Below are 115343 nucleotides of genomic sequence, written 5' to 3' on the forward strand. Positions count from 1 at the left end.
GGCCACCAACGACAACCCCACCAACGAGCGGACCGGCCCATCGGCGCACAGCACCGCGTCACACAACTCGAACAACGCATCCGCACGCCGCGACATACAGCCCAGCAACTCCTGCCGAAACCACGACAGGTCCCCGACCGCGTCACCCGGACGTCGATCATGCACACTGACCACAGACAGCCCTTGGATGTTGACGTTCTTCCCTCGACAAGAAGAATGATCAACCAAGGGCTGTCCACATGATCGACCGGGGTCCACACCCGACCGTCAAGGTTAAAGATCAAGCTAGCGCGGGGCCATGCGGACCGCGCCGTCCAGGCGGATGACGCCGCCGTTGAGGTAGCGGTTGGCGACGATGTGCCGCACCAGCTTGGCGTACTCCTCGGGGTGGCCGAGCCGGCTGGGGTGTGGCACCTGCTCGGCCAGCGACCGCTGGACCGGCTCGGGCAGGCCGCGCAGCATGGGTGTCTCGAAGATGCCGGGCGCGACGGTGACCACGCGGATGCCGGCGTCGGCGAGGTCGCGGGCGGCGCTGATGGTGAGCGCGGCGACGCCACCCTTCGAGGCGGCGTACGCGGCCTGCCCGACCTGGCCCTCGAAGGCGGCCACCGACGCGGTGAGCACGGCGACTCCGCGCTCGCCGTCGACCGGTTCGTTGTCGCGCATCGCCGCGGCGGCCAGGCGCAGCACGTTGAAGGTGCCGACCAGGTTGACCTCGACGACCGCGCGGAACGCGTCCAGGGGCAGCGGGCCGCGCCGGCCCAGTATCCGTCCCGGGGTGGCGACGCCGGCGCAGTTGACCACGACCCGCAGCGGGCCGGCGGCGGCCGCCGTGTCGACCGCCCGCTGTACGTCCTCCTCCGCGGTGACGTCGGTGGGGCAGAACACGGCTCGCGGGCCGAGCTCCTCGGCGGTCGCGGCGCCGGGCGAGCCGGGTAGGTCGGCCAGCACCACCGTCGCGCCGGCGTCCACAAGGGACGCCGCCGTGGCCCGGCCGAGCCCGGAGGCGCCGCCGGTGACCAGCGCCGCCGCGCCGGTGAGGTCGCCGCTCACGCCGCCTCCCACCAAACGCTCACGCCGCCACCCGCCAAGAGACGCGAAACGCTCACGCCGCTACCTCCAACTCGCCGCTGAAGTGGCAGGCCACGCTCTGCCCGGGGGCCTTGGACTCCAGCGGCGGCTCCAGCTCGGCGCAGACCGGCCGGGCGATCGGGCACCGGGTGCGGAAGCGGCATCCGGAGGGCGGGGCGAGCGGGCTCGGCACGTCGCCGGCGAGCACGATGCGCTGGCGTGCCCCGCCGGGCCGCGGCTGCGGGATCGCGGAGAGCAGCGCGACCGTGTACGGGTGCAGCGGCCGCTCGCGGATCGACACCGAGTCGGCGATCTCCACCACCTTGCCCAGGTACATGACCGCCACCCGGTCGGAGACGTAGTCGACCACCGCGAGGTCGTGGGCGACGAAGAGGTACGTCAGGGCGAACCGGCGTTTGAGGTCGACGAGCAGGTTGAGCACCTGGGACTGGATCGAGACGTCGAGCGCGGAGACCGGCTCGTCGGCGACGATGAACCCGGGCCGCAGCACGAGCGCGCGGGCGATGCCGATGCGCTGGCGCTGGCCGCCGGAGAACTCGTGCGGGTACCGGCCACCGGCGTCCGGGTCGAGGCCGACGCTGCGCATGATGTCCCGCACCTGGTCGTGGCGTTCCTGGCGGCTGTGCAAGCCGTGCGCGAGCAGCGCCTCGCCGATGATGTTGCGGACGGTCATCCGCGGGTTGAGTGAGCCCACCGGGTCCTGGAAGATCAGCTGCATGTGGCGGCGCATCGCCTTCATCCGCTCCGGCCGCAGCCCGGTGATGTCGGTGCCGTCGAAGGTGATCTGCCCGCTGGTCGGCGGGATCAGCCGCAGGATGGTGCGGCCGAGCGTCGACTTGCCGCAGCCGGACTCGCCGACCAGGCCGAGGGTCTCGCCGCGCATGATGTCCAGGTCGACGCCGTCGACGGCGCGGACCTGCCCGACGGTACGGCGCAGCACGCCGCCGCGCACCGGAAAGTGGGTGTGCACGCCGCGCACCGACACGAGCGGGGCGGCGCCCTCTTCGGCGGCCCGGGGCTGCGGGGCGCTCTGGTCGACGGCGGTCATCGGTAGATCTCCTCGACGCCGGCGGAGCCGCGGGCTCCGGTCTCGCACAGCCAGCACGCCGACCGCTGGTCGTCCACTGTGAACAGTGGCGGCAGCTCCTCCCGGCAGCGGTCGAACGCCTCGGTGCAGCGGGGCGCGAAGCGGCAGCCGGTGGGCCAGTTCAGCGGGCTGGGCACCATGCCCTGGATGACCCGCAGCGGGTGCTCCTTGCTCATGCCCAGCACCGGCACGGACTGCAGCAGCGCCTCGGTGTACGGGTGCTGCGGCCGGTTGAAGACGTCGGTCACCGAGCCGGTCTCGACGACCTTGCCGGCGTACATGACGGCGACGTCGTCGGCCATCTCCGCGACCACGCCGAGGTCGTGCGTGATCATGAGGATGGCGGTGCCGAGGCGGTCGCGCAGGTCCTTCATCAGCTCGAGGATCTGCGCCTGGATCGTGACGTCCAGGGCGGTGGTCGGCTCGTCGGCGATGAGCAGCTTGGGGTCGCAGCTCAGCGCGGCGGCGATCATCACGCGCTGCCGCATGCCGCCGGACATCTGGTGCGGGTAGTCGTGGATCCGCCGCTCCGGCGAGGGGATGCCGACCAGCCGCATCAGCTCGATCGCGCGTTCGGTCGCGCCTTTGCGGTCGACGTCGTTGTGCGCGCGTACCGCCTCGGCGATCTGGTACCCCACGGTGTAGACCGGGTCGAGCGAGGTCATCGGCTCCTGGAAGATCATGGTGATGTCGCGGCCGCGGATCGACCGGAGCTGCCGTTCGGGCAGGCGCAGCAGGTCCCGCCCGTCGAAGACGATCTCGCTGCCCGGCTGCACCTGCCCGGGCGCGTCGATCAGCCCCATCACGGAGAGGGCGGTGACGCTCTTGCCGCTGCCGGACTCGCCGACGACGCAGAGCGTCCGTCCAGCGTGGACGGTCAGGTCGACACCGTCGACCGCCCGGTACACGCCGCTGGTGGTGTGGAAGTGGGTCCGCAGGTTCTTGACGTCGAGCAGTGCGGTCATCGCCCAGCCTTTCCGGACAGTCGGCGCAGGCGCCGCGGCAGCCGCTTGCGCGAGCGCAGCCGCGGGTCGAGTACGTCGCGCATCCCGTCGCCAAGCAGGTTGAAGGCGAGGATCGCGCCGAGGATGCAGAGGCCGGGGTAGGTCAGCAGCCGCGGGTTGCTGAAGATCAGGTCGCGGGACTCGCCCAGCATCGTGCCCCACTCCGGGGTGGGCTGGCGTACGCCGAGGCCGAGGAAGCCCAGCCCGGATGCGGTCAGGATCGCGCTGCCCAGCTCCAGCGGCGCCTGCACGATGACCGGCGTGAGGGAGTTGGGCAGCACGTGCCGCCACAGCACCCGCCGCTCGCTGACGCCGAGCGCCCGCGCCGCCTCGGTGAACGGCTGCTCCCGGACGCTGAGCACCGAGGCGCGGACCAGCCGTACGAAGCGCGGGAACGAGGCCAGCGCCACGGCGATGATGAGGTTGCGCAGCCCGGGGCCGAGGACGGCGACCAGGGCGAGCGCGAGCAGGAAGTGCGGGAACGCCAGGACGATGTCGATGAACCGCTGGATGAGCAGGTCGACCCAGCCGCGGTAGAAGCCGGAGAGCGCGCCGAGCGGCACCCCGATCAGGACGCCGGCGACGACCGCGCCGATGCCGATGAGGATGGTGTACCGGGCGCCGATGACCAGCCGTACCAGCTCGTCCCGGCCGAGCTGGTCGGTGCCGAGCCAGTGGCTGGCCGACGGGCCCTGGAGGCTCTCGCCGAGGTTCTGGTAGTGCGGGTCGCTGGTGGGGCTGCCGGCGACCAGCAGCGGCCCGACCACGATCACGGCGACGTAGCCGGCGAGCAGGATCAGGCCCAGCCGGGAGCTGCGGTGGCGCAGCAGCCGGCGCAGCAGGTGGTCGCGGCGGGGCGCGGCGACCGGCAGCGGGGCCAGCGGCGCGGTCGACTCAGTCATAGCGGATCCTGGGGTCGATGTAGGCGTACACGATGTCGGTCAGCAGGTTCACCAGGATGAGCGCGACCGCGAAGATGAGGATGGCGCCCTGCACGGTGGTGAAGTCGCGGGCGCCGATCGACTCGACCAGCAGCCGCCCGATGCCCGGCCAGGCGAAGATGGTCTCGGTGATCACCGCGCCGCCGAGCAACTGTCCGAACTGGAGCCCGATCACCGTCACCACGGGCAGGGCGGCGTTGCGTACGGCGTGCCGCAGGACGACCGCCCACCGCGCGACGCCCTTGGCCCGTACGGTGCGGATGAAGTCCATCTCCATCGTCTCCACCATCGCCGAGCGCATCTGCCGGGAGATGAAGCCGATGGTGAAGAAGGACAGCGTGACGGTCGGCAGGATGTAGCCCTGCCAGGACTCCGCGCCGGCGGCCGGCAGCCAGCCGAGGTTGACCGAGAAGAGGATGACCAGCAGCAGGCCGACCCAGTAGACCGGCATGGAGACGCCGAAGACCGAGAGCCCGGACAGGACCAGGTCGGCGAGGCCTTCGCGGCGGACCGCCGCGATCACCCCGAGGGTGCAGCCGACCAGGACCGCGAGCAGGGTCGCGAGCACGGCCAGCATCACCGTGTACGGCAGGCGGGCCAGGATCTCGGCGAGCACCGAGTCTCCGGTACGGGCCGAGCGGCCCAGGTCGCCGGTCGCCAACCGTCCCATGTAGTCCAGGAACTGGTTGAGCACCGGCTTGTCGAAGCCGAACTGGCGGCGGATCAGCTCGACGTCGGCCGCGGTCGCGTCCGGGCCGGCGAGCACCCGGGCCGGGTCGCCGGGGATCAGCCGCATCAGCAGGAAGCTGACGACCGCGACCCCGACCAGCGTCGGTACGGCGATCAGCAGCCGCCGCGTCACGTATCCCATCATGGCGTGCCTCCGGGCCGGGCCGGCCGCCTCAGCTCTCGATCGTCCACTGTGACTCGACCGGTACGCCCGCGTCGCGCAGCAGCGCGTGCATCGGGCAGAGCCGCAGCACCTCGCCGCGGAAGTGGTCCAGCCGTTCCCCCGTCTCGGAGGTGGTGATGTACACGTTCTGCTCGACCTTGAAGTAGTGCTCGGTGAGCGGCGGGATGGCCGAGTACGGCTGCTTGGTACGGCGCATCTCGACGCTGCGCTTGTCGACCCAGCCGTCGGTCTGGAAGCGCACCCCGCCGAGGTCGAACTTCATCTCCTTGCGTACCAGGAACATGATCATCGCCGAGCAGGCGTTGAGCGCGGCGAGCGTCGACTCCAGCGCGGTCGGGCCGGAGTTGGCCCCGCCCATCGACTCCGGCTCGTCGATGAAGACCTCCGGCACGTCGCGGATGGAGCTGACCGACTGGTAGCGCCCCAGGTACCGGGTGCTCACCGTGATCCGGTCGACGCGGTCGAGCTTGTCCGCGGGTATCTGCTCAAGAGCCATCTGCGCCATCGGTCTTCCCTTCATCGGAAACGGGGGTCACGCGGAGCACCGCGACCGGGGGCGCGTCGCCGTCGAAGCGCTCGGCCTGGACCAGGGCGCTGTGCGCGCTCGGCCCCTGGCCCAGCCGGGACGTGCCGTGGTCGGCGGTGAGGACGTTGGGGTTGCCGTGCAGGTCGAGGGCGCCGACCGTGCCCGGCTCGCGCGGGTCGTACCAGGCGCCGGTGGCGAGCTCGACCACGCCGGGGCGCACCGCGTCGGTCAGTACGGCGCCGGCCAGGCACGCGCCGCGGTCGTTGAAGAGCCGGATCAGGTCACCGTCGCGGATGGCGCGGGCGGCGGCGTCGGACGGGTTGAGCCGGCAGGGTTCGCGGCCGTTCACCTTGCTGTCCCGGCTGACCCGACCCATGTCGAGCTGGCCGTGCAGCCGGGTGCGCGGCTGGTTGGAGATCAGGTGCAGCGGGTGGCGGGCCGCCTGCGCCGCGCCGAGCCACTCCGCCGGCTCCAGCCAGGTGGGGTGCGGCGGGCAGTCGTCGTACCCGAAGCCCTCGATGGTCGCGGAGAAGATCTCGATGCGGCCGGAGGGGGTACGCAGCGGGTGCGCCGCCGGGTCGGAGCGGAACGCCTCGAACAGTACGAAGCTGCGGGTGCCGGGCACGTCGGCGTGGCCGCGCGCCCAGAACTCGTCGAACTCGGGCAGCTCGGCGCCGTTGCGGGCGGCGGCGCGGCGGCTGCGCTCGTACAGGTGGCGCAGCCAGGCCGCCTCGTCGCGCCCCTCGGTGAACGCGTCGCGGAAGCCGAGCCGCCCGGCGAGCCCGGCGAGGATGTCGAAGTCGTGGCGGGCCTGCCCGACCGGCTCGACCGCCTGGTGCATCGCCACGATCGCGTCGTCCCGGGAGGAGGCGCCGATGTCGTTGCGTTCCAGGGTGGTGGTGGCCGGCAGCACGATGTCGGCGTGCCGGGCGGTCGCGGTCCACCACGGCTCGTGCACGACCACCGTCTCCGGCCGGCGCCAGCCGCGCAGCAGCCGGTTGAGGTCCTGGTGGTGGTGGAACGGGTTGCCGCCGGCCCAGTAGACCAGCCGGATGTCCGGGTACCGGCGCCTTTCGCCGTCGAAGTCGTACGGCTCGCCCGGGTGCAGCAGCATGTCGGCGATCCGGGCGACCGGGATCGTGCTGCCGGCGGGGTTGACGCCGGCCGGCAGCGCGGGCGCCGGGAACGGGTAGCGCCGGTTGCCCATGCCGGCGGTGTCGCCGTACGCGAAGCCGAACCCGCCGCCGGGGAGCCCGATCTGCCCGACCATGGCGGCGAGCACGACGGTCATCCAGAACGGCTGCTCGCCGTGGTCGGCCCGCTGCAACGACCAGGTGGAGGTGATCATCGTGCGCTCGGCGACCATCCGGCGGGCCAGGTCGCGCAGCGCCCCGGCGTCGATACCGGCGATGGCCGCGGCCCACTCGGCGCTCTTGGGACGGCCGTCGTCGGCACCTTCCAGGTACCGGCGGAAGCGGTCGAAGCCGACGCAGTAGCGGGCGACGAAGTCGCGGTCGTAGCGGTCTTCGACGAGCAGCGTGTGGGCCAGGCCGAGCATGACGGCGGTGTCGGTGTTGGGGCGTACCGGCAGCCACGCCGCGTCGAGGAAGCCGGCGACGTCGTCCCGGATCGGGGTCACCGCCACGAACCGGGTGCCGTTGTCCCGCGCGGCGCGCAGCCAGTGCGCCGCCGAGTGGCGGGTGATGCCGCCGGACTCGACCTGCGCGTTCTTCAGCGGCGCGCCGCCGAACATCACCCACAGCCGGGTGTGCTCGGCGATCACGTCCCAGGAGGTCACCTCGCCGGCGGTGGGGCCGCCGGTGCCGACCACGTGCGGCAGGATCGCCGAGGCCGCCGCGTAGCTGTAGTTGTACTTCTGGTCCGTGCAGCCGCCGAAGAGGTTGAGGAAGCGGGCGAGCTGGGTCTTGGCGTGGTGGAAGCGGCCGGCGCTGGCCCAGCCGTACGAGCCGCCGAAGATCGCCGGGTTGCCGTGCTCGCGCCGTACCCGGTCCAGCTCGGCCGCGACGAGGTCGAGCGCGCGGTCCCAGCCCACCTCGACGAAGTCGTCCGCGCCGCGCCGCTCGGAGGTCGCGCCGGGGCCCTGCTCCAGCCAGCCGCGCCGTACCGCCGGGGCCGCGACCCGCACGTCGGCGTGGAGCGCATCGGCGATGCCGGACAGCAGCGGCGACGGCTCCGGGTCGCCCGGGCGCGGCAGCACCCCCACCAACCGTCCATCGTGGACCTCGGCGGTGAAGGCGCCCCAGTGGGAGCTGTGCGGCAGCCGGCTGGTCATCGCCCCACCGCTCCTGCGTCGCCGGCCCGCAGCAGGTGCCGCTGCACCTTCCCGCTCGCGGTGCGCGGCAGCTGCGGCCGCACGTGCACCCGCCGCGGCGCGGCGTGCCAGCCGATCCGCTCCCCCACCCAGCGGCGCAGCTCGGCGAGCAGGTCGTCCGGGGCCGGCGCGCCGAGCACCACGTGCGCGGCGACCACCTGGCCCTTGACCGGGTCGGCCTCGCCCACGCAGGCCGCGTCCACGACCAGCGGGTGGTCCAGCAGCGCGGTCTCCACCTCGTTCGGCCCGACGTTGTAGCCGGCCGTGACGATCATGTCGTCGGCGCGCCCCACGTACCAGAACCGGCCCTGCTCGTCGCGGCGGGCCAGGTCCTCGGTGCGGAACCAGCCGTCCACGACACGGGCGTCCCACTCCGCCTGCCGGCCCCAGTAGCCGCGGCTGAGGAAGAAGCCGTTGTCGCGTACCGCGACCCGGCCGGTCGCCTCGCCGCTGACCGGGTTGCCCCGCTCGTCCAGCAGCGCCACCTCGAACCCGGGCAGCGCGACCCCCATCGACCCGGGTGCGACCGGCGGGTACGGCGGCTCGCGCAGGTTGCCGGTGACCATGCCGAGCTCGGACAGGCCGTAGCTGTCGTGCACCACCACGCCGGCGTGCTCCTGAAACCAGCGGACGGTCGGCTCGTCCAGCGGTTCACCGGCACTGGTCGCCGCCGTGAACTCGGCCGGCACCAGCTCGGCGCCCCCCGTGGCGAGCTGGCGGAACGCGGTCGGCGCGGCGGCCACGTGCGTCGCGCCCTGCTCCCGTACGCACGCCCACCAGCCCGGCGTGCTGAACGGCCCCTCGTACATCACCCGGCTCACGCCCTGCGACATCGGGGCCAGGCCGGTGGTGAAGAGCCCGAACGACCAGCCCGCGTCCGCGCCGGAGAAGAGCACGTCGCCCGGGCCGACGGCGAGGCAGTGCCGCACGTACGGCAGCAGGCTCACGATCGCGGCGTGCGGGATCAGGCAGCCCTTGGGGCGCCCGGTGGTGCCCGAGGTGTACATGATGGTCGACGGGTCGTGCAGCCCTGTGTCCACAATGGCCGGAGCGGTGCGCGGCCGGGCCAGGACCGCGTCCAGCGCCAGGTCGCCGTCGCCGGCCGGGCCACCCACGACGATCACCTCGAAGGCGGGCAGCCCCTCCCGCACCGCGCCGAGCCCGTCCCGGCTGGCCGCGTCGGTGAAGACCACCTTCGGCCCGCTGTCGGCCAGCCGTACCCGCAGCCCGTCGCCGCCGAACCCGGTGAACAGCGGCACGTAGACCGCGCCCAGCCACCAGGTGGCCAGCGCCGCGCAGAACGAGGCCGGCCGGCGCCCGATCAGCCCGGCGACCCGGTCACCCCGCCCGACCCCGAGCTCGGCGAGGACGGCGGCCATCTCCCCGGCGCGGCGGCGCAGCTGCGCGGCGGAGTACGCGGTGGCGGTGCCGTCCGCGCGGCGCCAGATCACCGCCCGTTGCTCGGGCAGGCGCATGGTGGCGGCGTTGAACGTGCCGTCGGACCGGGCGCCGGCCGCCCGCGCGTGCGCGTCCCAGTCCCACGGCGCGGCGGTCACTGCGCGGTCCATCCGCCGTCGACCAGCAGGCTCGCGCCGGTCACGTACGAGGAGGCGTCGCTGGCCAGGAAGACCGCCGCGCCGACCAGCTCGCCGCTCTCCCCCATGCGGGCCATCGGGATCCGGGACAGCACCTGGGCGCCGTGCCGGCTGGCCATGTACGCCTCGGTGAGCTGGGTGCGGAAGTAGCCCGGGGCGAGGCAGTTGACCCGCACCCCCCGGCCGGCCCACTCCACCGACAGCGCGCGGGTCAGCTGCTCGACCCCGCCCTTGCTCGCCGCGTACGCGCACATCCGCTCGACGCCGGTGTGGCCGTGCACCGAGGAGACGTTGACGATGCTGCCCGAGCCGGCGGCCAGCATGTGCCGGCCCGCCTCCCGGCAGCAGTAGAAGGTGCCGGTCAGGTTGATGTCGAGGATCTGCTGCCAGTCGGCGTCGGCCAGCAGCTCGCTGCGGACCACCGACGGGCTGACCCCGGCCGCGTTGACCAGCACGTCCAGCTGCCCCAGCTCGGCCACCACGCGGGCGGCATGGTCCGCGACCGCCGCCGGGTCGGCGACCGAGCCGGGCAGGACCAGGGCCGGCATCCCGGTACGGGCGTCGATCTCCCCGGCGACGTCCTCGAGCTGCTCGGCGGTGCGCGCGGTGAGCGCGACGCGGGCACCGGCCGCGGCGAGGCCGGCGGCGATCGCCCGCCCCAGCCCCCGGCCGGCTCCGGTGACCCAGGCGACCTTTCCGGTCAGGTCCGGGCCGCCGGCGGTCACGGTGCCGGCCTCGGCGTCGCGTACGGCGTTCTGATTCGTCATGTTCCGCTCGGTCACCTCTCGTGCCGGTCGACCCGCGTCGCCGCGGGCCGGGGAGACGCCCGTCACGCTCCCCGGCCAGGGCGACGTTACACTAGACCGGACGGTCGGTACAGAGCCCGGAACGCACTCTTAATAGTTATCGTTTTCGATCGAACGAGCTGCCTACCTGGATGGCTACTCGCACCGCCGCTCCCTACGCGCGCTCACGCGGCGGTCAGGTGAGGGCGAGGGTGCCGGACGGGACCTCCAGGCGGCGGGCCGCGTCCTGGAGGGCGGTGAGCGTGGCGGCGACCGCACTGCCGCGGGCCAGGTCCGGCCAGGTGTACGCGGAGACCCGCCGGCGCCCGACCGGCTCCACCGGCACCGCCGTCACCTCGGGGTGGCGCATGAACGCGAGCACCAGTGCCGGTACCAGCGCGATCCCCAGCCCGGCCGCGACCAGGCCCTGCAGCGCCATGTTGTCGTCGGTGGCGCAGGCGATCGACGGGCTGAACCCGGCGTCCTGGCAGACCTTGAGGAACTGCTGGCGGCACCGCGGGCAGCCGGCGATCCAGGTGGCGCCGGCCAGCTCGGCCAGGGCCACCGACGCGCGCTCGCCGAGCGGGTGGCCGGCCGGCACGAGCAGTACCAGCGGGTCGGCGAGCAGCGGCACCTCCAGCATCCCGACGTCGGCCGGCACGATCTTGCCGGGCTCGTAGGTGAAGGCGACCACCACGTCGCACCGCGCCTGCCGCAGCGCCTGGTACGACTGGGGCGGCTCGTCCTCCAGCAGCTCCAGGCGCAGGTGCGGGTGGCGTTCCTTGAGCGCGGCGGCGGCCTTCGGCACCAGGGTGGCGTTGGCGCTGGGGAAGGCGCAGAGCCGTACCGTGCCCATCTCGGTGGCGATCGCCCGGACCCGCTGCTGCGCCACCGCGACGCCGTCGAGGATCTCGGCCGCGTACCGGGCCAGCGCCTGCCCCGCCTCGGTCAGCTGCAGGCCGCGGCCGACCCGGGCGAACAGCGGACCGCCCACGCCGCGCTCCAGCGCCCGCATCTGCTGGCTCACCGCGGGCTGGGTACAGCGCATCTCCCGGGCCGCCGCCGAGAACGAGCCACTCTCCACGACCTGCCGGAACATGACCAGCTGCCGCATGTCGATCATTGGCGGATCATAACCAGAACTTACCGGTCCGAAAGATACCCGCGTCTTGTGGCACCAGGTCGCCGGCGCCGAGCATGCGAGGGAAGCCGGGAGAAGGGGACCACCGTGACCATCGCCGCGACACCACCCGCACACCTGCGCGACGTCCCGTTCATGGGGGTGATCTTCGTGCTGGACGAGGCGGCGAAGGTCGGCTTCGAACTGGGCGACCCGGACTGGGTCAACCTCGGCCAGGGACAGCCGGAGGTCGGCCCGCTGCCCGGCGCGCCGGAGCGGATCAGCCGGGTGGACCTCGCGCCGGAGGACCACGCGTACGGGCCGGTCAGCGGCACCCGGACGGTGCGCGAGGCGGTGGCCGCGTACTACAACGACACGTTCCGCGCGGGCCTGCCCGGCCGGTACACCGCCGACCACGTGGCCATTGTCCAAGGTGGACGGTTGGCGCTCAGCCGGGCGCTGGCCGCGCTCGGCGAGACGAACGTCGGGTACATGCTGCCGGACTACTCCGCGTACGAGGACATGCTGAGCCTGCACCTGTCCCGGGTCACGCCGGTACCGGTGCGCACCCGGCCCGAGGAGGGCTTCCGGCTCGGCACGGGCGACCTCGCCGGGCTGGTCGAGCGCTCGGGGGTCGGCGCGTTCCTGCTCTCCAACCCGTGCAACCCGACCGGCGCGGTGATCGCCGGCGACCGCCTCGACGCGCTGGTCCGGTACGCGGGTGAGGCCGGCTGCGCCCTGCTGGTGGACGAGTTCTACAGCCACTACCACTACGCGCCCGGTCCGGACGGGGCCTGGCTGCCCGCCGCCGGGCCGGTCAGCGCCGCCGCCCACGTGAGCGACCCGGACACCGACGACGTACTGGTCTTCGACGGGCTGACCAAGAACTTCCGGTACCCCGGCTGGCGCCTGGGCTGGGTGCTCGGGCCGCCCGCCACGATCGCGGTGCTCGACCGGGTCGGCAGCGCCATGGACGGCGGGCCGTCGCGGGTGGTCCAGCGGGCCGCGCTCGCCGCGCTGGAGCCCGGGTACGCCCGGCGGGAGACCGCGGCGGTGCGCGCGGAGTTCACCCGCAAGCGCAACCACGCCGTGGCCGCCCTGCGCCGCATGGGCGTGGCGGTCGACGCCGAACCGGCCGGCACGTTCTACGTCTGGGGCTGCCTGGACCGGCTCCCCGCGCCGCTGAACGACGGCATGGAGTTCTTCCGCCGGGCCCTGGAGTTCAAGGTGATCACCGTTCCCGGGCAGCTGTTCGACGTGAACCCGGGACGCCGGCGCCGCGGCGCGAGCCCGTACGCCTCGTGGATGCGCTTCTCCTTCGGCCCCGGGTACGGCGCCCTCACCGAAGGGCTGGAGCGCCTGGAGCGGATGGTCGCGAAGTACGCGTGACGAGCAGGTCCTCCAGGGCGGCCGCGGCCCGTACCGCGGTCGCCTCGGTGCGGGCCATGAGCTGGACGGCGACCGGCAGGCCGTCGACGAGCCCGCACGGCACGCTCACCGCGGGCACGCCGGCGAAGTTGGCCAGGTACGTGTGGTCGGTGATGCCGGCCGGCCGCCAGGTCCAGTCGCCGGCCGGCGGCGCCACGGCGGTGAACCCGACCGTCGGGCCAGCCAGCACGTCGTACCGGTCGAACGCGTCCGCCAGCCGCTGCACGGCCCGGAAGCGGACGGCGAGGGCCTCGGCGTACTCGGCGCCGGTGACCCGCCCGCCGGCCTCGAACCGCTGGCGCACGAGCGGCGTCAACTCGGCCGCCGTCCCGGGGTCGGCGAGCAGTTCCCGGCCCTGCAGGGCGTACCGGTCGGCATACGTCATGCGGCTGAACGCCGCCTGGCACTCCTCGTCGCCGAGGACCAGTCCCGGGTCGTCGAAGTGCGCGCCGGCCTCGGCGATCCGGGCGGCCGCGGCCCGTACCGCGGCGACCACCCGGGCGTCCCCGCCCGCCTCGACGCCCGGCGACCACCAGGCCACCCGCAGGTCGCGTACGCCGCGCCGGCGCGGCCAGCGGAAGGCGGCGTCGCGCCGGCCGGTCGGGTCGCGCGGGTCGTAGCCGGCCAGGACCTCCAGCAGCAGCGCGGCGTCCCGGACGCCGCGGGCGATCGGGCCGATGCCGGTGAACCGCAACGACCCGCCGAGCCCGCCGTGCCGCGGTACCAGGCCGTTGCCGGGCAGGATCCCGGTCACGCCGCAGAACGCGGCCGGCAGCCGGATCGAGCCGGCGCAGTCGCTGCCGAGCGCGAGCGGGGCCAGGCCGGCCGCGACCGCCGCGGCCGACCCGCCACTGGAACCGCCGGGCGAGCGGCCGGTGTCCCACGGGTTCCGGGTCTCCGGCGCGACCCGGTTGAGCGTCCGCCAGTGCAGCCCGAACTCCGGGGTGTTCGTCTTGCCGAGCACGATCCCGCCGGCGGCCCGGATCCGCTCGACGCAGGCCGCGTCCTCGTCCGGCACCCGGTCGCGGTAGAGCGCCGAGCCGCCGGTGGTGCGCAGCCCGCGGGTCAGGTACTGGTCCTTGACCGCGACGGGCAGCCCGTAGAGGGGGCCGGCGCCGCGCCGTTCCAGGGCCCGCGCGTCCGCCAGGGCTCCCTCCCGGTCGACCGTCACGAAGCAGTGCAGGTCGCCGTCGAGCCGCTCGATCCGGTCCAGGAAGTGGGTGGTCACCTCGACCGGGGAGAGCTCGCCGGCGCGCAGCAGCCGGACCAGCCGCCACGCCGGCAGCAGGTGCGGCTCAGCGGCTGGCACCGAGCCCGCCGGCCGACGCGAGCACGGAGCGGACGTCCTGCTCGGTGTACGGGCCGTCGCCGAGCTTGGCCAGGCCCTGGAACGCGAAGACCTTGGCGTCGGTGCGTACCGCCGGCGGCAGGCTCCACACCCATTCGGTGACGAGCCGGCTGGCCAGGCCGTTGCGCTCCTGCCAGTCCCGGCGGGCGGCGCCGAGGTCGACCCAGCCGCGCTCGCCGCGCTCGGCCCGCATCAGGTCGCGCAGCAGGGCGGTGGCGTCCTCGTCGACCGCCTCGTCCACGAGGACCACGCCGTAGCATTCGCGGGCCCGTTCGGCGCAGACGAAGCCGTTGACGTGATCGGCGAGGACCCGGGCCGGGTCCCGGTCGAGCGGGTCGCCGTACCCGCCGCCGCCGGCGCCGAAGATGCTGATCGTCTCGCCGAGCGCGGGCCGGTGCAGGTTGGTCTTGCCGAGGTAGACCGGTTCGCCGCCGGTGGTGGAGAAGCAGCCGGCGTTGCTGCCGGCGTGCCCGCCGTGCACCCCCCACGGGTTGAACACGTGCCGGTCCTGGCCGCGCATGACGAGCGTGGCGTTCGGCGCGGTGAGCTCGACGTCGAAGCGGATGCCGAAGCCGCCGCGGAACTGCCCCGGCCCTTCGGAGTCGGGGCGCAGGCCGAAGCGGCGGACCCGGACCGGCGCCTCCGCCTCCAGCACCTCGACCGGCACGTTCTTCAGGAACGCCACCGGCCGGTCGGCACCGGAGACACCGTCCATCGCCGGTCCGCCGCCGGAGCCGCCCTGCACCGGGTTGGCGACCACGACCCGGCCGGCGCGGCCGAGGTCCGATGTGGACACGTACGTGATGACGACCTGCCCGGCGCCGGCGGCCGGTACCGACTCCGGCAGAGCCTGGGCCAGGCAGCCCAGCACCGCGTCGTGCACCTTCAGTACCGTGCCGATCCGCAGCCCGCACGCGCTCGGCTCGGGAGCGTCCACGACGGACCCCGGCGGCAGGACGAGGTCGACGCAGCGCAGGATGCCGACGTTGAGCCGGATCCCGGGCGCGAACGTACCGACGAAGTTGATGATGGCCCGGCACAGGAACGGGTGGTGCGGCTGGCCGCCGGCGGCGAGGTTGAGCGCGGAGCGCACCTTCGGGTCCGAGCCGGTGAAGTCCAGCGTCACCGACCCGTCGCCGGCGGTGCGCAGGCAGACCTCGATCTTCACGGGTACGCCGGAGACGTAGTCGTCCTCGAAGAACTCGGTGAACCGGTACTCGCCGGCCGGGATCCGCCGCAGCGCACTGCGGGCCAGCCGCTCGGTGGTGTCGATGGTGGCGGACATGGCCCGGGTGACCGCCTCCCGGCCGTACTTGTCGACCAGGCCGAGCACCCGCTTCTCGCCGGAGTTGACCGCGGCGATCAGCGCCGAGATGTCGCCCCAGTTGTCCACCGGGATCCGGCAGTTGTCCTCGAAGATGTGCCGCACGTCCTCGTTGAGCACGCCCCGCTTGTAGAGCTTGACCGGCCGCAGCCGCAGCCCTTCCTGGTAGATCTCGTGGCTGTGGAAGGTGATGCTGCCCGGCACCGCGCCACCCACGTCGGTGCAGTGGATGAAGCCCCAGGAGAAGCAGACCAGCTCGCCGCCGGCGAAGACCGGCTTGAACACGTACATGTCGTTGAGGTGGGTGACCATGCCCTCGGTGAAGTACGGGTCGTTGGTGATGAGGATGTCCCCCTCCTCCCACCCGTACCGCGGGTCGACGCCGGCCGCCAGCGGTACGCCCATCGCGGTCTTGGCGCCCAGCGAGCCCGGGTAGGCGACCAGGTCACCGTCCACAGTGATCAGACCGGTGCCGAAGTCCTCGGTCTCCTTGACGAACGTGGTGTACGCGGAGCGCAGCGTCATCGCGGCCATGTCGTCCACGATGGCCTGGAAGAGGTTCGCCAGGACCTCGTCCACGACGGTTGTCTCGATGCCCATCGGTCTCCTCACTTGACCCGGTGCAGCTGCAGCGAGCCGGACGGGTCGACCTCGGCCCGCCAGCCGGTCGGCACCAGCACCGTGGTGTCCATCTGCTCGACGATCGCCGGGCCGGTGAGCTCCTGCCCGGCCGCGAGCAGCGCCCGGTCGTACACGGTCGCGGTGACCGTCCCGCCGGCGAGCCGGATCTCCCGCCGGCCCAGCACCGGGTCGCCGGTGCGGCCGGTACCGGCCATGTGCACGCTCTCCGGCTTGGCGACGACGCTGACCAGGTGGGCGCGCATCTCCTTGACCCAGATGTCGCTGCCGCGGCTGGCGTGCCCGAACGTCGCCTCGTGCGCCCGGTGGAACGCCTCGCCGAGCGCGGCCGCGTCACCGTCGACGAGCCACCGCTCCTCGACCGGTACGTTGACGTCGAAGCCCTGCCCCTCGTAGCGCATCTCCAGCGACCACGAGACGACGGTCCCGGTGACCGGCAGCGAGTCCTGCTCGTTGGCGAGCCACTCGGCGGCACGGTCCTTTGTGGACTTCCAGGCGGCGGCGACGTCACCGGGCTCGACGACCGACAGCTTGCGGTAGACCGGCGCGACGAGGTCGCCTTCCAGGTCGCTGCGGGCCGCCCCGAACGCGCTCAGCGCCCCCGGCGTCGGCGGGATCAGCACCGAGTCGACGTAGATCTCCTCGGCCAGCAGGGCGCCGATCAGCGGCCCCGCCCCGCCGAAGGCGACCAGCCGGAACGCCGGCGCGTCCACGCCGCGCCGGGCGAGCACCTTGCTGGCCTCGGCGGCCATCATCGCGATGGCGATCCGCACCGCGCCGTCGGCGACGTCCTCGACCGAGGCGCCCATCCGGTCGGCGACCCGGGACAGCGCGGTCCGGGCGCCATCCAGCGACAGCCCGATCCGGCCGCCGAGCCGCTGCTCGTCGCTGAGCCAGCCGGCCAGCAGGAACGCGTCGGAGAGCCCGGGCGTGTGCGTCTGCTTGCCGTAGCAGGCCGGTGCCGGGTCGGCGCCGAGGCTCTGCGGGCCGACCTTGAGCGTGCCCAGCTCGTCCACCCAGATGATCGAGCCGCCGCCGGCGCCGATCGCCGAGACCGCGATGGTCGGCACCAGGACCGGCATCTGCGCGATCGTCTCCTCGGCGCTCAGCAGCGGGGAGCCGGCCCGTACCACGCCGATGTCGGCGCTTGTGCCGCCGACGTCGATGGTGATCAGGTCGGCCCGGTCCCAGCCGGACTCGGCCGCCGCGCGGGCCGCCCCGGCGACGCCGGCCGCCGGTCCGGACAGCAGCGCGGCCACCGGCCAGGCGCGGATCGTGTGCGCCCGCTGCATGCCGCCGTTGGAACGGGCGATGGTGGCCTCGTTGGCCAGCCCGTGCCCGCGCATCCCCTCGGCGATCTCGTCCAGGTACGCCTGCATGATCGGGCGGATCGAGGCGTTGATGACGGTGAGGGTGGCCCGCTCGTACTCGCGGGCCTGCGGCCACACCTCGGAGGAGACCTCCACCGGCACGTCCGGGAACTCGCGGCGCAGCACCTCGCGGGCGGCCGCCTCGTGCGCGCCGTTGACGTACGCGTGCAGGAAGCAGACCACGAAGCTCTCGCAGCCGCGGGCGCGCAGCCGCCGGGCCTGCTCGACCAGCTGCTCCTCGTCCAGCGGGGTGACGGTGCCGCCGTCGAAGCCCATCCGCTCGGTCACCTCGGCGACCAGCGACCGGGCCACCAGCGGGGTCGGCCGCTGCGAGTCGTAGCGCAGCGGGTCCGGTACGGCCAGCCGCTGCAGCTCGAACAGGTCGCGGAAGCCGTCGGTCACCAGTACCCCGATCGCCGGACCGCGCCGCTCGATGACCGCGTTGGTGGCGATGGTGCTGCTGTGGGTGTGCTGCATCGCGGCCAGCCGCTCCGCCGACAGCCCCAGCTCGCGGACGATCTCGCCGAAGCCGGTGATCGTGCTCCGCGCCGGCCGCGACGGCGTGCTCGGCACCTTGAAGCAGTGCACGGCGCCGGCCTCGTCGACGACGATGAAGTCGGTGAACGTGCCACCGACGTCCACTCCCAGGGTCAAACCCGATGCCACTGCGGCGCTCTCCTTCACTCAGTCCTACTGGCCGGCCGGATCACACGATCGTCGCGAGGTACTCGGTGTACTTGGCCACCACGGTCAGCGGGTCCAGCACCGGGACGGGCGACTGCTCGCGTACCGGGCCGAGCAGCCCGCCCCAGAAGGTGCAGGCGAAGAAGACCGCGGCGGCGCCGTCCTCCTCGGCGGCGGCGAGGGTCTGCTTCAGGCCGGGGCCGGTGGCCGCCTCCGCCATCGCGGCGAGCACCTTCTCCCGCAGCAGGTCGGGGTCCCGGACCGCCAGGTCGGCGACCTCCGCCGGGCTCGGGTGGCTGACCACCGGTACGGTCCGGAACGTCACGTCGTCCGGCGCCACGCCGTACGAGCGCACCAGGTGGCGCATCCAGTGGCCGTTGCGCTGGGTCGGCATCGTGGCGGCGAAGGCGGGCGGGAGCGTGCGGCGCAGCACGGCGAACGGGCCGAGCGACCGGGCTGCCGCGCAGACCGCCTCGAACGGCGCGGTCACCGGGATCGACGAGACCGACTTGCAGGCCGACAGCGCCGGGTCGCCGCAGCAGGAGACGCCCACCGCGTCGAAGCCCTCGGCGGCCGCGCCGGCCACCATCGTGATCAGCTGGTTGTGGAACTCGGCCGGGCTGGCCAGGTGCGGCGTGCGCGGTACGCCGTCGAGGCTGCGGCAGACGACCTCGGTGTCCTCGCGCAGGTCCGGCCGGACCAGGTCGACGGTGAGCTGGTCGAAGATGTCCACCCCGACGGGGTTGATCAGGAGAATACGGCGGGCCATGATGCCTCCAGGTCAGGACGTGGCGTTGCGGCGCCAGAGCACCGTGCGCTGGCCGGGCGTGCGGCGCACGTCCCAGGGCGACAGGTCGAGTGTCGGGTCTGGACGGTCCACGATGGACCTCGCGAGGGCCTCGGCGACCGGCGGGCCGTGCATCGCGCCGTGCCCGGTGAAGGCGAGCGCCCAGAGCCCTTCCTCCACCTTGCCGACGTAGGGGTGGCCGTCGCCGCCGAGCGCCGGGTACGCGGTCAGCTCGTGGACGATCTTCAGGTCGGCCAGGCCGGGCGCGCGGTCGGCCGCCGCCTCGACGAAGAGCTCGACGAGGTGGTTGTGATCGCGGGCGGCGGGGTTGCGGCCGAGCATCGCGAGCATCAGCGCCTCCCCCTCGCGCTCGATCGCCATCCCGGTGTCGATGTCGATGACGGTCGGGATCCGGGAGCCGGCGAAGGCCGGCTCGGTCAGCACCGCGCGGTGCGTGGCCTTGTAGATGTCCAGGTCCACGCCGAACGGCTGGAGCAGCTCGCGGTTGCCCCACCCGGCGACGGCGACCACCCGCTGGGCGACGATCTCGTCCGGCCCGTACGCGTGCCAGCCGTCCGGCTTGCGCTCCAGCCGGGTGACCGGCCACCGCTTCTGGATCTTGACGCCCAGCTCGCGGCCGGCGTGGATGAACGCGCTCAGCCCGTCCATCGGCATCACGTGCCCGTCCTTGGGGGTCCAGGATCCGCAGATCAGCCCCTCCGGGTCGATGAACGGCACCAGCTCGGCGACCTCGTCCGGCTCCAGCAGCTGGACGTCCGGCAGGCCCATGGAGATCTGCAGGTCGGCCTGCTCGCGCAGGATGGCGGCGGTCTGCGCGGTGCCGGTGAGCAGCAGGTACCCGTCCTCGTGGAACAGGCAGGGCGCGCCGAGGCGCTCCTCGACGTTCTTCCAGAAGTCGAGGCCGCGGCGCGAGCACTCGATCTCCAGCGGGTGCCCGAAGCCCTGCTGGCGGACGTTGCCCATCGAGCCGCCGGTGGCGCCGGAGCCGTGCTCCTCGGCCTCGACCACCAGTACGTCGGTGACCCCCTCCCGGGCCAGGTAGTAGGCCACGCCGACGCCGTTCAGGCCGCCGCCGACGACGAGCGTGTCGACGCTGCGCGCAGGTGTGCTCACGCTGGCTCCCCTTCTCCGTTACGGGTGTCCCGAGGGTATCTTGGACCGGACGGTCGGTACAGAGCGGTCACCGTAAAGCCGGCCGGACCGGCAGGTCGTAGCGGCGGCGGATGCTCGAGCCGACGCGGGAGATGTCCGCGCCGTACACGTGGATGGAGACGGCCGTACCGTCGCCGGCGTTGCGCACCTCGTGGATGTCGCCGGGCGGGGCGAACCCGCAGACGCTCCCGGCCGGGTTCTCGACCACGCCGTCCTCCACCAGGTGCGCCCGGCCGTCCCGCTCGGCCAGCCGGTACCGCACCTCGGACTCGACGCCGTCCACCACGCCGACCACGCACCAGCAGAGGTGGTCGTGGATCGGCGTGGCCTGCCCGGGGCGCCAGACCAGCGCGACGACCGAGAAGAGCCCGTCCGGCTCGACGTGCAGGATGTGCTGCGTGTAGCCGTCCGGGTCGCCGGCGAGCTGCGCCGGCGTCAGCACGTCGCGGGTCGGCAGGTGTGCCCGCAGCGCCTCGCCGACCAGCGACGCGGTCCGCTCCGGGGGGCAGACCCGGCCGGCCGCCGCCCGCACGTGCTCGACCAGCGTCGTCAACCGCTGTGCAGCCGCCATGCCCGCCCTCCCGGAGCTTCCGGCCCGCTGGTACGGGACCGCGAGCCCAGTCTGGGCAGGCTCATCTGGTGCCGCCAGCCGTCACTTGGTTGGCGGTGTCAAAGCCTGGCTTATGGATCGGCGGCTACTCCACCGGGTGCAGGCCCTTGACCAGCACGTCGACGAACAGGTCGGCGGTCTGCTCGGGGCTGAGCGGGCCGCCCGGCCGAAACCACAGGTAGGCGTAGTTGAACATCCCGAGGATGCCCTTGACCAGGACCGGTGAGACGTCTACGCCCGACCCCTCCGGCACCACCGCGCGGACGGTGCGCAGCCAGTACTGCTCGAACTGGTCGCGGGCGGCCACGATCTCGGTGCGCCGGTCGCCGGAGAGCGCCTGGAACTCCTTGAAGAACACCGACCACTCGTTCAGGTGGTCGCTGATGTTGCGCAGCAGGGCGCGCCCGAGCACCCGCAGCGTCTCGGCGGGCGGCAGGCCGCGGCCGACGATCTCGGCGGCCTGGGCGTTCATGTCGTCGATCTGCACCCGGCAGATCTCGTACAGGATCGACTCCTTGCCGTCCATGTGGTGGTACAGCGACCCGCGGCTCAGCCTGGTCGCGGTGGAGAGCTCGGCCATGCCGGTGGCGTGGTATCCGTTGCGCGCGAAAAGCTCGGCGGAGGTGCGCAGGATCCGCTCCCGCGCCGGCAGCACCGCGCCGTCACCGGCCGCCCGGTCGCCCGCCTGCCCCGCGGCGGCCGGCGCCGCCTCCTTCGTCGGTCGGCTCGCTGCCAACACGTCCTCCTTGGCTCTCGGGTCGCCCGGAAAGCGTCGCGTCCGGCGGGTGCCGATGGCGCGGGATCATAGCGCAGCTATCGACGCATCGGACTGCCTTCGACCCGAGTCCGCGCGCGCCGCCCCTTCGCCGCCTGTGACGGCCGGGTAAAACCGCCCTCGCATCGCTGTACCGAACGTCCGGTCCAGTGTAACGTCCCCTCCACGCCCGCACGGGGCGTGGTCGGCGGCGCCGCCCACGCCCGGCGTCCGGCGCCCGGCCGGCGCCCAGATGTGTCATTTGCGATACCCCTGGTCTGCACAAGAAGGGCTTTTTCATATGCGTCGACTTCATACGCGTCGACTCTGGGGAGCCGCACTGGCCGTGGCACTGGCCGCTGCTGGATGCACCACCGGCTCGGACTCGGGCGGCTCCGGAGGCACCGACACGCTCACCATCGCGGTGGGCGCCGACATCGACACGTTCGACCCGCAGGCGCAGGTCTCGGCGAGCGTCATCCAGCGCCTGCAGCAGGTCGTCGAGTCGCTCACCACGCTCGGCGCGGACGGCACGCTCAAGCCGCTGCTGGCCACCGAGTGGAAGGCCGCGCCGGACGGCATGAGCTGGGACTTCACCCTGCGACAGGGGGTGACGTTCTCGGACGGCACGCCGCTGAACGCCGCGGCCGTGAAGTTCAGCCTGGACCGGGTCAACAGCCCGGAGACCCTCAAGGCCCGCCCGGACGCGCTGGTCGTCATCAAGAGCACCGAAGTCGTCGACGACACGCACGTACGGATCAACCTGAAGTCCAAGTACCCGGCCCTGCCCCGGGCGCTGTCCCTGCCGGTCGGCGGCATCCTCTCGCCGGACGCCACGCGCAAGGCGCCGAACAGCGTCCAGCAGGTCGTCGCCCCGGTCGGCACCGGACCGTACGCCTTCAAGGAGAACGTGAAGGGCGACCACCTCACGCTCACCGCCAACCAGAGCTACTGGGGCGACAAGCCCACCTTCGCCACCCAGATCTGGAAGGTGGTGCCGGAGGCGACCAGCCGGCTCGCGCTGCTCAAGTCGAACGGCGCCGACATCATCCTCGACCCGCCCGGCACCGACCTGGCCAGCCTGCGCGAGGACGACTCGGTCGAGCTGACCCTGGTCAACGCCACCAACGCGGTGCAGCTGGTGATGAAGACGCAGAGCAAGCAGGCACCCCAGCTGGCCGACCCGAGGGTACGGCAGGCGCTCAGCTACGCCATCAACCGCGAGCAGATCGTCAAGGTGCTCGCCTACGGGGCCGCCGAGCCGCTCAAGTCACCGGTGGTGCCGTGGACGTTCGGGGCGTGCGACGCGAACAACTACGCGTACGACCCGGCCAAGGCCAAGCAGCTGCTCGCCGAGGCCGGTGCCACCAACCTCAAGCTGCGGATGGGCGCGCCGAACGGCCGCTACCTCAACGACTACAAGATCGGTGAGGCGGTCGCCGGTGACCTTCGGGCCGCCGGCGTACAGGTCGACCTGGCCAACCCGACCGACTTCCCGACCTACCTGGCGACCGTCTACACGCCGCCGCAGGAGGCCACGCTCGACGTGTACATCATGGGTCTGGGCTCGGTGTTCCTCGACGGTGGGCACGCGCTGCGCAACTACCTGAAGGCGAACTTCCCGCCGACCGGCTACAACGGCGGCTACTACGACAGCCCGGAGTTCGACCAGATGGTCAACACCCTCAACCAGGAGGGCGACGAGACGGTACGCGCCGGCCTGATCTGCGACGCGCAGAAGAAGCTGATGCGGGACGCGCCGGCCGCGTTCCTCTACGCGCTGCAGGTGCCGGTGGCCGTCTCCGCGGAGCTGACCGGCCTCATCGGGCACCCCGCCGGCATGATCAACCCGTCCTGGGTGAAGCCGAAGAGCTGAGCCGCGACAAGACCGGCCGGCGTCCCGGACGCCGGCCGGTTTCGCCTCGCTACCCCTCGAAGACCTCGGCGCGGATCTCGTCGGTGTGCTCGCCGACATCCGGCGGCCGGCGCCAGACCCGGCCCGGCGTGGCGGAGAGCTTCGCCGGTACGCCCACCATCGGCGCGTCCGGGTCGAGCCGCGCGATCATGCCGCGCTCCTCGGCCAGCCGCATCGCCTCCGCGAACGTGGCGACGCGCGTGGCGCAGACATCCGCCCCGTCCAGCAGCACGACCGCCTCGGCCGAGCCGCGCGCCCCGAACCAACCGACCAGGTGGTCGGCGACCGCCCGCGCCGCTTGCGGGTCGCGGTGCGATCCGGCCAGGTCCGGGCGGCCGGTCAGCCGCATCAGCTCGTCGTAGAACCACGGCTCCAGCGCGCCGAGCGCCACCCAGCGGCCGTCGGCGCAGCGGTACACGCCGTACTGCGGCAGCTGTCCGGAGAGGAAGAAGTGGCCGGCCCGCAGGTCGGCGCCGCGGGCGAAGTGCAGGCTGGCCGCGTGGGTCAGCAGCGACAGCGTGCCGTCGACCATCGCCAGGTCGATGTGCTGCCCGGCGCCGGAGCGGTCCCGGTGGAACAGCGCGACCATGATGGCGTACGCGGCCATCAGCCCGCCGCCGGCGAAGTCGGCCAGCAGGTTGAGCGGGATGACCGGCCGCCCGTCCTGGTCGGCGATCAGCTCCAGCACCCCGGTCTGCGCCAGGTAGTTGATGTCGTGGCCGGCCGCGAGCGCCCCCGGCCCGTCCTGCCCGGCACCGGTCAGCGAGCAGTACACCAGCCGCGGGTTGAGCTCGCGGCAGCGCGGCCAGTCGATGCCGAGCCGCGCCGCGACCCCCGGCCGGAACCCCTCCAGCAGCACGTCGGCGCCGGCGACCAGGCGGTGCATCACGGCTCGGTCCACATCGGACTTGAGGTCGAGCACGACGCTGCGCTTGTTGCGCCGCAGCCCGGCCATCCGGCTCACCTCGGGGTCGCGCTCCAGCTCCCAGTACACGTTGGTCTCGGCGCCCCGGGTCGACCCGCCGGGCGGCTCGACGAGGATCACGTCGGCGCCGAAGTCGGCCAGCAGCATCGAGCAGTACGGCCCGGGAGCCTGGCGGGACAGGTCGAGCACCCGTACCCCGGCCAGCGCGGCCCCGGTGCTCACAGCCGCTCCAGGACGAGCGCGTTGGCCAGGCCGCCGGCCTCGCACATGGTCTGCAGCCCGTACCGGCCGCCGCCGCGCTCCAGCCCGCCGAGCAGCGTGGCCAGCAGCCGGGTGCCCGAGGCGCCGAGCGGGTGGCCGAGCGCGATCGCCCCGCCGCAGGGGTTGAGCCGCTCGTCCGGTACGCCGAACTCGCGCTGCCAGGCCAGCGGCACGCAGGCGAACGCCTCGTTGACCTCGAACACGTCGACGTCGGCGGCGTCCAGCCCGGCCTTGGCCAGCACCTTGCGGGTGGCCGGCAGGACCGCGGTCAGCATCAGCAGCGGGTCGTCGCCGGCGACCGCGGTGGCGTGCACCCGGGCGCGTGGACGCAGTCCCAGCCGGTCCGCCGCCCGCTCGCTCACCACCAGCGCCGCCGAGGCGCCGTCGGTCAGCGGCGAGGAGTTGCCGGCGGTGACGTGCCAGCCGATCTCCGGGAACCGCTCACCGGCCGCCTCGTCGTGGAAGGCCGGCTTCAGCCCGGCGAGCGCCTCGGTGGTCACGCCGGCCCGGATCGTCTCGTCCCGGGTCACCGTGGCGTCCCCGGTCGTGACCGGCACGAGCTCGCCGTTGAACCAGCCCCGCTCCTGGGCCAGCGCCGCCCGGGCGTGCGAACGGGCCGCGTACGCGTCCATCGCCGCCCGGTCCAGCCCGGACCGCGCGGTGACCAGCTCGGCCGAGACGCCCTGCCGGACCAGCCCTTCCGGGTAGCGGCGGGCCAGTCCGGGGCCGTACGGGTCGCGGTCGAGCCAGTTGGACCACATCGGCGCTCGGCTCATCGACTCCACGCCGCAGGCGATCACCACGTCCTGGGCGCCGCTGGCGACCGCGTGCGCGGCGAAGTGGACCGCCTGCTGGCTCGACCCGCACTGCCGGTCCACTGTGGTCGCCGGCACGGCCTGCGGGAACCCGGCGGCGAGCACGGCCTGCCGGGTGACGTTCATCGCCTGCTCCCCCGCCTGGGTGACGCAGCCGCCGATCACGTCGTCCACATCGGACGGATCGAGGCCGGTCCGGGCCACCAGCGCGGTGAGCGCGGCGGCGAGCAGGTCCACCGGGTGTACGCCGTTCAAGGCCCCGCCCGGCCGGCCCTTGCCGGAGGGGGTGCGGATCGCGTCGACGACCAGCGCCTCAGCCATGCCGCGCCCCCGCGAACGCGTCCGCCCACTCGTACCCGCCGACCAGCTCGCGGGCGGCGACCAGGTACTGGATGGTCGGTGGCCCCTCCTCCAGCCAGTTGAGCCGGGCGTCCCGGTAGAGCCGCTCGATCGGCGTGCGCCGGGTGTACCCGATCCCGCCGTGCACCAGCAGCGCCCGGTCGGTGACCCGGCCGACCGCCTCCAGCCCGAAGAGCTTGACCAGCGACGCCTCCGTCGGGATGCGCCGCCCGGCGTCCCACTTGCGGGCCGCGTCGAGCAGCATGTGCCGCAGCGCGTACACGTCGGTGGCCATCTCGGCCAGGTAGCGCTGGACGGCCTGCCGGGCGGCGATCGGCTTGCCGAAGGTGACCCGCCGGCGGGCGTGCTCCAGGCTCAGGTCGAGCGCCCGCTGCGCGGTGCCGAGCGAACTCGCCGCGATGAAGACCCGGCTGATCTCCAGCGCCCGCTCCAGGTGGGCCTGCCCCTCCCCCTCGGCGCCGACCAGGTTGGCGGCCGGCACCCGGACCCCGTCGAAGGTGAGCACGCCGTGCTCGCCGCCCTTGCAGCCCATCGTCTCCGGCAGCGGCTCGATGGTCAGGCCGGGCCGGTCCCGCTCCACGAGCAGCGCGGAGACCTCGGTCGGCGAGGTCCGTGCGAAGACGATGAAGTGCGAGGCGAGGTCCGAGTTGGTGATCAGCCACTTCGTGCCGTTCAGGACGTAGTCGCCGCCGTCGCGGGTCGCGGTCGTGCCCAGGTCGGCGCCGGTGCCGTGGTCCGGCTCGGTCAGCGCGAACGCCACCGACGCCGCCCCGGTCACCGCGCCGGGCAGGATCGCCGCGCGCTGCTCCGGCGAGCCGATCTCCGACAGCGCGTGGGCGAACGAGTTGTGCACGTGCACCAGCACCCGGATCCCGCCCTGCACCTTGGCGAACTCGGCGATGATCGGCAGGTACTGCTCGATGGTCAGCCCGCTGCCGCCGTACTCCGCAGGCACCAGCAGGCCGAGCGCGCCCATGTCGCGGAGCATCGGCATCAGCCGCTCCATCGGCAGCGACTCGTCGTCTTCGATCTCGGCTTCGAGCGGGTCGAGGTCACGCCAGATCGCCTCGAACACGTCCCGCTGGAACTTCTCGTACTCCTGTGGGTCCATCGGCCCTCCGTCCGTCGGCACCGTCCCGGTCCGGCGCGCAGGGGACGGGATGCGCCCGGTGCGACGCACACTAACAGATTGGACCGACCGTCCGGTCTAGCCCCTGGGCCGGCCCTCCGCGTCGATCGCCTGGAGCAGCGCCGCCGCCGCGCCGGTCAGCCGCCGCCCGCGCGGCCAGACCGCGCGCAGCGTCCGGGCCAGGGACAGACCCGCCACGGGTACGGCGACCAGCCGCCCCGTCGCCAGCTCCGCCTCCACGGCGTACCGGCTCAGCACGGCCGGTGCGCTGCCGGCCATGGCCGCGCCCTTCACCGCCGCGTTGGAGCCGAGTGCCAGGTGGGCCGGGACCGGGTCGAGCCCGCGCAGGGCCAGCTCGAGCGTGTCCCGGGTGCCGGAGCCGACCTCGCGGACCACGAGCCGGGTACCGGCCAGCTCGCCGGCGAGCAGCGGGCGGCGCCGGCGGGCCCAGGGGTGCCGCGGCGCCACCACGACGATGAGCTCGTCGTGCCCGACGGTCCGGTGGCCGAGCCCGGGCGGCACCCGCGGCCCCTCGACGAACCCGATGTCGACGCTCTCGTCGACCAGCAGCAGCCGGGCCACCTCGGTGGAGTTGACCACGGTCAGGCCGACCCGCACGTCCGGCTCGCGCAGCCGGAGCTGGTGCAGCCAGCCGGGCAGCAGCGCCTCGGCGACGGTCATGCTCGCCGCGATCCGCAGCTGCGCCACCCGCGCCTCGCGCAGCGCCGCCAGGCTCGCCTGGAACTCGTCCGCCGCCGCGAGCAGCCGTACCGACCAGTCGACCATCACCCGGCCGTCGTTGGTCAGCGACGAGCCGCGGGGCGTGCGGACCAGCAGCGGCAGCCCCACCCGGCGCTCCAGCGCGCCGAGCCGCTTGGTGGCCGACGGCTGGGTCATCCCCACCGCCCGGGCGGCCTGGCCCACGCTGCCGAGCTCGGCCACGCGTACCAGCAGCCGCAGCGACTCCAGATCCGGCAGCTGACTCATAGCCACAGGCTATGGCGTGGCGCGTAAGCAGGGACTACTCACCCCGCGATGATCCACCCAGCCTTGGGGCATGTCCCTGCGCGAGCGGACCGCCGTGGCCTACCGGGTGCGCTCCACCGCCCCCGGGCTGCTCGTCGCGGCCGGCGCGGCGGCGGCCGGGTACGCGGTGAACCGGCTCGCCAGCCCGGCCAGCCCGATGGTGGTCGCGATCGGGCTCGGCATCCTGCTCCGGGCCGCGGGCGGGTACCACGAGCGGCTCCGCGCCGGGCTCGGCATCGCCTCCCGTGCCCTGCTCCGCACCGGCGTGGTCCTCCTCGGGCTGCAACTCGCCCTCGCGGACATCCGCCGGCTCGGCCTGGGTACCGCCGCCGTCGTGCTGGCCGGCGTGGCCGCCTGCTTCGTGGCCACCCGCTGGTTCGGCCTGCGCCTCGGGCTGAGCCCGGCCCGCGCGCTGCTGGTCGCCACCGGCGTCTCGATCTGCGGCGCCTCCGCGGTGGCCGCGATGAACCAGGTCGCCGACGGCGACGAGGAGGACACGGTCACCGCCGTCGCGGTGGTGACCGTGCTCGGCACGCTCTGCCTGGCGCTCATGCCGCTGCTCGGCCTGCTGCTCGGGCTGGACGAGACCACGCTCGGCCTCTGGACCGGCGCGAGCGTGCACGAGGTCGGCCAGGTCGTCGCGATCGGTGGCATGGCCGGCACGGCGGCGCTCTCCGCCGCGGTGCTCGTGAAGCTGAGCCGCGTCGCCCTGCTCGCGCCGCTGGTCGCCACCGTCACGCTCGCCCGCCGGCGCGGGACCGGCGAGACCGGCCCGCGCCCGCCGATCCTGCCCTGGTTCGTCGCCGGCTTCGTGGTGATGGCCGCCCTGCGGACCAGCGGGCTGGTGCCGGACCCGGTGCGGCACGCCGCCGCGACCACCTCCAGCCTGCTGCTGGCGATGGCCATGTTCGCGCTCGGCACCGCCGTCGACCTGCGCGGCCTCGCACAGCGCGGTGGGCGGGCCCTGGTCGCCGGCGCGCTCGGCACGGCGCTGCTGGCCGGCCTCTCGCTGGCCGGCCTCACGCTGACGAACTGACGCCGCGGCGGGTGCTGCCGCGCGCCCGGGCGGGACGCTGCCGCTACGCCGTGCGGCGGGCGAGCAGCGTCGAGTCGGGCACGTCGACCCGTACGCCGTCGCGGGTCAGGGTCCGGGGTCGCTGCTCGACCACGAGCGGTTCGAAGCCGTCCGGCAGGCCGGGCAGCAGCTCCTCGGCCAGAAACATCGCCCGGCGCTGGCTCGCGCTCATCTGGGCGAACACCTCGGACGGCGAATGGCCGACCACGAGCAGCCGACCGCCCGGTGCCACGGCCTCGGCCAGCCGGCGGGTCACGTCCACCATCCCGCCGTCCGGCGCGTGCAGGTAGTGGCTGGTGACCAGGTCGTACGACCGGCCGCCGGCCGCGAACGTCCGCGCGTCGACCTGCCACCAGTCGACCCGATCGGCGACCCCGGCCCGCTCGGCGTGGCGCGCGGCGCGGGCCAGGCCGTTGGCGGAGAAGTCGGCGCCGGTGACCGTCCACCCGTGGCGCGCCAGCCAGATCACGTCGCCGCCCTCGCCGCAGCCGACGTCCAGGGCGGTACCGGGGGTCAGCCGGCCCGCCTCGGCGACCAGCTGCGGGTTGGCGTTTCCGCTCCAGACCTTCTCCGGACCGGAGTACCGCTCGTCCCAGCTCGCCGGCTCGAACATGGCGGCCGCTTCCTCTGCGGTGAGCTGGTGCCCGTGCCCGCTCATCGGCCGCCCTCCTTCCGGTGGGTGGCGACGGCGTTGTCCACGCCCAGGTCCGGTGACTCGTCGATCTCCATGCCGACCAGCGTCCCGAACGCCGCCGCATCCGGCAAACAACCTTGCCACTTCGGCAAACCGGCACTGGCGGCCACCACCGGTCGCGGCCGGCAAGAACACCGTCGCGGGGCGGCTCGGTGGCGCCTAGGGCGGAGTGGACGGTCCTCGGTCAGCCGCCGGTGCCGGAGGGGACCGGGGTGGGCGAGCCGGCGGCCGCGTGCGGTCGCTGGGCCGGGGCCGGTCGAAGCCCGGCCGGCACGGGCAGGGCGCTGCCCTTGACGAAGTCGTCCCAGCTCACGTTCCAGGCGGTCCAGCCGTTGCCCGGCTCCAGTTTCACCTCGGTGCCCTTGACGGTGACCAGGTCGCCGACCTGGGTGACGCCCATCAGCCAGTTGGCGGCGGCGGCGGAGATGTTGGTACAGCCGTGGGAGACGTTGCGGTTGCCCTGGTCCCCTTCGGACCATGGCGCCCCGTGGATGAACTCGCCGCCCCAGGTGAGCCGCTGGGCGTCGGCGACGTCGACCACGTAGCCGCCGTCCGGCTCGCCGCGGGTGTCGAAGGTCGTGAAGTCGTGCTTCTCCATGATCACCATCTTGCCGCTGGAGGTCGGCGTGCTCGGCTTGCCGAGGCTGACCGGGATCTTGCGGAGCAGCTTGCCGTCACGCCGCACCGACATCTGCTTCGTGGCGTTGTCGATCTCCAGGGCCACCTGGCGGCCGACCTTCGCGGTGGCGGTGCGGTCGACGTCTCCGACCCGCCCCTTCCCGATGGGCAGCCCCTGCAGGCCGGCGCGGACGCTGATCGTCGTGCCGGGCCGCCAGAAGTCGGGCGCCCGGTAGTAGACCTGGCTGCCGTCGGGCACCCACGACCAGGCCCCGGGCTGCGCGGGATTCGTCTTCACGAACAACCGGCGCTGTACATCCGCCCTGTCCTGCTTGGCGATGGGCGGGTCGAATGCGACGGTGACCGGCATCGCGGTGCCGTACGTGCGGCCGTCGGAGAAGTACAACGTGCTGGTGATCGCCGGTTTGGTCGACTTCGCCAGCGTGGTGAACGTCGTCTTCCGCGTGACGGTCTTTCCGGAGTCGCCGGTAGCGGTCACCTCGGCGGTATAGGTACGCCGGGGCTGCAACGGCTTGTTCGGCACCCAGGCCGACGCGTCCTCCCGGGGCTCCGCCTTGACCTCGGCGCCCTTGTCGTCCGTGATCCGCACGGCGGTGACCCGCCCGCCCTTGACGGCGGTGCCCACCTCGGCGCTGACCGGCACGTCACGGGCCTGGTCGGCGGGTGTCACGAGCAGTTCCACCGGCGCCGCCCGCTCCCCGGCCGGCCGGTCGTCCGGCTTGCGGTCGGCGGTGCACGCGACGAGGACCAACGGCGCGGCCGTGATGGCTACGGACAGCAGGCTCGATCGCCACCTCAATCCCATGACGCTCCCCCGTTTGTGTGGCTTCCGTGCAACACATTCTCCGCTGTTGCGGGACGCCCGTCGCAGTTTCTACGAGCATTCGTGAACGCGAATGCGACCTACTTTTCCGGCGATGCGCGCGACGGCGGAAAACGCGCCGTCGAGCCCACTCCGCTCCCGACCGTGCCCATGCGGCCAGATGTGTCCGCTCGCGTTCTCGCCGTCCCGCCCGTACCCGGATGGGGTGTGCCGGGCTTTTCGCGGGAAGCCGCGGCGGCGCGGCGGCGCGTGCCGCCCCACCGGGCCGGCGCTGTTCCCGCGCGGCGGGCGGTCCGGACGACGCCACCCGGCGCCCCGGACCAGCGGCGTGCTTCGCCGCGCGCGCGATTTCCCGACTGGTGCGGCCGGGGCGAGGCGAGGATGAGCGGGCCGGCGCCTCGGCCGCGGAGGTCGTGGTCACGGCCTCGGGTGAGCCTCCGGACGCGGTCTATAGTGGACCGCGTGCTGGGGGTCATCGCGGCCGCGCTCGGCGGGCCTGAGGTGCTACAAGTGACCGAGCTGCCCGAGCCCGAGGCGCGGCCCGGTCAGGTGGTCGTCCGGATCCGCGCGGTTTGCGTGCATCCGGCCGACGTCGCCGCCACCACCGGGCAGATCCCGCGCGGACCGGTGCGGCCGCCGTTTCTGCCCGGGTGGGACATCGCCGGCGAGGTGGCCTCGGTCGGCGCCGGCACGGCGGACTTCCAGGTGGGTGACCGCGTCGTCGGCATGATCCCGTGGTACCTGACCCGCGGCGCGCCCGGTGGCTACGCCGAGTTCGTGGCCGCCGACGTCGACTGGCTGGTGCCGCTGCCGGACGGCCTCGACTTCGCGCCCGCCGCCACGGTGCCGCTCAACGCCCAGACCGCCCACCAGGGGCTGGCGCTGCTCTCGTCCGACCTGCTGCCCGGCGACAGCCTCCTGGTCACCGGCGCCAGTGGCGGTGTCGGCGGTTTCGTCACCCAGCTCGCCGCCCAGGGCGGCTACCGGGTCCTGGCCCAGGCCACCACCGGCGACGAGGAGTGGGTGCGCGGTCTCGGCCCCCAGGAGGTGGTCCCCCGCTCCGCCGCGCTGGCCCGGGTCGGGCCGGTGGCCGCGGTGTTCGACGCGGTCCCCCTCGGCGAAGCGGCGGGCGCGGCCGTCCAGGACCGGGGCGTCGTGGTCGCCACCCGCCCGACTCCGGCGATCGACTCGCGCCGCGGCGTGCGCCAGGACCTGCAGCTCATCAAGCACGACCGGAAGCTGCTGGCCGAGCTGGTGGAGCAGGTGGCGGCCGGCAAGCTCCGCACCCGCGTGGCGGCCACCATGCCGCTGACCGAGGCGGCCGACGCGCACCGGCGGGTGCTGGCCGGCGGCGTACCCGGAAAGATCGTGCTGACCCCTGCCTGACCACGTTGTGAGGATCCGGCCCATGCGCCCCGGCGACGCGGCGGCGGTGTTGTGCATCTACCAGGCCGGCATAGACAGCGGTCACGCCTCGTTCGAGTCGGTGGCCCCGTCGTGGGCGGCGTTCGACGCCGGCAAGCTGCCCGAGCACCGCCACGTGGCGGTGGACGACCACGACACCGTGCTCGGCTGGGTGACCGTCTCCCCGGTCTCGACCCGCGCGGTGTACGCCGGCGTCGTCGAGCACTCCGTGTACGTCGACCCGGCCGCCCAGCGGCTGGGTGTCGGCCGGGCCCTCCTGGAGGCGCTGATCGCCTCCACCGAGGCGGCCGGCATCTGGACCATCCAGTCCGGCATCTTCCCGGAGAACACCGCCAGCCTCGCCCTGCACCAGCGGGTCGGCTTCCGCGTGGTCGGCATCCGCGAGCGGGTCGGCCGGCACGCCGTCCACGGCCACCGGTGGCGCGACGTCGTGTTCGTCGAACGCCGCAGCCCACACGTCGCCTGAACGCGCGGATCCCGCCGGCCCGGCTCACCGGGACGACCGTGGAGCCTCGCTTTCCGCGGGGAGGCCGACGAGCCGGGCGCTCTCGCGCCACAGGCGTTCGACGCGCTCCGGTGCGGTGGTGTGCGGCGCGGTCCGGACGGCCCGGCGCTTGACGAAGAACCTGCCCGTCACGCCCTCGACCGCGGTGCTCGTCGCCAGCCACAGTGGAGTGTCGGCGCCGGTGGCGGGCCCGGCCGAGAAGAGGCCGCAGAGCGCGCCGAACGCCTTCAGCGCGCCGCGCGCCTCCCGGCCGAGCCCGCCGCCCTTGATGATTCCCGGATGCGCGCCGTTCACGGTCGTGCCGGTGCCGGCGAGCCGGGACGCCAGCGCGTACACGAACATCGCGTTCATGTTCTTGGTGCGCGCGTAGGCGACGAAGGGGCGGAAGCTGGGCGGCCAGCCGAGTCCACGTCCGGCCTCCAGGTTGAGGTCGTCGAAGTCGACCGGGACGCGGGCGAGCCCGCGCGGGGACGCCCCGACGACGACGAACCGGCGGGGCCGGCCCGCCGGGCGTTCGGCGAGGCGGCGCAGCAGCAGGTACGGGGCGAGGTGGTTGGTCACGAGCGCCCGGTGGAAGCCGTCGGGAGTACGGTCGTCGAGCGGGGCGATGACCGCGGCGTTGCTCACCACGATCGACGGCGCGCGGTCGGCGAGCCGGTCCGCGAGCGCCCGCACCTCGGCGAGGTCGGCCAGGTCGACCGGCTCGACCTCCAGGTCGGCTCCCGGGACGGCGGCGCGGATGCGTTCCCGCGCCAGGTCCAGCCGGGCGCGGTCGCGGGCGACGAGGACGACCGTCGCGCCGGTGCGGGCCAGACCGGCGGCGATCCGCTCGCCGATCCCACCGCTGGCGCCCGTGACGACGGCGAGTTCGCTCTTCGGTGTTCGCATGCCTCCACGGTCCGGCAAGCCGGTCGACGGTCCCAGGTACCAGCGGTACCACCCGGTCGCCGCGGCGAGGTGCGATCCTCGGGTCATGGCAACCGGTGAGCTCGCCCGGGCGTTGCGGTCGTGGCGCGACCGGGTCAGCCCGTCCGACGTCGGGCTCCCCGACGCCGGGCCGCGGCGCACCGCCGGACTGCGCCGCGAGGAGCTGGCCGCCCTCGCCGGCGTCTCGGTCGACTACCTCGTCCGGCTCGAGCAGGGCCGGGCGCGAAACCCGTCGACCCAGGTGCTCGCCGCGCTCGCCCGCGCGCTGCGCCTCTCGCCCGCCGAACGCGACCTGCTCTACCGCGCCGCCGGGGCCCAGCCGCCCGCCGCCGGCGTCGTGCCCCGGCACATCGGCCCGGGCACCGCCCGCATCCTCGACCGGCTCGCCGACACCCCGGTCGCGGTCTTCACCGCGAGCTGGGACCTCGTCCACGCCAACCCGCTCTGGAACGCCCTGCTCGGAATCGCCGAAACCGGCTCCGCCCGCTCCGGCAACCTCGTGTGGCGGCACTTCACCGGCGTGCCGAGCCCGGTCGTGCACACCGCGGAGGAGCACGACCGGTTCGGCCGGGAGCTGGTCGGCGACCTCCGCGGCGCGATCGCCAGGTACCCGGACGACCGCGACCTCGCGGCCCTCGTGGCCGAACTGCGCGAGACCAGCACGGCGTTCGCGCAGCGGTGGGACGACTTCGCGGTCCTGCCCCGGACGGCCGGGCGCAAGACGGTCCACAGCCCGGCGGTCGGCCTGGTCACCCTCGACTGCGACGTGCTGGCGACCCTGGACTCGGATCTCCGGATCATCGTCTACACCGCCCGCCCGCACAGCGAGGACGCGAGCAAGCTCGACCTGCTCCGCGTCACCGGCCACGGCCAGGCCGGATGGCGTCCCGGAAGCGGCGCGCCGGCTACTGGCCGACCTTGACGCCCGGTTCGCCGGCGGTGAACTGGATCGTCTGGCGGGTCTGCCGGCCCGGCACGTTCGGCCCGCGCACGATGCCCATCGGCAGCACCACCCGGCCGAACGACGACTCCAGCAGGAGCGCGGTCGCGACGTACCAGGCGAGCACCGCCGAGGCGATGAAGAGCCAGGCACCGGCGGTACGCCACGGCGAGATGTCCGCGAGCTGCCCGATCGCCTGGCACGTCGCGCCAGCCGCCAGCGCGGTCAGCACCAGCGCGAAGCCGATGTTCCGCCCCAGCGCGGCCAGCGCACCGGACCAGGTGATCGCGGCCAGCGCGATGAACCAGTAGCCGAGCGCCACGAACGGCGTCGGTGGGGTCAGCACCCCGACCGCGACGAGCAGGAAGAGCAGTGCGTAGGCCAGCCAGAAGGCGCCCCAGATGCCGTGCATCGCCGTCGCGAGGCCGTCCCGTGCCCGGTAGGCCCACATCCCGGCGAGGAACTGCGCCAGCCCACCGGTGAAGGCGACGAACGGGAACAGGAAGTTGGGCGTACTCGTGCCGCCGTACCAGCCGGCGAGGTTGGTCGCCACGACGAAGGTGGCGGCGGCGAAGCCGAACAGCCCCAGGATCGAGGGCGCGGCGACCGGCTGCAACGAGATCTGTGAACGGTTGCGCCAGAACTCGAACTCGCCGTTGTGCGACATCGGCTGAGCGAAGTGTGACATTGGAGCTCCCCCTTCCACAGGGCGGGCAGTCCGTCGCTGGCTACCCCACCGGGGACGCCCTACACAACCGGTTACCGGACGGCAACAGCGCGTTTCGATGATCGGCGACGGGGTAAGCGCGCACGGTGGAACCGACCCGGGCCGAGGCCGGATGCCGCGACTGACCTCGCCCCTCGCCTGGGTGCGTCGCCGCGATCCCGCACTGGTCGGCATCCGGCGGGCGGCGCGGGTGACGCTGGTCGCCTGTCTCGGCTTCTACGCCTGCCGGTACGGGCTGGACAACCCCACCATGGCCACGTACGCGCTGTTCGGCGCGGTGGCGATGGGCGTCCTCGCCCAGGTTCCCGGCACCCCGCTCCAGCGCGGGCGCACCCTGCTGGCCGTGCTGCCGGTCGGGTACGCGCTGGTGACGGCGGGAACGCTGCTGTCGGTGACGACCTGGTCCGCCGCGGCGGGCATGCTCACGTTCGGCTTTCTGGTCAGCTACGCCGGTGTCGGCGGCCCCCGCCTGGTCGGCTTGGCCAACGGCGTCCAGCTGCTGTACATCCTGCCCTGCTTCCCGCCGTACGATCCGGGCTCGCTCGGGTACCGGCTGGCCGGACTGACCATAGCGGTGCTGCTGCTGGCGGCGGCCGAGCTCGTGCTCTGGCCGGACCCCGCCCCGGTGCCGTACCCGGTGCTGCTCGCCGGCGCGCTGACCGCGGTCGCCGGCTGCCAGGAGGGGCTGGCCGGCGCGTACGACGGCGACCCGGACGGCCGGGACCGCACCGGCCGGCGCCTGCCCGGGGCCACCGAGGCGGCGGAGGCGATCCGGCCGTCGCGGCTGTCACCGGCGCAGCGGCCGGCGTCCGCCGGGCGGCGGGACCGGGCGCTGAGCCACGCGGGCGGGCTGGCCCGGCTGGCGCTGGGCCGCACGGTCGACCTCTACCAGGAGGCCGGTCGACCGGCGCTGAGCGGCGACGCGGTGGCGGACCTGCTGCGGCAGACCTCCTCGACGACCCGGGCCGCGGCCGCCTGGCTGGGCGGCGACGGCCCGCCACCCGACGACACCCGGATCACCCGCGCGGTCGAGACCTTCCGGCGGGCACGCCTCCAGGCGCCGCCCGGCCGGGTCGACCCGGACCGGCTCCGCGCCGGCTCGCTCGCCCTCGGCCTCGCCGAGTGGACCACCGAACTGGCGAGCGCCGTCCGGGTCGCCGCCAAGGCGCCCATCCGCCCCGACCCCACTCCCCCACCAGCCCGGCCAGAGCCCCTCTGGTACGCCGACCAACCCGCCGCCCAGCTGTGGTGGCGCCGCTTCCGGGACCACCTGACCCCGCGCTCGGTCTACTTCCAGGGCGCCCTGCGGCTCGCGCTCGCCCTCACCGGGGCCCGCGTGCTGGCCGGCGTCCTGGACCTCTCGCACGGGTTCTGGGTCCTGCTGGCCACGCTCACCGTGCTGCGTACCTCGGCGCTCGGCACCCGCTCGACGCTCCGCCCCGCCCTGGTCGGCACGGTCGTCGGCTCGGTGCTGGCCGGGGCACTGCTGCTGGCCGGCGCCGACCCCCGGGTGTACGAGGTGGCGCTGCCGATCCTCATGCTGGTCGGCTTCTCGGCCGGCCCACTGCTCGGCGTCGGCTGGGGGCAGGCCCTCTTCACGCTGGTCATCTCCCTCGTCTTCGCCCAGCTCGCCCCGGTCAACTGGCAGCTGGCCGAGACCCGGGTCGTCGACGTCGCCGTCGGCGCCACCGTCGGCGTCCTGATCGGGCTGCTCGCCTGGCCCCGCGGCGGCACCGGGGAGCTGCACCGCACCGCGGGCCAGTTCCTGCACGCCAGCGGCGCCGCGGTGCGCCAGAGCGTCGCCGTGCTCGCCGCCGGCGCCGCGCCCGGGGCGGCACTGCCCCAGGCCCGGCGGCAGGGCCAGCTGGCCACGGCCTCCTACGCGCAGTACCAGACCGAGCCGCACGGTCCGTCCAAGGTGGACTGGCAAGCCACCCTGAACGCCGGGCACGACGCGATAGCCGGCGCCGACGCGATGCTGCGCTCCCACCCCACCGGACAGCGGCTCCCCGCCACCGGGCCGCTGACCGCGTACGCGGACGCGATCGCCGGCGAGTACGAACGGTTCGGGATGGCGCTGCGAAACCGCGACGGGGTACCCCGGGACCCGGTGCCCGCGGATCCCGGCCGGTGGCCCAACGGCAGCGGTCCCGACCTGTACCAGCTCGCCGACCTGCGGACCTGGCTCACCGCGCTGGCCGCCGCGCTGGCCAGGATCACCACGCCCGCCACCCCGCGAGCGGCCGCGGCGCCCGCCGACCGCCGGCCTTCCCCGCTGTCCCAGGCGGACCCGCGCGACCTGCGCCGCTGACCGCCGGCTCCGGCGCCGCCCGTGATCGAAGCTCCCCCCAAGTCGCTAGAACGACGTGAAGGGAGCTTCGATCACGCAGCGCGGGGAGCCGGACATCGGCGCCGAACGGGTGCCGATCCACGCGCCCGGGTCGTGCGGACCGCGTACCGGATGAAGAGCACGCGCCGGCCGCCGCGAGCAAGTCCGCCGCGGGCACAAGGTTTACTTCTCCCCTTCACGGCAAGTCTTGGCGGGTGTGTGTCCGGTCTCTGCGGCCCAGGCCCCTGAGCCTGCTCGTCTCCAGCCTGATCGCCGGCGTGGCCCTTGCCGTGGCCGGTTTCCCAGCCAGCGTCGTGGTGGCGTTGACCGCCAAGTCCGCCAGCGACGCCTATCTGGACCTCCCCAGTGACCTGGAGACGCCACCGCCACCCCAGCGCTCGTACCTCTACGCCAACGACGGCAAGACCCTGATCGCCACCTTCTACGACGTCAACCGCCAGGAAGTGCCGCTGAACAAGGTGGCACCGGCCGCGCGTGACGCGATCGTGGCGGCGGAGGACGCCCGCTTCTTCGAGCACGGCGGTGTGGACATGCGCAGCGTCATCCGCGCGTTCGTGGCCAACGGCACGGACGGGGAGGTCGAGCAGGGCGCCTCGACGCTGACGATGCAGTACGTGCGGAACGTGCTCAAGACCAATCCCAACCTGAGCCCGCAGGAACGCCAGGACGCCACCGACGACACCGCCCGCCGCAAGCTCCAGGAGATGCGGTACGCGGCCGCGCTCGAACGGAAGCTCTCCAAGGAGGAGATCCTCAACCGCTACCTCAACATCTCCTACTTCGGCGCCGGCGCGTACGGGATCGCGGCGGCGAGCGAGCGGTACTTCGGCAAGGCGCCGGCGAAGCTGACGCTGGCCGAGGCCGCCCTGCTCGCCGGGCTGGTGCAGTCGCCGGACAGCGACAGCCCGATCGGCGGCGACAAGGCCCGGGCCCTGGAGCGACGGGGCTACGTGCTGGACTCGATGGCCCGCACCGGGAAGATCACCGCCGCCCAGGCCGCCAAGGCGAAGGCCGAGCCGCTGCGCCTCAAGCCGACCAGGCTGCCCAGCGGCTGCGTCGCCGCGCGGCAGGACACGTGGGGCTTCTTCTGCGACTACGTGCGGCAGTGGTGGATGGGCCAGCCGGAGTTCGGCCCCAGCCCGCAGCAGCGGGAGCGCGACCTGTTCGAGGGCGGGTACCGGATCGTCAGCTCACTCGACCCGGAAACCCAGAAGGTCGCCCAGAACGAGGTGCTGAGCGTGTACGGGTACGGCAACGACCGGGCCGCCCCGATGGCCGTCGTGCAGCCGGGCACCGGGCGGGTGCTGGCGATGGCGGTCAACCGCCACTACAGCCTCAAGGACACCACCAACCAGCTCGTCGCCGGCGGCGGGTCGATCGTGGGGTACCAGGCGGGTTCGACGTTCAAGATGTTCACCATGCTGGCCGCGCTGGAGTCCGGGCGAAACCTGGCCACCGGCTTCAACGCGCCGGGCCGCTTCATGTCCAAGTACCCCGGCGGTGGCGAGGCCGGCTGCGGCAACAAGTGGTGCCCACGCAACGCCACCCCGTCCTGGATGAACGGCTACCGTACTATGTGGAACGGCTTCGGGCGTTCGGTCAACACGTATTTCGTCTGGCTGGAGCAGCAGGTCGGCGCCGACAAGGTGGTCCAGATGGCGCAGCGGCTGGGCATCACGTTCCGCGCGGAGAGCGACGCGAAGCTCGCGAAGAACCAGGCGGCCCGGTGGGGCGCGTTCACGCTCGGCGTCTCGGCGACCATGCCGCTCGACCTGGCCAACGCGTACGCGACGGTGGCCGCCGAGGGCGTGCACTGCCAGCCCACACCGGTCTTGTCCATCATCGGCCCGTCCGGCGACCGGCTGCCGGTCAGCAATCCCAAGTGCCAACGGGTGCTGAGGCCGGAGGTGGCCCGCGCGGCCACCGACGCGGCCCGCTGCCCGGTGGGTGACCAGTCCGCGTACGGCCGCTGCGACGGCGGCACCGCCGACGAGGTCGCCGGAATCCTCGGCGGCCGGCAGGTGGCGGGCAAGACGGGCACCTCCGAGTTCGACTCGACCGCGTCGTTCGTCGGCTACACCCCGCAGCTCGCGGTCGCCTCGATCGCCGCCAACCCGGACGATCCGCAGGACTACGTCGGCTCGGCGGTCCAGCAGAGCGTGGTCGCCGCGGTGGCGCAGACGATGGCCGCGACACTTTCCGGGTTTCCGAAGCAGAAGTTCAACCCGCCGGACGCCCGCATCGCCTTCGGGCGCCGCCGCTGATCGAAGCTCCCCTCACGTCGTTCTAACGGCATCAGGGGAGCTTCGATCACGGGCGGGAGCGGTCAGAAGTCGTCGTCGAAGCTGACCGTGCCGGTGACCCCGACCTGGTAGGCCGAGACGCGGCGTTCGAAGAAGTTGGAGAGCTCCTGCACGTCCTGCAGCTCCATGAACGCGAACGGGTTCTTGCTCCCGTAGATCGGCGCGATGCCGAGCATGGCCAGCCGGCGGTCGGCGACGTGCTCCAGGTACGCGCGCATGTCGGCCAGGGACATGCCGGGCACGCCCTGCCCGAGCAGGTCCTCGGCGAACTGCGCCTCGCACTCGACCGCCTCGGCCAGCATCCGCGTGACCTGTTGCTCCATCTCGGCGTCGAAGAGGTCCGGCTCCTCGCGGCGCACCGTCTCCACCACGTCGAACGCGAACGCCATGTGCATCGACTCGTCGCGGAACACCCAGTTGGTGCCGGAGGCGAGGCCGTGCAGCAGCCCGCGCGAGCGCAGGAAGTACACGTACGCGAAGGCGCCGTAGAAGAACAGCCCCTCGATGCAGGCGGCGAAGCAGATGAGGTTGAGCAGGAACGCCCGCCGGTCGTCCCGTGTGGACAGTTGCCGGAGGTCGAAGACGGAGTCGATCCACCTGAAGCAGAACTCGGCCTTGCGGGCGATCGACGGGATGTTCTCCACCGCCGCGAACGCCTCGAACCGCTCCTTCTCGTCCGGCACGTACGTGTCCAGCAGGTTCAGGTAGAACTGGACGTGCACGGCCTCCTCGAACAGCTGCCGCGACAGGTAGAGGCGCCCCTCCGGCGAGTTCACGTGCTGGTACAGGTTGAGCACCAGGTTGTTGGCGACGATGGTGTCGCCGGTGGCGAAGAACGCGACCAGCCGGCTGACCAGGTGCTGCTCGGCGGGTGAGAGCCGGGCCAGGTCGGCGAGGTCGGAGTGCAGGTCGACCTCCTCGACCGTCCAGGTGTTCTTGATGGCGTCCTTGAACCGGTCGAAGAACCGCGGGTAGCGCATCGGCCGCAGGGTCAGGTCCATACCCGGGTCTAGCAACATCACTGGCACGCCTCACAGGTCTCGGGGTTTTCCAGGGAGCAGGCCACGGCCTCGGTCGGGGCGACCACCGGGACGGTGGCCTGCTGGATCCGGGTCGCGGGCCGTGACCGCAGGTAGTACGTGGTCTTCAGCCCGGACTTCCAGGCGTGCAGGTACATCGAGGAGAGCTTGCCGATGGTCGGCGCGCTCATGAACAGGTTGAGCGACTGCGACTGGTCCACATAGGGCGCTCGCGCGGCGGCCAGGTCGATCAGCGCCCGCTGCGGCAGCTCCCAGGCGGTGCGAAACAGCTCGCGCACGTCGTCGGGGAGGTCGGCGATGCCCTGCACGGAACCCTCGGCCCGCTTGATCTGCTCGCGGATCGGGGCGGTCCAGAGGCCGCGCGCCTTCAGCTCCCGTACCAGATAGGTGTTGATCTGAAGGAACTCACCCGACATCGTCTCGCGCTTGAACAGGTTGGAGACCTGCGGCTCGATGCACTCGTAGCAGCCGGCGATCGACGCGATCGTGGCGGTCGGCGCGATCGCCACGAGCAGCGAGTTGCGCAGGCCGTGCGCGGCGACCCGCTCCCGCAGGGCGGCCCACCGTTCGGTCTGGGTGGGCTCGGCGCCCCACAGGTCCGGATGCAGGTCGCCGCCGGCCGCGCGGGTCCGCGGGTACGCCGGGTGCGCGCCATGCTCCCGCGCCAGTTCGGCGGAGGTCTCCAGCGCGGTCAGGAAGATCTCCTCCTGGACCGATGTGGACAGTTCCCGGGCCCGCTCCGAGTCGAACGGCAGCCGCAGCGTGAAGAACGCGTCCTGCAGCCCCATCAGCCCGAGCCCCACCGGCCGCCAGCGCGGGTTGGACGCGGCCGCCTGCGCGCTCGGGTAGTAGTTGAGGTCGATGACCCGGTCGAGGAAGAGCACCGCGGTCGCGACGGTCGCGCGCAGCTTCTCCCAGTCGACCCCCTCGGCGGTGACGTGCGCGCCGAGGTTGATCGAGCCGAGGTTGCAGACCGCGGTCTCGCCGTCGCTGTTGACCTCCAGGATCTCGGTGCAGAGGTTGGAGAGATGGATCGTGTTGCCGGGCGCGCCGGTCTGGTTGGAGAGGCGGTTCGACGCGTCCTTGAACGTCATCCACCCGTTGCCGGTCTGCGCCAGCGTGCGCATCATCCGGCCGTACAGGTCCCGGGCCTTGACCGTCTTGACGGCCTTCTTCTCCGCCGCCCGGTACGCCTCGTCGAACTCCTCGCCCCACAGGTCCGGCAGCTCCGGGGCGTCCGACGGGTCGACCAGCGACCACTCGCCGTCCGCCTCGACCCGGCGCATGAACTCGTCCGGGATCCAGTTGGCCAGGTTCAGGTTGTGCGTGCGCCGCGCCTCCTCGCCGGTGTTGTCCCGCAGCTCCAGAAACTCCTCGACGTCCGGGTGCCACGGTTCGAGGTAGACGCAGGCGGCGCCCTTGCGCCGGCCGCCCTGGTTGACCGCCGCCACGCCGGCGTCGAGCGTCTTGAGGAACGGCACGATGCCGTTCGACCTGCCGTTGGTGCCGCGGATGAGCGCGCCGCGGCCGCGGATCCGGGTCCAGGAGATGCCGATGCCACCGGAGAACTTCGACAGCCGCGCCACCTGGTGGTACCGCTCGTAGATCGAGTCCAGCTCGTCGCGGGGCGAGTCGACCAGGAAACACGAGGACATCTGGGTGTGCCGGGTGCCGGAGTTGAAGAGCGTGGGCGAACTCGGCAGGTACGCGAGGCTGGACATCAGGCGGTAGAAGCCGATCGCCTCGGCCGGTGTGCGGGACAGGCCGCAGGCCACGCGGAGCAGCCAGTACTGCGGTGTCTCCACCACCAGCCGGGTCTCGGGGTGCCGCAGCAGGTACCGGTCCGCGACGGTGCGCAGCCCGAAATACTCGAACCTCAGGTCGCCGGCCGGGTCGACGGCGTCGTCGAGCTTGCGCGCGTTGCGGGCCACGAACGCGGCCACCTCGTCGCCGATCAGGCCCAGCCCGTGCGCGTACCGGACACACTGGCTGAAGCTCGCGACCCCCTGGCCGCGCACCTCTTTGTCCACATAGGAGGCCAGCAGCCGGGCGGCCAGCTTCGAGTACTGCGGCTCCTCGCCGATCAGCTCGGCCGCGGTCTGGATCGACAGCTTGTCCAGTTCGGACGTGGTGGCCCCGTCGTACAGCCCGCTGATCGTCTTGGTGGCGACCCGCAACGGGTCCACCTCGTCCAGGTCGGCGACCCACCGCTCGACCGCCCGGACAATCTTGTTGACGTCCACCGGCTCGGTGTCGCCGTTGCGCTTGCGGACCCGCATGTCCCCCTCCTCACGCCACGTGGAAGGTCGGCGGGCGCGCGGGGAGACGCCACCGGTCACGCCGCGCGGACCGGCCATGGCGTCGGCCGTCCCACGCGGCCTCCGACCGCCGCACGCCGGGCGGCGCGCGGCGCGCTGGCAGGTCTTCGGACTCGTGGGCGCGACCCGGAGGTCACCTACTGGCCGTCGCTTCCCAGACCCGCGGGCCCAGTGCTCTGTGACGGCGGTCGTTCCCACTCACCGCTGCGGGGCAGTCCCGGACTCGCACCGGGGTTCCCTCTTGCCTCGACCGCCCGCGAGGACGGCCGAACCAGCTGCGAGCGACACCATATATGGGTACGACCACGAAACACCAACACCACATCATGTGTCGGCGTGTCGCGACGCGACCAGCCGTCGACGCGTACGACCACCGCGACGCCAGCGCGGTGACGCGACACTCACACGGGACGCGGGGCGATCAGGTCGTCGGTGGCGAGGGCGATATCGGTGTACGGGACGGGAATGCTTTCCCCGTGGAGGTACTCCACCCGCGTCCGGTAGCCCGTCGAGATGGGCCCGGTGTGCTCGTAGATCGCCTCCTGCGTGACCACCCAGTAGACCGGATAGCCAGCCTGACCGTAGAGCTTGGCCTTGACGTTGAGATCCTGGATCGTGGTCTCGTCGGCGACCTCGACCACGAGCAGCACGTCGGAGGCGTCCCAGACCGAAAGCCTCGACCCGACTGACCCGATCGGCTCCGCGCCGGCCCGACGCACCCAGCAGTCCGGGTCGGGAAGCGACTCCCCCGTCGGCAGGGTCGCGGTCGTCACCCGCACCCCAGATCGCGGCAGCAGCGCCAGAAGCTGGCCGACCGTGTCCCCGTGCCACGAGCCGATCACCACGGGCCAGATCTCCCCCTCGATGAGCTCCACCCGGTGATCGAAGGCGCCCGCTTCCGATGCACGCACGAACTCGCTCCGGCTCCATCGGTAGGCGAGAACGGGCTGGGTCATAGGGTCGAGCCTACCAACCAGCCCGATCGCGGGGCCCGGTCGCGTCCACGGCCACTCAGCAGGTCACGCGGCGGGGCCGCCGTCCGGCGTACCGCCGGGTTCGGCGTCGGGCCGGCTCGGACCGGCGCGGTCGGCGGCGGGTTGCGGCTCGCGGGCGGCGAGTACGGCCTGGAGCGTCTCCTTGACGATCGCGGCGACCTCCACCGCCCGCTCCTGCACCGCGTCCTTGCGCCGGCGCCGGCGGCGGACCCGCCACGCCACCCACAGCACGGCGGCGGCGACGACCAGCAGCACGACGAGTTGTGACCACGGGACCGACCACGCCGCGGCGGAGGCGGTCGCCTGCGGGGTCTGCGGATCGAAGGCGTCGCCGTCCCGCGTCGGCACCGGGCGCAGCTCCACCGTGACGGCCGAGCGGAACGTGGGCCAGACGTCCGTGATGTCGGCCGAGAACGTCAGCGAGTTGGCCGGCAGCAGCTCCGGCATCTGGTCCAGGACCGCCTCGCGGCCGGGAAAGCCGAGCCGCCCGGGTACGACGAGAAGCTGCTCGGCGCTGAGGCGGACGTTGCCGGTGTTGGTGACGGTGTAGGTCACGTGCACGTCGCCCGGCTCCAGCGGGTTGGCGGTGCCCGAGTAGCCGATCGTGAGGTCGGAGATCTCCAGCTGCGGGCGCAGCTCGCCGCCGATCCTGGTGTACATCCGGGTCCCGAGGCGGCGGTCCACGACGACCGCGCGCCCCTTGTCGTCGACGCCCGGGGAGCGGTACGACGTGACGATGCCGCCGGTGTGGTCCCCGCTCTCCGTGTCGGCCGGCACCACCATCGTGAACGGCACGTCGACGAATTTCTTCGGCGGCACCTCGATGGCGGCGGTGTCCAGCACGATCCACTTGCCCACGTCGGTCGGGGGTTTGCCGGCCGGCAGCAGGTCGAGCGCGCCGGTGGAGGTGGTCAGGGCGTCGCTGGCGTACACGGTCAGCGTCAGTGGCTTGTCGCCGAGGTTGCGTACCCGGACGCTGTCCTCGATCCGCTGGCCGGGTACCAGGTCGTAGGAGAAGTTCGGGCGCTCGGGCTGGTCCTTGGTCGGCGTGGGCCGCACCGACCAGGTCAGCGTCGAGTCCTCGTTCGGAGCCTGGCGAACCGGCGGTGCGGCGGCGGCCGGCGTGGCCGGCGTCAGGCTCGCGGCGCCGAGGAGCGCGACGGCGAGCGCGGCCAGCGCCGTGGCCGGGCGACTGAGCGGCCGGGCGAAGGGTGACATACTCGGACCTGTCCCGTCATGGCTGGTACCAGTGGTGATGGGCGGGCGGCCGGGACCCGGCGCATTCGGGTCCCGGCCGCGTTTCGTGCGCCTAGGAGAGCGCGGTGATGGTCAGCGTGGCGGTGTAGCTGCCCGCTGGGGTCCCCGCCGGCAGGCGCAGGTCGAGGTCGGCGCCGACGCTGGCGGTGCCGGCCGCGTGCCCGCCGGCCGCAGCGGCCAGCGTGGACGACTCGGTCAGGCCGTTACCGGCTTCGATGCCCGCGGCGACCGCCGCACCGGCCGTCGCCCCGGCTCCGGCCGTGAGCACCTTCGGCGACCAACCGAGGTACTTGCCCGAGAGGCCACCGGAGAAGTCGGAGACCTGCCCGGAGACCGACCACTCGGGGCCGCTCGTGCGGGTGTCGGTCACCGAGATCGGGTCGATCGCGCCGGTGGCTTGCAGGTAGGTGCCCTGGTCGGTGGTCTCGCCCAGGTTCACCGCCTGGTCGCCGTCGATGCTCCACAGGAACTCGCCGGGCTCGACACCCTCCGGCACGGTGACGCTGATCGACTGCTTGCCGTCACCCGGTCCGGGGTCGACCGTGCCGCCGTCGTAGCTGACGGTGATCGCGGACGGCGCCTTGTACGGGTCGGCCGAGCCACCGCTGCTGTACCAGTAGGACGTCAGCCCGCTCTCGTAGTGGAAGTCGACCCAGCTGGCCGGCCAGGAGCCCCAGCCGGTGACGGTACGGTTCTGCGGCGTACCGCCGGAGCCGGCCGGCGGCTCGTACTCCACGCCCGCGTAGTCCGGCGTGACGGTGAAGCCGGTGCCGCCGGCGTCCACGTTGGACAGGTCGGCGACCACGATGCCGTCCACCGGGTCCAGCGGGACCTTGACGGTCGGGTCCTCCATGGACGAGCCGTAGCCGAACAGCGTGGCCACCACCTGGCCGGAGCCGTCCGCGGCGACCGTCACGACCGGGTCCTCGATCGTAAACGGCACCAGGCCGCCGTAGAAGTTGATCGAGAGCTGGCCGGTGAAGGAGAGCTGCGCCTCGCCCGTCTCCGGGTTTACCGTGCCCGTGCCGCCGGACCAGACCACCTTCTGGTTGACCGCCCGGGTGGGTGCGCCGTTGCACTTGTTCGCCCAGGTCGGGGCCGCGCCGTCCTTGAGCACGGCCACATCGCCCACGGTGGTCTGGTAGCTGGTCTGGGTGCCGTCGGACTCTCCGGCGGAGAGGTAGTTGCAGCCGCCGAACGGGGGCGCGGACTGGAGTTCGGCGCTCACCCCCCATTCGAAGACCGCGTCGTCGATCGTCTGGGGAGCGGCCGACGCGGGTGCGGCGCCGACGGCCACACCGCCGGCGACGACCGTGCCGGCTACGGCGATCGCCGCGAGCCGCCGACCCACGCCCAGCGGGCGCACCGATCGGTCGAGGTGGGACATGGACAGGTACCTCCTTATTGTGGTGACACAGGTGGAGTGAGGTCGTTGGCGGAGGTGGAGCGCCTGCGCCGCCGCCACCAGAGCCCGCCGCCGGCGAGGACCACGAGCAGCCCCACGACGGTGGCCAGGACGGGCAGGCTCACACCGCCGGTGCTGCGCACGGTCCGGGCGTTTCCGGCCAGCTGCCCCGGCTCGCTGTCGCCGTCCGCGCCCGGTACCAGGTCGGCGCCGGTCGCACCCGGCTGCGCGCTCTCCCGCGTTCCCGCGGCGGGCGCGCCGGTCGACGAGGTCCCGGTCCGCGGGGCGTTGCCGGCGCTCGACGGCGGTCGGCCGGTGCCGCCCGCGCTCGGCCGCGGCAGGGCGGCGGCCGGTGCGTCGCCCTGGAACTTGACCGGCGTGAACTTCTCGTTCGTCGCGCTGGCCACGCCGTGCGCGCCGATCGTGAAGACGCCGCACTGGACCTTCCGGCAGTCGTAGGTTCGGCTCCCGCCACCGGCGGTGGTGGTCGTGAAGGTGGCGCCGAAGATCCGCAGGGTGGTGCTCCAGTTGCCGTTGTCGTCCATGTGGAAGTCGGTCGCCTCGCCGGACGCCCCACCCTTGGTGAAGGAGATCAGGCGCATCGAACCGCTACCGTCGTCCCGGGTACCGGCGTCGCCCGCCTCGCCCGGATACGCGTACGTGACGCCGACGGTGCCGTCGTTGTTGCTGGAGTTGCGGATGCTCGGTCCAAAGTGGTCGGCGGCGGCGACCCAGCCGAAGAAGACGTAGACGCCGCCGAACACGCTCACGCCGGGGGCGTGCGGCGGGACGAGATAGCTCTTGCCGGTGACGGTGACGGTGGAGATCCGGTCGGCCGGCAGCGTACCGGGCGACACGGCCAGCGAAGGGCTGGCGGCGCGTCGGGCGGCGACGGCGCCGGTGGCCGCAGTCGCCGCCAGCGCCACGGCGAGCGCGAGGACGGATACGGCGCGGGCAGCGCGGTGCATCATGGCTGCTCCCATCTCAGGTGATCGACGCGACGGTGGTGCCGGTTGGGCCCGGGCCGGGAAGGTTCGCGGTGCCGGACCCGCCGCGCCGCGGGACGACGAGCACGGCGCCGGTGCGGGGGTGGCGCAGCACCTCGATCGGGTACTGGTAGACCTCGCTGAGCCGCTCGGCGGTCAGCACCTCGACCGGCGGTCCGGCGGCGACCACCCGTCCCGCCGAGAGCACGGCCACCGCGTCGGCGTACGCCGCGGCCAGCCCGAGGTCGTGCAGCACGACCAGGACGGCGTCGCCGCGGGCGGCCCGCTGCCGGGCCAGGCCGAGGATCCGCTCCTGGTGTCCGATGTCGAGCGAGGCGGTGGGCTCGTCGAGCAGCAGCGCGGCGGGCTCCTGGGCCAGGACCCGGGCGAGCGCGGCCCGGGCGCGTTCGCCGCCGGAGAGCGAGGTGTAGACCCGGTCGGCGAACGCCTCGACGTCGGTCTCGGCGAGGGCGCCGGCGATGACCTCGTCGTCCCAGTCCTCGGCCGGCGTTCCCGCCCAGGGCGCCCGTCCCATGCGCACGATCTGGGTGACCGTGAACGGGAACGACACGTCCACCCGCTGCAGCAGGACACCGCGGCGCAGCGCCATCTCGGTGGCGGACCACGAGTACATCGGCTCGCCGTCGACGGTGACGCTGCCCTGCTCCGGCGCGTGGTCTCCGGCCAGCACGCCGAGCAGGGTGGACTTGCCGGCGCCGTTGGGGCCGACCACCGCCAGCACCTCCCCGGCCCGCACGGTGAGGTCGACCTCGCGCAGCACCGGGGTGCCGCCCAGCGACACCGACACGCCCCGGGCCTCGAGCACGGCGGCACCCTCCGGCATCCGGGCGGGCACCCGCGGCGGGCGGCGCCACAGGCCGTCGAGCACGGTCATGCCCAGCCTCCGGCGCGGGCCCGGGCCCGCATCAGCAGCCAGAAGAAGAACGGGCCGCCGACCAGCGCGGTGAGCATCCCGATCGGCAGGTCCGCGTAGTCGACCGCGGTGCGGGCCACCAGGTCCGCCAGGCTGAGCACCAGGGCCCCGCCCACCGCGCTGCCGGGCAGGAGCGAGCGGTGCGACGGGCCGATCGCCATCCGGATCAGGTGTGGCACGACGAGCCCGACAAAGGCGATGATCCCGGCGAACGCCACGCCCGCGGCCACCATCAGGGTGGTGAGCACGATCGCGGTCAGCCGGAGGCGCTCGACGTGGACGCCGAGGTGGCGGGCGGCCCGCTCGCCGAGCGCGAGCAGGTCCAGGCGGCCGGCGAGCGTCCAGGCCGCGACCAGCGCGACGAGCATCAGCGGCGCGACCGCCTGCACCTGCACCCAGCGGCTGCCGTTGAGGCTGCCGAGCTGCCAGAACACGATCTGCTCGCGGGCCGCGGTGTCGCCCAGGAACACGAAGTAGGCGATGAGCGCGCTGGCCACCGCGTTGACGGCGATGCCCATCAGCACCAGCGTCACGACCTCGGTGCGGCCGCCGCGCCGGGCCAGCCCGTACACGATGACCGTGGTGACCAGGGCGGTGACGAAGGCGGCGGCGGGGATGGTCATCGGCCCGAGGAAGGCCCAGCCGAACACGATGACCGCGCACGCGCCCACGCCGGCGCCGGCCGAGACGCCGATCACCCCGGGCTCGGCCAGCGGGTTGCCGAAGATGCCCTGCATCACCGCGCCGGCCACGCCCAGCCCGGCGCCCACCAGCAGCCCCATCATCAGCCGGGGAAACCGGATGTTCCAGAGCGCCGCCTCGCCGTTGGGGTGGCTGGGCAGGTCGCCGGCGTTCAGCCCCAGCCGGTGCAGCACCGAGCCGATCACCTCGTCGGGTGGTACGTGGAGCTGGCCCGCGCCCGCCGAGACCAGCAGCGTCACGACGAGGGCGACCAGCAGCGCCGCGATCACGGCCGTCGCCCGCGCGGTGCGGGCCGGTGCCGGCGCGAGGTCACCGGTCGCCACCCGGTCGCGCGTGGACGGCCGGTCGATCGACCGGGGTGCCGCCGCGGTACTCACGGGCGGATCGCCTGGCGGTAGATGGCCTCGGCGAGCGCCTGGAGGGTCGCCGGAAACTGCGGGCCGAAGCTGAGGATCTGGTAGTCGCTCATGTCGACGACGCACGAGTGCGCGCCGGCGGAGGTGTCCGCCACCCCGGGGACCTTCCGCAGCCCGTCGATGCCGCCGACCGACTCCAGCCCGTGCGTCATCATCAGGTAGAGGTCGGGGTTCGCCGTCGCCAGCCCTTCGGCGTTGAGCGGCCGCATACCGGAAAGGCCGGCCTCGGTGGCGACGTCGATCCCGCCGAGGTCGTGGATCAGGTCGTCGGCGCCCGAGCCCTTGCCGAACCAGTAGTACACGCCGGCGTTGCCGCGCATGTAGAGGAAGACCATCCGCAGCCGGTGCGCCGGGTCCGCCGGGGCGAGCTCGGCGACCCGGGCCTGGGCCGCCTCGGTCTCGCCGCGTACGCGCGCGGCGAGCCGCTCGCCCAGCCGCGGTACCCCGAGCGCCTCGGCGACCGCTTCGATCTGCGGGCCGATCAGGTCGCGGGAGCGCTGGTCGCTCATGATGACCACGGGTATCCCGGAGTCCCGCAGCTGAAGCTGCACCTCCAGCGGGCCGATGCTGTAGTCGGTCAGGATCACCGACGGCCGCAGGTCCAGGATGGCCTCGCCGTTGAGCTCGTGGCCGTTGCGGGTCACCAACGGCAGGTGGCGCAGCTCGGGGAGGCCGGTGGACACGTCCCGCCCGACCAGCCGGTCGCCCAGCCCGAGGGCGTAGACGGTCGTGGCCAGCGTGCCGTACATGTCGAGCGCCAGGATCCGGCTGGCGTCCGTGATGGTGACCGGCTTCCCGGTGATGTCGGTGTACGTCACGGGCAGTCGCGGCTCGGGGTCGGTCGCGATCACCTCGACGCTCGGCTCCGACCGCGCCGTCGCCGGCCCCACGCACTCCGGGCGCCCGTCAGCGGCCGGACCGTCCGAAGTGTCCGGTGTGCCGATGGCCGAGCAGCCGGCGACCAGCGCCAGGGCGGCGAGTGCGCCACACGCGCGTACGGCCAGGGATCTCCGCTTCGGCCACCTCGCCGTGTCGTACACCGGACCCATCACCACTTTCGGTGCGAACTCGCGCCGCGCCACCATCGCCACGCAAGGCACGAGGACCGCGAGGTTAGGTAAGGCTTACCTTAGTTGGTATCCTGACCACTTCCCCGGTGTCCGTCAAGGAGGAGATCGCAAGATCACATACGGCCGGCGAGGAGGCCGCCGTGGCGCCGTGGTTAGGTTAGCCTAATCTACGCTCGGGCGACAGGTCGCCGGTGCGACGCCTACGCGGGGTCGGGTGTGAGCTGGGTGCGAACCAGTTCGGCGAAGCGCCCGTCGCGGGCCAGCAGGTCGTCCGGCCGCCCCTGTTCGACGACCCGGCCGTGTTCGAGCATGACGACCCGGTCGGCGGTGCGGATGGTGGTCAGGCGGTGCGCGATGACCAGCGTGGTGTGGCCGCTCCGGGTGGCGGCGATCGCGGCGGCCAGCTGCCGCTCGCTCTCGGTGTCCAGGTTGGACACCGCCTCGTCGAGCACCAGGATCGGCGTACCGGCGAGCAGCGCGCGGGCGATGGAGAGGCGCTGGCGCTGGCCGCCGGAGAGCAGGTTGCCCAGCTCACCCGCGACGGTGTCGTAGCCGTCCGGCAGGTCGGTGACGAACTCGTGCGCCTGCGCCGTACGCGCGGCCGCCTCGATCTGGTCCCGGGTGGCGTCCGGGCGGCCGAGGCGCAGGTTGTCGGCGATGGAGATGTTGAACAGGTGCACGTCCTGCGGCACGTACGCGACGAGGCGGCGCAGGTCGGCGTCAGCGATCGTGCGCAGGTCGTGCCCGCCGATGGTGATGGCACCGCCGCCGACGTCCCACAGCCGCAGCAGCAGGTGCGCCGAGGTGGACTTGCCGGCGCCGGAGTGGCCGACCAGGGCGACGGTCTCCCCCGGCTCGATCGTGAAGTCGAGGTCCTGTACCGCCGGCGGCAGGTCCGGAGCGTAGCGGAAGGTGACCGCGCGGTACTCGACCCGCGGCCGTACGTCGCGGACGTCGGCGGGGCGCTCCGGATCGGGTACGGCGCGCGGGACGGCGAGCAGGTCGAGCACCCGTACCGCGGCGGCGGAGACGATGCCGACCTCGCGGGCCACGTCGACGACGGCGGTAACCGGGGCGAGGGAGAACGCGGCCAGGACCACCGCGGCGGGCAGCAGGTCGGCGGGCAGGTCTCCGGCGGCGACCAGCGAGCCGCCGACGACCAGGGCGGCGAGGACGCCGAGCGTGACGATCGCGTCGGTGGCGGCGAGCTCGACGCCGGCGCGGCGGCTGTGCGCGGTACGGGCGGCGTCGAGCGCGCGGCCCGAGTCCCGCAGCCGGCGGGCCTGGGCGCGGCCGGCGCCGAAGGCGAGCACCTCGCGCAGCCCCTGGAGCGCGTCGACGGCCTCGGCGTTGAGCGCCCCGGCGGCCGACCGTACGGCGGTGCCGTCCGCCTCGGCACGGCGGCGCAGCCAGATCGGGACGCTGGCGAGCGCGGCGAGCACCGGCAGCAGGGCCAGCGCGAGCGTCGGGTCGAGGAACGCCAGCGCCACCAGCGCGCCGGCCGGCACGACGGCGGCGGAGACCAGCGGGCTGAGCGTGTGCGCGAAGAACGTCTCGAGCAGCTCGACGTCGCTGATCGCGGTGGAGCCGAGCTCACCGGAGCGGCGGGACAGCAGGTCGCCGGGGGACATCCGGGCGAACGAGTCGTAGACCCGGCCGCGCACGTCGACCAGTACCCGGAACGCGACGACGTGCGCGAGCTGGGTCTCCGCCCACGGCGCGACGACCAGCGGGACGACGAGCGCGAGCAGCAGCAGGAAGCCGCCGCGCAGGTCGGCGGCGGGGGTGCCGGTCAGCGCCCGGCCGACCAGCAGCGCGCCGAGCACGGCGCTGGCGATCGTGAACACGTGGTTGGCGACGCCGGAGACGATCGCCACCGCGATGATGCGCCGGTGACCGCGCAGCAGCCGCGCGAGGGGGAGCAGGCGGGTCATGACGGGTTCTCCTCCCGGGTGGTGCCGGCCGCGACGAGCCGGGCGAACGCGCCGGGCCGGGCCAGCAGCTCGTCGTGGCTGCCGCTCTCGGCGATCGCGCCGCGGTCGAGCACCACGATCCGGTCGGCGGCGCGCACGGTGGAGAGGCGGTGCGCGATGGTCAGCGTGGTACGCCCCTGCGCGGCCCGGCGCAGCGCCTGCGCGATCGACCGCTCGTTGGCACCGTCCACACTGGAGGTCGCCTCGTCCAGGACGAGCACGGGCGCGTCGGCGAGCAGCGCGCGGGCGATGGCGAGCCGCTGGCGTTCGCCGCCGGAGAGCTTCATTCCCCGCTCCCCCACCACCGTGTCCAGGCCGTCCGGCAGCGCGTCGACGAACGTGACCGCGTTCGCCGCGGCGAGGGCCTCGCGCAGCTCGGCGGCGGTGGCGTCCGGGCGGGCGAGTGTGAGGTTGTCCCGGACCGAGCGGTGGAACAGGTACGTGTCCTGGGAGACCACGGCCACCTGGCGGCGCAGGGCGTCCAGGTCCCAGCCGGTGACCGGTACCCCGCCGAGCAGGACCGCGCCCCGCTGCGGGTCGAACCAGCGCAGCAGCAGCCCGATCAGCGTCGTCTTGCCGGCGCCGGAACGGCCGACGACGGCGACGTGCTCGCCGGCGCCGATGCCCAGGGTGAGGTCGCGGACGGCGGGTTCGGCCCGGCCGGGATAGGTGAAGGTGACCGCGTCGAAGTCGAGGGCCAGCGAACGGCCCCGCGGCGTCCGGGGCTGGGCCGGCGGCCTGACCGGCGGGTCGGCGTCGAGGATCTCGAAGATGCCGGTGGCCGCGGAGAGGGCCGGGTAGCCGGCGTGGAACGCGTTCTGCAGGTCGCGCAGCGGGCGGAAGCACTCCCGGGTGAGCAGCAGGATCATCAGCAGCGACAGGGCCGGCAGCGCGCCCTCGGCGTTGCGGACCGCGCCGAGGCCGGCGGCGAACGCGGTGCCGAACCCGACCGCGAGCCCGACGACGCCGACGTAGAGGACGGTGACCGCGCAGAGGCGGATGGAGACGCGGCAGAAGTCCTTGGCCTTCTCGGTCAGTTCCCAGCCGCGCCGCCGGGCCGCGCCGAAGACCTTGAGGGTGGCCATGCCCTGGATGGCGTCGAGGTTCTCCGCGTAGAGGGCGCGGTAGGCGGCCATCCACGGGTCCATCCGGCTGGCCAGGACCTTCTGCGACAGCTGCGGTACGACCGGGACGACGAGCGCGCAGGCCAGGACGACCGTGCCGACGACCGGGTCGAGAGCGAGCAGGAAGCCGGCGATCGCGGCGGCACCGACGATGGCCGCGATCGCCTGCGGGAGGAACCGACCGACGTACGCGTCGAGCGCCTCGACGCCGTCGACCAATGTGGACTGTACGGCGCCGGTGCGGCGGCGGCGCACGTCGGCCGGGCCGAGCCGCAGCAGCTGGGCGTACAGGTCGTCGCGGACCGCCTCCTTGACCGCCGCGGCCGCGCCCGCCGCCGCGACCTCCCGCCGCCACTGGAGCGCGGCCCGGGCCGCCTGCACCGCGACGAGGCCGACCAGCGCGGGTACCGAGCCGGCCAGCCCGCCGCCCTCGATGACGTCGTCGACGACGACCGCGAGCAGCAGGCCCTGCCCGGCGTAGCTGGCGGTGATCGCGACGCAGAGCCCGACGAGCTCGGCCATCCGCCACCGGGAGCGCAGCGACCAGCGCAGCGGCCGGCCGTTGGTGCTCATCGGACCGCGAGCAGGACGCGGTCGTCCAGGTCCTGCCAGATCGTGCCGATCTCCCGGAAGCCGGCCTCGGTCAGCGCGGTCACGTGGGTGGCCAGCGAGGTGAGCCGGTCGCCGTCGCGCGGCCCGTACCGCTCGTCGGCCCGCGCCCGCCGCTCCTGCCGTTGCCGGGCCTCGTCGGCCAGCGCGCCGCCGGCGAGGCTCCACCAGCGCTCCCAGTCCGGCACACCCTCCACTGTGAACGCCTGGTGCGCCGCCCGCTCGTTGGCGTCGTCGGCCAGCCGCTCGTGCGTGGCCTGGCCGGGGTCGTAGGGCAGGTTGTCGCCGTTGAGCAGCACCCCGCCCGGCCGGACCAGCCGGCCCACCCGCTGGTACAGGGAGAACAGCGCGCCGGGGTCGAGCCAGTGCAGGGCGGTGGTGGAGACGGCCGCGTCCACCGCCTCCACGCCGAGCTGGGCGGTCCACGATGGATCGCGCAGGTCGGCGTCGACCCAGCGCAGCCGGTCGCCGTAGCCGGTCAGGGCCTCGCGGCCGAGCCGCAGCAGCAGTGGGTCGGCGTCGACCGCGATCGCGGTGGCCGCCGGGTAGGCGTCGAGGATGCGCTGCGACAGCGAGCCGGGACCGCAGCCCAGGTCCAGCACGGTGAACCGGTCGCCGAGGACGGCGCCGAGCGTGCGGACCATGGCGGCGAAGCGCTCCTCCCGCCGCGGCAGGTATCCGGTCTGCTGCGCGTCCCAAGTGGACAGCAGGTCGGTCCAGGACGGCTGGGCGTCCACAGTGGTCATGACGGTACTCCTTCGGGGTCGGCGGTTGGCAGGTGGCGGAAGTAGTCGCGGGCGGCGAGCAGGTCCCGGGTGACCGGGTGGCGGTCCTGGCCGGCGGGCAGCTCGTCGACGATCCGGCCGGCGTGCATGACCAGCACCCGGTCGGCGAGCTGCTCCACCACGCCCAGGTCGTGCGAGATGAGCAGCATGCTGGGGCCGTCGCCGCGCAGCTGCCGGAGCAGGCGGATGAACGCGGCGCGGTGGGTGGAGTCGAGCGCGCTGACCGGCTCGTCGAGGATGAGCAGGTCGGGCTCGCCGGCCAGGGCGCGGGCGAGCACGGCCCGCTGCCGCTCGCCGCCGGAGAGCTGCCAGGGCCGCCGCTCGGCGTGCGCCCCGGTCAGCCCCACCCGCTCCAGCAGCGCCGTCCGCCGCGCGGGTATCCGCGCCGACGGTACCCGATGGAGCTGGAGCGCCTCGTCGAGTGCGGGCCCGACGGCCTGGCGGCGGTCGAGCGCCGCGGCCGGGTCCTGGAAGACGAGGTGTATCCGCTGACCGTCCATTGTGACCGTCCCGGCGCGGCGCGGCTCGATGCCGGCGAGCGCTCGGGCCAATGTGGACTTTCCGCAGCCGGAGTTGCCGACGACCGCGACCACCTCGCCGCGCCGGACCGTGAGGCCGACACCGGCGAGGGCGGTGACCGGCGGGCGGCGGTCGCGGCCCGGGTAGGTGACGCGCAGGTCGCGGGCGGTCAGCAGCGGCGGCCCGGACGGCGGCGGCGCGGCGGGCGGATCGGGCAGGTCGGCGGCGGCGACCAGGCTCCGGGTGACCGCGTGACCGGGCCGGCTGAGCACGGTGGAGGCCGGGCCGGACTCGACGACGCGGCCGGCGTCGAACACCGCGATCGTGTCGGCCAGCCGGGCGGCCATCCCCAGCTCGTGGGTGATGACCACGAGCGTGGTGCCGAGCCGCCGCTGGATCCGGCGCAGCAGCTCGACCACGCCGACCGCGGCGGTGGCGTCCAGGGCGCTGGTCGGCTCGTCGGCGATCAGCACCTGGGGTTCGCCGGCGAGGGCGAGCGCGAGCAGCACCCGCTGCCGCATCCCGCCGGACAGCTCGCCCGGCCGCTGCCGGGCGACCCGTTCCGGGTCCTCGATACCGACCAGCGCGAGCAGCTCGCGGGCGCTGCGGCTTCCACTGTGGAGGGTGACGGCGGAGGCGAGCTGGGCGCCGACCCGGCGCAGCGGGTTGAGCGTGCTGCCGACGTCCTGCGGGACGTAGGCGACGACCCGGCCGCGAACCGCGCGCAGCCCGGCCTCGCCCAGCCCGACCAGCTCGTGCCCGGCCACCCGCGCGGAGCCGCCGACCCGCGCGGCCAGGTGCGGCGGGAAGAGCCCGAGCGCGCCGAGCACGGTCATCGTCTTGCCGCTGCCGCTCGGCCCGACGATCGCGAGCGTGCCGCCGGGCGGGGCGGTGAGGGTGGCGCCGGCGACGACCCGGGCGCCGTTCACGTCGACGGTGAGGGCGGCGATCCGCAGACCGCCGCCGGGCTCGGGCGCCGCCGCGGTCTTCGCCGCCGCGCCGGTCCAGCTCTTTCCGGCGGTACGCGTGGTGCCGTGCGTGAACCATCCGCCGAGCCGGTCGGCGAGCAGGTTGCCGGCGACCGCGACGGCGGCGACCGCGGTGGCCGGCGCGAGGAAGAGCCACGGGGCGGTGGAGAGGTACGGGCGGGACTCGACCAGCATCGTGCCCCACTCCGGCGCCGGCGGCTGGGCGCCGAGGCCGAGGAAGCTCAGCGTGGCCACCGCGACGATCACCTCGGCCGCCGTGATGCCGAGCAGTACGACGACCGGACCGCCCAGCGACGGCAGGATGTGGCGCAGCAGGATGCGGGCCGGCCCGGCGCCGAGCAGCCGCAGCGCCTGGTTGCTCGGCTCGCCCCGGCGCAGCCGCGTCTCGGTGCGGACCACGCGCGCGTACGGCGGCCAGAGCGTCAGCCCGAGCGCGAGGGCGACCTGCACCGGGCCGCCGCCGAGCAGGCCGGCCAGGACCAGCCCGAGCAGCAGCGTCGGCACGCTGGTCACGACGTCGACGAGCCGCAGCAGCGCGCGGTCGAGCAGGCCGCCGCGCCAGCCCGCGACCACGCCGACGCCGCCGCCGAGGAGCAGGCACATCAGCAGGACCACGCCGACCGCGACGACCGAGCCGCGGGCGCCGGCGACCACCCGGACCAGCTCGTCGCGGCCGAGGTGGTCGGTGCCGAGCCAGGCGTCCAGGCCCGGGGCGAGCAGGGCCCGGCCGAGGTCGGTGCGCCGTTCCCGGCCGCCGGTCAGCAGCGGACCGGCCACGCCCGCCACCACGAACGCGGCGACGGTGCCGGCCGCGACGGCATGCCGGACCCTCATGCGACTCCCGGCCTCTCCGGCCGCGGCGGCCTCATGCGGCGCGATGGGCTCGCGGGCGTCATGCCGTGCTCCGGGCGCGGGGGTCGACCAGCGCGGCCAGGGCCAGGCTCGCGCCGCGAGACACGATCACCACCACGGAGAGCAGCAGGACGCTGGCCTGCAGCGGCTGCCAGTCCCGGTACCGGAGCGCGGAGATCAGGTAGGAGCCGAGGCCGGGCCAGCCGAACACCTCCTCGACGACCAGCGTGCCCGTGCCCAGCGCGGCCAGGATGTTGCCGGCCACGACGAGGCTGGTGACCGCGGCGTTCGGCAGCGCGGTGCGCAGCAGGCAGGCCCCGCGGGAGAAGCCCTGGGCGCGGGCCATGACCAGGTACGGCTCGGCCATCACCTCGCGCAGCCGGGTCGAGAGCACCCGGCCGAGCGCCGCGCCGGCCGGCAGCCCGAGCACGAGGGCCGGCAGCACCAGGGCGCGGAGGCCGCCGGCCATCCCCTGGGTCGGAAACCAGCCCAGCCGCACCGAAAACTGGTCGACCAGCGCGAACGCCAGGGCGAACGCGGGCACCGACACCAGCAGCAGCGACAGGCCACGGGACACCGCGGGCAGCACGCGGCCGGTGGCGGCGTTTTCGACCAGGCCGATCGCGAGCCCCAGCAGCACCGCGACCAGGCTCCCGGCCAGCGCCAGCCGCAGGGTCGGGCCGATCCGCTCGACGACCTCGCCGGCGACCGGGCGGCCGGTACGCACCGACACGCCGAGGTCGCCGGTGACCGCGCGGCCGAGCATGTCCACGTACCGCTCGTGCGGGGGCAGGTCCAGGCCGAGGCGGTGCCGCTCCGCGGCGATCCGCTCCTGGGTGACCGGGCCGCCCTGCTCGCGTACGACCGAGGTGGCCGCGTCGCCCCGGGTCAGGCAGAGCAGGCCGAAGCTGACCAGCGAGATCACCAGTACCAGGGCCGCCATCTCGGCCACCCGGCCGGCCACCACCGCCACCGGCCCACCCCACCGCGGCCGCATCGCGCTACCGGGCCACGCCGACCTTGGCGAGCGGCAGGTCGTACTCGGTGACGCCGAGCGTGAACCCCTTGACCGCCGGGCCGACCGCCCACACCCGCGGCAGCTCGACCACCGGGGCGACCGCCCAGTCGCCGTTGAGCCGGGCCCACACCTTGTCGTATGCGGCCGCGCGTGCCGCGTCGGTCGTACCGGCCAGCGCGGTGTCGACGAGTTCGTCGAGTCCCGGCGCCGAGTACAGGAACGTCGGCTCGGTGCTGCGGAAGTTGGCGTTGAGCATCGCGAACGGGTCGTACGGCGGACCGTAGGTGAGGTAGAAGAGCAGGTCGTAGTCGCGCTTGGCGGCGGTGTCCGAGTACCCCGCCGAGTCCAGCTGGTCGATCTCCACCTGGATGCCGACCTTCGCCAGGTCCGCCTGGATCGCCTCGCTGAGCGTGCGCGCCTGGGGCAGCATCCCCGGGTCCAGGATCAGCCGGAGGGACAATGTGGACGCTCCGGCCTGGGCCAGCAGATCCTTCGCCTTCGTCTGGTCCAGCGACACGTCGCGGGGTTCCGGCGGCGCGTACGGGATGGACGGCGGGAAGACCTGGGTGGCCGGCTTGGCCAGGTCGTGGAAGAGCGCCTTCGCGTACGCGTCGCGGTCCAGCGCCCGGTTGACCGCCTCCCGCACCCGCGGGTCGGCCAGCGCCCGGTTGCCGGTCGTGGTGTTGAACGCCAGCAGCAGGTTGGTCGACGACGGCTCGGTCAGCAGCGTGACGCCCGACTGCTGGCGCAGGTCCAGCGTCTCCTCCGGGGCCAGCGGCGCCAGGTAGTCACCGCCGATCACGTCCACCTCCCCCGCCTTCAGCGCCGCGAGGCGGGCCTGCGAGTCGGGCATCACCGCGAAGACGACCCGGTCCAGGCTGGGGCGGCCACCCCAGTACGTGTCGTTGCGGACCAGCACGATCTCGGTCTGCGAGGAGGACTCCAGCTCGTACGGCCCGGTGCCGATCGGCTTGACGAAGTTGCCGGCCGCGTCGAACGAGGCCGGGCTGCGAAACCGCACCGGCCGCATCAGGGTCAGCTCCTGCAGCGCCGGGTAGTACGCCCCCTTGAGCCGCAACACCAGCGTCCGCTCGTCGGGCGCCTCGATCGCCTTCGTCTGGCGGGAGATGCCCAGGAACGGGGTGTCGCCGATCCAGCGTTCCATGTCGGTCTTGGCCACCGGCGCGGTGAAGGCCACGCCGTCGGAGAACGTCACGCCGGCGCGCAGGTGGAACGTGAGCGTGAGCCCGTCCGGGCTGACCTCCCACCGCTCGGCCAGGCCGGGCTGGATCTCGCCCTTCGGCCCGTACCGCACGAGCGGCTCGTAGATCTGGTCGAGCACGTTGAACGAGTGCGTCTTGTACTGCAAGCCGTTCAGGTCGGCCTCCGGCTGGCCCAGTGCCACCCGCAAGGTGCCGCCGACCGGCACGGTCGGGTCGCCGTCCGCCCCCGCGCCGGACTCGCCGCCGCCCCCGCAGGCCGCGAGCGACACGAGCAGCGCGGCACAGGCCAGCACCGCCCGCCAGCGCCGTCGCCCTCTCATGAACGCCTCCCCCAAACACCTTCTGGAAATGAAAACCATCTACTGTTAGCGCACGCTAACGGTCGATCATGACGAGAGCAAGACACACTAGTTACAACTGATCTGTAGTTGCAAAGATATGGCAACTAGAGGCCAGGCTAGCCTTTGTCGATCATGCGGGACAGCGCTCGGTGAGGCAGATCACCGCGCCAGAATTCGGCGACGAACGTCTCGCCCGAGGAACTCCACTGTGGACGCCAACCCTCCCGGTCGTCGTGATCGGGGCCGGGCCCGGTCGGCCTGGCCGCCGCCCACGAGCTCGCCCAGCCCGGCTTCCACTCCACCGAGGTCGAGAGCTACGGCCGGGCGCCGACCTTCCTCCTGGCCACCGGCTAGGGCCTGTATCAAAGAGTTTGTCGGCGCGAGCCGGAGTCCAGGCGGCGTCAGGCGGTGGCGTCTGGGCCCGGCGCAGCCCGGCAAGGAACTTGATACAGGCCCTAGGAGCAGGCCCGTTCGGTGGCCGCCGCGCCCGCCCGCGACCGGACCGCGCCCGCGCCGGGCGGCTCGACCTGCCCGGGACCGGGGTGTGCGGCAGCGGCGGCGTCAGGCCGGATGGGGATTCATTCTGCGTTCACTTTGCGGCTGGGTGTGTGCCAGGCCGCGGGAAGCGCCGGGACGGCCCCTTTAGGAGGTGACCGGAACGTGCAGCTCGTCGAGGAGCCGCCGGACCCGCCGCTCGATCTCGTCGCGGACCGGACGGACCCGCTCCACCGGCAGCCCGGCCGGGTCGTCCAGGACCCAGTCCTCGTAGCGCTTGCCGGGGAAGATCGGGCAGGCGTCGCCGCAGCCCATCGTGATGACCACGTCGGCGGCCTGGACCACCTCGTCGGTCCACGGCTTGGGGTACTCGCCGGAGATGTCGATGCCCCGCTCGGCCATCGCCGCGACCGCGGAGGGGTTGACCTCGATCCCCGGCTCCGAGCCGCCGGACCAGGCGATCGCCCGGTCACCGGCCAGGTGCGCGAAGAAGCCCAACGCCATCTGGGAACGCCCGGCGTTGTGCACGCACAGGAAGAGCACCACCGGCCGGGCGTCCGTGCGGAGCCCTTCCACCCGGGCCAGGGCGGTCAGCCGCTGCCGGGCGAACCGCTCGGCCAGCAGGGGCAGGAAGTTCGGCACCGTGCTGTACGTGGCGAACTGGTCGTAGCTGGAGTGCAGGAAGCGCTCGATCGTCTCGGTGCCGAACACCCCGACGAACTCCTCGCCGAGCCGGGCGGCGGCGGTGCGGAGCGCGAGCCGCTGGTCGACGGAGAGGTCGTCACGGCGGTAGCTGGTCAGGTCAGTCATTCTTCGACTCCCTCGTGAGGTGGCGTCCGGTCCAGGACCGGCGCGAGCCGCCCGATCCGGGACTCGATCTCGGTGTAGGCGGCCTCGAACGCGGCGTCGGTGTCGTGCGGCGCCGGATCCGGCACCGACCAGTGCAGCCGAGGCCGGGAGCCGTCGGGGAGGTGCTCGTGGGCGTTGTCACAGACCGCGATCACCAGGTCGTCGCCGCGCACCACGTCGGAGACGTGCGCCGTCCGCCGCGGATCCAGGTGCAGCCCGTGCGCCTTGGCCACCCGCACCGCGCGGGGATGCACCCGCGTGGCCGGCTCGGTGCCCGCCGACGCCGCCGGGATCCGGCTGCGCCGCTGCCACAGCGCGGCGGCCAGCTGGGAACGTGCCGAATTCTGCGTGCAGACGAACACCACCCGCTCGGGCACCGGCACGGCCGGGGTGGCGATCGCCGCGAGGGCCTGCGGCACCAGGCGCAGGTAGGTGCGGCGGCGATCCCCCTCGGACCGGGTCCGCACGACCAGACCGGCCTCGGTCAGCACCTTGAGGTGGTGGGCGACCAGGTTGGTCGGCATGTCCAGCGCCTCGCCCACCTCGCCCGGGGACGCGTCGCCCAGGGTGAGCGTGTCGACGATCGCCAGCCGGGACGGGTCGCCGAGCGCGGCGTGCACCCGCGCCCGCACGGCCAGCAGATTAGACTCAGCGTTCATTGACTCAATGATTGCTGAACTAATCGCGAGGTGTCAAGCGGCCGTAGCCGATCGTCTCCTCCCGCCCCGGCGGGCCGGTCACGGTGACCGTCCGCGACGCCGGGTCGATGCTCCGGACGGTGGTGTCCAGGCGCAGGTCGAGGCCGGCGGCCGCGAGGTCGTCGCGGGTGCGGTGGGCCAGGTCGCGCCAGTCCGGCACGTCGCCGGAGACGTGGTACGGGATGCCGCAGATCGAGAAGTTCGGGTACGCGTCCGCGACCACCAGCAGCGGCTCCACAGCCGGGTCCACCTGGCGGGCCCGCAGTCCGGCGCTGATGCCGGCGTCGCTGCCGCCGACGATCACCAGGCGGGTCACCCGGCGGCCCTCCGCGACCGGCCCGCGTTGTGCACGCGGACGAACGGCACCGTCGGCTTCTCGCCCACCCTCATCGCCCCTCCGACAGCTGTGGCACCACGACCTGCTCTACCCCTACGCCCGCGCGCGGGTACAGCATCGCCAGCGCGCCGAGCCCGACAACCAGACCGACGAGTTGGGCGCCGACGAAACCCGGCACCGACCCGGGCGCGATACCGGCGAACGTGTCGGTGAAGGCCCGCCCCACCGTCACCGCCGGGTTCGCGAAAGACGTGGACGACGTGAACCAGTACGCCGCCCCGATGTATCCGCCGACCGCCGCCGGCGCGACCGCGGCCCGCCCGGACCGGGCGAGCGCGAAGATCAGCAGCACCAGGCCGGCGGTCGCGACCACCTCGCCCAGCCAGAGCCGCGACGTGGCCCGGTCGGTCCCGGACCAGTCCACGGCCGCCAGGTCGAACATCAGGTTGGCCAGCACCGACCCGGCGATCGCCCCCGCCACCTGCGCCGGCACGTAGACGGCCAGGTCGCGCGCGGTCAGACCGGTGCCGGCGCGGCGACCCAACCACCAGTCCGCGACGGAGACCACCGGGTTGAGGTGCGCGCCAGACACCGGGCCGACCATCAAGATGATCACCGCCAGGCCGAACGCGGTCGTGGTCGAGTTCTCCAGCAACCGCAGGCCCACGTCACCCGGTGACAGCCGGGCCGCCATGATCCCGGAGCCGACCACGACGGCGACCAGCAACGCGGTCCCGACGAACTCGGCGGCGGCCCGCCGCGACAGCGCCACGGCGTCCATCAGCACTCCCGCCGGACGTCGCCGCTGGCCCGGGCCCGCTCGGCGAGCGCCGCCAGGTGCCGGGCGGCGCCGTCGAGGACCTCCGGCCGCAGGCGGTAGAACGTGTACCGGCCGCGCGGCTCCGGCACGACCACGCCGGCCTGCCGCAGCGCCCGCAGGTGGTTCGAGACGTTCGGCTGGGTCGCCCCGGTGTCTTCGACCAGGTGGCAGGTGCACGCCGCGCCCTCGGCGAGCAACTCCACGATCCGAGCGCGGAGCGGGTCGGCGAGCAGGCGGATCACATCATGGTCGGCTGATATCAGCACACCGTGATCAAACGCGAGGACACCCTCCGCTGTCAACAGCCGCTGCTGCCGGGTCCGCCCGAACCTCGCGGTGTCCGGACCTGCTTCGCGGGTGATCTGTCGACGGCGTGGTGAACAGCTTCGATACGCTGCGCTTTCCGGGCGTTCGCGAAGTCCTGGCCCTGGTGGCGTTCTTGTTATCCAAGGAGGCGGTGCGATGCGCACCTACGAGCGCTTCGGCGAGGCTGTCCGCGTGACCCTCGGCACCGCGGCCGTCGCGGGCTTGGTTTGTTTCCTGCTGGCAGGCGGGGGACCGCGTCCGCTCGCCTGGATATTCCTCTGGGTGTCACTGGTCGCGGCCGCCTCCTGGTTCTACGTGGCAGACCGCAATCGGTGGCGGGTCGGCGTAAAGATCGCCGGGCAGTTCGGGATGGTCATCGTCGGCCTGGCCGCGAGCTTGTCCCTGGTTGTCGGCAGCGGTTGGATGCTGCTGGGCGGTCTGGTGCTGGCTGGCCTCGTCACCGCCCTGTGCCTGTGGATGGACGACGGGCTCGGCAGTGATCTCGGCGGCCCAGTTGACTGATCGCCGATCTCGACGGCTCACGGGGCACGGCGCTGGATCGTGCGGCTGATGTCGCGGGACGAGACGATCCCGACCAGGTGACCGTCGCTCATGACCAGGGCACGCCCTTCCGCACACCCGTTCAGCCGGGGCAGCAGGTCGCTCACCGGCTCGTCCGGGGTCGTGAAGGTGAACTGGTCCCGCGGGCAGGCCACCTGTCGCATGGTGGTGTCGCCGCGCCGTTCGGGCGGGACCTGCCGTACCCGGTCCAGCGTCACCAGCGCGACCGGCTGGCCGTCCTCGGTGAGCGGAAACGCGTTGTGCCCGCGGCGGATGACGTAGTGGTCGAGGAAGTCGGCGACGGACGCGTCCGGCGGTACCGTCTGCGGCTGCGCGGTCATCACCTCGCGCACCGGCACCTCGGAGAGCGTCTCGAGGGCGTTGGTGCGGTACTCCTCGGTGCTCGCCGCGGCCAGCATGAACCAGCCGAGCAGCGCCAGCCACACCGCCCCGAGACCCGACCCCCGCACGAGCGCGACCAGGCCGAGCGCGATCACCGCCGTACCCAGCCCGCGGCCGACCCAGGCGACCGTGAGGTTGGCCTGGGTGCGGTCGCCGCGCCACCGCCACAGGGCCGCGCGCAGGATCCGACCGCCGTCCAGGGGCGCCGCCGGCAGCAGGTTGAGCGCCGCGATCGCCAGGTGGACAACGGCGAGCCAGGTCAGTACGCCGGTCACCAGCCCGGTCAGCCCGGCCAGCGCCAGGACGGCCGCGACACCGCCGACGAACGCGCCCACCAGCAGGCTCACCAGCGGGCCGACGGCGAAGATCCGGGCCTCGGCGCCAGGACCGGGCGAGACACCGCGAACGTCCGCCACGCCACCGAGCATCCACAAGGTGATCCGGCGGACCTCGAAGCCGTTGCGGTTGGCCACGATCGCGTGCGACAGCTCGTGCGCCACCAGGCCGACCAGGAAGATCACCGCGGCGAGGACGCCCGTGAGGTCGTACGCCCAGTTCGGGTAGCCCGGATAGGTGTCCGGCAGCGTACCCTCGGACAGCGCCCCGGCGATGAGCAGGGCCAGGACCAGGACGCTCCAGTTGACGCCGATCGGGACGCCGGCGATCCTTCCCAGTCCCGCGCCGGCGATCAAGGATCTTCGCATCTCGTCTCCCCCGTCGGCCGCTGGCTACCCCCTTGGCAACGCGTCAAACCCGACCGGCCGAGCCCGCGGCCCCACCCTCCGCGTTCGGCGACCGCAAGCCACCCGGCCCCGCGGGACCGCGAGGTGGGGTATCCAGGTGCCCTCAGAGGGCCACCGAAAACCACGATCACCAGCTGAAGTCGGGCCACCGTGCCGGGCACCGCACCTGGGGCTTGTCCCCGCGGAGCCGGCAGCGGAGGCCGGGGAACTCGGCGAGCGCCAGCTCGCCGCCGGCCGCAGCGGTGCCCGCGGAAAGACACCCCAAGAAGACGCTCCGCTGCGCTCCACGTTTCCCCCGGGACCCCGCGCAAACGGTCCACAGCAGACGCGGACCGGGGCCAAATCCGGTCTGGAAAACACCGGATGCCCGACCGCGCCGACGACCCCGAAAGCTCTCTAGACTGAAGCCCCCGGGCGATATGGAAGGGCTGACGATGGCTGACGAACCCGCCGTAGACCAGAAGATCCGGCCGCACGTGCCGCACACGGCCCGGATCTGGAACTACTGGCTCGGCGGTAAGGACAACTACGCGGCCGACCGCGAGGTCGGTGACCGGGTTCGCGAGATCTTTCCCGTGGTGATCGAGCTGGCTCGGGCCGACCGGCTGTTTCTGGGGCGGGCCGTGCGCTACCTGGCCGCCGAGGTGGGGATCCGCCAGTTCCTCGACATCGGCACCGGGCTGCCCACCCAGGACAACACCCACCAGGTCGCGCAGCGGGTGGCCCCGGAGGCACGGATCGTCTACGTCGACAACGACCCGCTGGTGCTGGTGCACGCGCGTGCCCTGCTGACCAGCTCGCCGCAGGGCGCCACCGACTACATCGACGCCGACCTGCACGACCCGGACACCATCTTGGGTACGGCCGCGAAGACGCTCGACTTCACCCAGCCCGTGGCGATCATGCTGCTCGGCGTCATGCACTTCATCCAGGACGACGACGAGTTGCAGCGGATCGTCGACCGGCTGCTGGGCGCGGTTCCGTCCGGGAGCTACGTCGCCGTGGCCAACACCACCACGGCGGTCAACGGCGAGGCCACCGCCGAGGCCGTCCGGGTGTGGAACATCGACGCGCAGCCGAAGCTGAAGCTGCGGACGCCCGAGCGGATCGCGGAGTTCTTCACCGGCCTCGAGGTCGTCGAGCCGGGCTGGGTCTCCTGCTCACGGTGGCGCCCCGAGCCGCGCGACGACGGCAGCCTGCCGGTCGAGGTCGACCAGTGGTGCGGGATCGTCCGCAAGCCCTGACCGCGTGGACGAGTCGCTGCTGCGGGAGCTCGTACCCGCGGTGATCGGTCTCCTCGTCCGGCGCGGAGCCGACTTCGCCTCGGCCGAGGACGCCGTGCAGGAGGCCCTGATCCGGGCGCTGGAGACCTGGCCGGACGATCCGCCGCGCGATCCGAAGGCCTGGCTCGTCACGGCCGCCTGGCACAGGTTCCTGGACGCCGCCCGCGCCGAGACGTCGCGGCGGGGGCGGGAGCTGGCCGTACGGGTCGAGCCACCCGCCGGCCCGGTGCCCGCCACCGACGACACGCTGCGGCTCTACTTCCTCTGCGCGCACCCCACCCTGCCGCGGTCCTCGGCCGTCGCCTTGACGCTGCGCGCCGTCGGTGGCCTGACCACCCGGCAGATCGCGACGGCGTACCTCGTCCCCGAGACGACCATGGCGCAGCGGATCAGCCGGGCCAAGCGGCGGATCGCCGGGCTGCCGCTCGACCAGCCCGGTGATCTCGCGACCGTGCTGCGCGTGCTCTACCTCGTCTTCAACGAGGGGTACGGCGGAGACCTCGACCTGGCGGCCGAAGCGATCCGGCTCAGCCGCCAGCTCGTCGCCCTGACCGACGAACCCGAGGTCGCCGGGCTGCTCGCGCTCATGCTGCTGCACCACGCCCGCCGCGCGTCCCGCACCGGTCCGGGAGGGCGCCTGGTCCCCCTCGACGAGCAGGACCGGTCACGCTGGGACACCGGCCTGATCACCGAGGGGGTGGCGATCCTGCGGGCCGCGCTGGAGCGCGACCGGCTGGGCGAGTACCAGGCGCAGGCCGCGATCGCCGCCCTGCACGCCGACGCCCGGTGCGCCGCCGAGACGGACTGGGCACAGATCGTCGAGTGGTACGACGAGCTGCTGCTCCTCAACGACAGCCCGATCGTGCGGCTCAACCGCGCGGTGGCGGTCGGCGAGGCCGACGGAGCGCGGGCCGGCCTGGCCGCGCTGGCCGAGCTGAGCCCCGACCTGCCCCGCTACGCCGCGGTCTCGGCGCACCTGCACGAGCGCGCCGGCGACCTCGGGCCCGCCGCCGACCTGTACGCCGAGGCCTCCCGCGCCGCCACCAGCGTGCCGGAGCGCGACCACCTCACCCGGCAGGCCGCGCGGGTACGGCAGCTGCTGGGCCGGTAAGCGCGGCGGATCGGCGTCCCCGGCCGGTGTTTCATCCGGGTCGCTACGGGGGAACCGCAGTCACCCAGCCGGGCGGGCGCGCCCGGTCACGGAGAAACGGGGGTAGCAATGGCGTTCATCACCGCGAGGGACGGCACCGAGATCTACTTCAAGGACTGGGGTTCCGGTCCGGTCGTCACGTTCTCGCACGGGTGGCCGTTGAGCGCGGACGCGTGGGACGGTCAGCTGCTGTTCCTGGCGCGGAACGGATTTCGGGTCGTCGCCCACGACCGGCGCGGGCACGGCCGGTCGGGTCAGGCCATGGACGGCAACGACATGAACGGGTACGCGGACGACCTGGCGGCGGTGATCGAGGCGCTCGACCTCACCGACGCCACCCTGGTCGGGCACTCGACCGGCGGCGGCGAGGTCGCCCGCTACATCGGGCGGTACGGGACCGACCGGGTGGCCAAGGCGGTGCTGATCTCCGCCGTACCACCGATCATGGTGCAGACTCCGGACAACCCGGAGGGCTTGCCGATCAAGGTCTTCGACGATCTGCGGGCGCAGCTCTTCGCCGACCGGTCGCAGTTCTACCAGGACCTGGCGCAGATGTTCTACGGGGCCAACCGGCCCGGGGCCACGGTCTCCAAGGGCATCCTGGACCAGTTCTGGCTGTGGAGCATGCAGGCCGGGCTGAAGAACGCGTACGAGAGCATCAAAGCGTTCTCGGAGACCGACTTCCGCGACGACCTGGCGAAGTTCGACGTGCCCACGCTGGTCATGCACGGCGAGGACGACCAGATCGTCCCGGTCAAGGACTCCGCGCACAAGACGGCGCAGCTGGTCGCGAACGCCCAGGAGATCTACTACCCGGGCGCGCCGCACGGGATGACCGCCACGCTCCAGGACCAGGTCAACAACGACCTGCTCGCCTTCCTGAAGAGCTGACCCGACCGGACGCGGTCTGCGGTGGAGGCGTTGCTGCTCGTCGCGGTCCTGGGGGCGACCGTGCTGGTCGGCACCACGATCGGCGGGCGGTACAGCGTCGCGCCGCCGGTGCTGCTGATCGTCGGCGGGGCGCTGCTGGCGCTGATCCCGCGGCTGTCGCACGTCACGCTGCCGCCCGAGCTGGTGCTGCTGCTGTTCCTGCCGCCGATCCTGTACTACGAGAGCCTCAACATCAGCCTTCGCGAGATCCGGGCGAACCTGGGGATCATCCTGCTCCAGGCGGTGGTACTGGTGATCGCGACGATGGTCGCGATCTCGTTCGCATTGCAGGCGGTCGGGGTGCCCTCGGACGCGGCGTGGGTCCTCGGCGCGGTGCTGGCCCCGACCGACGCGGCGGCCGTCGCGGGTCTGGCGAAGCGGATGCCGCGGCGAACGCTCACCAGGTTGCGGGCCGAGAGCCTGATCAACGACGGTACGGCCCTGGTGCTGTTCGCCGTCGCGGTCGGCGCGGTGGGCGGCGAGTCCACGCCCGGTCCGCCGCTGCTGGCCGGCGAGTTCGTCTGGTCGTTCGTCGGCGGTGTCCTATCCGGGCTGGGCACCGGCCGCGTGGTCGTGCTGATCCGCCGCCACGTCGACGACCCGCTGCGGGAGGGCGGGCTGAGCATGCTCACCCCGTTCGTCGCGTTCCTGCTCGGCGAGCTCGTCCACGCCAGCGGCGTGGTCGCCGTCGTGGTGTCCGGCCTGGTGCTGTCGTACGCCAGCCCGCGGGTGATCCGGGCCCGGTCGCGGTTCTGGGCGTTCGCGTTCTGGGACCTCTCCACGTTCATGATCAACGGCAGCCTGTTCGTGCTGGTCGGGATGCAGATACCGCGGGCGGTCCGGGACATCGACGGGCGCACGCTCGGGCACGCGCTGCTGGTCGCGTTCACGGCCAGCGCGGTCGCGATCCTCCTCCGGCTGAGCTGGGTGCACGTGTCGGCGTGGGTGATCCGGCTGGTGGACCGGCGGGAGGCGCAGCGGGCCCGGCGGGTGGACTGGCGGGTCCGTACCGCCGAGGGCTGGGCCGGCTTCCGCGGCGCCGTGTCGCTCGCGGCGGCGCTGGCGGTGCCCGCGACGCTGGCGAACGGCACCCCGTACGGGGACCGGGACCTGATCGTCTTCACGACGGTGACCGTCATCGTCGTGACCATCCTGCTGCAGGGGCTGACCCTGCCGTACGTGCTGCGCTGGGCCGGGCTGGAAGGCGACGAGGCGCGCGAGGACGAGACGCAGAGGGCCAGCCTGAAGGCCACCCAGGCGGCCCTCGACGCGTTGCCGGACATCGCCCGGACGCTGGACGTCCCGCCCGAGCTGGAGGACCGGGTCCGGGCCGACTACGAGGAGCACCTGGAGGAGCTGCGCAGCGAGGGCGAGGAGGAGCAGCAGGCGGTCCACTACGAGCGGGTGGAACACCGGCTACGGTTGGCGATCCTGCAACGCAAGCGGCAGACGATCACCGCACTGCGCGACGCCAACAAGATCGACGACTACGTGCTGCGTGACCTGCAGGCGGGCATGGACATCGAGGAGATCCGGCTACTGGGCCCCACGCCGCTGGAGTGAACCCCCGCGGTGGAGCGCTCCGGCGGTGGCACCCATGGCCGCGAACGGGAATCCGAGCACCGCAGTGACCGCGAGGACCAGGATGGCGCCGCCGACCTGGAACCCGGCGGTGGTGGCGTCGCCGGCGAAGGTCCACCCGCCGTCGACCGCGTACGCGCGTGCGGCTGCCAGCAGCCCCAGCGCGCAGCCGAGTGGCATGACCGTGATCGCGGTCCAGATGCCGGCCTCCACCCCGGCGGCGAACGATCGGCGGGCCGCCGCGGCGGCGAACGCGGGACCGCCGAAGGCGAACGCCGGCCCGAAGAGCAGCAGGAAGAGCGCGGCCCCGCCAAGGCCGGCGAGGGCGGCCACCATCTGCCCGGCGGCGAGGAGGACGGCGGCGCCGGCGCCCAGGTACGCCGCGAGGCGGCCGCCGCTCGACCGGCGTGCCGGCGCCACGGCCAGCCGGAGGCAGCCGGCGAGCACGACGGCGAGGAAGATCGCCCGGGCCGGCGTCAGCCCTTCGGGCGCGGCCGGATGCCGGGCCAGAAACGCCGCGGCGGCGACGACGGCACCGGCGACGGCGGCGGTCACCAGCGCGGTCGCCAGCGGCGCCGGCGGGCGCCCGGACCGGGCGCGGCCGACCGCCAGGACCGCCACGGCGACCGCAAGGGCGGCGAAGGTGGCCGCGAACAAGGCGAACCCGGGCAGCACCGCGCCGACCGCCAGGTGAGCGGCCGCCGCGACGACGGCACCGGCGGCGACCGCGAGCCCGAGCCGGCCGGCGGGCAGCAGCAGGGACACCGCCGCCCGGGCGGAGCTGAGCGCGAACCGCCAGCGTGCCCACCCGCCGCGCACCTCGACCATCTCGCCGAGCATCGCCTGGCCCCAGCGCCGCCGGGGCTCGGGCAGCGTGGCCACCGCCACGGCCAGAAACCGCCCCGGCGCGTCCATCGTGGACAGACGGGCGCCGTCCGCCGCCCACCAGTGGTGGACCAGCAGCCAGGACGTAAACAGCCAGAGCAGCGCCGGCATCGCGAACGGCACGAGCAGCCAGAGCATCAGGTCCGGCGAGGACGGCCCGGCGGACCGCACGACCCACGCGTAGAGGGCCGCGAACACCACGACGACCGGGGTGGCGGCGGCCATCTCGTACCGCCGGCGGATCCGGCTCACGCTCCCTGCCATCTCGGCTCCGATCGTCGGGGGACGGCGGCCGGCCGCGGCGGCGCCGGTGCGAGCTCGGCCGCGAGCGCCCGGCCGGAGCCGGTCAGCCGGTAGAGGTGTCGCGGTGGGCGGCCGGCGGGAGGGTCGGTCTCCCACGCCGTCTCCAGCAGTCCCCGGTCGGCCAGCCGCACGAGGATCGGGTACAGCGAGCCGGGGCGGAGGTCGAGCTGCTTGCACAGCTCGTAGCCGTATCGCCAGGTGGTGGGGGCGTCCGCGAGCGCGGAGAGCACCGCGATGGTCTGCGCCGACGGGCGGCGGGCTCTGGTCACGGCAATAACTCTACATAGTCAGAGTTTTGCCGGCAAGGCTTCGAGCCTCGCTCTTACCGTGGCGGCGTCGGGCGTGGCCGTGCCATCGCCGTGGCCGTGCTGCCCGAACCTCGCCAGGGATCGCGACCGTGGAGCCCCGGCGAGGTCCTTTGTGGCGGGTCAGGCCTGCGCGGCGAGGGTGAGCGAGCCGAGCAGCGCGGCGTCCTGCGCGAAGCCGGAGAGGACGACCTCGGGCCGGTACGGCAGGGCCCGGGAGAGGCGTTCGGTCAGCAGCTCGCGGACCAGCTCGTCACGGGCGACACCGCCGACGAGCACCAGGCGCTGCGGGTCGACGAGCAGGCAGCAGGTGACGACGTGGCGGGCCAGCTCGTCGACGCGGGCGACCAGCGCGTCCCGCGCCGGGCCGGGAGAGCGGGCCGCGGCGCAGAGGCCGGCCGCGCCGCCGGACAGGCTGAGCCGCTCGGCGAGCTCGTCGAGGGCCCGGCCGGAGAAGTCGGCCTCCAGCCGCGGCTCTGCCGAGGTGGGCCAGCCCGGGCCGGTGACGGCGTACGCGATCTCGCCGGCCGCGCCGTGGCGCCCGGGTACCACCGTGCCGTTGACGGTGATGGCGGCCGCGACGCCGGTACCCAGCCCGATCACCACGCCCGGGTCGGCGTCCCGCAGCGCGCCGCGGTGCAGTTCGGCGAGGGCGGCCGCGTTGAGGTCGTTGGCGACCCGTACCCGGGAGATGCCGAGGTGGTCGCGGACCGCCTCGGCCAGGCGCAGCTCCTCCCAGCCGGGGACGTTCGGCGCGAGGTCGATGCCGTCGTCGCGGACCAGGCCCGGTGAGGCGATGCCGGCGGCGTACAGGGTGCCGCCGGTGTCGGTGACGAGCTTCTGCGCCAGGTCCAGCGCGCGGGCCAGGGCCTGCCGCGCGCCGCGGGAAGCGAGCGTCGGCACCCGCTCGGAGATCAGGAGGCGCCCGTCGGCGTCGCCGATCCCGATCGCCATCTTGGTGCCGCCGAAGTCGATGCCCAGGAGCCGCCGGTCGGGCTGGAGGTTCACCGGGCGGACCTTTCCGCGACCGCGGCCGCGAGCATGGTGTCGGCGTCGTGCAGGCGCTTGCGCAGCCCGGTGGCGTGCGCGACCGCCTCGTCCAATGTGGAGCGGATCCGGCCGACCTGTACGCGTACCGCGGCCTCGCCCGGTCCGTCCTTCTGCGCGCGGCGCAGGACGAGCTCGGGCTGGAGCGCGGCGGCGACGAGGTCGTGGACGGCCGCGTCGGTGAGCGCGCCGACGCCGGCGGCCCGCGCCACCTCGCGTACGCCCGCGTCGGTCCAGGTGGCGGGCGCGCCGGCGCGGACGAGCCGGCCGACGACCGAGTGCGCGGCGCGGAACGGTACGCCGTGCCGGGTCAGCGCGTCGGCGGCGGCGGTCGTCGTCGCGCCGGTCGCCACGATCGCCTCGCCGGTCGGCGGGCGCAACGGCTCCAGCCGCTGGAACAAGCCGCCGAGCAAGGCGAAGAAGCGGTACGCGCGGTCGTTGCTCTCCCAGAGCCGCACCTGCACGTCGGTGGTCGCGTTGTTGGAGTCTTCCCACCAGGCGGCGCCGACGTTGTTGAAGACGGAGGCGGCGTCGGCCGCCGCGGCGCCGGCCATCGAGACCAGGTGCTCCAGGACGACCGGGTTGCGCTTCTGCGGCATGATCGTGCTGCCCTGGGTGAACTCCTCCGGCGTGCGCACCCATTCCCAGCTGAGCCAGTCCATGAGCGTACGGGCCAGCCGGGCGCCGGTGGCCAGCGACTGCGCGTTGAGCGCCCCGGTCCGCATGAGGTGGTCGGCGCCGGCGACCGCCTCGTACGAGTTGACCACCAGCTCCTCGAAGCCGAGCAGCTCGGCGACCCGCTCAGGGTCGATGTCGAGGTCGGTGCCGGCGAAGGCGCACGAGCCGAGCGGGGAACGGTTGACCTCGGCGAGCAGGCTCGCGTAGGCGGCGGCCTCCCCGGCCAGCGCCTCGGCGTACCCGGCGAGCACGTGCCCGAGGCTGGTGGGCTGGGCCGGGCGCCGGTGCGTGTACCCGACGACGACCACGTCGGCGTAGTGGTCGGCGCGGTCCAGCAGCTCGGCGCCCGCGTCCGCGATCGCGGCCAGCACGCGGAGCAGCTGGTCGCGCAATATCATCCGGAACACGCCGGCATCCAGGTCGTTGCGGCTCCGGGCGAGCTGCACGTTGAGCTCGCCGGTCGGGATGCCGCACGCGGCGGCAAGCCGTTTCTCCAGCGTGTAGTAGACGTCTTCGACGGTCCCGTCGTAGGTGAACGTCTCCGGCCGGTCCGCGCGGAGCGTGACCAGCCCGCGCAGCATCGACGCGGCCGACCCGGCGGGGATCAGGCCCCGCTCGGCGAGCATCACGACGTGCGCCTCGCTCGCCTTCACCATCGGCTGGTAGAGGTACCCGGCGTGGTGCTCGAACGTGACCCGGAGATGGTGCTGCTGGTAGGTGGTGAGCGGCGGCTGCGTCACGGCGTTTCCCCCGGTTGTGGTTGCGATACAGGATCCGTGCCCGGCGGGCCCGGCAGCGGCGCGGCCGCCCAGGCCCGGAGGATCTCGCCGAGCCGGGCGGCGGCCAGCTCCCGTACCCGCCGGCCCGCGGGCTCGCTGGCCAGCGAGATGTGCCCGCTCCACCCCTGCCACGGCTCGGGCCGGGACTCGACCAGCACGTACGGGTGGGGCGTCGGGAGCTTGGGGCGGGGTGGCAGGTCGGTGGCGGCGCCCCGGTGTACGGCCTCGGGGTCGAAGCCGAGCACGGCCGACGTCTCGTACGCGCCGCCGTGGCCGCGCGAGGTCAGCTCGCCGAAGAGCTCGCGGGTCTCGTCCGGGCCGACCAGCTGAAACCAGTTCACGAGCATGAGGCTCGCCTGCCGCCGGCCGGAGACCCACTCCATCGCGGCGCGGGCGACCGACATGTTGGCGTCGTGGCCGTTGACGACGAGCACCCGCGAGAAGCCGGCGGCCACGATGCCGTCGAGCACGTCACACGCGTACGCGACGGCGGTCTCCGGGCGCACCGCGACCGTTCCGGGCCAGGGCCGGGTCTGGCCGGGGCAGGCGGTGTAGGCGACCGCGGGGAACGAGACGGCCCACACGCCGGCACTCTCCACTTCGGACGCGAAGCCCTCGGCGAGGATGAGGTCGGTGCCGAGCGGCAGGTGCGGCCCGTGCCATTCGACCGCGCCGACCGGGAGCACGGCCAGGTCGGCCGCCTCGGCGACCCGGGTGAGGGCGTGCCCCGGTACCCGGCTGACCGGCAGCAGCCCGCCCCGGGCCCGCCAGGTGTCGATCAGTTCGTCCACTGTTCCGCCTGTCGTGACGCGGCCCGGCCGCCGCGTTCCAGCCGCCCGGAGAACCACATCACCACGAAGATGAGGACGACCTGGAGCATGCCGTACGCGGCGGCGGTGCCGATTTCGAACGAGTACATCCGGTTGTTGATCGCCACCGAGATCGGGACGGTGGACGAGGTGTAGATGAGCACCGAGGCGACGAACTCCCCCACCCCGTGCACGAAGGCGAGCAGCGCGCCGACGATGACGCCCGGCAGCATGAGCCGCACCGTAACGCTGAGGAACGCCCGCCACCAGGACGCGCCGAGGTTGCGGGCGGCCTCTTCGAGCGACGGGTCGATCAGCGCGAGCGACGCCGAGCTGGCCCGGAAGACCAGCGGCAGGAAGCGCACGAAGTAGGCGAGCGGCAGGATCCAGAACGTGCCGATCAGCGCCTGGCCGAAGCTGAACCCGTTGCCGGTGCTGAACGCCGAGATGAGGTTGATGGCCACGACGGTGCCGGGCAGCGCCCAGGCGATCATGACGCCGACGTCGAGCAGGCTCCGGCCGACGAAGCGCAGCCGCCGCACCGCGTACGCGATGAGCACGCCGACCGCGACGCAGGCGGCGGTGGCGAGCAGGCTCATCCGCAGCGAGTTGAGGATCGGCTCGAACGCCCGCGGCTCGGTCAGGATCGTGACGAAGTTCTCGACCGTGTACGCGGAGGGGATGACCTCGGTGGTCCACGACCCGTCCGCGGAGAACGCCACCAGCGCGATCGTCGCGACCGGGGCGAGCAGCACGATCGTCGCCAGCACCGAGGCGACCGGCGCGAGCCAGCGCCCGATCGGGTTGGCGATCTCCCGCCGGTGCGCCGCGACGCCCTTGGACTGCGACAGGTAGCTGCGCCGCCCCTCGTACCAGCGCATGGCCAGCAGGAAGGCGATCGACACCAGGCCCAGCACGGAGGCGTACGTCGAGGCCATCGGCAGGTCGCCGTTGGTGCGGTTGATGTAGATCTGCATGGTCATGGTCTGGTCGACGCCGAACAGCAGCGGCGCGGTGTACGAGGCCAGCGAGGTCATGAAGACCAGCAGCGAGGCCGAGACCAGGGCCGGCGTGAGCATCGGCAGCAGGACGGTGCGCCACACCCGGATCCGGCCGGCGCCGAGGTTGTAGGCGGCCTCCTCGATCGAGGAGTCCATGCCGGCCAGCGCGGCCGAGGCGGCGAGGTAGAAGAACGGGTACATGGTGAAGGTGTGCACGACGAGCACACCGGCGATCCCGTCGAACGCCAGTACCGGCCGCTCGGTGCCGAAGAGCTGCTGCAACGCCCGGGGCAGGATGCCGATCTCGCTGTAGAGCAGTTGGAAGGCGACCGCCCCGATCAGCGGCGGCAGCGCGGCGGGCACCAGGATGAACGCCTCGACCAGACCCCGGCCGCGAAACGTGAAGCGCTTGAGCAGGAACGCCATCGCCACGCCGACGGTCCCGCAGAGCAGCACGCTCGCCGCCGAGATCACCAGCGACGTGACGAGCGAGGTGCGGGCGACGCCGGACGAGGTGAAGAACTGCGTGTAGTTGGCCGTGCCGTCCTCGCTGACGCTCTCCGCGAACGTGGCGAGCATCGGCTGCACCACGTAGCCCCAGAGGATCAGGGCGAGCGGGGCGACCAGCAGGTACGGGAACCACGGCGCGCTCGCCCCGCCGCCGAGCCGCCGGGTGAGCTGCGCCCGCCGGGACGCGCGCGGGGAGGCGACCGCGGTCACGGCCGGACCACCCAGAGCCGGTCGGCGGAGAGCCGCAGCCCGATCCGGTCGCCGATCCCGACGCGCTCCGGCGCGTCCACGGTCGCGACGGTCACCTCGGTGTCGGTACCGCCGATGTCGACCTGGACGGTCAGGTGCGTGGTCATGCCGGTGAACTCGATCGCGGTGACCCGCCCGCCGATCGCGCCGGGGTCGGTGGGGCCGGTGACCGCGATGTACTCGGGGCGGGCCGAGACCAGCGCGGTGTCGCCGGTACCCAGCCCGTGCCCATCGGGCGCGCCGGACCAGACCCGCGCCCCGCCGGGGAGCACGACCTCGACCCGGGTCGCCTCGGCGGCGGCGACCGGCAGCGACAGTACGTTGCTGCGGCCGATGAAGCGGGCCACGAACTCGTTGGCCGGCTGGTGGTAGACCTCGCGCGGGCTGCCGACCTGCTGTACCCGGCCGGACCGCATCACCGCGATCCGGTCGGACATCGCCATCGCCTCGGCCTGGTCGTGGGTGACGTAGATCGAGGTGGTGCCGGACTCCCGCTGGATGCGGCGGATCTCGGTGCGGGTCTCCTCGCGCAGCTTGGCGTCCAGGTTGGACAGTGGTTCGTCGAGCAGCAGCATGCGCGGGCGGATCACCAGCGCGCGGGCGAGCGCGACCCGCTGCTGCTGGCCGCCGGAGAGCTCGTCGATGCGGCGCGCGCCGTACCCGTCGAGGTGCACCTCGGCCAGCGCCTCGGCCACCCGCCGGGCCGCCTCGGCCCGCCCCACGCGGCGCACCTTGAGGCCGTAGGCGACGTTCTGCGCGACGGTCAGGTGCGGGAAGAGCGCGTAGTTCTGGAACACCATGCCGGTGTCGCGCTTGTTCGGGGCCAGGCGGGTGACGTCCTGGCCGCCGAAGCGGATGTGGCCCTCGCTGGGGAAGTAGAAGCCCGCCACCATGCGCAGCGTGGTCGTCTTCCCGCATCCGCTCGGCCCGAGCAGCGTGAAGAACTCGCCCGCCCCGATGGTGAGGGTGACGTCGTCGACCGCGGCGGCGGCGTCGGAACGGGCGAAGCGCTTGCTCACCGATTCCAGTTCGACGTCGATCATCTGTCCTCCAGCCGTGCTGCCGGCCGGCCGGACCGCCGCGGTGCGACGGCCCGGCCGGTGAGAGCGGTCAGCCCTTGTTCTTGATCTCGGCGTTCCAATGGTTGATCCACTCGGTTTCGTGCGCGGCGATGACGGCCCAGTCGACGTCCATCGGCTTGAGGTCGAGGTTGGCCAGCCACTCCGGCTGCTCGGAGATCGGCACGGCGGGGATCTGGAAGAAGTCCTTGGCCAGGTTGGCCCGGAGCGCCCCGTCGAAGAGGAACTCGATGAAGGTCTTGGCCCCCGCGGTGTTGCCACCCTTGATCACGGCGACGCCGTCGACCAGGACCGGTGCGCCGGAGGCGGGCATCACGTACCCGAACGGCATCTTGGACTGCTCGGACTGGAGCAGGATGTCCTGGAGGTTCCAGGCGCTGAGCACGCCCTGCTGGCGGGACATCTTGACGTACATGTCGGTGGGGTTGGCGGCGTACTCGACGGTATTGGCGTCGAGCTTGCGCAGCCAGTCGTACCCGGGCTGGGGGTTGCTGCCGTCGGGTGAGAGCCGCTGGATCATCGAGGCGTAGATCGAGCGCATCGTGCCCGACGCGGGGACGTCCCGGATGATGACCTTGTCTTTCCACTTCGGGTCGACGAGGTCGTCCCAGTCCTTCGGCGCCTGGTCGGCCGGGATCGCCTTGTTGTTGTACATGATGACCTCGGGCAGCAGGATCTCGCCGAACCAGCGGCCCTCGGCGTCCTTGTACCGGGCGTCCATCTGCGCGGCGAACGACGGCTGCCACGCTTCGAGCAGGCCGTCCGTGGCGCCGGACGACAGGCCCTGCTGCGTGCCGCCCCACCAGACCGAGCCCTGCGGGTTGGCCTTCTCGGCGCGGGTACGCTCCAGCACCTCCTGCGCGCCCATGTTGAGCACCTCGACCTTGCCTTCGTACTCGGGGTACTTGGCGACGAACCGCTCGACGACGAAGTCGGTGACCTTCTTGTCCCGGGCGCTGTAGACCACGATCCGCTCGGCCGTGGTGCCCGCGGTCTCGGTCTCCTCGCTGTCGCCGCCGCAGGCGGCAAGGCTGGCCACCATCGCGCCGAGCGCGACGGTGAGAGCCAGGCGACGTCTCATGGTTGTACCTCCGCTTTTCACAGGAACGGGAACTAGGTGAGTTGTCAGGAAAGGGCGGGGAGGCGTACCGCGGCCGACAGGGCGTAGCTGATCGCGCCATGCAGCACCGCCTGGTCTCCGAGCACCGCCCGCCGTACCTCCGTCGCGGCGGGTGCCTCGGCGGAGACCAGGTGTTGGATCTGTGCCAGCGCCGCGTCGTCGAGCTGTGCCGCCGCGCCGCTGAGCAGTACCCGGCCCGGGTCGACGACACAGGCGCAGGAGACGATGAGCCGGGCCCATGCCTGGAGCACCTCGTCGAGGTACGCCCGGGCCGCGGCTGAGGTGTTGGCGAGCTCGATCAGCTCGCTGACCGGCGCCTCGGGGCGGCGGCCGGGGTGCAGCGCGACGACCCGCTCCGCGATCGCGTTGGCCGACCAGCGCGCCTCGAAGGGGCCGACCCCGCCGTACGCGCGGGCCGGCCCGGGGTCGAGCGGCAGGAAGCCGACCTCGCCGGCCGCGCCGCTCGCGCCGCGGCGCACCTTGCCGTCCAGGACGAGACCGGCGCCGATGCCGTCGGCGACATGCAGCAGCAACAGGTCGTCGACGTCCTTGCCGGCGCCGGCGACCCGCTCCCCCGCGGCCATGAGATTCACGTCGTTGTCGACCACGACGGGCACGCCGAGGGCGCTGCGCACCGACTGGCCGATCGGCTGCGCCTCGACCAGGCCGACCGAGGGGGCGAGCCGCACCGCGCCGTCCGACGAGACGCCGGGCACCGCGATCGCGACGCCGCAGAGCGCCGGCCGGTTGTCGGCGACCAGCTCGGCCACGAACTGGCAGACCGTCTCGACCATGTCGCCGCTGAGCCGGGACGTGCGGTGGGCGATCACCGCGCCGTTGCTGTCGGCGATCTCGCAGGTGATGCGGGGCGGCTCCAGGGAGACCGCCGCGACGAGCTCGGCGCGCGGGTTGAACTCGAGCATCGCCCGCGGCCGCCCGGTCGTCTGGGCGGCGGTGCCCCGCTCGATCAGGTACCCCTCCGCGATGAGCTCGCGCACCAGCGCGGTGAGCGTCGCGGGTGGGAGCCCGGTCCGCTCGGCGAGGTCGGCCCGGGACAGCAGGCGGGCCTGGCGGGCCGCCGAGATCACCGACTGGCGCTTGATCTCGCGCGACCGCTCCCGGCTGACCGGGCTGGTCGGGGTCTTCCCTTCGGTGATCACCGTTTCTTACTAGTGCGAAGAAAGTGGGTAGGTCAAGTCACGAAATGATCTCGCCCGACCACTGGAGGCGGTGACCAGAAGGGCATTATCCCGGCATATATGGATCTTACTGGCTATCGACCAGCGTTCATTCTTTCCATCGCGAAAAAACTGGACGACCGGGTATTGACGGCGCTTCAAGGTGATCTTTAGCGTTACCGCTCGAAGGTCCTTCCAGCGGTTACGGGCACGTCCCGGAGCGCTGCGACCGGCCGCGCCGGCGCCGCGGCGCGGATCGTGCACGCGGGATCGACACCGCCTGCGCACCTCAATCTTTTCTAGTCCGAATTAACTAGTTCGAATCAACTAGTCCGAATCAACTGGCGAGTCGCGACCGGATACCCGCGACATCCCCTGGGCCACCGATACCCCCTGCCCACCACACGAAGAGGTATGTCCACATGAGATGGCACGCCAAAGCGGTGATCGCCGCCTGCGGTCTACTGCTGACGGGCCTGGCCAGCCCCGCGCAAGCGAAACCGAGCCAGCCGATCGACCTCGACATCATGTTCATCGGCGCCCATCCTGACGACGAGGCCGGACAGCTGGGCATGTTCGGCTACTGGAACGAGACCCACGACATGAAGGCGGGCGTCATCACGATGACCCGCGGCGAGGGCGGCGGCAACGCGGTCGGCCTGGAGGAAGGGCCGGCGCTCGGCATCCTGCGCGAGGCCGAGGAGCGGCGCGCGGTCGGCTGGGCCGGCGTCGAGAACGTCTACAACCTCGACGCGCTCGACTTCTACTACACCGCGAGCGCGCCGCTGTCCGAACAGATCTGGGGATACCAGAACTCGCTGTCCCGCATCGTCCGGACCATCCGGGCCACCAAGCCCGAGGTCATCGTCACGATGAACCCGTCGGCGACCCAGGGCAACCACGGCAACCACCAGGAAGCCGCGATGCTGGCGGTCGAGGCGTTCTACGCCGCCGCCGACCCCAAGGCGTTCCCGGAGCAGATCCGGAAGGAAGGGCTCGAGCCGTTTCGGGTCGCCCGCCTCTTCCAGGCCGGCGGCAGCGGCTCCGGCGCGAACGGGCCGGCCTGCGAGACGGCGTTCACCCCGGCCCAGCCGACCAACGTCGTCTTCGGCACCTGGCAGGGGTACGAGTCGGCCCGCCACGACGGCACCCGGTGGAACCAGGTCAACGTCTGGGCCCGCCGCGAGTACGCCTCGCAGGGCTGGGCCAACACCGGGGACGCGGCCACCGACCCGGCGGCCATCGGCTGCAACCGGATCACGATGATCGACAGCCGGACCCCGTACCCGGACCCGCGGGTCGGCGGCACCGCCGCGCTACAGGGCACCAGCATCCGCGCGCGGGGCGGCCTCCCGCTCGGCACCGAGCTGCACGTCCGCCCGGAGAGCTGGGAGGTGCTGGCCGGGCAGCCGTTCGTGGTCAAGACCCACGTGCGGGCCACCAAGGCCGTCCCGGGCGCGCGGGTGATCCTCGAAGCGCCGCCGGGCTGGACCGTCAAGGGCAACGGCGACATCGGCGCCGTCACGCCCGAGAAGGAGTCGGTCGCCCGGTTCACGGTCACGCCGCCAACCAACCTGGTGGCCGGCGAACGGTTCCGGCTCAAGGCGACGATGACCACCAAGAAGGACGGCTGGGGCAGCAACACCACGCTGGTACAGGCGACCGCGCCGGTCCGGGGCACGCTGGAGCCGCTGCCCGAGGTGGGCGACTTCCGCGAGTGGACCGAGCGCAACGGCGTGCAGTCGCTCGACGCGCTGATCGACTCGATGCTGAGCATCCCGAGCGGCGGTACCCGGCCGGTCCGGGTCGACCTGACCAACCACGGCGACCAGGTGCAGTCCGGCACGGTGAAGCTCAGCGTCCCCACCGGTTTCGCCGTGGCCGAGGCGGAGCAGGGCTACAGCGGCCTGCGGCCCGGTGCCCGCGGCTCGGTCACGTTCACGGTGACGAACACCGACGCGTCGCTGCCGACCGCCAACCGCGCGCCCAACGACGGCCGCTACCCGGTGCGGATCGAGACGAGCTACACCGGCGGCAGCGCGGCCGAGCCCGGCGTCCTCAACATCGTGCCGGTCACGACGATCCCCAAGGCCGCGACGGCACCGGTGGTCGACGGCACGGCGGGCCCGGGCGAGTACACCGGTGAGGTCGTCGACATCTCCACCCGCTGGGAGGGGAGCGCGGCCCCGGCCGCCGACATCTCCGGCACGGCCCGGCTGGCGTACACCGACGACGCGGTCTACGCGCTCTTCGACATCACCGACGACGTGCTCGGTACGGTGCTGCCGCCGGAGGACTGCAAGCGGCCGCGGCGCAACGACAACATCGAGTTCGGCATCGACCCGCGCGGCGGCTCGCCGAACACGTCGACGGTGTTCAACGTGGCGCTCTTCCCGGCCACCGACGACCCGGCCCGCGGCAACCCGCCGTGCTACGCCCGGGAGCGGGACAACCACCAGGGTCCGGGCCCGCAGACCGCCCCCGGCATGTCGGTGGCGTCGGTCGTGACCGACAACCCCTACACCGGGTACCGGATCGAGGTGAAGGTGCCGTTCAGCGTCCTGCCGGACAATGTGGACGCCGCGACGATGGGCATGAACATCCTCGTGAACGACTCCGACACGCAGGACCTGTCGGCGCAGACCCGGGTCGGCTGGTCGACCTGGAGCGGCGTACGGGCCGACCCGTGGCGGTGGGGCGTGGCGCGCCTCGACGGCCACGCGACCCAGCCGTCGTCGCCGAACGAGCCGATCATCCCGGACACGGCGGCGCTGAGCGTCAACTCGCCGCAGACGATCCTCCAGTCCAGCAAGGACAAGGTCGCGCCGGGCGGCTGGACCGCACTGCCGGACGGCACGGTCCGGATCGGCGACGTGACCAAGCGGCGCGACGGCGTCGGGTTCGCGCTGAAGGCGGGCAAGCCGGGTACGGCCCGGGCCTTCGTCTGGGACGGCGACTCGGTGCTGGCGCAGACGACCGTCCAGTTTGGCCGGCGCGGCGAGACCGACGTGTGGCTCCCGCTGGGCGGCCCGCTCCCGAGCGGCACCACCCTGCTCGTCTCGTACCAGTCCGGTGACGCCACCACGGGTGTCGCGCGGCGGCTGCGCTGAGCGACGCGGTTTCACATCGCGGGTCGGGAGGGGCCGGCATCGCGCCGGCCCCTCCCGCTGCACTAGCTTGTCGGCCATGCCGACGGTGACGTTTGTGGACGAGACCCTCGCCGGTGCCCGCTCCGATGGCTGGGAGCTGGAGATCTTCGAGGAGCGGCTGCGCCTCGACGAGCTGATCCGGCGCCGGATCTACCAGGAGGTGGCTGAGCACAACGCCCGGCCGGCCGGCGACTTCCGCGGCCTGGTACGGCCCGCCGGCGGCCCGTCCGCACCGCGCCGCGTCGAGTGGGAGGCGCAGTACGAGCGGGCGCTGGAAGCCTTCCAGCGCAACGGGTTCGTGGTGCTGGTGGGCGATCGCCAGGTCACCGAGCTCGACCACGAGGTGGAGCTCTCCGCGCGCACCGAGGTGACGTTCCTCAAGCTGGTCCCGCTGGTGGGTGGCTGATGGGGAGCCGACAGGACGCCGAGACCATCGTGCGCGGGATCACCCGCCGCTTCGGTTCATCGCCGAGCTGGCGGGAGTGGCTGGTCACCGAGATGTGCCGCAAGCGGGTCGAGGTCACCCAGGCCGTCCGGGACCTGCTGGTGGAGCAGCCCGGCGAGTACGCGTCGACTCCCGACGAGCGCGCCACGCTCGCCTGGGTCGCCGAGCGCCTGGACGAGTACCTGCCGCGGCGGTACGCGATCCGGGACGGCCTGCCCGCCGCCGAGCTGGCCGAGCGGGTGCTCGCGATGCTCGCCTCCCTGGGGCCCGACTCCTCGTACTGGCAGAGCTCGGCCTGCAAGGAGATCGGTGACCTGCTGGTCGCCCAGGCCCCCGAGGCGCGGGTGGTGCTCTCCCGCGAGCTCGTGCGGGACCTCGACGCGCGCCACACCGCGGGCGTCGACACCCTGCTCGGCCGGCTCGTCGAGGCCGGCGCGGTCGACGTACCCGCGGTCCTGGGGTGGGCCGGCGGCGGCGAGACGATCGGCGTGCCGGGCGTCGACAAGCTGCTGGTCGCGGAGTCCGCCGCCGGCCGCGCATGGCCGCTCGCCCTGGCCGCGGCCCGCCGGCAGGCGGCCGCGTACGGCTGGGACGACCTGCCAGCGCTGCGGGCCGCCGAGCCGCTGTGGCCGCCGGTCAACGCCGGCGAGGCGTGGGCCGACCGGCTCATCGCGGATGTGGCGGCCATGCCCGAGCCGGGGCGCGATGCCTGGCGGGCCCTGCTCGCGCACGCCGCCGGTGCGCAGCAGGCCCGCCCCTCCGACCGGTGGCGCCGCACCGGGGCGGAACTCGCCGCGCGGGTCGACTTCTTCGCGTGTACGACCGGGTGGCTGGCGCTGGTCGGGCAGCCGCGCACCGCACGGCTGCGCGGGGGGCCGTTCGACGGGAGCGACCCCAACGAGGGCTTCGACCCGCACAACGCGACCGTGCTCCGCGGGCTGCTGTGGCTGCTGGCCGAATGCCCGCCGGAGCCGGCGCTCGTCCGCCTCTTCGGCGCGACGGTGGAGACCGCGCTGCGCAAGGTACCGGGCATCGGCCCGCGCAGCCCGAAGCTGGCCAACGCCGCCGTGTACGCACTGTCCCGGTTGGACGATCCGGCCGCCGTCGGTGAGCTCGCCCGCCTGTCCGTGCGGGTCACGCACAAAGGCAGCCAGAAGGAGCTCGACAAGGCGCTCAACGCGCGGGCGGCGGCGCTCGGCGTACCCCGCCAGGAGATCGACGAGCTGGCGATCCCCACGTACGGGCTGGAGGAGGTGGGCCACCGCGCCGAGAAGCTGGGCGCGACGGTCGCCGAGGTGCGCGTCACCGGCAACGAGGCCGTCCTGCGGTGGCGGAACGCCGCCGGCCGCCCGGTCAAGGCGCCGCCGGCCGAGGTGCGCCGCGACCACGGCGAGGCCCTCGCCGAGCTGAAGGCGTCGGTCAAGGAGATCGACAAGATGCTGGCCGCCCAGCGGGACCGGCTGGATCGGATGATCCTGTCCCGGCGGGAGTGGCCGTTCGACGCGTGGCGCGAGCGATACCTCGACCATCCGCTGGTCGGCACGCTGGCCCGGCGTCTGATCTGGACGGTCGGCGGCACGGCGTGCTGCTGGGCCGACAGCGCTCTGCGCACAGTGGACGATGCCGTGCTGGAGCCCGCCACCGGCGCGACGGTGGCGCTCTGGCACCCGATCGGCCAGCCGGTCGAGACCGTCCTGGCCTGGCGCGACTTTCTCGAACGGCACACCGTCACGCAACCGTTCAAGCAGGCGCACCGCGAGGTGTACGTGCTCACCGACGCCGAACGCGCCACCGCCACGTACTCCAACCGCTTCGCCGCCCACATCGTGCGCCAGCACCAGTTCCACGCGCTGGCGGCCGTGCGCGGCTGGCGCGACGTGCTGCGCATGATGGTCGACGACGAGTACCCGCCGCCCACCCGGCAGCTGCCCGAGTGGGGGCTGCGCGCGGAGTTCTGGGTGGAGGGCGCCGGCGACGAGTACGGCCGCGACACCACCGAGTCCGGCGCCTACCTACGGCTCGCCACCGACCAGGTGCGGTTCTATCCCATCGAGGCGCCGACGCATCACGCGCACGCCAACGGCGGCGGGTACCAGCAGTGGCTCGACGCCGACCAGCGCCCGACCGAACCGGTGCCGCTACGCGGCGTCCCGCCGCTCGTGCTCAGCGAGGTCATGCGGGACATCGACCTGTTCATCGGCGTCGCCAGCGTCGGCAACGACCCGACCTGGTCCGACGGCGGCCCGGAAGGCCGGTTCCGCGAGTACTGGACAGGCTACAGCTTCGGCGAGCTTTCCCAGACCGCCCGGACCCGCCGGGACCTGCTCACCCGGCTGCTGCCCAGGCTCGCCATCGCCGCCCGGTGCGAGATCGCCGGCCGGTTCCTGCGGGTCCGCGGCGACCTGTGCACATACAAGATCCACCTGGGCTCCGGCAACATCCTGATGGAACCGCACGACGAGTACCTGTGCATCGTGCCGGACCGGTCGGCACCGGCCGGCACCGACCAGCTGTTCCTGCCGTTCGAGGGCGACCGGACACTCGCGCTGGTGCTGAGCAAGGCGTTCCTCCTCGCCGACGACCGCAGGATCACCGATCCGACGATCCGCGGCCAACTCCACCGCGCCGCGGCCAGCGGCCGATCCACCTGAGGCCGGCACCGACCGGGAGTCGGGGAGGGCGGGGTTGCTCAGAGGGCGCCCGCGCCCGCCTCGGCGACGGTCTGGTCCTGCTCGCCGGTGCCGCCGCTGACGCCGACCGCACCGACCACCTCGCCGCCGCGGCGCAACGGGATGCCGCCCGCGAAGATCATCACACGGCCGTGGTTGCTGGCGTGGATGCCGTAGAACTGCTGCCCCGGCTGGGAGTTCGCGCCGAGGTCCTGGGTCGCGATGTCGAACGCCCGCGACGTCCACGCCTTGTTGACGCTGATGTCGACGCTCCCCATCCAGGCGCCGTCCATCCGCACGTGGGCGACGAGGTTGCCGCCGGCGTCGACCACCGCGATGTTCATCGGCTGGCCGATCTCGGCGGCCCGCGCCTCGGCGGCCTCGATGATCCGGCGGGCGTCGGCGAGGTTGACGGTCGCCATGCGTACTCCTTGCGGGGTGAGCGGGTGGTTGGGTGGCGTGCCGGCTCAGGCGGCGGGCTTGAGGACGACCTTGGAGTAGCCCTCCTCGCGCCGGTCGAACCGCGCGTACGCGTCGGGCGCGTCGCCGAGCGGGATCTGCTTGCTGACCACGAAGCTGGGCCGCGCGCGGCCGGCGATGATCAGGTCGCGCAGGTACCGGTTGTAGGCCTTGACGTTGGCCTGCCCGGTCCCGATCCGCTGGCCCTTCTCGAAGAGCTTGCCCACCCGAAACAGCAGTTCGCCGTTGGCCGAGTGCGGGTCGGGCGCGCCCGGGTCGTGCGGGACGTACAGCCCGACAACGCCGATCATGCCGGTGGCCCGGACGATGTCGATCAGGCTGTTGAGCACGCTCGCCGGCTGCTCCTCCCCGCTGGGCGCGCTGGCCTGGTACCCGACCGCGTCGACGCCCTTGTCGGTGCCGTCGCCGCCGGTCTGGTCGCGGATCTGCTCGACCGGGTCGCCCTTCGAATAGTCGACCGGGATCGCGCCGATCGACTCGGCGAGCTGGAGGCGCGACGGCACGCGGTCGACCGCGAACACCTTCGCCGCACCCATCATCAGCGCCGAGTACGCGGCCATCAGCCCCACGGGTCCGGCGCCCATGACCGCGATCGTCTCGCCGGGGCGCAGGTTGGTCATCGCCACGCCGTGGTAGCCGGTCGGGAAGATGTCGGCGAGCATCGCGAAGTCGTTCTCGTGCTCGCCGTCCTTCGGCAGCTGGAGGCAGTTGAAGTCGGCGAACGGCACGCGCAGGTACTCGGCCTGCCCGCCGCGGTAGGGGCCCATCGCCACGTAGCCGTACGCCCCGCCGCCGAAGCCGGGGTTGACCGTCAGGCAGAACCCCGTGTTGCCGGCGAGGCAGTTCTTGCAGAAGCCGCAGGCGACGTTGAAGGGCATCGAGACCCGGTCGCCCTTCTTCACCGAGCCGACACCGGAGCCGACCTCCACGACCGTGCCCATGTTTTCGTGGCCGAAGACCAGCCCGGGCTCCGCCTTGGTACGACCCTCGTACATGTGCAGGTCGGAACCGCAGATGGCGGTGGAGCTGACCTTGACGATGACGTCGGTCGGGTCCTCGATGCGCGGGTCCTCGACGGTGTCGACGGTGACGTTGCGCGGCCCGTGGTAGACGACCGCCTTCATGACCCGGCCCCGCCGCGGGCGGTGCTCAGCGCGATGCTCATGCCGAGCACGCTAGGTGGCGGGCATCCGCAACACGCCCGAAATGCAGGAATGCGGCACATTTGCGCTCCGCCGGCCGCGGCCGGCCCGGAGATCGCCCCCCGCGCGCCGGATCAGCGCGGGTCGGCCGGTTTGCGGGCGAGGACGAGCCGGCACCGCGGGCTGCCGTCCCGGCGCCGGCCCAGGGCGGGCAGGGCGGGGGCCGTCGTGGTGAAGCCGGCCGCCGCCAGGTCGTCGCGGAGCGCGGCCAGCGGGGTCGTGCGGTAGTACATGACGAACGGCGGCCGCCAGACCGCGTTGCGGACCCGCATGGCCAGGTCGAACCCGACCGCGGCCCAGTACGGCACCGAGGTGGGCGGCGGTGGCGCACCGAGCGGGAAGGCGAAGAGCCCGCCGGGTCGCAGCGCGCGGTACACCCCGGCGAAGAGGGCCGGCCGCTCGGCGGGGAGGAAGTGCCCGAGCGCGCCGAACGTGACGGCGAGGTCGAAGTGCCCGGCGAAGGGCAGGGCCCGGACGTCGGCCCGCACCCACGTGGCGTCCGGATGCGCGGCGCGCGCCTGCGCGAGCATGCCGGCGCTGAAGTCGACGCCCGTGATCAGCTCCGGGCAGCGGGGGCGGAGGACCGACATGCCCGCACCGGTACCGCAGCACACGTCCAGCCCCTTGCTGAACGGCCCGAGCTCGGCGAGCGCCTCGGTGGTCGCGGTGAGGACGCTCCGCGGGGTACGGAACGGGGTGTGGTCGAACTTCGGCGCCAGCAGGTCGTAGCCCCGCTCGACCGAGGAGAGCGCCTGAACGGCGAGTTCACGCAGCGACGGCCCGTGAGGCGAGAACACCGGCCGAGAGTACCCGCCGAGCCGGTGCCGTACCGCTCGCCGGTAGGGTACCTGCGGTACGATCCCGCCGACGGAGGACCGACCCGATGTACCGGCCCGTGCCCGCGCAGGTTGACCTGCCCGCACTCGACCACGAGGTGCTGCGTTTCTGGCACGCGGAGCGCGTCTTCGCCCGCAGCCTGGAGGAGGCCGAGGGGCGGCCCGACTGGATCTTCTACGAGGGGCCGCCGACCGCCAACGGCATGCCCGGCACCCACCACATCGAGGCCCGGGTCTTCAAGGACGTCTTCCCGCGCTACAAGACGATGAAGGGCTTCCGCGTCCCCCGCAAGGCCGGGTGGGACTGCCACGGCCTGCCGGTCGAGCTGGCCGTGGAAAAGGAGCTGGGCTTCACCGGCAAGCAGGACATCGAGGCGTACGGGATCGCCGAGTTCAACGCCCGGTGCCGCGAGTCGGTGACCCGGCACGCGGACGCGTTCGCCGAGCTGACCGAGCGCATGGGCTACTGGGTCGACATGGACGTCGCCTACCGCACCATGGACCCGGAGTACGTCGAGTCCGTGTGGTGGTCGCTCAAGCAGATCTTCGACAAGGGGCTGCTGGTCGAGGACTTCCGGGTCGCGCCGTGGTGCCCGCGCGACCAGACCGCGCTCTCCGACCACGAGCTGGCGCAGGGCTACGAAAACGACACCGACCCCTCCGTGTACGTGCGCTTCCCGCTCGTCTCCGGCCCGCTGGCCGGCCAGGCGTCGCTGCTGCTGTGGACGACGACCCCCTGGACCCTGGTGTCCAACACGGCCGTGGCGGTGCACCCCGAGGTCACGTACGTGGTGGCCACCGACGGCACCGAGCGGCTCGTGGTCGCCGAGGCGCTGGTGGAGCAGGCGCTCGGTGAGGGCTGGACGGTCACCGGGCAGAGCTTCGCCGGCAAGGAGCTGGAAAACTGGCGGTACACGCGGCCGTTCGACCTGGTCGACATCCCGGACGCGCACATCGTCATCCTCGCCGGGTACGTCACGGTCGACAGCGGCACGGGGCTGGTGCACCAGGCGCCCGCGTTCGGCGCCGACGACCTGGCCAGCTGCCGGGCGTACGGGCTGCCGATGGTCAACCCGGTGCGCCCGGACGGCACGTTCGCGCCGGAGGTCACACTCGTCGGCGGGAGGTTCTTCAAGGACGCCGACGCGCTGCTCGTCACCGACCTGCGCGAGCGCGGCCTGCTGTTTCGCGAGCGGCCGTACGAGCACAGCTACCCGCACTGCTGGCGCTGCCACACGCCGCTGATCTACTACGTGCAGCCGTCGTGGTACGTGCGGACGACCGAGATCCGCGACCAGCTGCTGCGGGAGAACGAGCGCACCAACTGGCAGCCCGAGACGATCAAGCACGGCAGGTACGGCGACTGGCTGACCAACAACGTCGACTGGGCGCTGTCGCGCTCGCGGTACTGGGGCACCCCGCTGCCCATCTGGCGCTGCCCGGCCGGGCACCTCACCTGTGTCGGCTCGCTCGCCGAGCTGGGTGAGCTGGCCGGCCGCGACCTGTCCAGCCTCGACCCGCACCGCCCGTTCGTCGACGACGTCACGCTGACCTGCGGCTGCGGCGCGACGGCCACCCGGGTCCCGGAGGTCGTCGACGCCTGGTACGACTCCGGCGCCATGCCGTTCGCCCAGTTCGGCTACCCGCACCGCGACCGGGAACGGTTCGAGGGCAGCTACCCGGCGCAGTTCATCTGCGAGGCGATCGACCAGACCCGGGGCTGGTTCTACACCCTGATGACGGTCGGCACGCTGGTGTTCGGCCGCTCGGCGTACGAGAACGTGGTCTGTCTCGGACACATCCTGGCCGAAGACGGCCGCAAGATGTCCAAGCACCTGGGCAACATCCTGGAGCCGATCCCGCTGCTGGAGCAGCACGGCGCCGACGCGGTCCGCTGGTTCATGGCGGCGGCCGGCTCCCCGTGGGCGGCCCGCCGGGTGGGGCACACCACGCTGCAGGAGGTCGTCCGCAAGACGCTGCTGACCTACTGGAACACGGTCGCCTTCCAGGCGCTCTACGGCCGTACCGCGGACTGGAAGCCGTCGGCCGCGGACCCGGCGCCGGCCGACCGGCCCGTCCTGGACCGGTGGGTGCTCTCCGAGCTCAACCTCCTGGTGCGCCGCGTCGACGCGGCGATGTCCACATTCGACACCCAGGAGGCCGGCAAGCTGCTCGCCGGGTTCGTCGACGACCTCTCCAACTGGTACGTGCGCCGCGGCCGCCGCCGCTTCTGGCGCGGCGACCCGGCCGCCCTGGCGACCCTGCACGACGCCCTGCGCACGGTGACGCTGCTGCTCGCGCCGATCGTCCCGTTCATCACCGAACGGGTCTGGCAGGACCTGGTCGTCGCCGTCGAGCCGGCGGCGGCCACGTCGGTGCACCTCGCCGCCTACCCCGAGGTCGACGAGTCCCTGATCGACCCGGACCTGGGCGCGCAGGTCGAGCTGACCCGGCGGCTGGTCGAGCTCGGCCGCACCGCGCGGGCCGGGTCCGGCGTCAAGACCCGCCAGCCGCTGTCCCGCTCGCTCGCCTCGGCACCGGGCTTCCCGGCGCTCGACCCCGAACTGGTCGCGCAGGTCGCGGCGGAGCTCAACGTCGCCGAGGTGCTGCCGGTCAGCGCCTCCGAGACGTCCCTTGTGGACACCACCGCCAAGGCGAACTTCCGGACCCTCGGCAAGCGGTTCGGCAAACGGGTACAGGCGGTGGCGAAGGCGATCGCCGCCGCGGACGCCGCCGCCCTCAAGCGCGACCTGGCCGCCGGCTCCGCCACCGTGACCGCCGACGGCGAGGAGATCACCCTCGGCCCCGACGAGGTCGTCGTCACCGAGACCCCGCGCGAGGGTTGGGCGGTCGCCTCGGACGCCGGCGCCAGCCTGGCGCTCGACCTGCACCTGACGCCGCAGCTGCGCCGGGCAGGGACGGCCCGCGAGGTGATCCGGCTGGTCCAGGAGGCCCGCAAGTCCAGCGGGCTCGAAGTCACCGACCGGATCCAGCTGCGCTACGAGGCCACGGACGGCGAGGTGGCGGCCGCGCTCGCCGAGCACCGCGACCTCGTGGCCGACGAGGTGCTCGCGACGAGCTTCGCCCCGGGTACCCCGGACTGGCCGGCCCCGGCACACCAGGACGCCAGCCTCGGCCTCACCTTCTGGCTCCGCAAGACGCGGTAGACGGCTCCCGTTCAAGGGCTGCCGGGGATTACAGGCCGGCGAGGCGCTCCTCGACGGCGCGGGTGTCGGGATGGTCGGCGCCGTGCACCCGCCGGTACGACTCCAGGGCGGCGGTCAGCTCGGCCACGGCCTCGCCGCGCAGTCCGCGCAGGCGCAGGATCTCGGCGAGGTTGATCCGTACGGCGAGCGTGGCGGGATGGTCCTCCCCCATCGTGCGCAGGCGTTCGGCGAGGGTGGCCCGGTGGTCGGCGTCGAGGGTGGCGAGCACCGCGGGGTCGGTGTCCTGGTCGACGACCACGCCCTGGCCGGACGCGATCTGGTCGAGCCACTCCAGGTAGCCGGGCGGGTCGTCCTCGCCCATCCGCGGCAGCACCGCGAGGTACGCCGGTGAGCGCAGCGCCGGTCCCGCCGCGCGGACGAGCTCGGCCGCCCGGGCGAAGTCGACGTCGACGAGGACGTTGAGCAGGACGTTGGCGCACTTGGCCTGTTCCACCAGGATCGCCTCGTCGGTGCCGCCGTCCGCCTCGGCGAGCGCCGCCACGTCCTCGTACGCCGCCGTCGCCAGGTCGAGCCGGCCGTTGCGCAGGTGACAGCGGATGGCGTTGAAGGCGGCCATGACCCGCGCGTCCCGCAACACCTCGGCGGCCGGGTACCGGGTGGTCAGCGCGGTGAGGGCGCGGTGCGCGGCGGCGACGTTCGCCGGGTCGTCGCGCGCGCCGTAGGCCCGGATGGCGCCGAACCCGATGAACGCGAGGCTGTCCAGGATCCGGGCCTCGGCGCGGTGGCCGGGAAACGACGTGAGGACCGAGACGCCGAACCGCAGGACGTCGTCGCCGAGTTCGGCGAGCCGGTCGCCCTCCTCGGCGAGGACGAACAGCCGCCCGGTCATGTGTACCGCGGCGAACACCTGGTCGGTCTGGTCCGGCCGGTAGAGCGGGATCAGGTGCTCGACGGCGTCCCGTTCGGCGGCGAACGCCTCGGCTCCGCGGCCGGCCCGCCCCAGCCGGATCGACTGCGTGTGCGCCGCCACGACCCGGTCCAGGTCGTGTGCCGCGGTCTGCACCGCCTCGGCCGCGTCGGCGAGCGCCGCCTCGACGTCCGCCGCCCGCTCGCGGATCCGGCTGCGGGCCATCAGCGCCCGCTGGAGCGGCAGCCGGCCCACCTCGCCGAACCTCTCGATCAGCGCCTGGGCGCTCTCCACCGCCGCCGCGGCGGCGAGTGCGGCCTCCGCCGGCCGGTCGTCGGCAAGCCACGCGAGGCCGAGGTCGACCTGCGCGTCCACGGCCGCGACGAACGGGTCGGGGTCCTCCCCGGACATGCTCTTGACCAGCCCCGCCAGGTACGCCGCACCGGACCGGACCTCGTCGAGCCGCCGCCGTACGCCGGCGTCCTCCAGCACCTGGAGCGCCGCCGCCATGAGGTACGGCAGGACGAGCGGAGCGGCGGCCGCGGCGCCGTCGGGGTCGCCGCGCACCGCGCTGGCGAGGCAGCGCGCGGTGGCGAGGACGGCCTTGGCGTGGGCGAGGCCGTACGCGTCCGGAGCCTGGGCCGCCCGCTCCCGCAGCATGCCCAGGGCGCGGACGGCGGCCGGCAGCGCCTCGGCGGGGCGTTTCAGGTCGTCGAGGACCTGCGCCCGCCCGAGCAGCGCGAGCGCCAGCCCGTAGTAGAGCTCGCCGACCTCTTCGGGCGGGACGGCCGGCACGGTACGGCCCGGTGGCACGGCCGCCGCCGGCGCGCCGGTCAGCGCGCCGTACGCGACCGCCGCCCGGTCGAAGGCGGCCAGCGCCCGATCGCTCAGGCCCGCGCGGAGCAGCCGCTCACCCAGCGCGTACCAGGCGGCGGCGCCGGCGGCGAGGCCGTCGAGGCGCAACTGGGTGAGCAGGCCGACCGACTGCTCCGCGAGGTGGATCGCCTCGTCGTGGTCGCCGGCCACCGACAGGCAGGCGGACAGCACCCGCGCGGCGTGCAGCAGCACGTGTGGATGGTCGGCGGCCAGCGGCCGGGCCAGGGCGAGCGCCTCCCGGGCCATCCGGACCGCCCGGTCGAGGTCGCCGGTCTCCAGCAGGCGCTCGGCGTGCTCGGCGGCGAGGCCGACGCCCTCCGGCGTACCGGCGACCGCCCCGCGCTCCAGCAGCATCCCGGTGATCAGGGCGGCGGTCGACTGCAACGCGCTTGTGTACGGCGGGATCCGCGCCCGCGCCGCCACGAGGACCTCGGTAGGCAGGTCGACCTCGCCGAGGAGCACGTCGACCACGCGGGGCATCGGGTGGCCGGTCTCCACGCCGACCTGGATCGCCGGCCCGAGCAGCCCGGCCGGGTCGGCGAGCAGCGCCCGGTGGATCCACTCGCCGACGTCCTGTTCCCGCTGCGCGAGCCGGGTCAGCACCGTCAGCGCGTTGACGGCCTGCCGTTCATCGAACGGCACCGAAGGCCCCGAGCAGCAACGGGTCGTCGTCGATCGTGGCCGCGACGAGGTGCTCCCCCAGCAGGTCGGGCTGGACGCCGGCGAGCCAGGCGTCGGCCGGGTACAGCCCGTGCAGCACCGTCGCGACCCGGGCGAGCACGGCCTGCGGCTGGTCGGCGAGCAGCGGCGCCTGGCGCAGCAGCTCGATCGCCTGCCCGAGCGAGGTGGCGCCGCCGGCCATCGTGGCCAGCGCGGCGGCCTGCCGGATCGGCTGCCCGGCGAGCCCGGCCAGGCCGGCGGCGTGCAGGCCACCGTCGAGATAGGACTGTTCGCGCCGCAGGGCGAAGTCGAGCAGTGCCCCCTCGGTGGCCGCCGGGTCGCCCAGGACGAGGGCGAGGGCCCGCAGGTGGATGAAGAGCACCCGGTCGAACAGCGGCCCGCCCAACCCGTCGGCGAGCCCGTCCGGTGTGGCCAGGCCGAGTACCCCGGCGAAGGCGGCCGCGGCCCGGCGGTGGGTCTCGCTCCGGGCCGCCGGGTCGACCGCCAGCGGGTCGATCTCCCGCCGCGCGACGGCCGGCCCGTTGACGAAGTCGCCGACCGGACCCGAGCTGTGCCGCAGCTCCAACCACCAGTCGCCGGCGGAGCGGGCGAGCAGCACGAGACGCACCCGGACGTGGGCTCGCAGCGCCGCCTGGATCAGGCTCGCGGTCGCCGGCCGCCGGGTCTCCGCGTAGTCGACGACCACCAGTACGCCCCGGCTGCCGGTCGCGAGCAGCTCCAGCTGGTCGGTCGACACGGCCTGGACGGACGGGTGCAGGAACCCCGCCCGCCACGACGCGTTTCGGGCCCGGGCGCACAACTCGATCGACAGCCGGGTCTTGCCCATGCCGCCGGAGCCGGTCAGCGCGGTCAGGGCGGTCATCGGACCGGTCGAGAGCCAGCCGAGCAGCTCGTCGAGCGCCCGCTCACGGCCGTGGAACGGCACGATGCCGTACTGCGCCCGGAGCAGCGCGCTCGGCGGGTACTGGTCCTGCCACCACGGCCAGGTCGCCTCGGTCAGGATCGCGCCGGCCCGCATCACGTCCAGCGTGTGGCGCAGCTCGTCCGAGGCCTCCCGCTGATCCGCCAGCCGGCTCAGCAGTGCCCGCTGGAACTCCCGCTCGAGGTCGGGCAGCTCGCCGCCGGCTTCGACCAGCGCCCGTACCGTCGCGTCGAGCCCCAGCCCGCAGAGGCGGCGGTCGGCCTCGTCCAGATCGGCGAGCGGGCCGGCCGCGCGGGCCGTCACGAGCGCGACCGCGCGGTCGGCGTCCAGGTTTACCGCGACGAGGTCGGCCGCCGTCAGCGGGTGCGCCGCCAGCACGTCGGAGACGGCGCCGAGCGCCCGCCCCACCGCGTCCTGGTCGAGGTGCTCGGCCGCCGCGAACCGGGCCAGCGCCTCCTCGACCGCACCCGTGATCCGCTTCAGCTGCTGCCGCGAACGCCCGTCCGAGGCACCGAACGCGAACTCGATCGCCTGGGCGCCGGCCTCCTGCAAACCGCCCGGTACCCCGCCGAACAGACCCGCGAGCGCGACCTTCGCGACGGCCGCGCCGAGCTGCCGGGCATCCCGGGCCATCCTGCCTCCGTCACGACGAGTTGCCGCAGTATCGCACGCTGGCCGCGGGCTCGACCGTCGCCTTTCTTACTCACGCCGTCGACGTACCCGGCAGTGGGCCGCGCTCCTCGCCCGCGCAATTCGCTGGTCCGATCGGGGTCGGGCGAGCGAGCATGGTCGGCATGGTGGGGGATCGAGGGTGAGGCTGCCGCTTCAGGGCGGGCTGCCGCCGGCCGATACGGTGGCCGGCCCCGTCGTGGAGATCGCCTGTGACGAGTCCGGGTTTTCCGGCACCAACCTGCTCCACCCGGCCACCCCGGTGATCACGCACGCGAGTGTCGACCTGGGCGTCGGCGAGGCGGTCGGCGTGATCGCGACCCTGCGTTCCGGGTACCGGTTCTCCCCGCACGAGTTCAAGTCCGGGCAGTTCCTGCGCAGCCCGAAGGCGGGCGAGGCGCTGGACTCGTTCCTCACCGCGCTGGCCGGGCGGGCGCACGTCCATCTGGTCGACAAGGAGTTCTTCCTGGCCACCCGGATCGTCGACCTGCTCCTGGCGAAGCCGTCGTACGCGGCCGGTACCCGGCTGACCCGGGACCAGCGTCCGGCCGCCCTCGCGCTGTACCGGGCCGGGCGCGCCGCCGGCCCCGACTGGCGCGACTTCCTCACGGCCTTCGTCGACCTGGTCCGGATCAAGCGCCGGCACCGGCCGGACCGCCAGGCCCTGGAGCGGTTCTTCCAGGCGCGGGACGCGCTGGCCCGGAACGACGGGCTCGACCCGGCGGCCGGAGATGTCCTCGACGCGCTCAGCCGCACCCGGGTGTGGGCCGTGCTGAACCGGCTCAGCGACGACGACCAGTCGATCCCGCCGCCGCTGGAGCCGATGCTGCCGGCGCTCGCCGAGACCGTCCTGTTCTGGAGCCGCCGGCAGCGGCAGGTGCTGGTGATCCACGACGAGCAGAGCGCCCTCACCGCCGGCCGGCTGAGCCGCCTGCGGAAGGTGCTGGCCGGTGCTTCGCCGGCCGGGGTCTCGCCGCTGGCCGGGCTGGTGATGGTCGACTCCCGGGACGATCCGCGGGTCCAGGTCGCCGACCTCCTCGCCGGCGTGGCCCGGCGGCTGCCCGGCATCGCCGACGGCGGTCCACTCCGGCCGTTCCTCTCCCCGACCTCGCTGCACGACCCCGAGCGCTGAGAGCGGCGCCCACTTCGCGGTTTACCGCCGGAACGCCAGGCGGCGGTACTCGCTCGGCGTCAGGCCGTACGTGTCGCGGAAGCGGCGGGTGAAGTGCGTCGGGTCGCTGAAGCCCCAGCGGCGGGCGACGGTCGCGATCGTACGGCCGCGGCTCTCCGGCCTCAGCAGCTCCTCGCGGGCGCCCCGCAGCCGCTCGCCGATGATCCACTGTTCGAGGCTGAAGTCGGCCTGGGCACAGACCTTGTAGAGGTAGCGGAGCGAGACGTTGTGCGCCGCCGCGATCGTGGCCGGGCGCAGGTCGGGGTCGGCGAGGTGCTGGCGGACGTACGCGCGGACCTGGGTCGGCAGCGTCTCGGCGAGCACGGCGCGGGTGTGCGGCTCGGCGCCGGCCGCAGAGGCGAGCAGGGCGCGGACCAGCTCGATGCTGGCCCGGCCGAGCACGTCGGCGGCCGGGTCGGCGCTGAGCCGCTCGGCGTCCTGGACGAGCTGGGCGACGTGGTTGGTGACCAGGCCGTAGAGCGGGCTGGTGCGCAGGTTGACCGCCGCCCGCCGGATCAGGTCGACCGGGAGGCCGACCTGGTCGATGGGTACCTGGACGCAGCCGGCCGCGCCCTCGCCCGACCAGGAGAAGTCGTACGGCGCGGAGAGGTCGACCATCAGCAGCTCGCCGGGGGCCACGACCTGCCGGAATCCCAACTGCTCGTGGCGGCCGTCGCCGGCCCGCTGCAGGGAGAGCGCGATGACCGGGGCGGCGTCCTGCTTCGCCTGCTTCGGCGTACGCAGCAGGCGGATGCCGGTGGACCGGGCGGTGAACACGTTGGCCGCGCCGAGGTCCCACACCTCCAGGCGGGTCCGCACGCCACCGCGGGGATCCTCGTGGATCACATAGGACGGAACGGACGCCGCCACCATCGCCGCGTACACCGCCTCGACGCGCTCGCCGGGCGGAATGTCCGCCGTATCCAACACGAACCCCATCTGCGCCGCCCTGGTGTGCACGGTGAGCCGAGAACGGTGCACGCACAGCCCCGACGCCGGCGCGCTCCGCTCACTAGGTTCCCACGCAGGTGGTGCGAGGGGGGCGCCGTGCTCAGGGGGCGGGTCAAGGAACGCGAACGCCTGGAGGAGCTGGTCGCGTCGGTCCGCGACGGACTGAGCGGTGTGCTCGTGCTCCAGGGCGACGCCGGCATCGGCAAGACGGCGCTGCTGGACCACACCGCCGCGGCCGCCGGCGACCTGCGGGTGCTCCGGGTCGCGGGCGTCGAGGCCGAGGCGGACTTCCCGTTCGCCGCGCTGCACCGGCTGCTGATCCCGTACCTGAAGGTGCCGCGCGGCCTGCCCCCGGCGCAGGACCGGGCCCTGCGCGTGGCGTGCGGCCTGGTCGGCGGTGCGCCGGCCGACCGGTTCCTGGTCGGGCTGGCGGCCTTGACGCTGCTGGCCGAGGTGGCCGCGGAGAGCCCGGTGCTGTGCTGCGTGGACGACGCGCAGTGGCTCGACGGCGAGTCCCTGGCGGTGCTGGCCTTCGTCGGGCGGCGGCTGCACGCCGACCGGGTCGGGCTGGTCTTCGCCACCCGCGGCGGCTTCACCGGCCTCGCCGGGCTGCCGGTCATGGAGATCGGCGGCCTGGAGGAGCCGGAGGCTCTGGAGCTGCTCCGCTCGGTCGTGGCCGGGTCGCTCGACGGCCGGGTCGGCGCCCGCATCGTGGCCGCGACCGGCGGCAACCCGCTCGCCCTCACCGACCTCGGCCAGGAGCTCTCCGCCGACCAGCTCGCCGGTGGCCTGTCACTGCCCGACCCGCTGCCGGTCGGCGGCCGGCTGGAGGAACACTACCTGCGGCAGGTACGCGAGCTGCCCGGGGCGACCCGTACCTGGCTGTTGCTGGCCGCCGCCGAGCCGGGTGGCGACCTGGGGTACGTGCGGGACGCGGCCGCCCGGCTCGGCGTCGGCCCGGACGCGACCGGTCCGGCCGAGGCGGCCCGACTGCTGGCACTGCGGGCCACCGTCGAGTTCCGGCACCCCCTCGTCCGTTCCGCGGTGTACGGCGGCGCGACCAGCGTCGAGCGGCGGCACGCGCACACCGCGCTGGCGGCGGCGACCACCCGCCCGGCGGACGCCGACCGGCGGGCCTGGCACCTGGCCGCGGCGAGCGTCGGCCCGGACGCCGCGGTCGCCGCCGAGCTGGAACGCTCCGCGGACCGGGCCGGTGCCCGCGGCGGGTACGCGGCCCGCGCCTCCTTCCTCACCCGGGCCGCCGAGCTGACCCCGGACGGCCCGGACCGCACCGAGCGGCTGCTCGCGGCGGCCGAGGCGGCGTTCCTGGCGGGCGCGCCGTTGCAGGCCCAGGCCTTGGTCGAAGCGGTCGGCGAGGCGGGCGGGGACGGCGTGGTGCGGGGCCGGGCGCTGATGGTCCGGGCCAGCGCGCTCATCACGCTGGGCACCGAGGGCGCGTTCGCCCGGGCGCCGTCGCTCACGCTGGAGGCGGCGGTGTCGTTCGGGTCGGCCGCGCCCGAGCGGGCCCGCAAGGCGCTGCTGATGACCGTCGACCACACGCTCACGGCGGAGGGGCGCACCACCACGCCACCCGTCGACGTGGCCCACGCGATCCGGCGGATGGTCGGCGACACCCCGCCCGCCACCGGCCCCGACCTGCTCATGGACGCGTTCAGCCGGCTCGGCCTGGACGGCTACGAGCGGGCCGTGCCACACATGCGCCGCGCCTGCCAGGCGATGCTCGATCCGCGCACCGCCGAGGAGGAGTACGTGCGCGGCTACGTGCCGGCGGTCTGGCTGAGCATGATGCTGTGGGACGAGCCGCTGCACACCGCGGTGATCCGGCGGGCCGTGGAGGTCACCCGGCGGGCCGGTGCGCTCCGGCAGCTGGACTCCGCCCTGTACTGCGCGGTGATGAACGAGACCAACCTCGGGCACCTCGCCGCCGCGGACGAGCCGCTGGTCGACGGCCATCAGATCCGGGCGGCGATGGGCGCCACCGACGAGGTCTGGGCGATCTACCGCCACCCCGAGCTGCTCGCCTGGCGGGCCGACCGCGACGACATCGAGCCCGCTCTCGACGGCGCCATGGCGGCGGCGACCTGGCTCGGCAACGGCGCGGTCGAGTCGATCGCGCGGATCGGGCGGGTGATCCTCGCCCTCGGCCAGGGCGACTACACGCGGGCCCGGGCCGAAGGCCACCACCTGATCGCCGGGGACGCGCTCGGCGTGCACTCACGGATCATGCCGCACCTGATCGAGGCGGCCGTGCGCAGCGGCGACCGGGTCCTGGCCAACGCCACGCTCGCCACCCTCACCTCCCGGGCGACCGCCGCCGGCGGACCGTGGGCGCTCGGCCTGCTGGCCCGCTGCCAGGCCCTGCTCGCCCCCGCCGGGCGGGCCGAACCGCTGTACCGCGAGGCGATCGCGCGGCTCGCCGGGACCCGGGCGCGCATCGACCTGGCCCGCGCGCACCTGCTCTACGGCGAGTGGCTGCGCCGCCAGAAACGCCGCCGGGACGCCCGCGACCAGCTGCGGACCGCGCTGGCGCGGTTCGAGGAGATGGGTACCACCGGGTTCGCCGCCCGGGCGGCACAGGAGCTGGCCGCCACCGGCGAGACCGCCCGCCGCCGTTCGGAGCGGACCGCGACCGGCCTCACCCCGCAGGAGCTCGCGGTCGCCCGGCTCGCCGCCACCGGGGCCACCAACGCGGAGATCGCCGCCCAGCTGTTCATCAGCGCCAGCACCGTCGACTACCACCTGCGCAAGGTCTTCCGGAAGCTGGAGGTCACCTCCCGCCGCCAGCTCGCCGCCGCGACTACGCGTTTCACGGGATTCGAGGAGAGTTAGCCGCGGCCGACGATCGGGGCACCTTCGTGGACGGGAGCGCGCCATGCCGTTCGTCACCACCGCCGATGGCACCGAGATCTTCTACAAGGACTGGGGTGAGGGGCGGCCGGTCGTACTCAGCCACGGCTGGCCCCTCAACTCCGACAGCTGGGAGGCCCAGCAGCTCTTCCTGGCCGAGCACGGGTACCGGGCGATCGCGCACGACCGCCGGGGCCACGGCCGCTCCACCCAGTCGTGGGGCGGCAACGAGATGGACACGTACGCGGACGACCTGGCCGCCGTCGTCGAGGCCCTCGACCTGCGCGACGTCACGCTGGTCGGCTTCTCCACCGGCGGCGGCGAGGTGGCCCGGTACATCGGCCGGCACGGCACCGCCCGGGTCGCCCAGGCGGTACTGGTCTCGGCCGTACCGCCGCTGATGCTCGAGACCGGCGACAACCCCGGCGGCCTGCCGATCGAGGTCTTCGACGCGATCCGGGCCGGCTCGCTCGCCGACCGCTCGCAGCTGTACCGCGACCTCGCCGACGGCCCGTTCTTCGGCCTGAACCGCCCGGGGGCGAGCGTGTCCCAGGGCGTGCGGGACGCGTTCTGGCGGCAGGGCCTGCAGGCCGGGCACCGCAACGCGTACGAGTCGATCGCCGCGTTCTCGGCCACCGACTTCCGCGCCGACCTGGACGCCTTCGACGTGCCCACGCTCGTCATCCACGGCGACGACGACCAGGTCGTCCCCTTCGAGGTCGGCGGAAAGGCCTCCGCCGCGCGCATCGAGGGTGCGACGCTCACCGTGTACGCGGGCGCGCCGCACGGCATCACCGACACCCACAAGCAGCAGCTGTCCGAAGATTTGCTCGCCTTTGTAAGGAGCCTGCCATGACCACGCCCGACACGATCGTTCTCGTCCACGGCTTCTGGGTGACCCCGCGCAGCTGGGAGCAGTGGATCGCGCACTACGAGGCTCGCGGTTTCCGGGTGATCGCGCCCGGCTATCCCGGCTTCGAGGTGGAGGTCGAGGCGCTGCGGGAAAACCCGCAGATCATCGTCGACGTCACCGTGCCCGCGATCATCGAGAAGATCGAGGGGATCATCCGGGAGCTGGACAAGCAACCGATCATCATGGGCCACTCGGCCGGCGGAGCGTTCACCCAGATCCTGCTCGACCACGGCTTCGGCGCCGCCGGCGTCGCGCTCAACTCGGCGCCCACCGAGGGGGTCCGGGTCGTGCCGCTCTCCCAGGTGAAGTCGACGTTTCCGGTGCTGAAGAGCCCGGCCAACCGGCACAAGGCGATCGGGCTCTCCTTCGAGGAGTGGACGTACGCGTTCACCAACACCTTCACCGAGGAGGAGTCACGCGCCCTCTACGAGCGCTACCACGTCCCGGCCAACGGCGGCATCCTGTGGGGCAGCGTGCTGGCCAACTTCCAGCCCGGCCACCAGGACACCTGGGTGGACTACCACAACGACGACCGGGCGCCGCTGCTGTTCATCTCCGGCAGCGAAGACCACATCATGCCGCCGGCCATCCAGAAGTCGAACGCCAAGCACTACAAGTCCAGCACCGTCACCGAGGTCCGGGAGTACGAGGGGTACGCGCACCTGCTGCCGGCCCAGAAGGGCTGGGAGGAGATCGCCGACTACGCGCTCGAGTGGGCGCTGTCCCATGCCCGCTGACGTCCGCCTCACCCACGTCGGCGGCCCCACCGTGCTGATCGAGGTGGCCGGGTGGCGGCTGCTGACCGACCCGACGTTCGACCCGGCCGGGCGCAGGTACGCGTTCGGCTGGGGCACCTCCTCCCGCAAGCTCGCCGGCCCGGCCGTGCCGGCGGAGGCGCTCGGACCGGTCGACGCGGTGCTGCTGACCCACGACCACCACGGCGACAACCTCGACGACGCCGGCCGCAAGCTGCTCCCCGGAGCCGGCACCGTGGTCACCACCGTCTCCGGCGCGGGCCGGCTCGGTGGTGGCGCGCGTGGGCTGGCGCCCTGGGCATCGACCACATTGGACAGTCCCGGACGGCCCTCCATCGAGGTGACCGCCACGCCCTGCCGCCACGGCCCGCCGCTGAGCCGGCCGATCGTCGGCGACGTGGTCGGTTTCGCGCTGCGCTGGGAGGGGCAGCGGCACGGTGCCCTGTGGATCTCCGGTGACACCGTCCTCTATGGCGGAGTCCGCCAGGTCGCCGGCCGCGTGCCGGTCGGGCTGGCGCTGCTCCACCTCGGCGGCGTGCGCTTTCCGGTGACCGGACCGCTGCGCTACACGATGACCGCCCGTGACGCGGTCACCCTGCTGGCCGAGGTGCGCCCGCACACCGCCGTACCCGTCCACTACGAGGGCTGGAAGCACTTCCAGCAGCCCCGCCCGGTCATCGAGGCCGAGTTCGCGGCCGCGCCGCCCGACGTGCGCGACCGCGTCCGCTGGCTGACGATCGGCACCCCCACCGACCTGGAGACCTGACATGAGAAGACTTCTGACCGCGCTCGTGCTCGTGCTGGCCGCGGCCGGGCTGCTCGCCACGCCGGCGGCGTCCGCGGCGTCCCGCTCGCACGGGCCCAAGCCCACCGTCGTGCTCGTACACGGCGCCTTCGCGGACGCCTCCGGCTGGAACGACGTCATCAAGCGCCTGCACCGTAAGGGCTACCCGGTGCTCGCGCCAGCCAACCCGCTGCGCGGCGTCGCCTCGGACTCCGCGTACATCGCGAGCGTGCTCGCCACCGTCAGCGGGCCGATCGTCCTGGTTGGACACTCGTACGGCGGCATCGTCATCACCAATGCCGCCACCGGCAACCCCAGCGTCAAGGCTCTCGTGTACGTCGCGGCGTTCGCGCCCGACGACGGCGAGCCGCTCGTCGCGCTCCAGACGAAGTTCCCCGGCAGCCGGCTCGGTGAGGAGGCGCTCGACATCCGGCCGACCGGCCCGAGCACCTTCGACGGCTACATCAAGACGAGCGTCTTCCGGGAGATCTTCGCCGCCGACCTTCCGGCCAGCACCACCGCGCTCATGGCCGCCACCCAGCGCCCCGGCGACCTGGCCACCCTGCAACAGCCCTCCGGTGCACCGGCCTGGAAGGCCATCCCCTCCTGGTACCTCGTCGCCAAGCAGGACCGGGTGATCCCGGCCGCCGCCCAGCGCTTCATGGCCCAGCGCGCCGGCGCCCGTACCAGGGAGGTCAACGCCTCGCACGTGGCGATGATGTCCCGTCCGGACGCCGCGGCCGACCTCATCGTCTCGGCCGCGATGTCGTAACCGCCCCACCGCTCCGTGATCGAAGCTCCCCTCATGTCGCTAGAACGGCGTGGCGGGAGCTTCGATCACGGGGGTGGCTGGCGCTCGCGGACCCGTTCGGCGATGGCGTGCCCGAGCTCCGCCGTGGTGCCGGTGCCGTGCAGGTCGGGGGTGAGCGGCGCCTCCCCCGGGCCCCGCGCCAGGACGTCTTCGACGGCGCCGAGCAGGTGCGCGGCCGCCTCGGGGTGGCCGAGGTGCTCCAGCATCATCGAGCCGCACCAGATCTGGCCGACCGGGTTGGCGATGCCCTTGCCGGCGATGTCCGGGGCGGAGCCGTGCACCGGCTCGAAGAGGCTGGGGTGTTCGCGCTCGGGGTTGATGTTGGCGCTCGGGGCGATGCCGAGCGTGCCGGTGCAGGCCGGGCCGAGGTCGGAGAGGATGTCGCCGAAGAGGTTGCTGGCGACGACCACGTCGAACCAGTCGGGCTGGAGCACGAACCGGGCGACCAGCGCGTCGATGTGAAACCTGTCGAGCCGGACGCCGGGAAACCGCTCGGCCATGGCGGCCACCCGCTCGTCCCAGTACGGCATGGTGATGGAGATGCCGTTGCTCTTGGTGGCGGACGTCAGATGCCGTTTCGGGCGGCGATCCGCCAGCTCGAAGGCGAAGCGGAGCACGCGGTCGACGCCGACCCGGGTCATGACCGTCTCCTGGAGCACGGTCTCCCGTTCGGTGCCCTCGAAGACGCGCCCGCCCACGCTGGAGTACTCGCCCTCGGTGTTCTCCCGGACGACGACGAAGTCGATGTCGCCGGGTGCCCGGCCGGCGAGCGGGCTGCGGACGCCGGGCATGAGCCGGCAGGGGCGCAGGTTCACGTACTGGTCGAAGACCCGCCGGAACCGCAGCAGGCTGCCCCAGAGGGAGACGTGGTCCGGCACCACCGAGGGCCAGCCGACCGCCCCGAAGTAGATGGCGTCGTAGGCGCGCAGCGTCTCCTCCCAGTCAGCGGGCAGCATCGTCCCGTGCGCCTGCCAGTAGTCGGCGCTGGCGAAGTCGAACCGCTGGAACTCCAGCCGCAGCCCGAAGCGGTCGGCGGTGGCGCGCAGCGCGTCGAGCCCGGCCGGGACGACCTCCTTGCCGATGCCGTCACCGGGAATGACGGCGATGCGGTGCGACGTCACGATCCCTCCCTCAGCGCCGCGAGGCCGCCCTGCGAGTCCTCGATCGCGATGCGTTCGGCGGCGGCGGAGTCGCCGGCGCGGAGCGCGCGGACCAGGGCGCGGTGGCTGGTGTACCGCTCCAGGCCGAACGTATCGTCCTGCGCCACCCGCCGCAGCAGCAGCTCCCGGCGCCGCGGGCGGGAGAAGACCCGGCTCTGCTCCAGCATCCGGACCAGGACCGGGTTGTGGGCGCAGGCGTTCACGGCGTCGTTGAACTCCTGCATCGCGTCGAGCAGCGCGGTGAGGTGCCGGTCGGTCGGCTGCCCCTGCCGCCGGCGCTCCTTGACCAGGATCAGCAGGTCGTCGGCGCGGTCGAGGATCTCGTCCAGAGCGTCGAGCTGGTCGGCGCTGGCGTGCCGGGCGGCGAACCGCGCGACGAGGCCCCGCAGGCCGACCTCCACCTCGGCGAGGTCGTCGATGGCGGCGTCGCGGATCGCGGCGACCAGCACCGTCCGCGGCCCGATCCGCTCGATGAGCCCGTCGAGCTCCAACCGGCGCAGCGCCTCGCGGACCGGGGTCGGGCTGATCGCGAGCCGCTCGGCCATGCCGCGCTCGGTCACCTTCTCCCCCGAGGCGAGCTCGCCGGTGGCGATGGCGGTGCGGATCTGGCGGTACGCCTGATCGGCGAGCGTCTCCGTGACCGGCATGCCCGCACCCTATCGCATGCGATGGTCAAATTTGGATGCAACTGTTGACTCGTTTGCTACAGCAAAATAGCGTGACGCGGGACACAGCGTGCGAGGAGGCGTGAGCATGGCCGGCACCCGGAGGATCACGTTCCTCGTCGCCCTGGCGATCTTCGCGCAGGAGTCGGCCTGGAACTTCTACGACAACCAGGTGCCCGTCCTGCTCCGCGAGCAGGTGGGCAGCGCGGGGCTGGTCGGCCTGCTGATGGGGATGGACAACCTGCTGGGCATCTTCGTCCAGCCCTGGATCGGCAACCGCTCGGACAACACCCGGACCCGGTGGGGACGGCGCATGCCGTACCTCGCGGTGGGCATGCCGCTGGCCGCGGTGATCTTCGTCTTCCTGCCCTGGGCCACGTCGCTGGCCGCGCTGGTCGGGGTGATGTTCCTCTACGCGCTGCTGGCCAACACCACCCGGCCGCTGACCGAGTCGATGGTGCCGGACTTCGTCGCGCCGGCGCGGCGGAGCCGGGCGAACGCGATCGTGAAGATCGCCACCTCGCTGACCATCATCGTGGCGTCGCTGATCAGCCTGCTCGTCGTCGACCAGCACCCGCGCGGCGCGTTCGTGATCCCGTCGGTGATCCTGCTGCTCACCACCGCGGTGCTGATCGCCACGGTGCGCGACAACCGGTCGCCGGCCTACCAGGCCGCGCTCGCCGAGGAGGCGGCCGCCGGTCCCGCCGGGGCGCGGGTACCGTTCCGGCGGGTGCTCGCCGAGCTGGTCGAGGACCCGGACCGCCGCCGGCTCCTGCTGCTCCTCGCCGTCCTGCTCTTCGGCGGGGCGTGGTTCGCCTCCCGCGCCCTCGTCACGCCGTACGGCATGGAGGCGCTCGGCCTCACCCGCGGCGAGGCGGGCGGGCTCACCCTGCCCAGCGGCGTCGCCTACCTGCTCGCCGCCTACCCGGCCGCGCTCTGCGCCGAACGCTTCGGGCGGTTGCGGACGATGGGCGTGGGCATGGCCCTCTTCGCCGCCGCGCTGGCCGCCGGCACGCTCGCGCAGACCGCCACCGGAACGGTCGTCGCGTTCTGCCTCGCCGCGGTCGGTGCCGCCGCCTTCACGATCAACGCGGTGGTCGCGCTCTGGAACCTGGCCCCCTCCGGTCGGGTGCTCGGCACCTACACCGGCCTGTACGCGGTCACCTGGTACCTCGGCGGCTTCGGCGGACCCGCGCTGATCGGTGCCGTGGTCGACCTCACCGGCTGGGCCGGCATGCTGCTCGACGTCGCGGTGCTCGCCACGCTCGCCGTCCTCGTCGTCGTACGGCTCGGGCACCTGCAACGGCGAGGCGCGCCGGCACCGGCCATCTCCTGACTCCCCGGAAGAGAGCGAATGACGACCATCCTCATCACGACCGACTACCTCACCCCGGGCGACGAGGTGGACAGGTACCTCACCGGCCTGGGCTTCACCACCCGGTACGACCCGATGCGCGGCACCCGCCGGCCGGCGGAGCTGGTCGCCGCACTCTCCGGTGTGGACGGTGCGCTGATCGCCAACGAGCCGATGTCGGAACGGGTACTGCGGCAGGCGCCGAGGCTGCGCGCCATCGTGCGCACCGGCGTGGGCTACGACTCCGTCGACGTGCCGGCCGCCACCCGGCTCGGCATCAGCGTCAGCAACCTGCCCGGGGTCAACGCGAACGCGGTCGCCGAGTACACCATCGCGCTGCTGCTCGCCGTGGCCCGGCGGCTGGTGCCGATGGCCGCCGGGGTCGCCGCCGGCCGCTGGCCCCGCGAGGACGGTCACGAGCTGCGCGGCAAGACGCTCGGCCTGATCGGCTGGGGCGCGGCCGCCCGGCGGGTGGCACCGCTGGCCGCCGCGTTCGGCATGACGGTGCTCTGCGCCAGCGGCGTGCCCGAGGCGTCGCGCGTCGGAGCGCCGGCCCGCTTCGTCCCGCTCGACGATCTGCTGCGCGCGGCCGACTTCGTCTCCGTCCACACCGCGCTGACCGACCGTACCCGGCATCTGGTCGACGCCGCCGCGCTCGCCCGGATGAAGCCGGGCGCGTACCTGGTGAACACCGCACGCGGCCCGATCGTCGACGAGGCCGCACTCGCCGCGGCGGTCCGCACCGGCCGGATCGCCGGCGCGGCCCTCGACGTCGTGGACGTCGAGCCGCTGCCGGCCGGCAGCGTCCTGCGCGGCGTCGACGGCATCACCGTCTTCTCGCACATGGCCGGACAGACCGCCGAGGCCCGCCGCGGCGCCGGACTGGACGGCGCCAAGGAGCTGGTCGCCGCCCTCGCCGGCCACCCCGCGTCCTCCGTCAACGCCCACCTGATCACCGAGCCACGGGAGACCGCGTGACCGAGACTGGGAGACCCATGACCCGCGACTCCGTACGGATCCTCGTGCCGACCGGCATGCTCGGCGGCGGGTTCCCGCCCGAGACCGTGGCCCGCGGGCTGGACCTCGGCGCCGACGTCATCGCCGTGGACGGCGGCTCCACCGACTCCGGCCCGTACTACCTCGGCTCCGGCACCGCCAAGACCGCCGCCGCGGCCGTGGCCAGGGACCTGCGGGTACTGCTGCGCGCGGCGGCCGCCGCCGGCATCCCGCTGATCGTCGGCTCCTGCGGCACCAGCGGCACCGACTCCGGCGTCGACTGGGTCGCCGGCATCACCCGCGACGTCCTCGCCGAGGAGGGGCTGGCCCTGCGGGTGGCGACCGTCTACAGCGAGCAGCGGGCCGCCGACCTCGAGGAGTACCTCGACCGGGGCCGGGTGCACCCGCTGCCGCCGGCCGGTGATCTCGACCCGGCGACGCTGGAGAGCTGCCGGCACATCGTGGCGATGATGGGCCACGAACCGATCGAGGCGGCGCTGGCCGGCGGAGCCGACGTGGTGCTCGCCGGGCGCGCCACCGACACCGCCGTCGCCGCCGCGTACCCGCTCATGGTGGGCATGCCGGCCGGCCCCACCTGGCACGCCGCCAAGATCGTCGAGTGCGGCGGGCAGTGCACCACGAACCCGCGCGCCGGCGGGGTGCTGGCCACCGTCGACGCCACCGGCTTCACCGTCGAACCGCTCGACCCGGCCGTCGCCTGCACGCCCACCTCGGTCGCCGCGCACATGCTGTACGAGACGGCCAACCCGTTCGCCATGCGCGAGCCGGCCGGCACCATCATGGTCGCCGGGGCCACCTACCGGGCGCTGGACGACCGGCGCGTACGGGTCGAGGGTTCCCGCTTCGAGCCCGCCGCGCAGTACACGGTCAAGCTCGAAGGCGCCCGGATCACCGGCTACGAGACGATGTCGTTCACCGCCATCCGCGACCCGCACATCCTCGGCCAGATCACCACGTGGGCCGCCCTCCTGCGCAAGATGATCACCGAGTGGGTGGCCCAGACCCTCGGGCTGGAGCCCGGCGAGTACGCCTTCGACATCCGCCTCTACGGCCACGACGCCGTCCTCGGCGACCTCGACCCGGAGACCCGACCGCCCCGTGAGGTCGGCGTGATGCTCCTGGTCAACGCCGCGGACCAGCGGACCGCCACGGCCATCGCCAAGATCGCCAACCCGCTGATGCTGCATCTGCCCACGCCGGACATGGACCACCTGCCCAGCCTGGCGTTCGCCACCTCACCGGCGGAGACCGAGCGCGGCGCGGCGTACGAGTTCGTCCTCAACCACGCCGTCGACGTGGACTCCCCCACCGCCCTGTTCCGCATCCACCTACCGGAGCAGAGCGATGTCCGGTAAGACCGTCGCCGACCTCGCGCTGGAGGTCCGGTCGAAGAACGCCGGCCCGTTCTGGGTGACGATGGAGCTGTTCATGCGCGACGCCGCCGGCTACGCGGTCGTGGCCGACCCCGGCTTCCTCGACGAGCCGGTGATCGCCCGCCTCTACGGCGTCGCGGCCGACACGATCCAGATCTTCCGGCTCCCCGAGCTGAACGTCGTCAAGATCTCGTTTCCGCGCCCGGTGGTGCAGGGCAGCCTGCACGACCGCGACATCCACGCCGGCCAGCACCACGTACCCCTGGCCCTGCTCCCGCTGCCGGATCGCGGGCCGTAGCGAGCTCACACCTCTTCGGGGGCGTCCACGCCGGGCAGCAGCCGCCGCAGCTCGCGGTCGAGCGTGGCCTCGTCGGTCACCCGGACCCGAAACGGCAGTCGCACGTCGTGGTGCCGGTGCGCGCTCTCCGCCCGCAGGGTCAGCCCGTCGGCGTCGACGGCCACCGGCACCAGCCGGGCGCCGGTGGCGGTCAGGTCCGGATCCACCAGCGCGGCGAACCCGTGCGCGGCGTGGCCGTGCCGGACCAAGCGGGCCAGGTGCGCCGCCTCCACGGTGGCGACCGGGTCGGGACGCGCCGCGCGGTAGGCCGCGACCGGCACGTCGACGGTGGCTCCGCGCCGTTCGAGGCGCACGCTGTCGGGCTCGACCGCCCACAGAGCCACCGGCGGCAGGGCGAGCAGCGCCTGGACGGCCTCGTCGTCGCAGGAGTCGAGGGCGGCCGGGTCGAACCGGCGGACCCTGCCGGTCACCGTCACCCGCGCCCGCACCCGGGCCCGCACGGGCACCGGCACCAGGTGCGTGACGTCGAGCCGGACCGCGCCATCCGCTCCACGGGCGGCGACGAGCAGCCCGCCGAGCGGGGTCATCGCGTCGACGGCGACGACGAACGTGCCGTCGGGAAGGAGGGCGTGCGCGTCGATCAGGTCGGCGGCGGTGCCGGCCACCGCCAGCCGCAGCGAGGTGCAGGTCGCGAGCGCGGAGCGGACCCCCACCGCGTCGGCCGGCGGCCGCCCGTCGGCGAGCGCCGGCGACCGTCTGGCTTCGGACGCCACACCGGCCTCCCTCCACCGCGGTCGACTTGAGGCGAACCCACCCTAGTAGGCAAGGCTTACCTTATTCAAGCGGACCACGGTGCGGGGAGGCCGGTGACCTCTACCGCTCCGGGCGGCTCAGGCCGGCTGGTAGGTCAGGCAGTCGCTGGCCGTGACACCGGAGCCGACCTGGATGGACTCCGCCGTGCAGGCCAGGTTGGCGTTGTGGACGCAGTCGGTGCGGGCGCAGGCGCCGACCGTGCCGGTGATCTCCGCGATGCCCCCGCGCACCGACGACTCGACGAACGTCGCGCAGGACGCGGCCCCGCCGGCCGCCGCGACGGTCACCGCCGGGGCGTGACAGCCACCGTCGTTGAAGCTGCACGCGACCGCCGTACATTCGCGCACGGCAGGCATCTGCAAAAGTGTCTTCATGGCTCCTCCGCTCACTGTTTCCACCTTGAACGATCGAGGGGCGATCACATCCAAGATTAGCCAGGAAATCGTCTGGCAGCACGTCTTCCCGGATCGTACAAGACGAGTGGCGGCGGCATAGTGGCTGCTCAAACACGCGACACGGATTGCAGTGAAATTATCTGGAATTCGTGCCGGCGTGCCGAACCAGAGGTAAGGCTATGCTCTTCTCGCCTTCCGAAAAGGCAAGGCTACCCTTTGTTCACTCTATTCGGGAGTGACCCTGAAATGGGAATCCCGGCCGGTGGCGATCAACGCGGTGGGCCTGGGCGGTACGGTCGTGCGGGAGGGTCGACGGGATGGACTTCACGTTCGTGTCGCGGCGGCCGGCACCGCCCCTGGGCCGGTTCGCCGAGTCGGTCTGGTATGCGCGTGGGCGGATCGACTACCCGTCCGAGCGGATCGCCCCGACCGGCTCGACGGTCGCCGTGGTGGTGCTCGGGTCGCCGATCCTGGAGACGCCGGCGGACGGTGCCGGTGAGCCGTTCCTCGCGACCACCGGTTTCCTGATCGGCCCGCACGACCGGCCGGTCGTCAACGCGCCCACGGCCGAGACGTTCTGCGTGGGGATCGTGTCGACGCCCATCGGCTGCCAGGCTTTGTTCGGCGTCGCGCCGGCGCCGTTGCGTGGCCGGGTGGTCGATCTGGCGACGGCCTGGCCGCCCGCCGCCACGCTGCGGCGCGGTCTGGCGCGGGCGCCGCGCCTGCGCCCGGAGCGGATGCTCGACCGGGTCGAGGCGGCCCTGTTGGCGGGCCTGGGTTCCGGCTCGGATGCGGTCGACCGCTGCGAAGCCGCCGTACGGGCGCTGGAGGCTGACCCCACCCGGAGCATCGGCGACGTGGCCGCGGCGGTGGGTGTGTCACACGGGCACCTGGACCGGGAGTTCATGGCCGTCGTCGGGCTGAGCCCGCGCGCCCTGTCCCGGATCCTGCGGCTGCGCATGCTGCTGGCCGGGCTGGACGTGTACGCGCCGGTGGCGTGGACCGCCCTCGCCACGCGGTTCGGCTGGTTCGACCAGAGCCACTTCATCCGCGACTTCAAGCGCTACACCGGGGTGACACCGTCGCGGTACGTCGCCGCTCAGCGAGGTGTCTTCACCCCGGCACAGGCCGCCCCGGGCTTCGTCCCCGATGTGAAATCTGTGCAAGACGACAATGCTGGGCCGCCGTTACCGTGACGCCGATGCCGGATCGCCGATCTTGGGAGGCGCCAACGTGGCCGAGGTGTTTGCCGTCGAAACGACGATCGAGCGTCCGGTGGAGCAGGTGTGGGCCCAGTTGACCGACTGGCCCGGCGCCGCGCGGTGGATGCCGGGGGTGGAGTCGGTACGGGTCGACGGCAACGTCCTCACCGTGCACTCGCGTGGCCGCGACCGCACGAGCCGGATCACCGCCTACGAGCCCGGCCGGTCGGTCGCGCTCACCTCGGAGCGGGGCGGGGTGCGCGCGACCTACGTCTACACCTGTGAAGCGACCGGCGCCGGGACGCGGGTGTCGCTGCGCGCCGACTGCGTGTTCTCCGGACCGTGGAAGCTCGCCGGCGCGATGATCAGGGGCGCGATCCGCCGGGCCGACAGCGGCCAGCTCCAGTCGTTCAAGCGGGTCGTCGAGACGGTACCCAGCGACACCTGAGGGTCTACTGTGGCCGGACGTTGTGGTTGCCGGCGAAGAGGTTCGCGGGGTCGTAGCGGCGCTTGACGGCCGCGAGCCGGGCGTAGGTCGGCGCGGGATAGATCGCGGCGACGTCCTCCTGGCTCGCCGAGGAGAGGAAGTTCGCGTAGGCGCCCTCGACGTGCGGTGCGAGTCGCCGCCAGGTCGCGTCCAGCGCGGGCCGGGCGGCCTCCACGACCGGCGCCGGGCCCGCGACGGTCGTCACCACCATCAGCTCCGCCGGCCGGTACGCGTAGGCGGTGGCGCCGTCGGGGACGCGGGACACCGCACCGCCGACGCTCCGGATCGCGATGAACGGCGGCCGCTGCGCGGTACCGACCTCGGCGAGGACGCGCAGGACCTCGGGCACCGACCCCGCGCCGACGAACGCGCTCCGGGTCACCAGCCGGAAGCCCGGCGGCAGGGTCAGGCCGTCGACGAGCGTGTCCGCGTAGGGCTTCGGCGCCACGTCGTCGTCGATCACCGTGCCGAGCCGGCGGAGCGGGTCGAGCGCCCGCGCCGCGCGGTCCGGGTCGTCGCCGTCGAAGGTGACGTGGATCTCGACCGGGGCCGCCGGTCCGCCGGCGAGGGGGTTGGCGATGTTCGCGACGGAGGTGAGCTCGTCGGGCGCGGTGCGCAGGAGGTCCGCCCACGCCGGCAGCACGCTGGCCACCTCCGCCGCCGGGAAGGTGATCCGGCCGTGGAAGACGTCGGTCGTCGGGTGCGCCACGAACTCGAAGGCGGTCACGATCCCGAAGTTTCCGCCGCCACCGCGGATCGCCCAGAACAGCTCCGGGTTTTCCGCCGCGCTCGCCCGCACCACCTCCCCGCCGGCGGTGACCAGCTCCGCGGCGGCCAGGCTGTCCAGGGCGAGGCCGTACTTCCTGACCTTCCAGCCGATGCCACCGGTCAGCGTCAGCCCGCCGACGCCGACGCCCCTCGTGTCACCCGAGGAGATCGCCAGGCCGTACGGGGCCAGGGCGGCCGCGACCTGACCCCAGGTGGCACCGCCGCCGATCCGCACGAGGTGGCGTTCCTTGTCGACGACCTCCACGCCCGCGAGCCCGCTCAGGTCGATCACCACGCCGCCGTCGTTGGTGCCGAAACCCGGAAAACCGTGACCACCACCGCGTACGGAGAGGGGAAGCCCCGCCGCGGCGGCGAACCCGACACCGGCTCGCACGTCCTCGACACTCCCGGGCCGCAGGACGTAGGCCGGACTGCCCATGGCCAGCACCGAGCGGCTGGCTGACCCGTACTCCGCCGCGCCCGGCTCGACGATGTCGCCGGCGAAGTCCTGGCGGAGGGTGTCGATCGCTGTACTCATGACGTTCCTTTC

General features: G+C 73.4%; 93 protein-coding genes, 3 pseudogenes and 1 riboswitch. Of the genes and pseudogenes, 29 read left to right on the plus strand and 67 right to left on the minus strand.

What is annotated here, in order from left to right; all coding sequences use genetic code 11:
* The 11 genes and pseudogenes from RB614_RS26150 to RB614_RS26200 all read right to left on the minus strand — a co-directional run.
* Positions 1 to 174, minus strand: a pseudogene (locus RB614_RS26150) (NF041680 family putative transposase); the annotation flags it as partial.
* Between the two features lie 111 nt (positions 175 to 285).
* On the minus strand, positions 286 to 1053 hold the full coding sequence (locus RB614_RS26155; protein ID WP_308715284.1) for an SDR family NAD(P)-dependent oxidoreductase: 768 nt from the start codon (positions 1051 to 1053) through the stop codon (positions 286 to 288).
* A gap of 52 nt (positions 1054 to 1105) precedes the next feature.
* Entirely contained in the window at positions 1106 to 2140 is a 1035-nt protein-coding gene (locus tag RB614_RS26160) for an ABC transporter ATP-binding protein (protein WP_308715285.1), read from the minus strand.
* The gene (locus RB614_RS26165; protein ID WP_308715286.1) at positions 2137 to 3144 is read right to left on the minus strand and encodes an ABC transporter ATP-binding protein; all 1008 of its coding nucleotides are present in this window, start codon (positions 3142 to 3144) and stop codon (positions 2137 to 2139) included. Before RB614_RS26165 ends, RB614_RS26160 begins: the two co-directional genes overlap by 4 nt.
* Positions 3141 to 4085, minus strand: a complete 945-nt coding sequence (locus RB614_RS26170) for an ABC transporter permease (RefSeq protein ID WP_308715287.1) — start codon at positions 4083 to 4085, stop codon at positions 3141 to 3143. Before RB614_RS26170 ends, RB614_RS26165 begins: the two co-directional genes overlap by 4 nt.
* Positions 4078 to 4986, minus strand: coding sequence for an ABC transporter permease (locus RB614_RS26175; RefSeq protein WP_308715288.1), 909 nt, complete (start codon positions 4984 to 4986; stop codon positions 4078 to 4080). Before RB614_RS26175 ends, RB614_RS26170 begins: the two co-directional genes overlap by 8 nt.
* A gap of 40 nt (positions 4987 to 5026) precedes the next feature.
* Positions 5027 to 5542, minus strand: coding sequence for an OsmC family protein (locus tag RB614_RS26180; RefSeq protein ID WP_308715289.1), 516 nt, complete (start codon positions 5540 to 5542; stop codon positions 5027 to 5029).
* Positions 5523 to 7856 carry a molybdopterin guanine dinucleotide-containing S/N-oxide reductase gene (locus RB614_RS26185; protein ID WP_308715290.1) on the minus strand — a complete coding sequence of 778 codons (2334 nt, stop codon included), beginning with the start codon at positions 7854 to 7856 and terminating at the stop codon, positions 5523 to 5525. The genes RB614_RS26180 and RB614_RS26185 overlap by 20 nt, the downstream gene beginning before the upstream one ends.
* The gene (locus RB614_RS26190; RefSeq protein WP_308715291.1) at positions 7853 to 9463 is read right to left on the minus strand and encodes an acetate--CoA ligase; all 1611 of its coding nucleotides are present in this window, start codon (positions 9461 to 9463) and stop codon (positions 7853 to 7855) included. The genes RB614_RS26185 and RB614_RS26190 overlap by 4 nt, the downstream gene beginning before the upstream one ends.
* Positions 9448 to 10257 carry an SDR family NAD(P)-dependent oxidoreductase gene (locus tag RB614_RS26195; RefSeq protein ID WP_308715292.1) on the minus strand — a complete coding sequence of 270 codons (810 nt, stop codon included), beginning with the start codon at positions 10255 to 10257 and terminating at the stop codon, positions 9448 to 9450. The genes RB614_RS26190 and RB614_RS26195 overlap by 16 nt, the downstream gene beginning before the upstream one ends.
* Before the next feature lie 214 nt (positions 10258 to 10471).
* Positions 10472 to 11398, minus strand: a complete 927-nt coding sequence (locus RB614_RS26200) for a LysR family transcriptional regulator (RefSeq protein WP_308715293.1) — start codon at positions 11396 to 11398, stop codon at positions 10472 to 10474.
* 105 nt (positions 11399 to 11503) lie between these two features.
* Here RB614_RS26200 and RB614_RS26205 point away from each other — a divergent pair, with 105 nt between their 5' ends.
* Entirely contained in the window at positions 11504 to 12784 is a 1281-nt protein-coding gene (locus RB614_RS26205; protein ID WP_308715294.1) for a pyridoxal phosphate-dependent aminotransferase, read from the plus strand.
* Here the strand turns inward: RB614_RS26205 and RB614_RS26210 are convergent.
* From RB614_RS26210 to RB614_RS26240, 7 genes are all read right to left on the minus strand, one after another.
* Entirely contained in the window at positions 12735 to 14132 is a 1398-nt protein-coding gene (locus RB614_RS26210; protein WP_308715295.1) for an amidase, read from the minus strand. The genes RB614_RS26205 and RB614_RS26210 overlap by 50 nt on opposite strands.
* Positions 14119 to 16095, minus strand: a complete 1977-nt coding sequence (locus RB614_RS26215; RefSeq protein ID WP_308715296.1) for a hydantoinase B/oxoprolinase family protein — start codon at positions 16093 to 16095, stop codon at positions 14119 to 14121. Before RB614_RS26215 ends, RB614_RS26210 begins: the two co-directional genes overlap by 14 nt.
* Before the next feature lie 8 nt (positions 16096 to 16103).
* Positions 16104 to 18170 (minus strand): hydantoinase/oxoprolinase family protein, encoded by a 2067-nt coding sequence (locus RB614_RS26220; RefSeq protein ID WP_308715297.1) that lies wholly within the window; start codon positions 18168 to 18170, stop codon positions 16104 to 16106.
* 40 nt (positions 18171 to 18210) lie between these two features.
* Positions 18211 to 18957: an aspartate/glutamate racemase family protein gene (locus RB614_RS26225; protein WP_308715298.1), complete on the minus strand. Its 747-nt coding sequence runs from the start codon at positions 18955 to 18957 to the stop codon at positions 18211 to 18213.
* Between the two features lie 12 nt (positions 18958 to 18969).
* Positions 18970 to 20109: an NAD(P)/FAD-dependent oxidoreductase gene (locus tag RB614_RS26230; protein ID WP_308715299.1), complete on the minus strand. Its 1140-nt coding sequence runs from the start codon at positions 20107 to 20109 to the stop codon at positions 18970 to 18972.
* Positions 20110 to 20176: 67 nt separating this feature from the next.
* A complete protein-coding gene (locus tag RB614_RS26235) occupies positions 20177 to 20719 on the minus strand; it encodes a cysteine dioxygenase family protein (protein ID WP_308715300.1) in 543 nt (180 codons plus the stop codon).
* Positions 20720 to 20843: 124 nt separating this feature from the next.
* Positions 20844 to 21494 (minus strand): TetR/AcrR family transcriptional regulator, encoded by a 651-nt coding sequence (locus RB614_RS26240; RefSeq protein WP_308715301.1) that lies wholly within the window; start codon positions 21492 to 21494, stop codon positions 20844 to 20846.
* 364 nt (positions 21495 to 21858) lie between these two features.
* Here RB614_RS26240 and RB614_RS26245 point away from each other — a divergent pair, with 364 nt between their 5' ends.
* A complete protein-coding gene (locus RB614_RS26245; protein ID WP_308715302.1) occupies positions 21859 to 23388 on the plus strand; it encodes an ABC transporter substrate-binding protein in 1530 nt (509 codons plus the stop codon).
* 49 nt (positions 23389 to 23437) lie between these two features.
* Here RB614_RS26245 and RB614_RS26250 read toward each other — a convergent pair whose 3' ends face one another.
* The 4 genes from RB614_RS26250 to RB614_RS26265 form a co-directional block, all read right to left on the minus strand.
* Positions 23438 to 24574, minus strand: a complete 1137-nt coding sequence (locus tag RB614_RS26250; protein WP_308715303.1) for a CaiB/BaiF CoA transferase family protein — start codon at positions 24572 to 24574, stop codon at positions 23438 to 23440.
* Entirely contained in the window at positions 24571 to 25749 is a 1179-nt protein-coding gene (locus tag RB614_RS26255) for a thiolase family protein (RefSeq protein ID WP_308715304.1), read from the minus strand. Before RB614_RS26255 ends, RB614_RS26250 begins: the two co-directional genes overlap by 4 nt.
* Entirely contained in the window at positions 25742 to 26899 is a 1158-nt protein-coding gene (locus RB614_RS26260; protein WP_308715305.1) for an acyl-CoA dehydrogenase family protein, read from the minus strand. The genes RB614_RS26255 and RB614_RS26260 overlap by 8 nt, the downstream gene beginning before the upstream one ends.
* Positions 26900 to 26995: 96 nt before the next feature.
* Positions 26996 to 27904 (minus strand): LysR family transcriptional regulator, encoded by a 909-nt coding sequence (locus RB614_RS26265; RefSeq protein ID WP_308715306.1) that lies wholly within the window; start codon positions 27902 to 27904, stop codon positions 26996 to 26998.
* 70 nt (positions 27905 to 27974) lie between these two features.
* Between RB614_RS26265 and RB614_RS26270 the strand changes: the two genes are divergently transcribed.
* Entirely contained in the window at positions 27975 to 28979 is a 1005-nt protein-coding gene (locus tag RB614_RS26270) for a YeiH family protein (protein WP_308715307.1), read from the plus strand.
* Positions 28980 to 29022: 43 nt separating this feature from the next.
* On the opposite strand, the gene RB614_RS26275 is transcribed toward RB614_RS26270, so the two are convergent.
* Positions 29023 to 29676: an SAM-dependent methyltransferase gene (locus RB614_RS26275; protein ID WP_308715308.1), complete on the minus strand. Its 654-nt coding sequence runs from the start codon at positions 29674 to 29676 to the stop codon at positions 29023 to 29025.
* A gap of 220 nt (positions 29677 to 29896) precedes the next feature.
* A complete protein-coding gene (locus tag RB614_RS26280; protein WP_308715309.1) occupies positions 29897 to 31156 on the minus strand; it encodes a L,D-transpeptidase in 1260 nt (419 codons plus the stop codon).
* Between the two features lie 480 nt (positions 31157 to 31636).
* Here RB614_RS26280 and RB614_RS26285 point away from each other — a divergent pair, with 480 nt between their 5' ends.
* Positions 31637 to 32560: an NADP-dependent oxidoreductase gene (locus RB614_RS26285; RefSeq protein WP_308715310.1), complete on the plus strand. Its 924-nt coding sequence runs from the start codon at positions 31637 to 31639 to the stop codon at positions 32558 to 32560.
* 22 nt (positions 32561 to 32582) lie between these two features.
* Positions 32583 to 33065, plus strand: coding sequence for a GNAT family N-acetyltransferase (locus tag RB614_RS26290; RefSeq protein ID WP_308715311.1), 483 nt, complete (start codon positions 32583 to 32585; stop codon positions 33063 to 33065).
* A 24-nt stretch (positions 33066 to 33089) separates the two neighbouring features.
* On the opposite strand, the gene RB614_RS26295 is transcribed toward RB614_RS26290, so the two are convergent.
* On the minus strand, positions 33090 to 33992 hold the full coding sequence (locus RB614_RS26295; RefSeq protein ID WP_308715312.1) for an SDR family NAD(P)-dependent oxidoreductase: 903 nt from the start codon (positions 33990 to 33992) through the stop codon (positions 33090 to 33092).
* Positions 33993 to 34077: 85 nt separating this feature from the next.
* Between RB614_RS26295 and RB614_RS26300 the strand changes: the two genes are divergently transcribed.
* Positions 34078 to 34953 carry a helix-turn-helix domain-containing protein gene (locus RB614_RS26300; protein WP_308715313.1) on the plus strand — a complete coding sequence of 292 codons (876 nt, stop codon included), beginning with the start codon at positions 34078 to 34080 and terminating at the stop codon, positions 34951 to 34953.
* Here the strand turns inward: RB614_RS26300 and RB614_RS26305 are convergent.
* The gene (locus RB614_RS26305; RefSeq protein WP_308715314.1) at positions 34937 to 35659 is read right to left on the minus strand and encodes an acetate uptake transporter family protein; all 723 of its coding nucleotides are present in this window, start codon (positions 35657 to 35659) and stop codon (positions 34937 to 34939) included. The two genes, RB614_RS26300 and RB614_RS26305, sit on opposite strands and share 17 nt — an antisense overlap.
* Before the next feature lie 151 nt (positions 35660 to 35810).
* Between RB614_RS26305 and RB614_RS26310 the strand changes: the two genes are divergently transcribed.
* Together RB614_RS26310 and RB614_RS26315 are read left to right on the plus strand one after the other, a co-directional pair.
* Complete coding sequence (locus RB614_RS26310) at positions 35811 to 38009, plus strand: FUSC family protein (RefSeq protein ID WP_308715315.1); 2199 nt, start codon at positions 35811 to 35813, stop codon at positions 38007 to 38009.
* Positions 38010 to 38242: 233 nt separating this feature from the next.
* Positions 38243 to 40312, plus strand: a complete 2070-nt coding sequence (locus RB614_RS26315) for a transglycosylase domain-containing protein (RefSeq protein WP_308715316.1) — start codon at positions 38243 to 38245, stop codon at positions 40310 to 40312.
* 62 nt (positions 40313 to 40374) lie between these two features.
* On the opposite strand, the gene RB614_RS26320 is transcribed toward RB614_RS26315, so the two are convergent.
* The 20 genes and pseudogenes from RB614_RS26320 to RB614_RS26415 all read right to left on the minus strand — a co-directional run bounded on the left by RB614_RS26320 (position 40375) and on the right by RB614_RS26415 (position 64372).
* Positions 40375 to 41370: a ribonucleotide-diphosphate reductase subunit beta gene (locus RB614_RS26320; protein WP_308715391.1), complete on the minus strand. Its 996-nt coding sequence runs from the start codon at positions 41368 to 41370 to the stop codon at positions 40375 to 40377.
* Positions 41370 to 43670, minus strand: coding sequence for a ribonucleoside-diphosphate reductase subunit alpha (locus RB614_RS26325; protein WP_308715317.1), 2301 nt, complete (start codon positions 43668 to 43670; stop codon positions 41370 to 41372). Before RB614_RS26325 ends, RB614_RS26320 begins: the two co-directional genes overlap by 1 nt.
* A gap of 120 nt (positions 43671 to 43790) precedes the next feature.
* Positions 43791 to 44000: riboswitch (cobalamin riboswitch) on the minus strand.
* Between the two features lie 110 nt (positions 44001 to 44110).
* Positions 44111 to 44665: a Uma2 family endonuclease gene (locus tag RB614_RS26330; RefSeq protein WP_308715318.1), complete on the minus strand. Its 555-nt coding sequence runs from the start codon at positions 44663 to 44665 to the stop codon at positions 44111 to 44113.
* 63 nt (positions 44666 to 44728) lie between these two features.
* Positions 44729 to 45922 carry a WxL protein peptidoglycan domain-containing protein gene (locus RB614_RS26335; protein ID WP_308715319.1) on the minus strand — a complete coding sequence of 398 codons (1194 nt, stop codon included), beginning with the start codon at positions 45920 to 45922 and terminating at the stop codon, positions 44729 to 44731.
* A gap of 91 nt (positions 45923 to 46013) precedes the next feature.
* Positions 46014 to 47348, minus strand: coding sequence for a hypothetical protein (locus RB614_RS26340; protein WP_308715320.1), 1335 nt, complete (start codon positions 47346 to 47348; stop codon positions 46014 to 46016).
* Positions 47349 to 47362: 14 nt separating this feature from the next.
* Positions 47363 to 48337: an LPXTG cell wall anchor domain-containing protein gene (locus tag RB614_RS26345; RefSeq protein ID WP_308715321.1), complete on the minus strand. Its 975-nt coding sequence runs from the start codon at positions 48335 to 48337 to the stop codon at positions 47363 to 47365.
* Between the two features lie 13 nt (positions 48338 to 48350).
* On the minus strand, positions 48351 to 49247 hold the full coding sequence (locus tag RB614_RS26350; protein WP_308715322.1) for a heme ABC transporter ATP-binding protein: 897 nt from the start codon (positions 49245 to 49247) through the stop codon (positions 48351 to 48353).
* Positions 49244 to 50365 carry a FecCD family ABC transporter permease gene (locus RB614_RS26355; protein WP_308715323.1) on the minus strand — a complete coding sequence of 374 codons (1122 nt, stop codon included), beginning with the start codon at positions 50363 to 50365 and terminating at the stop codon, positions 49244 to 49246. The genes RB614_RS26350 and RB614_RS26355 overlap by 4 nt, the downstream gene beginning before the upstream one ends.
* Positions 50362 to 51489, minus strand: a complete 1128-nt coding sequence (locus tag RB614_RS26360; RefSeq protein WP_308715392.1) for a heme/hemin ABC transporter substrate-binding protein — start codon at positions 51487 to 51489, stop codon at positions 50362 to 50364. The genes RB614_RS26355 and RB614_RS26360 overlap by 4 nt, the downstream gene beginning before the upstream one ends.
* 185 nt (positions 51490 to 51674) lie before the next feature.
* Positions 51675 to 53408, minus strand: a complete 1734-nt coding sequence (locus RB614_RS26365; protein WP_308715324.1) for an ABC transporter ATP-binding protein — start codon at positions 53406 to 53408, stop codon at positions 51675 to 51677.
* Entirely contained in the window at positions 53405 to 55144 is a 1740-nt protein-coding gene (locus RB614_RS26370) for an ABC transporter ATP-binding protein/permease (protein WP_308715325.1), read from the minus strand. Before RB614_RS26370 ends, RB614_RS26365 begins: the two co-directional genes overlap by 4 nt.
* Positions 55141 to 55926, minus strand: coding sequence for a class I SAM-dependent methyltransferase (locus tag RB614_RS26375; RefSeq protein WP_308715326.1), 786 nt, complete (start codon positions 55924 to 55926; stop codon positions 55141 to 55143). Before RB614_RS26375 ends, RB614_RS26370 begins: the two co-directional genes overlap by 4 nt.
* A complete protein-coding gene (locus RB614_RS26380; RefSeq protein ID WP_308715327.1) occupies positions 55923 to 58307 on the minus strand; it encodes an ABC transporter ATP-binding protein/permease in 2385 nt (794 codons plus the stop codon). The genes RB614_RS26375 and RB614_RS26380 overlap by 4 nt, the downstream gene beginning before the upstream one ends.
* A gap of 58 nt (positions 58308 to 58365) precedes the next feature.
* A complete protein-coding gene (locus tag RB614_RS26385; RefSeq protein WP_308715328.1) occupies positions 58366 to 59298 on the minus strand; it encodes an ABC transporter permease in 933 nt (310 codons plus the stop codon).
* Between the two features lie 28 nt (positions 59299 to 59326).
* A complete protein-coding gene (locus RB614_RS26390) occupies positions 59327 to 60886 on the minus strand; it encodes an ABC transporter substrate-binding protein (protein ID WP_308715329.1) in 1560 nt (519 codons plus the stop codon).
* Positions 60887 to 61549: 663 nt separating this feature from the next.
* On the minus strand, positions 61550 to 62212 hold the full coding sequence (locus tag RB614_RS26395) for an arsenate reductase ArsC (RefSeq protein ID WP_308715330.1): 663 nt from the start codon (positions 62210 to 62212) through the stop codon (positions 61550 to 61552).
* Positions 62209 to 62910, minus strand: a complete 702-nt coding sequence (locus tag RB614_RS26400) for an arsenate reductase/protein-tyrosine-phosphatase family protein (protein WP_308715331.1) — start codon at positions 62908 to 62910, stop codon at positions 62209 to 62211. Before RB614_RS26400 ends, RB614_RS26395 begins: the two co-directional genes overlap by 4 nt.
* Positions 62911 to 62929: 19 nt before the next feature.
* On the minus strand, positions 62930 to 63265 hold the full coding sequence (locus RB614_RS26405; protein ID WP_308715332.1) for a hypothetical protein: 336 nt from the start codon (positions 63263 to 63265) through the stop codon (positions 62930 to 62932).
* Between the two features lie 91 nt (positions 63266 to 63356).
* Positions 63357 to 64067: pseudogene (locus tag RB614_RS26410) on the minus strand (aquaporin); the annotation flags it as partial.
* Positions 64067 to 64372: an ArsR/SmtB family transcription factor gene (locus RB614_RS26415; protein WP_308715334.1), complete on the minus strand. Its 306-nt coding sequence runs from the start codon at positions 64370 to 64372 to the stop codon at positions 64067 to 64069. The gene RB614_RS26415 and the pseudogene RB614_RS26410, both read right to left, overlap by 1 nt.
* 196 nt (positions 64373 to 64568) lie before the next feature.
* On the opposite strand from RB614_RS26415, the gene RB614_RS26420 reads away from it, so the two are divergent.
* The gene (locus RB614_RS26420; protein ID WP_308715335.1) at positions 64569 to 64934 is read left to right on the plus strand and encodes a hypothetical protein; all 366 of its coding nucleotides are present in this window, start codon (positions 64569 to 64571) and stop codon (positions 64932 to 64934) included.
* A 17-nt stretch (positions 64935 to 64951) separates the two neighbouring features.
* Here the strand turns inward: RB614_RS26420 and RB614_RS26425 are convergent, their stop codons facing one another.
* Positions 64952 to 66067 carry a site-2 protease family protein gene (locus RB614_RS26425; RefSeq protein WP_428983116.1) on the minus strand — a complete coding sequence of 372 codons (1116 nt, stop codon included), beginning with the start codon at positions 66065 to 66067 and terminating at the stop codon, positions 64952 to 64954.
* A 485-nt stretch (positions 66068 to 66552) separates the two neighbouring features.
* On the opposite strand from RB614_RS26425, the gene RB614_RS26430 reads away from it, so the two are divergent.
* The 4 genes from RB614_RS26430 (at position 66553) to RB614_RS26445 (ending at position 71044) form a co-directional block, all read left to right on the plus strand.
* Positions 66553 to 67362, plus strand: coding sequence for an SAM-dependent methyltransferase (locus RB614_RS26430; protein WP_308715337.1), 810 nt, complete (start codon positions 66553 to 66555; stop codon positions 67360 to 67362).
* Positions 67363 to 67366: 4 nt separating this feature from the next.
* Positions 67367 to 68512 carry an RNA polymerase sigma factor gene (locus RB614_RS26435; RefSeq protein WP_308715338.1) on the plus strand — a complete coding sequence of 382 codons (1146 nt, stop codon included), beginning with the start codon at positions 67367 to 67369 and terminating at the stop codon, positions 68510 to 68512.
* 108 nt (positions 68513 to 68620) lie between these two features.
* The gene (locus RB614_RS26440) at positions 68621 to 69442 is read left to right on the plus strand and encodes an alpha/beta fold hydrolase (protein WP_308715339.1); all 822 of its coding nucleotides are present in this window, start codon (positions 68621 to 68623) and stop codon (positions 69440 to 69442) included.
* 21 nt (positions 69443 to 69463) lie between these two features.
* On the plus strand, positions 69464 to 71044 hold the full coding sequence (locus RB614_RS26445; protein ID WP_308715340.1) for a Na+/H+ antiporter: 1581 nt from the start codon (positions 69464 to 69466) through the stop codon (positions 71042 to 71044).
* Here RB614_RS26445 and RB614_RS26450 read toward each other — a convergent pair.
* The 9 genes from RB614_RS26450 to RB614_RS26490 form a co-directional block, all read right to left on the minus strand.
* Positions 71018 to 72211: a hypothetical protein gene (locus RB614_RS26450; RefSeq protein WP_308715341.1), complete on the minus strand. Its 1194-nt coding sequence runs from the start codon at positions 72209 to 72211 to the stop codon at positions 71018 to 71020. The genes RB614_RS26445 and RB614_RS26450 overlap by 27 nt on opposite strands.
* Positions 72196 to 72519 (minus strand): PadR family transcriptional regulator, encoded by a 324-nt coding sequence (locus tag RB614_RS26455; RefSeq protein ID WP_308715342.1) that lies wholly within the window; start codon positions 72517 to 72519, stop codon positions 72196 to 72198. The genes RB614_RS26450 and RB614_RS26455 overlap by 16 nt, the downstream gene beginning before the upstream one ends.
* Before the next feature lie 159 nt (positions 72520 to 72678).
* Complete coding sequence (locus RB614_RS26460) at positions 72679 to 73563, minus strand: ROK family protein (RefSeq protein ID WP_308715343.1); 885 nt, start codon at positions 73561 to 73563, stop codon at positions 72679 to 72681.
* Entirely contained in the window at positions 73560 to 75020 is a 1461-nt protein-coding gene (locus tag RB614_RS26465; RefSeq protein WP_308715344.1) for a lyase family protein, read from the minus strand. The genes RB614_RS26460 and RB614_RS26465 overlap by 4 nt, the downstream gene beginning before the upstream one ends.
* Positions 75017 to 75850 (minus strand): creatininase family protein, encoded by an 834-nt coding sequence (locus RB614_RS26470; RefSeq protein ID WP_308715345.1) that lies wholly within the window; start codon positions 75848 to 75850, stop codon positions 75017 to 75019. The genes RB614_RS26465 and RB614_RS26470 overlap by 4 nt, the downstream gene beginning before the upstream one ends.
* Positions 75838 to 77589, minus strand: coding sequence for an ABC transporter permease (locus RB614_RS26475; RefSeq protein WP_308715346.1), 1752 nt, complete (start codon positions 77587 to 77589; stop codon positions 75838 to 75840). The genes RB614_RS26470 and RB614_RS26475 overlap by 13 nt, the downstream gene beginning before the upstream one ends.
* A complete protein-coding gene (locus RB614_RS26480; RefSeq protein WP_308715347.1) occupies positions 77586 to 78671 on the minus strand; it encodes an ABC transporter ATP-binding protein in 1086 nt (361 codons plus the stop codon). The genes RB614_RS26475 and RB614_RS26480 overlap by 4 nt, the downstream gene beginning before the upstream one ends.
* Positions 78672 to 78738: 67 nt before the next feature.
* Complete coding sequence (locus RB614_RS26485; RefSeq protein ID WP_308715348.1) at positions 78739 to 79788, minus strand: extracellular solute-binding protein; 1050 nt, start codon at positions 79786 to 79788, stop codon at positions 78739 to 78741.
* Between the two features lie 44 nt (positions 79789 to 79832).
* On the minus strand, positions 79833 to 80987 hold the full coding sequence (locus RB614_RS26490; RefSeq protein ID WP_308715349.1) for an ROK family transcriptional regulator: 1155 nt from the start codon (positions 80985 to 80987) through the stop codon (positions 79833 to 79835).
* A 440-nt stretch (positions 80988 to 81427) separates the two neighbouring features.
* Here RB614_RS26490 and RB614_RS26495 point away from each other — a divergent pair, with 440 nt between their 5' ends.
* The 3 genes from RB614_RS26495 (at position 81428) to RB614_RS26505 (ending at position 87250) form a co-directional block, all read left to right on the plus strand.
* Positions 81428 to 84115 carry a sugar-binding protein gene (locus RB614_RS26495; protein WP_308715350.1) on the plus strand — a complete coding sequence of 896 codons (2688 nt, stop codon included), beginning with the start codon at positions 81428 to 81430 and terminating at the stop codon, positions 84113 to 84115.
* Positions 84116 to 84191: 76 nt separating this feature from the next.
* The gene (locus tag RB614_RS26500) at positions 84192 to 84560 is read left to right on the plus strand and encodes a hypothetical protein (RefSeq protein WP_308715351.1); all 369 of its coding nucleotides are present in this window, start codon (positions 84192 to 84194) and stop codon (positions 84558 to 84560) included.
* Positions 84560 to 87250: a DUF4132 domain-containing protein gene (locus tag RB614_RS26505; protein WP_308715352.1), complete on the plus strand. Its 2691-nt coding sequence runs from the start codon at positions 84560 to 84562 to the stop codon at positions 87248 to 87250. Before RB614_RS26500 ends, RB614_RS26505 begins: the two co-directional genes overlap by 1 nt.
* A gap of 38 nt (positions 87251 to 87288) precedes the next feature.
* Here RB614_RS26505 and RB614_RS26510 read toward each other — a convergent pair whose 3' ends face one another.
* The 3 genes from RB614_RS26510 to RB614_RS26520 all read right to left on the minus strand — a co-directional run bounded on the left by RB614_RS26510 (position 87289) and on the right by RB614_RS26520 (position 89747).
* Positions 87289 to 87690, minus strand: a complete 402-nt coding sequence (locus RB614_RS26510) for a GlcG/HbpS family heme-binding protein (RefSeq protein WP_308715353.1) — start codon at positions 87688 to 87690, stop codon at positions 87289 to 87291.
* Positions 87691 to 87735: 45 nt separating this feature from the next.
* Positions 87736 to 88872 (minus strand): glutathione-independent formaldehyde dehydrogenase, encoded by a 1137-nt coding sequence (locus RB614_RS26515; RefSeq protein ID WP_308715354.1) that lies wholly within the window; start codon positions 88870 to 88872, stop codon positions 87736 to 87738.
* A gap of 152 nt (positions 88873 to 89024) precedes the next feature.
* Positions 89025 to 89747: a class I SAM-dependent methyltransferase gene (locus tag RB614_RS26520; RefSeq protein ID WP_308715355.1), complete on the minus strand. Its 723-nt coding sequence runs from the start codon at positions 89745 to 89747 to the stop codon at positions 89025 to 89027.
* 86 nt (positions 89748 to 89833) lie between these two features.
* Here RB614_RS26520 and ileS point away from each other — a divergent pair, with 86 nt between their 5' ends.
* Positions 89834 to 92953, plus strand: a complete 3120-nt coding sequence (ileS, locus tag RB614_RS26525) for an isoleucine--tRNA ligase (RefSeq protein WP_308715356.1) — start codon at positions 89834 to 89836, stop codon at positions 92951 to 92953.
* Positions 92954 to 92981: 28 nt separating this feature from the next.
* Here the strand turns inward: ileS and RB614_RS26530 are convergent, their stop codons facing one another.
* Both RB614_RS26530 and RB614_RS26535 read right to left on the minus strand, forming a co-directional pair.
* On the minus strand, positions 92982 to 95378 hold the full coding sequence (locus RB614_RS26530; protein ID WP_308715357.1) for a tetratricopeptide repeat protein: 2397 nt from the start codon (positions 95376 to 95378) through the stop codon (positions 92982 to 92984).
* A complete protein-coding gene (locus RB614_RS26535; RefSeq protein WP_308715358.1) occupies positions 95365 to 96972 on the minus strand; it encodes an NACHT N-terminal Helical domain 1-containing protein in 1608 nt (535 codons plus the stop codon). Before RB614_RS26535 ends, RB614_RS26530 begins: the two co-directional genes overlap by 14 nt.
* Positions 96973 to 97150: 178 nt before the next feature.
* Here RB614_RS26535 and RB614_RS26540 point away from each other — a divergent pair, with 178 nt between their 5' ends.
* A complete protein-coding gene (locus tag RB614_RS26540; protein WP_308715359.1) occupies positions 97151 to 98140 on the plus strand; it encodes a hypothetical protein in 990 nt (329 codons plus the stop codon).
* 21 nt (positions 98141 to 98161) lie between these two features.
* Here the strand turns inward: RB614_RS26540 and RB614_RS26545 are convergent, their stop codons facing one another.
* Positions 98162 to 99160: a helix-turn-helix domain-containing protein gene (locus tag RB614_RS26545; protein ID WP_308715360.1), complete on the minus strand. Its 999-nt coding sequence runs from the start codon at positions 99158 to 99160 to the stop codon at positions 98162 to 98164.
* A gap of 66 nt (positions 99161 to 99226) precedes the next feature.
* Here RB614_RS26545 and RB614_RS26550 point away from each other — a divergent pair, with 66 nt between their 5' ends.
* From RB614_RS26550 to RB614_RS26570, 5 genes and pseudogenes are all read left to right on the plus strand, one after another.
* Positions 99227 to 101980 (plus strand): ATP-binding protein, encoded by a 2754-nt coding sequence (locus tag RB614_RS26550; RefSeq protein ID WP_308715361.1) that lies wholly within the window; start codon positions 99227 to 99229, stop codon positions 101978 to 101980.
* Positions 101981 to 101984: 4 nt separating this feature from the next.
* Positions 101985 to 102854, plus strand: a pseudogene (locus tag RB614_RS26555) (alpha/beta fold hydrolase); the annotation flags it as partial.
* Entirely contained in the window at positions 102851 to 103648 is a 798-nt protein-coding gene (locus tag RB614_RS26560) for an alpha/beta hydrolase (protein ID WP_308715363.1), read from the plus strand. The pseudogene RB614_RS26555 and the gene RB614_RS26560, both read left to right, overlap by 4 nt.
* Positions 103638 to 104432, plus strand: coding sequence for an MBL fold metallo-hydrolase (locus RB614_RS26565; protein WP_308715364.1), 795 nt, complete (start codon positions 103638 to 103640; stop codon positions 104430 to 104432). Before RB614_RS26560 ends, RB614_RS26565 begins: the two co-directional genes overlap by 11 nt.
* 1 nt (position 104433) lies before the next feature.
* Positions 104434 to 105222: an alpha/beta fold hydrolase gene (locus RB614_RS26570; RefSeq protein ID WP_308715365.1), complete on the plus strand. Its 789-nt coding sequence runs from the start codon at positions 104434 to 104436 to the stop codon at positions 105220 to 105222.
* A gap of 65 nt (positions 105223 to 105287) precedes the next feature.
* Here the strand turns inward: RB614_RS26570 and RB614_RS26575 are convergent, their stop codons facing one another.
* Positions 105288 to 106382 carry a tartrate dehydrogenase gene (locus tag RB614_RS26575; RefSeq protein WP_308715366.1) on the minus strand — a complete coding sequence of 365 codons (1095 nt, stop codon included), beginning with the start codon at positions 106380 to 106382 and terminating at the stop codon, positions 105288 to 105290.
* A complete protein-coding gene (locus RB614_RS26580; protein WP_308715367.1) occupies positions 106379 to 107068 on the minus strand; it encodes a GntR family transcriptional regulator in 690 nt (229 codons plus the stop codon). Before RB614_RS26580 ends, RB614_RS26575 begins: the two co-directional genes overlap by 4 nt.
* Before the next feature lie 106 nt (positions 107069 to 107174).
* Between RB614_RS26580 and RB614_RS26585 the strand changes: the two genes are divergently transcribed.
* From RB614_RS26585 to RB614_RS26600, 4 genes are read left to right on the plus strand one after another with little or no spacing between them, the layout of a single operon-like run.
* Positions 107175 to 108422 (plus strand): MFS transporter, encoded by a 1248-nt coding sequence (locus RB614_RS26585; RefSeq protein WP_308715368.1) that lies wholly within the window; start codon positions 107175 to 107177, stop codon positions 108420 to 108422.
* An 18-nt stretch (positions 108423 to 108440) separates the two neighbouring features.
* Positions 108441 to 109418, plus strand: coding sequence for a phosphoglycerate dehydrogenase (locus tag RB614_RS26590; RefSeq protein ID WP_308715369.1), 978 nt, complete (start codon positions 108441 to 108443; stop codon positions 109416 to 109418).
* A 17-nt stretch (positions 109419 to 109435) separates the two neighbouring features.
* The gene (locus RB614_RS26595) at positions 109436 to 110812 is read left to right on the plus strand and encodes an acyclic terpene utilization AtuA family protein (RefSeq protein ID WP_308715370.1); all 1377 of its coding nucleotides are present in this window, start codon (positions 109436 to 109438) and stop codon (positions 110810 to 110812) included.
* Positions 110802 to 111128 carry a DUF4387 domain-containing protein gene (locus RB614_RS26600; RefSeq protein WP_308715371.1) on the plus strand — a complete coding sequence of 109 codons (327 nt, stop codon included), beginning with the start codon at positions 110802 to 110804 and terminating at the stop codon, positions 111126 to 111128. The genes RB614_RS26595 and RB614_RS26600 overlap by 11 nt, the downstream gene beginning before the upstream one ends.
* 5 nt (positions 111129 to 111133) lie before the next feature.
* On the opposite strand, the gene RB614_RS26605 is transcribed toward RB614_RS26600, so the two are convergent.
* Positions 111134 to 111901 carry a DUF2470 domain-containing protein gene (locus RB614_RS26605; RefSeq protein ID WP_308715372.1) on the minus strand — a complete coding sequence of 256 codons (768 nt, stop codon included), beginning with the start codon at positions 111899 to 111901 and terminating at the stop codon, positions 111134 to 111136.
* Between the two features lie 117 nt (positions 111902 to 112018).
* Complete coding sequence (locus tag RB614_RS26610) at positions 112019 to 112315, minus strand: DUF1540 domain-containing protein (protein ID WP_308715373.1); 297 nt, start codon at positions 112313 to 112315, stop codon at positions 112019 to 112021.
* Between the two features lie 338 nt (positions 112316 to 112653).
* Here RB614_RS26610 and RB614_RS26615 point away from each other — a divergent pair, with 338 nt between their 5' ends.
* Together RB614_RS26615 and RB614_RS26620 are read left to right on the plus strand one after the other, a co-directional pair.
* Positions 112654 to 113532: a helix-turn-helix domain-containing protein gene (locus tag RB614_RS26615; protein WP_308715374.1), complete on the plus strand. Its 879-nt coding sequence runs from the start codon at positions 112654 to 112656 to the stop codon at positions 113530 to 113532.
* A gap of 37 nt (positions 113533 to 113569) precedes the next feature.
* Positions 113570 to 113986, plus strand: coding sequence for an SRPBCC family protein (locus tag RB614_RS26620; protein WP_308715375.1), 417 nt, complete (start codon positions 113570 to 113572; stop codon positions 113984 to 113986).
* Between the two features lie 4 nt (positions 113987 to 113990).
* Here the strand turns inward: RB614_RS26620 and RB614_RS26625 are convergent, their stop codons facing one another.
* Positions 113991 to 115331, minus strand: coding sequence for an FAD-binding oxidoreductase (locus tag RB614_RS26625; protein ID WP_308715376.1), 1341 nt, complete (start codon positions 115329 to 115331; stop codon positions 113991 to 113993).
* Positions 115332 to 115343 lie beyond the last annotated feature (12 nt).

This window comes from Phytohabitans maris, assembly GCF_031085175.1.
GTDB classification, from domain to species: domain Bacteria; phylum Actinomycetota; class Actinomycetes; order Mycobacteriales; family Micromonosporaceae; genus Phytohabitans; species Phytohabitans maris.

What these genes read in the sequence shown, in the direction of transcription:
- RB614_RS26160 (WP_308715285.1), bottom strand. Translation starts at nt 2,140, where the DNA reads ATGACCGCCGTCGACCAGAGCGCCCCGCAGCCCCGGGCCGCCGAAGAG.
- RB614_RS26165 (WP_308715286.1), bottom strand. Translation starts at nt 3,144, where the DNA reads ATGACCGCACTGCTCGACGTCAAGAACCTGCGGACCCACTTCCACACC.
- RB614_RS26170 (WP_308715287.1), bottom strand. Translation starts at nt 4,085, where the DNA reads ATGACTGAGTCGACCGCGCCGCTGGCCCCGCTGCCGGTCGCCGCGCCC.
- RB614_RS26180 (WP_308715289.1), bottom strand. Translation starts at nt 5,542, where the DNA reads ATGGCGCAGATGGCTCTTGAGCAGATACCCGCGGACAAGCTCGACCGC.
- RB614_RS26185 (WP_308715290.1), bottom strand. Translation starts at nt 7,856, where the DNA reads ATGACCAGCCGGCTGCCGCACAGCTCCCACTGGGGCGCCTTCACCGCC.
- RB614_RS26190 (WP_308715291.1), bottom strand. Translation starts at nt 9,463, where the DNA reads ATGGACCGCGCAGTGACCGCCGCGCCGTGGGACTGGGACGCGCACGCG.
- RB614_RS26195 (WP_308715292.1), bottom strand. Translation starts at nt 10,257, where the DNA reads ATGACGAATCAGAACGCCGTACGCGACGCCGAGGCCGGCACCGTGACC.
- RB614_RS26200 (WP_308715293.1), bottom strand. Translation starts at nt 11,398, where the DNA reads ATGATCGACATGCGGCAGCTGGTCATGTTCCGGCAGGTCGTGGAGAGT.
- RB614_RS26215 (WP_308715296.1), bottom strand. Translation starts at nt 16,095, where the DNA reads ATGGGCATCGAGACAACCGTCGTGGACGAGGTCCTGGCGAACCTCTTC.
- RB614_RS26225 (WP_308715298.1), bottom strand. Translation starts at nt 18,957, where the DNA reads ATGGCCCGCCGTATTCTCCTGATCAACCCCGTCGGGGTGGACATCTTC.
- RB614_RS26235 (WP_308715300.1), bottom strand. Translation starts at nt 20,719, where the DNA reads ATGGCGGCTGCACAGCGGTTGACGACGCTGGTCGAGCACGTGCGGGCG.
- RB614_RS26255 (WP_308715304.1), bottom strand. Translation starts at nt 25,749, where the DNA reads ATGGCTGAGGCGCTGGTCGTCGACGCGATCCGCACCCCCTCCGGCAAG.
- RB614_RS26260 (WP_308715305.1), bottom strand. Translation starts at nt 26,899, where the DNA reads ATGGACCCACAGGAGTACGAGAAGTTCCAGCGGGACGTGTTCGAGGCG.
- RB614_RS26265 (WP_308715306.1), bottom strand. Translation starts at nt 27,904, where the DNA reads ATGAGTCAGCTGCCGGATCTGGAGTCGCTGCGGCTGCTGGTACGCGTG.
- RB614_RS26270 (WP_308715307.1), top strand. Translation starts at nt 27,975, where the DNA reads ATGTCCCTGCGCGAGCGGACCGCCGTGGCCTACCGGGTGCGCTCCACC.
- RB614_RS26275 (WP_308715308.1), bottom strand. Translation starts at nt 29,676, where the DNA reads ATGAGCGGGCACGGGCACCAGCTCACCGCAGAGGAAGCGGCCGCCATG.
- RB614_RS26280 (WP_308715309.1), bottom strand. Translation starts at nt 31,156, where the DNA reads ATGGGATTGAGGTGGCGATCGAGCCTGCTGTCCGTAGCCATCACGGCC.
- RB614_RS26290 (WP_308715311.1), top strand. Translation starts at nt 32,583, where the DNA reads ATGCGCCCCGGCGACGCGGCGGCGGTGTTGTGCATCTACCAGGCCGGC.
- RB614_RS26295 (WP_308715312.1), bottom strand. Translation starts at nt 33,992, where the DNA reads ATGCGAACACCGAAGAGCGAACTCGCCGTCGTCACGGGCGCCAGCGGT.
- RB614_RS26300 (WP_308715313.1), top strand. Translation starts at nt 34,078, where the DNA reads ATGGCAACCGGTGAGCTCGCCCGGGCGTTGCGGTCGTGGCGCGACCGG.
- RB614_RS26305 (WP_308715314.1), bottom strand. Translation starts at nt 35,659, where the DNA reads ATGTCACACTTCGCTCAGCCGATGTCGCACAACGGCGAGTTCGAGTTC.
- RB614_RS26310 (WP_308715315.1), top strand. Translation starts at nt 35,811, where the DNA reads ATGCCGCGACTGACCTCGCCCCTCGCCTGGGTGCGTCGCCGCGATCCC.
- RB614_RS26320 (WP_308715391.1), bottom strand. Translation starts at nt 41,370, where the DNA reads ATGTTGCTAGACCCGGGTATGGACCTGACCCTGCGGCCGATGCGCTAC.
- RB614_RS26325 (WP_308715317.1), bottom strand. Translation starts at nt 43,670, where the DNA reads ATGCGGGTCCGCAAGCGCAACGGCGACACCGAGCCGGTGGACGTCAAC.
- RB614_RS26330 (WP_308715318.1), bottom strand. Translation starts at nt 44,665, where the DNA reads ATGACCCAGCCCGTTCTCGCCTACCGATGGAGCCGGAGCGAGTTCGTG.
- RB614_RS26335 (WP_308715319.1), bottom strand. Translation starts at nt 45,922, where the DNA reads ATGTCACCCTTCGCCCGGCCGCTCAGTCGCCCGGCCACGGCGCTGGCC.
- RB614_RS26340 (WP_308715320.1), bottom strand. Translation starts at nt 47,348, where the DNA reads ATGTCCCACCTCGACCGATCGGTGCGCCCGCTGGGCGTGGGTCGGCGG.
- RB614_RS26345 (WP_308715321.1), bottom strand. Translation starts at nt 48,337, where the DNA reads ATGATGCACCGCGCTGCCCGCGCCGTATCCGTCCTCGCGCTCGCCGTG.
- RB614_RS26350 (WP_308715322.1), bottom strand. Translation starts at nt 49,247, where the DNA reads ATGACCGTGCTCGACGGCCTGTGGCGCCGCCCGCCGCGGGTGCCCGCC.
- RB614_RS26360 (WP_308715392.1), bottom strand. Translation starts at nt 51,489, where the DNA reads ATGGTGGCGCGGCGCGAGTTCGCACCGAAAGTGGTGATGGGTCCGGTG.
- RB614_RS26365 (WP_308715324.1), bottom strand. Translation starts at nt 53,408, where the DNA reads ATGACCCGCCTGCTCCCCCTCGCGCGGCTGCTGCGCGGTCACCGGCGC.
- RB614_RS26370 (WP_308715325.1), bottom strand. Translation starts at nt 55,144, where the DNA reads ATGAGCACCAACGGCCGGCCGCTGCGCTGGTCGCTGCGCTCCCGGTGG.
- RB614_RS26375 (WP_308715326.1), bottom strand. Translation starts at nt 55,926, where the DNA reads ATGACCACTGTGGACGCCCAGCCGTCCTGGACCGACCTGCTGTCCACT.
- RB614_RS26380 (WP_308715327.1), bottom strand. Translation starts at nt 58,307, where the DNA reads ATGAGGGTCCGGCATGCCGTCGCGGCCGGCACCGTCGCCGCGTTCGTG.
- RB614_RS26390 (WP_308715329.1), bottom strand. Translation starts at nt 60,886, where the DNA reads ATGAGAGGGCGACGGCGCTGGCGGGCGGTGCTGGCCTGTGCCGCGCTG.
- RB614_RS26395 (WP_308715330.1), bottom strand. Translation starts at nt 62,212, where the DNA reads ATGACTGACCTGACCAGCTACCGCCGTGACGACCTCTCCGTCGACCAG.
- RB614_RS26400 (WP_308715331.1), bottom strand. Translation starts at nt 62,910, where the DNA reads ATGAACGCTGAGTCTAATCTGCTGGCCGTGCGGGCGCGGGTGCACGCC.
- RB614_RS26420 (WP_308715335.1), top strand. Translation starts at nt 64,569, where the DNA reads ATGCGCACCTACGAGCGCTTCGGCGAGGCTGTCCGCGTGACCCTCGGC.
- RB614_RS26430 (WP_308715337.1), top strand. Translation starts at nt 66,553, where the DNA reads ATGGCTGACGAACCCGCCGTAGACCAGAAGATCCGGCCGCACGTGCCG.
- RB614_RS26440 (WP_308715339.1), top strand. Translation starts at nt 68,621, where the DNA reads ATGGCGTTCATCACCGCGAGGGACGGCACCGAGATCTACTTCAAGGAC.
- RB614_RS26450 (WP_308715341.1), bottom strand. Translation starts at nt 72,211, where the DNA reads ATGGCAGGGAGCGTGAGCCGGATCCGCCGGCGGTACGAGATGGCCGCC.
- RB614_RS26480 (WP_308715347.1), bottom strand. Translation starts at nt 78,671, where the DNA reads ATGATCGACGTCGAACTGGAATCGGTGAGCAAGCGCTTCGCCCGTTCC.
- RB614_RS26485 (WP_308715348.1), bottom strand. Translation starts at nt 79,788, where the DNA reads ATGAGACGTCGCCTGGCTCTCACCGTCGCGCTCGGCGCGATGGTGGCC.
- RB614_RS26495 (WP_308715350.1), top strand. Translation starts at nt 81,428, where the DNA reads ATGAGATGGCACGCCAAAGCGGTGATCGCCGCCTGCGGTCTACTGCTG.
- RB614_RS26500 (WP_308715351.1), top strand. Translation starts at nt 84,192, where the DNA reads ATGCCGACGGTGACGTTTGTGGACGAGACCCTCGCCGGTGCCCGCTCC.
- RB614_RS26505 (WP_308715352.1), top strand. Translation starts at nt 84,560, where the DNA reads ATGGGGAGCCGACAGGACGCCGAGACCATCGTGCGCGGGATCACCCGC.
- RB614_RS26510 (WP_308715353.1), bottom strand. Translation starts at nt 87,690, where the DNA reads ATGGCGACCGTCAACCTCGCCGACGCCCGCCGGATCATCGAGGCCGCC.
- RB614_RS26515 (WP_308715354.1), bottom strand. Translation starts at nt 88,872, where the DNA reads ATGAAGGCGGTCGTCTACCACGGGCCGCGCAACGTCACCGTCGACACC.
- ileS (WP_308715356.1), top strand. Translation starts at nt 89,834, where the DNA reads ATGTACCGGCCCGTGCCCGCGCAGGTTGACCTGCCCGCACTCGACCAC.
- RB614_RS26535 (WP_308715358.1), bottom strand. Translation starts at nt 96,972, where the DNA reads ATGGCCCGGGATGCCCGGCAGCTCGGCGCGGCCGTCGCGAAGGTCGCG.
- RB614_RS26560 (WP_308715363.1), top strand. Translation starts at nt 102,851, where the DNA reads ATGACCACGCCCGACACGATCGTTCTCGTCCACGGCTTCTGGGTGACC.
- RB614_RS26565 (WP_308715364.1), top strand. Translation starts at nt 103,638, where the DNA reads ATGCCCGCTGACGTCCGCCTCACCCACGTCGGCGGCCCCACCGTGCTG.
- RB614_RS26570 (WP_308715365.1), top strand. Translation starts at nt 104,434, where the DNA reads ATGAGAAGACTTCTGACCGCGCTCGTGCTCGTGCTGGCCGCGGCCGGG.
- RB614_RS26580 (WP_308715367.1), bottom strand. Translation starts at nt 107,068, where the DNA reads ATGCCGGTCACGGAGACGCTCGCCGATCAGGCGTACCGCCAGATCCGC.
- RB614_RS26585 (WP_308715368.1), top strand. Translation starts at nt 107,175, where the DNA reads ATGGCCGGCACCCGGAGGATCACGTTCCTCGTCGCCCTGGCGATCTTC.
- RB614_RS26590 (WP_308715369.1), top strand. Translation starts at nt 108,441, where the DNA reads ATGACGACCATCCTCATCACGACCGACTACCTCACCCCGGGCGACGAG.
- RB614_RS26595 (WP_308715370.1), top strand. Translation starts at nt 109,436, where the DNA reads ATGACCCGCGACTCCGTACGGATCCTCGTGCCGACCGGCATGCTCGGC.
- RB614_RS26600 (WP_308715371.1), top strand. Translation starts at nt 110,802, where the DNA reads ATGTCCGGTAAGACCGTCGCCGACCTCGCGCTGGAGGTCCGGTCGAAG.
- RB614_RS26610 (WP_308715373.1), bottom strand. Translation starts at nt 112,315, where the DNA reads ATGAAGACACTTTTGCAGATGCCTGCCGTGCGCGAATGTACGGCGGTC.
- RB614_RS26615 (WP_308715374.1), top strand. Translation starts at nt 112,654, where the DNA reads ATGGACTTCACGTTCGTGTCGCGGCGGCCGGCACCGCCCCTGGGCCGG.
- RB614_RS26625 (WP_308715376.1), bottom strand. Translation starts at nt 115,331, where the DNA reads ATGAGTACAGCGATCGACACCCTCCGCCAGGACTTCGCCGGCGACATC.